Here is a 102,524-nt window from a genome sequence, read left to right on the forward strand (position 1 = left end):
AGCGCCGATGGTAGTGTGGGGTCTCCCCATGCGAGAGTAGGGAACTGCCAGGCATCAATTTAGACCAGTACGCTGGTCATGACCACTCCGGTGACACGGAATGGGTGAAACACCTGATACCAGAAGCAACATTCTGGATTCAGTACAGAATCGGTGGAGCGGTAGTTCAGTTGGTTAGAATACCTGCCTGTCACGCAGGGGGTCGCGGGTTCGAGCCCCGTCCGTTCCGCCNACAGAATCGGTGGAGCGGTAGTTCAGTTGGTTAGAATACCTGCCTGTCACGCAGGGGGTCGCGGGTTCGAGCCCCGTCCGTTCCGCCACTTATCATTAGACCCTGAGTCATCTGACTCAGGGTTTTTTTGTATGCGAAAAAAGCCATCACAAGACAGACAGTGGCTTCTCATCAATATTTGTTTACTGACAATCCAGTCTTATTAGCATGCTCCGATTGAAACTAAGCCCCAAAGCCCTTATAACATCATTACGGCATATATTATTCAGCAGTCATTAAAACCAGGCGGGTAGCGTGCGTAAAAAGACCTATGCCATGAGATATGTAGCAGGGCAGCCAGCGGAGCGTATATTCCCGCCTGGTGCCATGCTGCACGTCGGAAAGGCATTACCGCCCGGAGCCCCTTTGACCGCAGACTCTTCGCTGCGCGTACTGGTATGGAATATCTTCAAGCAGCAGCGCGCTGACTGGCTTTCGGTTCTGCAGAATTTCGGTAAAGATGCTCACCTTGTACTTTTGCAGGAGGCCCAGACCACCCCGGAACTGGTGCGCTTTGCTACAAGCAATTACCTGGCTGCCGATCAGGTCCCCGCCTTTTCTCTGCCGCAGCATCCATCGGGCGTAATGACGCTGGCATCAGCGCATGCGGTTTACTGCTGCCCACTGCGCGAACGTGAACCTTTACTTCGGTTATCAAAGTCCGCGCTGGTTACCGCTTACCCATTGCCCAATGAGCAAATGCTGATGGTGGTGAATATTCATGCTGTTAACTTCAGCTTAGGTGTTGATGTCTACAGCAAGCAGCTGGGCCCGATAGGTGAACAAATCATCCACCATAAGGGGCCTGTCATCATGGCGGGTGATTTTAATGCCTGGAGCCGTCAGCGTATTTACGCTTTGTATAATTTCGCCAGGGACATGGGGCTGAAAGAGGTCAGTTTTACCGACGATCACCGGCGCAAAGCCTTTGGTCGGCCATTAGACTTCGTATTTTACCGCGACATGAGAGTGACTGAAGCCACCGTGCTTGTCACCCGCGCCTCCGATCACAATCCGCTACTCGTTGAATTCACTCCCAGCAGGCCTGTGCTTCTATAAGAATGTTCTGCCTGCTATCAGGGCAGGCACCTCCCGCGTTCTGCCCATCATTTCAACAATAAAAAGGAAATTCGCGTCATGGCAAAACATCATCACGATCACGTTGAAAAGCAATTTGGCGACCAGGCCAGCGCTTATCTGACAAGTGCTGTACACGTGAGCGGTAGCGATCTGATCAGGCTTGGGGAACGTTTGTCTGCTGAGAAAGATGCCTCAGTGCTTGATCTGGGCTGTGGCGGTGGGCATGCGAGCTATGCGGCAGCCCGGCATGTTTCGAGCGTGGTTGCTTATGACCTCTCAGAAAAAATGCTTGCGGTGGTAAATGAGGCAGCGAAGGAGCAGGGCTTAACGAACTTAACCACTCAGTGGGGGTATGCAGAACAGCTCCCCTTTGAGGACGAACAGTTTGATATTGTCATCAGTCGCTACTCTGCACATCACTGGCACGACGTAGGAAGTGCAATGCGCGAAGTGAAGCGCGTACTCAAGCCCGGCGGGAAGGTGATCTTTATGGACGTCAGCGCGCCGGGGAACGCCGTACTGGATATCTGGCTGCAAACCGTTGAGGCCCTGCGCGATACGTCTCATGTGCGGGATTACGCGCCGGGGGAGTGGCTCACGATGTTCACCGAGGCTGGCCTTGCTATCACAGCGGTTAGCCATGACCGACTGGAGCTTGAGTTTTCAAGCTGGACAGAACGAATGCGCACGCCGCCGTTGATGATTGAAGCCATCCGCGCTTATCAGCAATCGGCTTCTGAAGATGTGCAGCGCTATTACGCGCTGAAGCCAGATGGAAGCTTCAGCACTGATACTCTCTTTATCGAGGCAGTGAAGCGGTAGTTCAAAGGGCAGGGACCTGGAATCTGTAGCCAGGGAGCAGGAATAAAAAAAAGCCAATCATCAGATTGGCTTTTTTATTGTTGAGTGAGCTTAGCTGTCAGGCGTGGCGCTGTTATTAACAAACAGCGTCAGCTTATCGCCGGGCTGAATGTTTTTACTGCCGCTGCTATTCCAGCGCATCACATCCTGCATTTCAACGCCATGGCGCTTTGCAATGCTGGCCAGAGAATCACCTTTGCGAACCTGATAGGTGATGCTGTTGCCATTATCGGCCAGTTTAGCTGCGTTTCCGCTGCTGCCCAGGCTTAGCGTTTGTCCCGGCTTAATGTTGCCGCCACGGATGTTATTAGCACGCTGTAGGTCCGCCATCGACACGTTCAGGCGCTTTGCAATACCCGACAGGGTATCGCCACTGCGGACTTTGTACGACGCTGTAGCGGTATTGCTCGCCAGCGCAACGTTCTGAACAGCGGCAATGTCGCCGGTTGCCAGAGAGTTACGCAGCTGCGCCACGTTCGACTTTGGCACCATAATGTAGTGGGGGCCGGTAGGTCCCGTACTACTGCGCTTATAACCCGCGTTAAAGCTTTTTAACTTACTCAGTGACATGCCAGCCATTTCGGCCGCCTGCGTCAGCTCTATCGGCTGCCCAACTTCAACCCGTGCCAGAGCCCGCGTTTCGTTCGGCTTCGGCAACTGGATACCGTACCGCTTATTATTCTTAAGCAACTCGCCAAGCGCCAGCATTTTAGGCACGTAGATCGTCGTTTCCCTGGGCAGAGAAAGAGACCAGAAATCCGTAGGCTTCCCGCGGGATTTATTGGCTTTCATCGCCTTCAGAACGCGACCTTCACCACTGTTGTAAGCGGCAATGGTCAGTAACCAGTCGCCGCCAAACATGCGGTTCATCCGCTCCATCATATCCAGCGCCACTTTGGTTGAAGCCACGACGTCACGTCGTCCATCATACCACTGTGTCTGCTTCAGACCGTAGTTACGCCCCGTCTGCGGTACTATCTGCCAGATGCCCGCGGCATTAGCAGTTGAAGTTGCATGGGGATCAAAAGCGCTCTCCACTATGGGTAGTAGTACCAGTTCCATCGGCATTTTACGTTGCTTAATCTGCTCGACAATCCAGTACATATACGGCTCTGCCCGTAATGTTACATCGTGGAGATAGCTCTTGTTTCTTAAGTATTTTTGTTTTTGTTCGCGTATCCGGGGATTATCCGGAACCTTCATCTTCAGCTCGTCGCCAATGAAATTCCATAGATCCTGATCTTGCGTAAGGCGGGTCCCATCGTCCTGCCAGCGCGGTGATAAAAGTCGATCTGCATCATTTGAATTATCATTTTGACCCGCTGAAGACAAACTCTGTGCATGCTGTTCCGGTACGTTGGCGTCATGTTGTGACGCCTGGCACCCCACCAGCAAGACCGAGGCGAAAAATATCGCTATAGCCTTCATGTGTGTGTCAATTTGTCGCTTAAAAGACGAGCAACTATACGTGCATGGCTAAACCAATACAACCCGAAAATCAAAAATTGTCTTTCTTCTCGCGTAGAGTCGCAAAAACCTGCCATTCATGTTGTGGAGATGTTTCATAACCAAGAGTTCTTTGTAAATCAGTATCTTGAGTGCGTAGGAAAATATTTATTTTCCTCTCATTACCCAGCGTTACGGGCAAGGTTACCCTGTTTTTCGCTCGTAACTCCTTAATTTGCTGGTAATACCGATCTATTTCAACATCCTGAGGTAAAACGGCATGGGCAAACTTCATATTCGATAAAGTATACTCATGTGCGCAACATATTAGTGTATTTTCGGGGAGCTTGTTAAGCTTTTGAAAAGATTCATACATTTGCCTTGGTGTGCCTTCGAACAGCCGCCCGCAGCCGCCGGAAAAGAGCGTATCCCCACAGAAAAGGTAAGGGTGACTGAAATATGAGATATGTCCTAAAGTATGGCCCGGCGTATGATAAATACTAAATTCGCAGCCCAAAATAGCGACCTTATCACCCTCTCCAACCAGCACATTTGCCCCTTTATCGCGCGTTTCCTCTGGGCCATATACCGGCAGATCGGGGTATGTTTTAAGAAGTTCTTTTACGCCGCCAACGTGGTCATGGTGATGATGAGTTAAAAGAATGGCGACCGGCTGCCAGCTGTTTTTTTCCAGCGCCGCCAGTACCGGTGCCGCTTCGCCTGGATCCACAATCAGACACTGTCCTTCTTCGTTACTTAATGACCAGATGTAGTTGTCCTGAAATGCCGGAATGCTGGTAAGATTCATCATCGCCTCGTTTAATGGCCGAAATGGAAAGAAGATGGTAAAGCATGAAGCCTGCTAAAACACGCCAAATTCGTCATGCGCCACACTCCTGGGCGGAAATGCCATGGGGAGAATTTTATCGTGATGCGCTCACGTCACACCTCCAGCCCTGTCTTGCGCGGATTTACGGCTTCCATTTGCTAAAAGTGGGCGATCTCAGCGCAGAAATCGATACCAGCCACTGCGCGATATCCCATCAGGTAAATGTCGGACTGTATGGTGAGCGGTTGCAGGTGCAGGCCGATCCGATGAGCCTGCCGTTTGAATCGAAATCCGTGGATGCCTGCCTGTTGGCCCACTGCCTGGCATGGAGTAGCGATCCGCACCGCGTTCTGCGGGAGGTGGACAGGGTGCTGATTGACGATGGCTGGATAATTATCAGCGGCTTTAACCCATTCAGCGTGCTGGGCATTGGGAAACTTGTTCCCGGCCTGGGCCGCCGCATTCCGTGGAACAGTCGCATGTTTACCCAAATGCGGCTGATGGACTGGCTAAGCCTGCTTAATTATGAAGTGGTCCAGCGGACGCGGTTCCAGGTACTGCCATGGAACCGCCAGGGAGGAAAGACCATCAGTACGCATTTTCCTGCGCTGGGCTGTTTAAGCATTATTGTGGCGCGCAAGCGTACCTTTCCCCTGACCCTGAACCCGGCGAAAAAGGCCGCGGCAGCACGGCGAATCAGCGCCGCTGTCGGCGCAACCCGCCAGTTCCACTCGCGGCATCGCGATCAGGATCCAGACTGATAGCCAATATCTTCGAAGGCCGGACTACCGGCTGCCGCACGCGCCAGTTCGTCACAGCGCTCATTTTCAACATGACCGGCGTGGCCCTTAACCCATTCCCATTTAATCTGGTGATGGCTTAACGCGGCGTCGAGCCTTTTCCACAGATCGACGTTTTTGACCGGCTTTTTATCCGTGGTTTTCCAGCCACGCTTTTTCCAGTTATGGATCCAACTGGTGATCCCCTGGCGAACATACTGACTGTCGGTACTCAGCACCACTTCACACTGCTCGCTGAGGGCCTCAAGCGCGACGATTGCGGCCATCAACTCCATGCGGTTATTGGTGGTTAAAAAATATCCTGAGCTGAAGGTTTTTTCGTGCTTACCGTAGCGTAAAATAGCGCCATAACCACCCGGGCCGGGGTTGCCCAGGCACGACCCATCGGTGAAAATTTCTACCTGCTTAGGCATCTCTGGTAGACTCCCTGCTGAAAAATGCTAAGTCTGACATAAACGGGTCCTATGAGCACAGTAAATACAACGCGTCAGATTGTTCTCGATACTGAAACCACCGGTATGAACATGATCGGGGTGCACTACGAAGGGCATCGCATCATTGAAATTGGTGCCGTTGAGGTAGTGAACCGCCGTCTGACCGGCAATAACTATCATGTTTACCTCAAGCCGGACCGGCTGGTCGATCCTGAGGCATTTGGCGTCCACGGGATTGCGGATGAATTTCTCGCTGATAAACCTGCGTTTGCGGATATTGCGGATGAGTTTCTCGCCTATATCGACGGCGCGGAGCTGGTCATCCATAACGCCTCGTTTGATATCGGCTTTATGGACTATGAGTTTTCAAAGCTTGGCCGGGATATCCCGAAGACCAGCACCTTCTGTAAGGTCACGGACAGCCTGGCGATGGCGCGCAAGCTGTTTCCCGGTAAGCGAAACAGCCTTGATGCCCTCTGTTCACGCTATGAAATAGACAACACCCGACGAACGCTTCACGGCGCGCTGCTGGACGCCGAAATTCTCGCCGAAGTCTTTCTGACCATGACCGGCGGCCAGACGTCGCTGACTTTCTCAATGGAAGGAGAGCGTCAGCAGCAGGCCAGTGGCGACACCATCCACCGTATCGCGCGTCCTGCTTCCGGGCTGCGGGTCGTGGCGGCCACGGACGAAGAGATCGCCGCCCACGAATCGCGTCTTGATTTGGTTATGAAGAAGGGCGGAAGCTGTCTCTGGCGGGCCTGACGCGTGCTGAAGAGATTATGTGTGAAAAACGCGCAGTCGGTGGCAGGCCGGTAGAAAAAGCGTTGACGACCGCAGCGCCTCACCGTAATATTCGCTCCGTTCCCGACGGGGAACAAAGCGCGGAGCGGTAGTTCAGTTGGTTAGAATACCTGCCTGTCACGCAGGGGGTCGCGGGTTCGAGCCCCGTCCGTTCCGCCAAGTATCCAGAAAGCCTGATTCAGTAATGAATCAGGCTTTCGTCGTTTATAACCGCCCGTTATTCTGTTACTTCTTACCGACGGCAACCCGACCGGAAAACCCCTCAGCCTGAGCTACACGATCTTCGCGTGCCAGCCAGCGATAGCACCCGGCTGACATCAGTGCGCCAATAAACCAGCTAAAGTTTGCCACTTCGTGCAGCCCCGGCGTAAAGCCAATTGCCAGACCAATCAGCACGGAGGGTATCAGTGCCGCAATGGCTTTCGGATTAAACCCGCCGCGATACCAGTACTTTCCTCCGGGAGAGTCATCAAACAGATCATCTACAGAAATCTCTCCACGCTTAATGATATAGAAATCACAGAGCAGAATACCAAATAGCGGGCCGATAAAAGCGCCCAGAACGTCCAGCGTATAGTGGATAAGCTCCGGTGACTGGAAAAGGTTCCACGGCGTGAGTAGCACAGAGCCTACCGCCGCGATCATCCCACCGGTGCGGAAGCTGATTTTTTGCGGGGAGCAATTAGAGAAATCGAAAGCGGGCGAGACAAAGTTAGCGACAATGTTAATACCAATGGTGGCGGTAATCATCGTTAGCAGCCCTATCGCGACGGCTAAATCGCTCCCCACCCGGCTGACGGTTTCGATGGGATCGGTGATCATGCGGCCAAACAGCGACTGGGTGCCGGAGACGATAACCACGGTGACCACGGAGAACAGCAGGAAATTAAACGGCAGGCCCCAGCGGTTACCCCGACGGATCTCACCCATACTTTTGCCGTAACGAGAGAAATCACCAAAATTCAGCAGCGGGCCGGAGAAATAGGAAACGACCAGCGCGCTGGCGGTAATCATCTTCCATACCTGCTCACCCGCCGAAAGCTGCTTACTCGCGAGCGTCAGCGTAATGCCGCTAAAGCCGGTCTTGTATACAATCCATCCTGCTAACGACAGCATAACGACATAGACCGCAGGCCCCGCGATATCAATAAAGCGCTTAATGGCGCTCATACCGTGCCAGAAGACCAGGGCCTGAGCGACCCACATAATGCCGAAGCAGCACCAGCCCAGCGTGGAAAGGCCCAGCCAGGCGGTATGGGTTAGCGGTGCCAGCGCGGGCCAGAACTTAAGCGTAACCAGCATCAGGGCATTAGCCGCCAGCCAGGTCTGGATCCCGTACCAGGCGAAAGCGATCAGCCCGCGGATCACTGCCGGAATATTTGCGCCGAATACGCCGAATGCCTGTCGACAAATGACCGCATAGGGCACGCCTGCTATCTGGCTGGGGCGGGCCACCAGGTTAGCAAAAATCTGCACAATGCAAATCCCCACCAGCAGGCATAGCAGCACCTGCCAGCTTGCCAGACCGAGCGTAAAGAAGCTGGCGGCCACGACATAGCCTCCCATGCTGTGCACATCCGACATCCAGAAAGAAAAAATATTGTACCAGCTCCAGTTTTGATCGCGGGTAGGTGCCAGATCTTCGTTACACAGGCGTGGACTGTAATGCGCCTGATTTGCCGCGCGGGATGTGTTAGTTGCGCTCTGGTGGGTTATTGGCATGAAAGCTGCTCCTCTTATTTCGCTCTGCATGTATTCGGAATGAAGAGGACGTTGCAGCTTTCGGGCCAAAGGTGATTTTTGTATACAATAATTTAAATGAGTGTGTACGATAATCCGCACTATTTGACATCGGGTGGAGTGGTTAATGAAGAGTGACAGCGGCTTTGAAACAGCCCCGGAGCAACAGGATAAGGATGAATTTATCTATCAGGCGCTGATGTCGGCGATGGTTGAGCATCAGCTGCCGCCGGGAAGCAAACTGCCGGAAGAGGCACTTTCAGAGGTTTTTGGCGTCAGCCGTACCGGCATCCGTCAGGTGCTCCAGCGCCTTGCGGCAGTGCAAATGATTGTACTGACGCCCCGGCGTGGTGCACAGGTGGCCTTACCCTCGGCGGAGGAAGCGAAGGAGATTCTGCATACGCGATCCCTTATTGAGTGTGCCAATCTGCCGGAGGTAGTGGAGCGCTGTCAGTCAACGCATCTGGTGGCGCTGGAGAAGATCAACCATGCTGAACAGCAGGCACATAAGGATCGCGACGGCCCGGCCGCTATTCGTCTTTCCGCTGACTTTCATATTAATCTACAGGCTATCTCCGGAAATCAGGTACTGACCGACATGGTCACCCGCCTTACTCAGCGATCTTCGCTGGTTATCGCTGCCTGGGGTGCGCCCTGGCAGCAGGGGTGCCGCTGCGACGATCACGATCGGCTGATTGAGCTGATGAGAAAAAAAGCGCTGGCTCCCCTTACTGACGCATTACAGCAACACTTTGCACATATTCTGGCCAGTCTGCGCTTTGCACCCGCAGGCGAAGCGACACTGGATTTCGCCAAAATATTCTCAGCGAAAGGGGAGAAATAATGGCGGCACAGCAGATTATCCAGGTGATTAACCCTAATACCAGCGCAGCCATGACCCACACTATCGCTCAGGCTGCAAGGGCCGTCGCGGCTTCTGAAACTACGATTGTCGCGGTCTGTCCCTCGCAGGGCGTGCCTTCTATTGAGGGGCATTTTGACGAAGCCGTTGCGGCTATTGGGGTGCTTGAGCAGATCAAGGCAGGCCGTGAACAGGGGGTTTCGGGGCACGTGATTGCCTGTTTTGGCGATCCGGGACTGCTGGCCGCACGAGAGCTGGCAAGCGGACCCGTGGTGGGTATTGCCGAAGCGTCGATGCATATGGCAACGCTGATCGCCACGCGTTTTTCAATTGTGACGACGTTGCCGAGAACCGTCATCATCGCGCGACATTTGCTGCGTCAGTACGGTTTTGAGCATCATTGTAGCGCGGTGCACGCCATCGATCTGCCGGTGCTCACGCTTGAGGATGGCAGCGGGCTCGCGCAGGAAAAGGTGCGTGAACGTTGTATACAGGCGATGCAGCAGGACGGTAGCGGTGCCATTGTGCTGGGCTGCGGCGGCATGAGCAACCTCGCGCAGGCGCTGACGCGTGAATTGGGGATACCGGTTATCGACGGCGTCAGCGCAGCCGTAAAAATGGTGGAATCGCTGGTGGCACTGGGACTCTCCACCAGCAAACACGGTGATTTAGACTATCCGGTTCAGAAAAACCTGTCGGGTCAGTTTCAGCATCTAAACTAGTGTTACGTCAGCCCGATAACAGGACTCCGACTATGAGTGATGTCAGCGATAAAAAAGAGTACGGTTTTAATAAAAACTATCCTCGCGACCTGCGCGGCTATGCGGGCCATCCTCCGCATGCGGCCTGGCCGGATCAGGCAAAGATCGCCGTACAGTTTGTGCTGAACTACGAAGAAGGCGCGGAAAATAACGTACTGCACGGCGACACCGGTTCCGAGCAGTTTCTCTCGGATATTATCGGTGCGGCGAGCTATCCTGAGCGCCATATGTCGATGGACTCACTTTACGAATATGGCTCACGCGCGGGTTTCTGGCGCATCCATAATGAGTTCCAAAAGCGCGGCCTTCCGCTAACGGTATTCGGCGTGGCGATGGCGCTGGCGCGACACCCTGAAATTGTAGAAGCCATCAGGGAGGCGGATTACGACGTGGTAAGCCATGGCTGGCGCTGGATCCATTATCAGGCGATGGATGCCAAAACCGAACGCCAGCATATGCAACAGGCGGTCGATACGCTGACCGATCTGTTTGGTAAAGCGCCCACCGGCTGGTACACCGGTCGGGACAGCCCCAATACGCGCAGGCTGGTGGTCGAGCAGGGCTGTTTTACCTACGATAGCGATTATTACGGGGACGATCTGCCGTTCTGGACTCAGGTCACCTGTCAGGATGGTACTGTAAAACCCCACCTGGTCATTCCCTATACCCTGGAAACCAATGATATGCGTTTTGCCACGCCGCAGGGATTCAATACGGCGGAACAGTTCTATACCTATCTTAAGGACAGCTTTGACGTCCTTTATGAAGAGGGTGAGACATCACCGAAGATGCTCTCCATCGGTATGCACTGTCGCCTGCTGGGGCGGCCCGGGCGCTTCAAAGCGCTACAGCGTTTCCTGGACTATATCCAGCAGCATGAAAGGGTGTGGATTTGTACCCGGCAGCAGATTGCCGAACACTGGATAACCACGCATCCTCAGCCCTGATTGGCCGCCGCCTGGCGACGCCGCCCAACACTGCGCGACCTCTGAATGATTCCTGGTGATACTTTCCCCGGTTCCGTCTGGATCCGGGGCGTAAACGATGCAGGCTGCATACAGTTGCAGTTAAATTGCATAAATAAGGCTAATAGAAAGATATTTATTTTTAAAATTTATTAAAATATAAATAATTCAACAGGTTGTATGGAACCTTATCAGGCGGGAAATTCACCCCATTGCTTGAACCCGTAAACGAAAAGTGCCATCATTAGCCTATACTCTGTTAGCCATCACCATCTTCTCCTGAGGCCCTGCCATGAAAGGTTTTATGCTGAATACCAGCATCACACCACCTCTTTCAGCATCATGTGCGTGCCGCTCCGTTAGCCACAACTCATTGAACACATCGCTCACCATGCGGTGAAGCTTTCGTACGCTTGACTACGGCCATCAGTAAAAACAGGCGTGACCTGATTTTACTGATGTCTGTTGGTCGAAGCGGGATCCGTTCTGCTGATAACCGACCTGACATTTCCGCCGGGTGAAGGTCTTTGCCTTTTCCTATTGCTGTGCCTCTGGCACCCACTCATCCTTGACCGCTGGGGATTTGTGTTATGACACCACTGAAAATTGCAGCCAGCACGACTGTGGCTATCCACCTCCAGACCGGACGCGAAGTCGTCACCCTGGATAATACTGACTTTACCGATGTGGCTGCGGTGGTCGTCTCCGTTTCCGATTCGCGCAGCGGCGTGCTGAAGCTGCTTAAGCTTACCGGCTTTAACCTGCCGGTATTTATTGCGCTGGATGATGCCGGACAGGCGCAGGATCTGCCCGAAGTAACCGGTCTGCTTACCGGGGCGGACACCGATGCATCGCTGCTGGAGGCAGCCGCCGCGGATTATCAGGCACGACTGCTGCCGCCTTTTTTCCAGACGCTGACCAAGTATGTCGCGATGGATAACACCACCTTTGCCTGCCCTGGCCATCAGGGCGGCGCATTCTTCAAAAAACACCCGGCGGGACGCCAGTTCTATGATTTTTTCGGCGAGAATCTCTTCCGCGCCGATATGTGCAACGCCGATGTGAAGCTCGGCGACCTGCTGATCCACGAAGGGTCGGCCAAGCATGCGCAGAAATTTGCCGCCCGCGTTTTTAACGCGGACAAAACCTACTTCGTATTAAACGGTACCTCCAGCGCCAATAAAGTGGTGACCAATGCGCTGCTGACCCGGGGCGATTTAGTGCTGTTCGATCGTAATAATCACAAATCGAACCATCATGGTGCGCTGATTCAGGCCGGTGCGACACCGGTTTATCTGGAAACGGCCCGCAATCCGTTTGGCTTTATTGGTGGTATCGATGCGCACTGCTTCAGTGAAGACTACCTGCGCAGACAGATCAAAGAGGCTGCGCCGGAGCGGGAAAATGACGCGCGTCCGTTCCGCCTTGCGGTGATCCAGCTGGGCACCTATGACGGCACCGTCTACAACGCCCGGAAGGTGATCGACAGCATTGGCCACCTGTGCGACTACATCCTTTTCGACTCAGCCTGGGTAGGTTATGAGCAGTTTATTCCGGTCATGGCGGCCTGTTCACCGCTGCTGCTTGAACTGAACGAAAACGACCCCGGCATTTTTGTCACTCAGTCCGTGCATAAACAGCAGGCGGGCTTTTCTCAGACCTCACAGATCCATAAAAAAGATAATCATATTCGCGGGCAGCAGCGCTTTTGCAGCCATAAACGCCTGAACAATGCCTTTATGCTTCATGCCTCCACCAGCCCGTTTTACCCACTGTTTGCGGCGCTGGATATCAACGCTAAAATGCATCAGGGTGAAGCCGGGCGTCGGTTATGGCACGAATGCGTGACGCTGGGGATTGAGGCGCGGAAGGCGATACTCGCCAGCTGCGAGATGATAAAGCCCTTTATTCCTGACGAAGTGGATGGGCGGCCCTGGCAGGATGCGCCGACGGAAACCATCGCGAAAGACGTGCGCTATTTTAGCTTTGCCCCGCGCGCCGCCTGGCATGGGTTTATGGGGTATGAGAAAGATCAGTATCTGGTGGATCCCTGTAAGCTGCTGCTCACCACGCCGGGGATTGACGCCGCCAGCGGGCGCTACGCCGCCTTCGGTATTCCTGCCACCATTTTGGCAAACTATCTGCGTGAGAACGGCGTGGTGCCGGAAAAATGCGATCTCAATTCGATTCTGTTTCTGCTCACCCCGGCGGAGAGTCGCGAGAAAATGGCGCGGCTGGTTTCAAAACTGGTGCAGTTTGAACAGCATATCAGGGAGGATGCGCTGCTGCGGGATGTACTGCCGACCATCTACCGTAAAAATGCCGCCCGCTATGAAGGGTATACGCTGCGTCGTCTGTGTCAGGAGATGCACGAGCTGTACGTCAGCTATGAGGTGAAGGATCTGCAGAAAGCGATGTTCCGCCAGGAGAGTCTGCCGAAGGTGGTAATGAATCCGCAGGATGCCAACAGAGAGTTCATTCGCGGCAACGTTGAGCTGGTGCCGATTGCTCAGGCCGCAGGACGAATTGCCGCGGAAGGCGCACTCCCTTATCCCCCGGGGGTGCTGTGTGTCGTTCCGGGCGAAGTGTGGGGCGGGGCGGTACAGCGTTACTTCCTGGCGCTACAGGAGGGGCTGAATCTGCTGCCGGGCTTTTCGCCCGAGCTACAGGGGGTGTATGCCGAAGCGGACGAGCAGGGCATTAAACATCTTTATGGCTATATGATAAACGCCTGACGTGTTAACAGGAGCCGGCTTTACCGGCTCCTGTTACGCGTTAAGAGGCCGCCAGCGTGCCGGATTCTTCGCGTGCCTGGCGGACAATAGCTTTGGCAATCCATTTGCCAATGTCCTCCAGCTGCTTATCATCGCAGCCCCAGATATCCTTCATCACCAGAAAGATCTCCGATCCGTAAACCAGCGACAGCGCCTGAATCACGCGCTCCACCATCTCGGGTGGCAGTTCGCCGTTAAGGGGTTCGACCACGTGTGCCAATAGCGCCTTGCGATTCCCCCTGACCAGTTTCTCTTTGCCAGGCTTGCTGAACGACTGTGACTGTGCCCACTGCGTCAGTGAAAGATGCAGGGCCGCGCGCAGCGTTCCTTCATGCTGTAACATCCGTGGAAAGGCGAAGGTCAGCAATTCATCAATACGCTCGCTGGCTTCCGTACGCGTGGGACGCCAGCTTTTCATCGGACTCAGGGTTTCAGTGACGATGGCGGAAACCAGCGCACTCTGCGTCGGAAAATAACGATAGGCGGTCGCGCGGGAGAGCTGGGCCTCCTGCGCCACTTCCGTAATGGATGGAAATGCGCCGTTGTCGAACATTCTCATGGCTGTTTCGATCAATAAGCGACGCGTTCTGGCACGTGTGGCGGTCAATGACTTAACACCAGCGGGATCCCTTTGCTCCACAAAAAACCTCATATTTACGGTTAATTCTGCTTGTTATTCAAGCAATTGACAAGAGACGTGCCGGGTAACGACGTCATCTCCCACCTGACCCAAAGCATAGGCCCGTTAGTAGTTTAGCTAACATCTTCGTGAGACGCACATTCCATTCAATTGATTTACCATTGATTTAAGTGATACTGTTATCTCATAGCGTCGAATATGAGCATGTCTTAGTGGTTATTTGCGTTAAATTGTCGTCTAATCAAGTCTTTAATTGAAGTGATAACAGGGTGTTGTTACGACTATGAATAAAATATCAGGTTTTGTCTATGCCGTCGCAACGGCAGATACTAAAGGAAGGGAACTGTTTTATGTCAGCAGGGCCGTGGCTAAAACCGGTGTTAGAGTGGTTACGGTAGATTTGTCGACGCAAACGGGTCAGGCCCCGTCGACCGCTGATTTCCCACCGGAGCTGATTGCTGATTTTCATCCCGATGGCCGGGATGCCGTTTTCTGCGGCGATCGGGGAAAAGCAATTGACGCAATGGCACTGGCATTTACGCGTTTTCTCAGCAAGCGCAGCGACCTGCTGGGCGTTATTGGCCTGGGAGGATCGGGAGGGACGGCATTAATCACGCCGGCGATGCAATCTTTGCCTGTGGGGGTGCCTAAAGTGATGGTCTCCACCATGGCTTCCGGCGATATCTCTGGCTATATCGGATCCAGCGACATCAGCATGCTCTATTCGGTCACCGATGTGGCGGGGCTGAATCGCATTTCTCGTCGGGTGTTAAGCAATGCCGCCCATCAGATAGCCGGAGCGGTGCTCTTTGATGAAGAGGAGGAAAATGCAGGCAAACCCGCGCTTGGGCTGACGATGTTCGGCGTAACCACCGGATGTATACAGCAGGTGAGTGATGAGCTGGAGTCGGACTATGATTGTCTGGTTTTCCATGCAACCGGCAGCGGCGGCAATGCGATGGAAAAACTGACCGACAGCCGTATGCTTTCAGGCCTGCTCGATCTGACCACGACTGAAGTGTGCGATCTGCTATTCGGTGGGGTACTGGCGTGTGCCCCGACGCGTTTTGATGCACTGATCAAAACCGGTGTCCCCTGCGTTATGTCCTGTGGGGCACTGGATATGGTTAACTTTGGCCCGGCCTCGACGGTGCCAGAGAAATACGCCGACCGGCTTTTTTATCACCATAACGCCCAGGTAACGCTGATGCGTACCACGCCTGCGGAAAACGTGGCGATGGCAAAATGGATCGCGGCGAAATTAAACCGCTGTCAGGGCGATCTGACGTTCCTGATCCCGGCAGGCGGGTTTTCTGCGCTGGATCGGGAAGGAGAGCCATTCTGGTCTCCGGAGGCCGATCTGGCCTTTACCACCACCCTGGAAGCTGAGCTGCTGCAAACCGAACGCCGCAGGATAATTCATCTTCCATGGAATATTAACGATCCACAATTTGCCCGGGCCGCGGTTAAACATTTTCGCGCCCTCGCTGAAAAGGAGTTCTGATGATGGCTTTTACACGACAGGAAATACTCACAAAATTTAACGATATGATTGCGCGCCGCGAGCCAATAGTGGGCGGTGGCGCGGGAACGGGACTATCAGCCAAGTGCGAAGAGGCGGGTGGCATTGATCTGATCGTTATTTACAACTCTGGCCGTTATCGCATGGCCGGACGGGGTTCGCTGGCGGGGCTGCTTGCATACGGAAATGCCAATGAGATCGTGGTCGACATGGCGAAGGAAGTCCTGCCGGTGGTGAAGAAAACCCCGGTGCTGGCCGGCGTGAACGGCACCGATCCCTTCTGTCAGTTCGATCGCTTTCTGGACGAGCTGAAGGCGCTGGGCTTTTCAGGCGTACAGAACTTCCCAACCGTCGGCCTGATTGACGGCAACTTCCGCGCTAATCTCGAAGAGACGGGCATGGGCTACGGGCTGGAGGTGGAGATGATCCGCCTTGCGCATCAGAAGGGGATGCTGACCACGCCCTATATTTTCAGCGCGGACGATGCCAGGGCAATGACCGGGGCAGGAGCCGACATTGTGGTTGCCCATATGGGGCTGACAACCGGTGGGAATATTGGTGCGGAAACGGCCTTTACCTTAGCCGACTGCGTACCGCTGATTAATCAGTGGGCAGAGGCCGCAAAAGCGGTCAGGCAGGACGTGATCCTGCTGTGTCACGGCGGTCCTATCGCCACGCCGGAGGATGCGCAGTACATTCTGCAAAACTGCCCGCTGTGCGACGGTTTTTACGGTGCCAGCTCAATGGAACGTCTGCCAACCGAGGTGGCACTGACTGAAACCACCCGGAAATTCAAAGAGCTGGTTCGGTAAGCTGCGGGTACAGGAAACAACGCGGCGGGTGCAAACCACGCCGCCGCGCATGTTAATAGCGGTGATAACCCTTCTGCGCGTTGCTGACCTTATACAGGTAGCGGCGGGACTCGGCAGAGGGGTGATTCGTCGCCAGCGTCTGGTAAACCTGGGAAGGGGACATGCTGTTAATCGTGCTAAACGCCCGATTTTTGTCGCTTGAAAATACCCGCAGCACGCTTCCTGCGCCACCATTGTAAGCGGTAATCACCGCATAGCGCCGCGAGACAGGATCGTTAATGCCTGCCAGATAGCTTCCCTGTAGCAGCGACAGATAGGCCGTACCGGCATCAATATTGTTCTCCGGATCCAGCAGGTAGCTGCGGCTAGGCTTGCCCCATTTCCCCTTCATGCGGAACACGTCCACCCCGGCGGTATGCTGTACTACCTGCATCAGGCCAAGCGCATCAGCGTGGCTCACGGCGTAGGGGTTGAAGCTCGATTCAATCTGCATGATCGCCAGGATTAGCGACTGATCGACGCCATATTTCGCTGCGGCTTCACGCACCAGCGGGAGATATTTATGCGCGCGCTTATCCAGATGGTTAGGCACCATCGGGATGGTGACCGACCAGATCACGTGCAGGCCGGAAGTGCGGCGCTGAAGCTTATTCTGAATCAGGTAGTCGGCGAAGCTGGCTGCGCGTCCCTGCCAGCGTATGGCCTGCCCGGCGTTGTCCAGCACCTGCCCGTAAAGCAGCGGCTCTTTACCGAGCTGGATGTCATTCGCGTCCGAGTAGAGATCGACGTTACCCGGATCTTCCCCGATCAAAAGCGTGGTGATAATTGCCTGACGCAGGCTGGCCATCGGATCGGTTCCGGCGATGGTCTCAATGGTGATGGAACCCGCGTCAAAGTTAATATGGCTGCGCGTGTAATATTGATCGCTGTATTTTACGTAGTCCTTTGGACCGGCGATCAGTACCTCGTTAATGCCCCAAATATTCTCAATATTATGGGCAAACTGGCCCATTAAAATATCGAATCCATTCGTGTCCTTAACCCATTCTTCATGAAAAATGGGCTTTTTGTTGCTGGAGCAGGAAATCAACAACGGTGCAATCACCAGCAGGCCGATCAGTTTCTTATTCATTTTGTCGTGCTACGCCCAAATTGAGAGGGCCTCATCTTTGAGGCCCAACGATTATTCTTCTGGCGGGGTATAACCTTCGATATGCACATCGTGCCCCTCAAACAGGAATTTCACCATCTCCTGCTCAAGCTGCTTACGGTCTTCCGGGTTCATCATGCTGAGTTTTTTCTCGTTGATAAGCATCGTTTGTTTGCTCATCCACTGTGCCCAGGCTTCTTTGGAAATCTCAGTATAAATGCGCTTACCCAGCTCGCCCGGATAGAGCTGGAAATCCTGTCCCTCGGCGTCTCGTTGCAGGAACGTACAAAAAATGGTTCTGCTCATTACTCTTCCTCTTCTGTCGCGCGAATGCTCAGCGCTGTGTGTTGTGGCTGACGCAGCTGCTGTAGCAGGCGTTCCACCGGGGCGGCCAGCCCGACGGACGGCGGCTGCGCTAAGTTATACCAGAGACCTGCGCCTTCATCCATTGCTGCGCCTGTGGATGTCACCTCCAGCCATACCGGTACGATATCCAGATGAAAATGGCTGAAGGTGTGGCGGAAGGAGATGCCCTGTTGCAGCCCGCTGCCATCAATGCGGCGTTCGCTCAGCCAGCGCTCCAGCTCGGGTAGCGTGGTAAATTGTGGAAAGCAAAAAAGCCCTCCCCACAGCCCCACCGGTGGGCGCTGCTCCAGCCAGACGCCGCTGCCGCGCTGCATCATCAGCATCCAGCCGGTTCTTTCCGGCAGCGTCTGCCTGGGTTTTTTTCCGGGGTAGCTTGCCCAGCTGCCGTTGGCATACGCCACGCAGCTGAGGTTCAGCGGGCAGATCTCGCATTTAGGCCGGGAGCGGGTACAGACCGTTGCTCCCAGGTCCATCATCGCCTGATTAAACTGGCTCACTCCATCCGCTGGCGTGACCTCTTCACTGATCTGCCACAGGCGTTTCTCCACCTCTTTTTTACCCGGCCAGCCCGGAACGGCATAGCAGCGTGCCAGCACGCGCTTGACGTTGCCGTCCAGTATCGGGAAATGCAAACCCAGCGCCAGCGAAAGGATAGCCCCGGCAGTGGAGCGCCCAATGCCGGGCAGCGCCGCGACCTCCTCAAAGGTTTCGGGGAACACGCCCACATGCTTTTCTGCCACCACATTGGCGGCTTTATGCAGGTTTCTGGCTCGCGCATAATAACCGAGGCCGGTCCACAGATGCAGGACTTCATCAAGCGGCGCATGGGCCAGGTCGGTAATTGTCGGGAAACGCGCCATAAAGCGCTGAAAGTACGGGATGACCGTCGCCACCTGGGTCTGCTGTAGCATCACTTCTGAAAGCCACACTTTATAGGGCGTTTTTTCCAGCTGCCACGGCAACGTTTTACGTCCAAAGCGCTGATACCAGTCCAGTACCCTTCGCTCGAACTGCGGCGCTTGCATCATGTTTAACAGTTTTCCCGGATAAGTGAATTCAGGCTGGGATTCCAGCACAGACCAACTATGCTGTAAACCGGAAGTTACCGGGGCTTGCTTAAAGGCTGTAACTTTGCATAATGCCCGTTTTCCAGATATTGCAGACCAGCAGGCAAAAAGATGAATAATGATGTGATTTCACCGGAGTTTGATGAAAACGGTCGGCCAATGCGCCGTATCCGCAGCTTCGTCCGCCGTCAGGGGCGGCTGACTAAAGGGCAGGAGCACGCGCTGGAACACTTCTGGCCCATTATGGGTGTGGAATATCAGCCAGAACCTATCGATCTGGTGAGCCTGTTTGGTCGCGATGCACCGGTGGTACTGGAAATTGGCTTCGGCATGGGTTCCTCGCTGGTGGAGATGGCTAAAGCTAATCCGCAGCAGAATTTTCTCGGAATTGAGGTTCACTCTCCCGGCGTGGGTGCCTGCCTGAGCAGCGCACATGAAGCGGGCGTGGAGAATCTTCGCGTGATGTGCCACGATGCGGTAGAGGTGCTGGAAAAGATGATCCCGGATAATGCGCTGCGTATGGTGCAGCTGTTTTTCCCGGATCCCTGGCATAAAGCCCGGCACAACAAGCGCCGCATCGTCCAGGCCCCCTTCGCAGAGCTGGTTATGCGTAAGCTGAAGCTGGGCGGCGTGTTCCATATGGCCACCGACTGGGAAGCCTATGCGGAACACATGCTGGAGGTGATGAACAGCATTGCGGGAAGTAAAAACCAGTCCACAACGGATAACTTTGTACCGCGGCCTGAGTCGCGTCCGTTAACTAAATTTGAGCAGCGTGGTCAGCGTCTCGGCCACGGTGTTTGGGATCTGATGTTTGAGAGGATTAAATAATGGCTACCCATCGCAGTCGTCGCTTGCGTAAAAAGATGCATATTGATGAGTTTCAGGAACTGGGTTTCTCTGTCGGTTTCACCTTTCCCCAGGGCGCTACCGAGCAAACCATTGATTCCACGGTGGATGCACTGATTGAAGAGGCTATCGATCCTAATGGCCTGGCGTTTGACGGCAGTGGTTATCTGCAGTGGGAGGGCTTAATTTGCCTGCAGCAAACCGGCAAATGTACCGAAGCGCACCGCGAGCTGGTACGCAAATGGCTGGAAGAGCGCAAGCTGGAAAACGTTAAGGTCACCGAACTTTTCGACGTCTGGTGGGACTAACCTCTGCAAGCTGAACCACAGGCGGTCATCTGTTGACGGATGTTCGTTGGGGCCACGCGGGCGTGGCCATATCAGTATCAGGAGAGAGCAAGATGCGTAAAGCGATAATAATGGGTGCGATGCTGCTGGCGGCGGGGCAGGCCCAGGCGGACTATCAGTGCAGCGTAAACCCTCAGGACGATATCGTTATTTCCCCCCAGAATGTTCAGGTCGTGGGTGCCAGCGGCAATCTGCTTATTTCCCCAACGGGTGATGTGCAGCGCAACGGCCAGGCCGCTACGGTGGATACCGACACGCGCCAGAAGGCTATTGATTATCAGGCTGCGCTGCGTCGCGATTTACCCTGGGTCGATCAGGGCGCCCGCGAGCGTCTGGAGAAAGGCCGCGTCGCGCTGGATAAGGTTATCGTCGATAAGCTGGGTCAGGACAGCAACGTGCGTAATCGTCTGACCACGCTGGATAAACAGCTTAAGCAGCAGATGGCGCGGATTATCGAACACCGCAGCGACGGGCTGACCTTCCACCACAAGGCTATCGCCCAGGTTCGTGAGGACGGTGAAAAGCTGGTACAGAGCGCGATGGGTGGGGTAGTGCAGGACAGCCTGAATGAGATGGGCACCCGGCAGGCGGGTAAAAGTGATAATCCCCTGCAGGCGATCATGGGCAACCTTGGCGGCCTTCAGCAGTCCATTCAGGCCGAATGGAGCAATCAGCAGCAGGATTTTCAGAACTTCGGCCACGAAGTCTGTAACCGCGTGACCACGCTTGAAGGGCAGCGCAAGGCGCTGATCGCCGGACTGAAATAGTCCGGCAGTAGCCCACTCAAGACAGGCCAGGCTGTGCTACCGGTGGCACAGATCCTGTTCTCGTCCACCTATGGCACGGCAGCCGACTTCATCTACCTATGGCACGGCAGCCGACTTCGTCCACCTGTCGATGGATATCGCGAATGCGGCGATGCTGCTGGCCACCCAGGCTCTGTAATTACTCTTCCGTCAGAAACAGCTCCAGCAGCGAGTTCAGGAACAGCTTGCCTTTATGGGTAATTTGCCACGCCTGCGCCGTTTCAATCAGATAACCCTTTTCCAGCGCTTCATCAATCTGAGGGCGGATAATAGCCTGCTGTAAGCCGGTATAGCGGGTGAACTCTTCACGCGGAGCAGCTTCAAGCAGGCGGAAGCGGTTCATAAAGAATTCAAAGGGCTTCTCGCTATCCGCCACCTCATGCTGGCGGTCCATATAGTTACCGGCCATAAAACCACGCGGATGACGCGTTTTGCAGGTGCGGATAATCCGTCCATCGGGCTGGGTCAGCTTGCCGTGCGCGCCACAGCCGATACCCAGATAGTCACCGAAGCGCCAGTAGTTAAGGTTGTGCTCACAGCGGTAACCGGGTTTGGCGTAGGCGGAGGTTTCATATTGCTGATAGCCCGCCGCGGTCAGCAGCCTGTCGCCCTGCTCGAAAATATCCCACAGGGCATCATCGTCGGGGAGTACCGGCGGGCGTGAGGCGAAGAGGGTATTAGGCTCAATGGTTAACTGATACCACGATAAATGCGGCGGATTAAGCTCAATGGCCTGACGCAAATCGTCCAGGGCCTCCTCCAGCGACTGATCGGGCAGCCCGTGCATCAGATCGAGATTAAAGCTGCGTAGTCCCAGTCCGGCGGCCAGCCTGGCTGCCCGCTTTGCCTCATCTGCGTCGTGGATGCGGCCCAGACGCGTTAGCTTTTGTGGGCTGAAGCTCTGTACCCCAATCGAGATGCGGTTAACACCGGCGCGCTGGTAGCCGCTGAAGCGCTCAGCTTCGACCGTACCAGGATTGGCCTCCATGGTAATCTCTGCGTCAGCCGCCAGCGGCAAGCGCTGGCGAACGCCATCCAGCAACATCTGCATCGCTTCGCTGCTCAACAGGCTTGGGGTGCCTCCACCAATAAAGAGGGTGCTCACCTCGCGCCCGGCGGTAAGCGGCAGATCGGCATCGAGATCGGCCAGAAGATGCCGCACGTACTCTTCATGGGGCACCTCGCCCTTAAGCGCATGCGAATTGAAGTCGCAGTAGGGGCACTTCTGCACGCACCAGGGGATGTGAATATAGAGGCTGAGCGGAGGAAGCTTACGCATTGCGCAGGGCATCCAGCAGCAGCGTCAGGGCTTTCCCACGGTGTGAAACAGCGCGCTTTTCGTCCCGGCTCAGCTCCGCAGCGGTTTTCCCTGCAGCGGGCACGTAGAAAATCGGATCGTAACCGAAGCCGCCTTCACCTGCTGGCTGGCGAGTAATTTCGCCCTGCCAGCTGCCGTGGAAGACCAGCGGCGTCGGATCTTCAGCATGGCGAAGATAAACCAGCACGCAGTGAAACTGTGCCTGGCGATCGCCGTCGGCAACGTTTTCCAGCGCGGTCAGCAGCTTTTGCAGGTTTTGCGCATCCGAGGCATTCTCTCCGGCATAGCGAGCCGAGTAAATCCCCGGTGCGCCGCCCAGCGCGTCAACTGCCAGACCTGAGTCATCGGCAATGGCGGGTAAACCGGTCACCGCAGAGGCGTGACGCGCTTTAAGGATCGCGTTTTCAATGAACGTCAGGCCGGTCTCTTCGGCTGAGGTGACGCCCAGGTCGGTTTGCGCGACGATATCCAGCCCAAATTCAGCCAGCAGATCGGCCAGTTCACGAACTTTTCCGACATTGCCGGTAGCGAGTACAACTTTTTGCATAACAAATCCTGCATTTACTGCGATGAAAACTTACAGCTGTGACCAGCCAGGGATGAAATCCATACCCAGGAAGTTCAGCATATAGAGGATCAGGATCACCGCCATTGCGGAGAAATCGATCCCGCCCATGGCCGGAATAATACGGCGAATGGGAGCCATTAATGGTTCGGTGAGCTGTAAAAGTACCAAATCAACCGGATTGCGACCCTGGCTGACCCAGCTCAGCAGCGAACGGATAATAATCACCCAAAATACCAGCATTCCCGCGGCCTTAGCGACGGACACCAGGCCAAAGTAGAGGAAGACCGGATCGAAGATAAAGACCCGGCTCTGTAGGGCAAACAGCAGCGTAAACATCAGCACGCTCAGCACCCATGCCAGCAGCAGTGAGGCGGTATCCAGCGGACCGATGGACGGAATAACGCGCCTCAGCGGTTTGATCACCGGCTGGGTGATTTTTACAACAAACTGCGAAAAGGGGTTATAGAAATCGCATCTCGCCCACTGCATCCAGATGCGTAGCAACAACACTTTGACGTACAGGTTAATTACCGTTGTTACCAGAAAAGTCAACGTCAGCATGGGTTTCCTCAGTTATTGTTGTGAGTGGCGCTGTAATCACGCGCGCCAAAAATAGCGGTGCCAATGCGCACCATGGTACTGCCTGCTGCAATCGCAGCGTCCATATCGTCACTCATTCCCATAGAAAGCGTGTCGACGCCGGGATAGTTCTTTTTCAGCTCAGCAAGCGCCTCTGCCATCTGCCGACATACCGCCAGCTGACGCGCATAATCCGCTTCCGGGGCCGGAATGGCCATCAGCCCCCGCAGTTTCAGGCGCGGCAGCCGGGACACCTCATCAGCCAGCGCTTCCAGCGCCTCCAGCATGATGCCAGATTTACTGTTCTCATCGCTGATGTTTATTTGGATAAGCACGTTGAGCGGCGGTAAAGCGTCAGGACGCTGCTCGTTCAGGCGCACGGCAATTTTCAAACGATCCAGCGTATGGCACCAGTGAAAATGCTCAGCCACCAGGCGACTCTTGTTGGATTGCAGAGGGCCGATAAAGTGCCACTCCAGCCCCGGATTCTCTATCGCCTGAATCTTATCAACGCCTTCCTGCACGTAGTTTTCACCAAAACAGAGCTGTCCCGCGGCGGCGGCTTCCTCAACCGCGCTCGCAGGTTTAGTTTTACTGACTGCAAGCAGCGTAATTTCTTTCGGATCGCGCCCGCAGCGCGAAGCAGTCGCTGAGATATGCTCAAGGACAAGGTGTAAGTTGTGCTGAATCGAGGTCATAGTCAGGGAAAAATTATGGATATCGAAGACATTGTGGCCCTTAGTGTAAAGCATAACGCGGGGGATCTGCACCTTTGCAGTGGCCTTCAACCCTTCTGGCGTCTAAATGGCCGGCTGGAAAAAATAAGCGGTTGCGCAACGATCGGTGCGGCAGCGCTGGAATCGCTGGCGAGCGCCTGGCTGGACTGCGCCCGGCAGGCGCAGCTGGAAAGCGTGGGACAGGCTGATATTGCACTGACCACCGCGGGTGGGACGCGTTTGCGCGCGCATTTTTTCCAGCAGAGAAGTGGGTTGTCACTGGCTGTCAGGGTGATTGCGAGTGACTGCCCGGCGCTGGACGCGCTGCGGCTACCACCCGTTGTCAATGGGTTGCTTCAGCAGAAGGAGGGGCTGGTGCTGGTAACGGGTGCAACAGGAAGCGGGAAGTCGACCACGCTGGCCGCGTTTGTCGATGCGCTCAACAAAAATCAGGATCGCCATATCATTACGCTGGAAGATCCGATCGAATTCCTTCATTACAGCCAGATATCGCTGATCCAGCAGCGGGAAATAGGCCTGCACTGTGCCTCTTTTAGCGAGGGATTACGGGGGGCACTGCGTGAAGATCCGGACGTTATCCTGCTTGGCGAACTGCGGGACCTCGAAACTATCCAGCTGGCCCTGACGGCGGCGGAAACCGGGCACCTGGTGCTGGCGACGCTCCATACCCGTGGCGCAGCACAGGCGGTTGAGCGGCTGGTGGACGCGTTTCCCGGTACGGAAAAAAACCTGATCCGCAGCCAGCTGGCTGGCAGCCTGAAGGCGGTAATCGCCCAGAAGCTGGTGGAGGGGTGTCGCGGGGGCAGGGTGGCGCTATTTGAAGTGCTGGTGAATACCCCGGCGGTAGCGAATATGATCCGCGAGGGGAAAACGCACCAGCTGCCGGGGCTGCTGCAGACGGGTATGCAATCCGGCATGCAAACTTTTGAGCAAAGCCTGCATGAAAGACGCAGGATGGGCCTGACGAACTGACGAACTGACGAACTGACGAACTGACGAACTGACGAACTGACGAACTGACGAACTGATCAACTGATGAGATAACGGATTGCTTATCTGCATGGCTATGAATGGATCACTATTTGGCACCGCTATTTAGCGGTTTATTTTCGAATTTATCGATCGCTGGCAGGTCCACTGAAAGCGTACTGGTGCGGCGTGAAAAAGAGTCTCAAAAATAATTTTTTTTAATTGTAACATTACTTGTTTTAGGGTTATATTGTGTTGCCGCCAGGATATTGCGCGGTGTTAATAAACTAATTTAGTTAAAGGGAATTATATGAATAAATTAATCAAGATCACTCTTCTTACTGCTGTCATCGCAACATTATCAGGCTGTAGCGGTAGTGTTTATAATAAAGAAAAAAACTGCGACTATAATTATCTGCTCCATCCAGCCATTTCAATTTCCAAAATCATTGGCGGGTGTGGTCCAACAGATAAATAAGCCTGCATCAGTTTATCGCTTTAAAGCCGCCCCTGTAAGGGCGGCTTTTACGCGGGATTGCTTCGTAATTCAGGCAGCTTATACTGCACATCATCCCCCGGTTCATTACCCACATCACGGTAACAGGCTTCAATTTTTTATTGTCTAACTGATTGCGAATATTGAGTGACCCAGTGGATTAATGCAATGCGCTTAGTTAACAATAATAGACAAGAATAATAATTAATTTGCTAAGCATTCAGGTTTTCAAAATCCCTGCCGCGCCCGTTATTCAGCATGGCGTGCAGTGCTGTTGCATCATTATTCACCCCAACGTACTATTATTCACCCCAACGTACTAAGCAGTGCTAAATAACGTTGGGTCAGTGCGGCAGCATTATACCTATGACCAGGCCTGTTCAAACCAGCTTTCAAGGATAATGACCGCTGACAGTGAGTCAACGCTTCCTTTATTCAATGCGCGGAAGCCGCCCTGAGCAAATAAATCCGCTCTGGCTTCGACGGTGCTAAGACGTTCGTCGTGCAGATCAACCTGAACGCCAAAGCGGCCATGCAGCCGATTAGCAAATTTCCTGGCCCGGACGGTCAGCGGCTGCTCGGTGCCATCCATATTCAACGGCAGGCCGACGACGACGCGATCGGGCTGCCACTCTTTTAGCAGCGCTTCGATTTTGTTCCAGTCGGGAATACCATCCTGAGCCTTCAGCGCGTTGAGGGGGCGGGCGGTGCCGGTCAGCTGCTGTCCAATGGCGACGCCAATACTTTTAGTGCCAAAATCGAACGCCAGCAGTGTCATGTGTGTCATCAGGCGTGCCCTGCATCGCTGGTCATATTATGTATGTCCACGCCAATGCTTCTGGCCGCTTCGCGCCAGCGGTCGGCGATCGGCGTAGTGAACAGGATATTGCTGTTTGCCGGGGTGGTGAGCCAGGCATTTTCCAGCAGTTCACTCTCCAGCTGATCTTTTTCCCAGGCACAGTAGCCCAGAGCGACCAGCACGTTTTTTGGACGTTCCGGCGTGCCCAGCGTCTCCAGCACATCGCGGGAGGTGGTAATAATAGTGTTATCTGACACGCGAATACTGGAGGCATAAGTGTGCTCAGCAGAGTGCAGAATAAATCCGCGATCTTCTGCCAGAGGACCACCCGCAAATACCGGCTTATCAAGTTTCGCCTCGGGATCGCGCGGGTTTGGCACGATCTTGAGCTTTTTAAGCATACCCTCTACCGTCAGGTTTTCCATCGGCTTGTTAACGATAAGGCCCATTGCCCCTTCGTCATTATGCTCGCAGATATATACCACCGAGCGTTTAAACAGCGGATCCTGCAGGGTCGGCATCGCAATCAAAAAATGATGCTGTAAATTCATTATCAGGGTTCTGTATTCGGGTTAACCACCCGCAGCCGGGGCCGCAGATGACGTTAACGGGTTAATTACGGGGCCCGCTGACCCCGTATAAAGAGTTATGCCAGGCGCTTCTCAATGGCATCCATCAGCATACCCGTAATTGAAACAGGGAATGCTGCTTCGATCTCACGCACGCAGGTTGGGCTGGTTACGTTAATCTCGGTCAGCTTATCGCCGATGATATCCAGACCAACAAAAATCAGCCCTTTAGCTTTGAGCGTTGGCGCAACACGGCGGGCGATTTCCCAGTCACTGTCGCTTAGCGGTCGGGCTTCACCGCGCCCACCGGCGGCCAGGTTACCGCGCGTCTCGCCGGATTTAGGAATGCGCGCAAGACAGTAAGGCACCGGTTCGCCATCCACTACCAGCACGCGCTTGTCGCCTTCTTTAATCGCGGGCAGGTAATTTTGCGCCATACAGTAAAAGCTGCCGTGCTCGGTCAGCGTTTCGATAATCACCGACAGGTTGGGGTCTTCCTGCTTAATACGAAAAATCGAGGCACCTCCCATTCCGTCCAGCGGCTTAAGGATGATATCGCCATGCGTCTGCCAGAATTCACGGATCTGCTGTGCATTACGTGTGACCAACGTATCCGGCGTCAGTTCCGCAAACCAGGCGGTAAACAGCTTTTCATTACAATCACGCAGGCTCTGTGGCTTATTAACAATCAGCGTGCCTTTTTCCTCTGCGCGCTCAAGGATGTAAGTGGCGTAGATGAATTCGGTATCAAATGGCGGATCCTTACGCATCAGCACCACATTCAGATCGGCCAGCGGGATATCCTGTTCGCTGCCAAACTCAAACCAGCTTTCAGCATTCTGCTCCACGCTCAGCAGGCGCGTATGCGCACGGGCTTCTCCGCCGCGCAGGTAAAGATCGCTCATCTCCATGTAATGAATCTCATAACCACGGCGCTGTGCTTCCAGCAACATGGCGAAGCTGGTGTCTTTCTTAATATTGATGGAGGTAATCGGGTCCATCACAATGCCAAGCTTAATCATTTTTGCTTCTCCAGTGAGCGGCCATATTTGCATGTGGAACGCAGGTGAGTACCTACCCCAAATCGCCAAAGCGAACCTGTAAGGCGGTAATTGCGGTTAAGGCTGTCGTTTCCGTACGTAATACGCGCGGACCTAAAAGAATATCGGTAAATCCATAGCCTGAGGTCATACTTATTTCGTCGGAGGAAAGGCCGCCTTCGGGGCCAATCAGCAGGCGGATGCGCTCAACGGGCAGCGGCAGCGTATTAATACTCTGGCTGGCGCGTGGATGAAGGTTAAGCTTCAGGCCGTCGTCCTGCTCGGCGCACCAGGCCGCAAGCGTCATCGCTTCCCGGACCTCTGGCACACTATTTCTGCCGCACTGCTCGCAGGCCGCAATGACAATTTTCTGCCACTGCTGAATTTTCTTCGCCAGCCTTTCCGCATCCAGCTTTACGCCACAGCGTTCAGAAAACAAGGGGGTAATGGTATTTACCCCCAGCTCGACGGCTTTCTGAATGGTAAACTCCATCTTCTCGCCGCGTGACATAACCTGCCCAAGATGCAGGTAGAGCGGGGATTCACGGCTATCTTCACGACTTTCGCCAGCGCGAACCCGTACGCTTTTTTTATCGGCGTGCACGATTTCTGCCTGAAAAGTCAGATTATTGCCATCAAAGAGTTCAAGGGTCTGGCCGACCGTCATTCTTAACACCCGGCCAACATGGTTAGCGGCCTCGTCGCTGAGAGCCACTTCGCTGCCCGGCGTTATCGCTTCGGGATGAAAGATGCGGGGTATGCGCATGGAAGTCCTGCTTAATGGTTACTGGCCGCATGGGGTGCGGCCAAAAGAGCTCTAGTTTAGGTCAGTGATTTTACCGCTGGCAAGCCTGCTGTACATAAGGATTGTGGTTTCCCTGCACGCGGGCGATGCGGTTGTCGCGCTCACACTCCCAGGCCGTAACCGGATACTGCTTGTCCCACACCGTCATCAGCTGGGTCTGCTGCGAGGACATGGCTAATTTATAGCGATCGCGCATATAAAACCAGGTGCGGGCGATTGCGCCCCGTGCGCGGGCTGGCGGCTCGGCCTGCTTGTTTTTGAAGTCGATTTTCATTTCACACTGGCCATACTGGCGCTCGCTGCCGTTCCACTGACTGTACATAAAATTACCGCGATCGCCGTTCACTTCACCAATCGCTGGCTGCAGATTATGCAGGTCCGTCTCTATCTGTCGGTAGCCCGCATCTTTTGCGCACTGTTTTCTCCCGCCCTGCTGCCAGCACTGCCGCTGATGGCCGAAGGTCCAGGCGGGCACCACATGCTCCCACTCTATACGATGGGCGCGATTTGCATTTTTACGCACCTGATAGCCGCAGGATGCCAGATCGGGTACGCCTTTTTTTCCCTGCCACTGAATTTTACAGCCACAGTAGAAGCTGCCGGGCGCATCGGCATTAATCCTGGCGGCCCAGGTTTTGGCCTGGCTAAAGCTATTCTGGTGATAGTTCTCCGGCCCACGCCCGTGAGCGAAGAAAACCGGAAGGAGTAAACAGCAGGAAAGAACACTGATAATTTTGCGAAGCATATTCCAGAACGTCAGTAATAAATCAAGGCGGCGAGAGTAACAGATGCCCCGAATATTCGGAAACTGACGGCGATAATTTAGTGGGTTTTTGTCTGTTTATTCATCATTTACTGGAATTTTCAGATTGCTGGAAATCGCCGGGAAGCAGGCGATCGCCGCAGCGCACGCAGCGGTACTCACTCTGGCCCCGCAGCACGCGATTATGACGTCGGACGGTAAGCTGGTGCTGCTGGCAGCCGCAGCGATAGGGAAAAGAGCGGCTGCGTACGGTTTCCACCTCAAACTGATGCGTACGTCGGGCGGGAATACCCAGCACGGTTTCCATCATCCACTTCCACTCCTTCCCGTGCGGTGCCACGCGGCCGAAATACTTCCAGACCAGCAGATGGGCAAGCTCATGGGGTACCACCTCGTCGACGAACGCCTGCTGGTTTTCCATCAGCAGCACGGGATTGAGCCGGATTTCCCAGCTTTGTAGCCAGGCCGTCCCGGCAGCTGTGCCGCGTTGTTGATAAACCACTTTCGGTTCCGGATAGCTGCGTTCAAGGTGCTGGTTGGCCTGCAGTAATTTTTCGCGCAGCGATCGCATTACCGCCTGCTGAAGGGCAACGGGAAGTCTGAGGGTTTTCATAGGGCAGAGAATACGATGGGAAAGCGGGGAGATCAATTAATGGCCGGGTTTCCCCGGCCAGAAAGACTTAGTCACGCTGACCGATGTCGCGCAGCTTTTTGCCGCTCAACAGGTTGCGTTCAATGTGCTCAAGCGAAACGTTTTTCGTTTCCGGGATAAGGATAATTGTCAGGATGATGAATACCACATTCAGACCGGCGTAAACCCAGAAGGTATTCGCGTTACCCAGGGAGTTCAGCATAGTCAGGAAGGTTGCACCCACGATCATGTTAGCAATCCAGTTGGTGGCGGTAGACACGGTGATACCGAAATCGCGGCCTTTCAGCGGCTGGATTTCTGAACAGAGTACCCAAATCAGCGGACCCGCGCTCATGGCAAAACCAACGATAAACATCATCAGCATGGCAATGGCAAAGTACTGTGCGCCTGAGGAATGAATGCCAAGATGCAGCATCGTCCCCAGAACACCCATGCCCGCTGCCATCACCGTGAAGCCCAGCTTCAGCGTTGGCTTACGGCCCCAGCGGTCAACCAGACCGATGGCAATAAAGGTTGCCAGCACGTTAACCAGGCCGACAATTACCGTGCCCCACATCTGCTGAGTGGTATTGGTAAAGCCTGCAATTTCAAAAATTTTCGGTGCGTAGTACATGATAACGTTCATACCGGTGAACTGCTGCATAACCTGCAGCAGAACACCGAGATAGACCGCACGGCGGAAATTACCGTTATCTTTGAACAGGCTCCAGCCGGACTGTTTGATTTTCAGGCTTTCGCGAATTTCGTCCAGCTCACGCTTAGCCTGCTCGCTGGTATCACGCAGGCGATCAAGTACGCGCTGAGCATCACGGAAGTTGCCACGCGCCGCCAGCCAGCGTGGGCTGTTCGGCAGGAAGCAAACGCCAACCAGTAACAGCGCAGCGGGGATGGTTATCACACCCAGCATCCAGCGCCATTCGCCGGTGAAGCTAAAGGCGGTATCGGAAAGGTAGGCACCCAGAATACCGATGGTAATCATCAGCTGGTAGAGAGAGATCATACTGCCGCGAATCTTCTCTGGCGCAATTTCAGAGAGATAAAGCGGCGCGGTGTAAGAGGCTACACCGACGGCAAGGCCCAGCAGAACGCGAGCCACAATCAGCATCTCCGGGTTAGGGGACATTGCCGACCAGAGCGAGCCGATAACGAAAAGCACTGCGCCAATCATCAGGCTTTTCTTACGACCGAGGCGTGAAGACATCCAGCCGCTACCGACAGCACCGACGGCAGCACCGAACATCATTGAACTGACAATCCATTCCTGCTGGTGGGCAGTGACGTTAAAGTCTTTCGCAATAAAGGGTAAGGCACCGGCAATAACGCCGATATCCAGACCAAAAAGCAGGCCGGCAAGCGCCGCCAGGAAACACACAAATAAGGTCATGACCTTATTTGAGGTCCTGCTGTGTTTTTTATTATCAGGCATAAAGCCTCCATGTAAGTGGTACCGCATATTGTTGTTATAAATGTTAGAAAACCTTTGTGCGCAAGACTGTGCTACAGATCACAATGGTGTAATCGGTTACACACTGGATCTCTGTTAAAAGTAGCCTGTTCATGCGCGCTTACGCTTTATAACCAGTTAGTCATAGCACTAAATATTTTCACTTAATTCCCTGATGGTCCTCTATCAGACAGCGCTGAAAATAACGCATTACAGTAGCATTTGTCAGGCCAGTAAATTCTTAATATTAGAAAAAACAGCAAGTTTCATGATGTAATCGTTATCACTTCGTCGCGTTCTGCGTCAACGAAGTGTAGACAGGCGACGATAAACTGCCAGATAGCGGGCAGCAAAAAGGGCACCCTGGGGTGCCCCTTAACCGGCAGAGACTGGGCTTATTTAAGACCCGCGGCCTCACGCAGCTGAGCTGCCTTATCGGTTTTTTCCCATGGGAAATGTTCGCGGCCAAAGTGGCCGTAAGCTGCCGTTTCACGGTACATCGGGTGCAGCAGATCCAGCATCTGAATCAGGCCGTAAGGGCGCAGATCGAAGAACTCACGCACCAGCAGCGTAAGCTGCTCGGTAGGCACCTTTTCAGTCCCGAAGGTTTCAACCATGATTGAGGTTGGCTCGGCCACGCCGATGGCATAGGAAACCTGAATTTCACAACGGTCAGCCAGACCCGCAGCAACGATGTTTTTTGCCACATAACGCGCGGCATAGGCTGCTGAACGGTCCACTTTAGAAGGATCTTTACCGGAGAAAGCACCGCCGCCGTGACGCGCCATGCCGCCGTAGGTATCCACGATAATTTTACGGCCGGTCAGGCCACAGTCGCCCATAGGCCCACCGATAACGAAACGGCCCGTTGGGTTAATGTGGTATTTGGTGCTGGGGTTGATCCACTCTGCTGGCAGAACCGGCTTGATGATCTCTTCCATCACCGCTTCCTGCAGATCCTTCAGGGAGATATCTTCGCTGTGCTGAGTAGAAAGCACTACCGCATCAATACCAACGATTTTTCCATCGTCATACTGGAAGGTGATCTGGCTTTTAGCATCAGGGCGCAGCCAGGGCAGGGTGCCGTTTTTACGGACTTCTGACTGGCGCTGAACCAGACGGTGCGCATAGGTCACTGGCGCAGGCATCAGGACGTCGGTTTCGTTAGTGGCGTAGCCAAACATCAGGCCCTGGTCACCCGCACCCTGTTCCAGCGGATCGGCACGATCCACACCCTGATTGATATCAGGAGACTGCTTGCCAATGGCGTTCAATACGGCACAGGAGTTGGCATCAAAGCCCATATCGGAATGGACATAGCCGATTTCACGCACGGTATTACGGGTGATCTCTTCGATATCGACCCATGCCGAGGTAGTGATTTCACCACCGACCAGCACCATGCCAGTTTTTACATAGGTTTCACAGGCTACGCGCGCCTTAGGATCCTGTGTGAGAATAGCATCGAGCACGGCATCAGAAATCTGGTCGGCAATTTTGTCGGGATGTCCTTCTGATACGGACTCGGATGTAAAAAGGTGTTTAGCCATTTTATTCTTTACCTTACTAATACGGGTTGGAATCGACTGCATAGCGCGAAAGAGTGGGTACCAGTCTGCAATATCAAACGGGCCTTGTGCTCAGCGCCCCCTCAGGCAAAGCCGTGAGCAGTACATAGGTTCTAAGACGCTTAGAAGTTAACCGGTATGGATGGATTAACATCTGGACGGCTATTTTAGGTTACTCGTTAAGCGGATTGCCAGCGTTTTTTCATGAAATCAAATTTCATCGAGAGTGAAAATAGCAGAAATTGCTGACCGAACGGGCATTTCGCACTTTTAGATTTTGCATTTCACCGGGTCCGGCTGTATAAAACGCCGCTGCTTTAAGCCTTACAGAAAGGATTGGCGGACTTATCCCTCCTTTACGGCCTTTTCAGGCATGCATTATCCATTGTCTGCACGCAGGCCATCGTCTTTCCAGCGCGTGCTGGCTGATATGTTCACGGGTGGTAACCCGGTACTCTCAGTTCCCCCTGAGAGATTTTCGCTTTTGACTGTCTGACTCCTGACGGAGGCCGTTACGTGTTTGATGTTATACTTCAGAAACCGACAGGTGCGATGCCGCAGCATTTTATGCTGAATTTCCCGCTGGTCGATGGGTTGTTGTCGCGGGCTTTCCCTGCGATAGTGGTTAACTGTTCCGCATTTTACCAATTTGAGGCTCGCAATGTCTGACGACATCAAGACAATCAAGGGTTCGTCAGCAGGCGAACAGGGTGTACTCCGCTCAATGCAGGAGGTGGCCATGAGCGATCAGGATGCCAGCAAGATGCTGCGCACCTATAATATTGCCTGGTGGGGTAATAACTACTATGACGTGAACGAACTGGGTCATATCAGCGTTTGCCCCGATCCAGACGTGCCGGAAGCGCGCGTCGATCTGGCGAAACTGGTTAAAGAGCGCGAGGCCGATGGCCAGCGTCTTCCTGCCCTGTTCTGTTTCCCCCAAATTCTGCAACACCGCCTGCGTTCTATTAATGCGGCGTTTAAGCGTGCCCGTGAATCCTACGGCTACCGCGGCGACTACTTCCTCGTTTACCCGATCAAAGTTAACCAGCACAAACGCGTGATTGAATCCCTGATCAACTCCGGCGAGCCGCTGGGGCTGGAAGCGGGTTCAAAGGCTGAGCTGATGGCGGTTCTGGCCCACGCCGGGATGACCCGTTCGGTCATCGTCTGTAATGGCTATAAGGATCGCGAGTATATCCGCCTGGCCCTGATCGGGGAAAAGATGGGCCATAAGGTCTATCTGGTCCTTGAGAAAATGACCGAAGTGAAGCTGGTGCTGGAAGAGGCAGAACGCCTTAGCGTCACGCCGCGTCTTGGCATTCGCGCCCGACTGGCCTCTCAGGGCTCCGGCAAATGGCAGTCAAGCGGTGGCGAAAAGTCTAAATTCGGCCTTTCCGCGACTCAGGTTCTGAAGCTGGTTGATATCATGCGCGAGGCGGGGCGTCTTGAGAGCCTGCAGCTGCTGCACTTCCACCTGGGTTCGCAGATGGCGAACATTCGTGATATCGCGACCGGCGTACGCGAATCTGCGCGCTTCTACGTTGAGCTGGCGAAGCTGGGCGTTAACATCTCATGTTTCGACGTTGGCGGCGGTCTGGGCGTCGATTATGAAGGTACCCGTTCGCAGTCCGACTGCTCGGTAAACTATGGCCTGAACGAATACGCTAACAACGTGATCTGGGCGATCGGCGATGCCTGTGAAGAGCATAATCTGCCGCATCCGACGGTGATCACCGAGTCAGGCCGTGCGGTGACCGCGCACCATACCGTGCTGGTGTCTAACATCATCGGCGTGGAGCGTAATGAGTTCAGTACGCCGCAGGCACCTTCAGACGATTCGCCGCGTCCCATCGTCAGCATGTGGGATACCTGGCAGGAGATGCACGAGCCGAGCAACCGCCGCTCGCTGCGTGAATGGCTGCACGACAGCCAGATGGATCTGTTCGATATCCATACCGGCTATTCGCAGGGGACCTACAGTCTGAACCAGCGCGCCTGGGCAGAACAGCTCTACCTGAGTATCTGCAACTATATTCAGCAGCATCTTGATCCCAGCAACCGCGCGCACCGTCCGATTATCGACGAACTCCAGGAGCGCATGGCGGATAAAATTTACGTCAACTTCTCGCTGTTCCAGTCAATGCCGGACGCGTGGGGTATTGACCAGCTGTTCCCGGTTCTGCCGCTGGAAGGGCTGAACAAGTCGCCGGAGCGCCGTGCGGTACTGCTGGATATCACCTGTGATTCGGACGGCACTATCGATCACTATGTCGATGGCGACGGGATAGCCACTACCATGCCGATGCCGGAGTACGACGTAAATAATCCCCCGATGCTGGGCTTCTTTATGGTGGGTGCTTACCAGGAAATCCTGGGGAATATGCATAACCTGTTTGGTGATACCGAAGCGGTAGACGTTTTCGCCTTTGCGGACGGCAGCGTGGAAGTTCAGCTCTCCGACGAAGGGGACACCGTGGCGGACATGCTGGAGTACGTTCAGCTTGATCCGCAGGAGCTGCTGACGCATTTCCGTAAACAGATTAAAGAGAGCGACCTGGATGAGGAGCTGCGCGCGCAGTTTATCGCCGAGTTTGAAGCAGGTCTGTATGGCTACACCTATCTGGAAGACGAATAGTTTTCCCCTCGCGCGGTTTGATAGTAAAAGGACAGAGTATGAATAACACGCTGGGCCACCAGTACGACAACTCGCTGGTGTCTAACGCCTTCGGGTTTATGCGTTTTCCGGTTAATTTTCAGCCCTGGGATAGCGATGCTGAATGGGTAATTACCGGTATTCCTTTCGATGCGGCGACCTCTGGCCGTCCCGGGAGCCGTTTAGGCCCGGGTGCCATCCGCCAGATCTCCACCAACCTGGCGTGGGAAGGGTGCCGCTGGCCGTGGAAGTTTGATCTGCGCCAGCATCTGAAGGTGATCGACTGTGGCGATCTGGTCTACGCGTTTGGTGATTCTCAGGATCTGAGTGACAAACTCCAGGCGCACGCGGAAAGATTGCTGGAAAGCGGCAAGCGCATGCTGACCTTTGGTGGCGATCACTATGTGACGCTGCCGCTGCTGCGCGCCCATGCTAAGCATTTTGGTAAGATGGCGCTGGTGCATTTCGATGCGCACACCGATACCTACTCTAACGGCCCGACGTTCGATCACGGCACGATGTTCCATCACGCGCCGAAAGAGGGGCTTATCGACCCTGCGCGTTCGGTACAGATTGGTATTCGCACCGAATTTGATGACGCTCTCGGCTTCAACGTGCTGGATGCCGCGCAGGTTAATGAGCGCAGCGTGGACGATATCATCGCCCAGGTGAAGCAGATTGTGGGCGACATGCCGGTCTATCTGACCTTCGATATCGACTGTCTGGATCCTGCCCATGCACCCGGTACCGGCACGCCGGTGATCGGTGGGCTGACGACCGATAAGGCCACTAAGCTGGTGCGCGGCCTGCAGGGGCTGAACATTGTCGGGATGGATCTGGTCGAGGTAGCGCCGGGCTACGATCAGTCCGATCTGACCTCGCTGGCCGCCGCCACGCTGGCGCTGGATATGCTGCACGTTCAGGCCGTCAACAAAGGCGTCTGACCGTCAGAGTGCTAAAAAAGGGCCTGGCGCATGACTGCGTCAGGCCCTTTTTTTCGTTCAGCGTTTATTTACCGGACGCGATGCGTTCCTTAATATGCTGCGCACGGGCTGCTGAGGCCGGGTGGGAGTCAAACATTGTGCTCTGATGACTGCCCTCCAGCGTCGCCAGCTTGTCGAAGCTGGTGACCAGCCCCTGCGGGTCGATACCGCGCTTCTTCAGCAGGTCATAAGAGTAGTCATCCGCCTGTGACTCCTGCGTTTGTGAAAACTGTGCATTGACCAGTTTTTCCCCCAGATCGCCTAGCTGAGATTGCGACAGCGAGCCAGCAATGCCGCCCGCGGCACCCGCCGCCGTCCGTGCTGCGGTGGTGCTCCAGGCAACCTGCATAGCTTTACGGGTGTGCCCTAAAGCAACGTGGCCCATCTCATGCCCCAGCACGCCTTCGACTTCGTTATCGGTCATCAAATCCATCAGTCCGCTGTAAACGCGAATGCAGCCATTAGCCATGGCCCAGGCGTTAACGTCCTTCGTGATATAGACCTTATAGTCTGCTGGCGTGCCGTTGATATTATCGCCCAGCGCCGCCGCGATTTTATTCAGCCGCTGCGTATAAGGGCTATCCGCTGGCGCAATCTGCGCCTCTTTATCCATCTGTTCACAGGACTTAACGCTGAGGGCTTTCACCTGGTCATTAGTCAGGGTCGCAGCCTGAAATGCCTGTGCACCGGACTGCATCAGGGCGTTGCTGTCGATATTGGCACAGCCGGAAAGTGCATTGGCGACGGCAAATGCCACCAGAGCAGAACGTAATTTCATTGGGTATATCCATTGCGTAACAAGAGATTAAGGGTAAAAACCTGCCATAAGGACAGGAAAGGAAAGCGAATCTGTCACAGGGCGTTATAAACGTGTTCCGCGCTAATGCATAGTTCACAGGATGAAAAATGCAAGGGAATACCGGTTATATTGCACGTTACGCCATGTACAGACGATGGGATCTTCATGTACATTGTGGGTCGACTTTTACAACTTTGCCTGATAACTCATTGAATAAAATAGGTTAAGGACGGCGAAGCGTTTAATCCGACCTGGAGTAGAACATGTCTTCTCGTAAAGAGCTTGCCAACGCCATTCGCGCATTGAGTATGGATGCAGTTCAGAAAGCCAATTCCGGCCACCCCGGTGCACCTATGGGCATGGCAGATATTGCCGAGGTTCTGTGGCGCGACTTTATGAACCACAACCCGACCAACCCGCAGTGGGCCGATCGCGACCGCTTCGTGCTGTCAAACGGTCACGGCTCCATGCTGATTTATAGCCTGCTGCACCTCACCGGGTACGATCTTCCGATTGATGAGTTGGCAAACTTCCGTCAGCTGCATTCTAAAACGCCGGGACATCCTGAGTTTGGCTACACGGCGGGCGTCGAAACCACCACCGGCCCACTGGGGCAGGGCGTGGCGAATGCGGTAGGTATGGCGATTGCTGAACGCACCCTCGCGGCGCAGTTTAACCGTCCGGGCCATGAGGTAGTGGACCATAACACCTGGGTGTTTATGGGCGATGGCTGCATGATGGAAGGCATCTCACACGAGGTCTGCTCACTGGCGGGTACGCTGAAGCTCGGCAAGCTGGTCGCGTTTTATGATGACAACGGCATCTCCATTGACGGTCATATTGATGGCTGGTTCACCGACGATACCGCGAAGCGCTTTGAAGCCTATGGCTGGCACGTCGTGCGCGGCGTGGATGGTCACGATGCGGATGCGATCAAAAAAGCCATCGAAGAAGCGAAAGCGGTCAGCGATAAGCCTTCACTGCTGATGTGCAAAACGGTAATTGGCTTTGGCTCACCGAATAAAGCCGGCACGCATGACTCACACGGCGCAGCGCTGGGTGATGCTGAAGTTGCACTGACCCGTAAACAGCTGGGTTGGGAACATGCGCCTTTTGTTATCCCAACTGAAATCTATGCGCACTGGGATGCCCGCGAAGCCGGTCAGGCTAAAGAGGCCTCCTGGAACGAGAAGTTTGCCGCCTATGCGAAGGCGCATCCTGAGCTGGCGGCCGAATTTAAACGCCGCATGAGTAACGAACTGCCGGACAACTGGCAGCGTGAATCGCAGGCCTTTATTGAGAAGCTTCAGGCTAACCCGGCAAAAATCGCCAGCCGTAAAGCTTCACAAAATACGCTGGAGGCATTCGGTAAACTGCTGCCGGAGTACCTGGGAGGATCTGCCGATCTGGCTCCCAGCAATCTGACGATGTGGTCGGGTTCTAAGCCCCTCAATGAAGATGCAGCCGGCAACTACATCCACTACGGCGTACGCGAGTTCGGCATGACCGCCATTGCGAACGGCATTACGCTGCACGGTGGTTTCCTGCCTTACACCGCCACCTTCCTGATGTTTGTAGAGTATGCGCGAAATGCGGCGCGTATGGCGGCGCTGATGAAGATCCGTCAGGTGCTGGTTTATACCCATGACTCTATCGGTCTGGGAGAAGATGGCCCGACGCATCAGCCTGTTGAGCAGATGGCCAGCCTGCGCGTCACGCCGAATATGAGCCTGTGGCGTCCCTGCGACCAGGTGGAATCTGCCGTCGCCTGGAAATATGCCATTGAGCGTCAGGATGGCCCTACCGCACTGATATTCTCCCGCCAGAATCTGGCGCAGCAGGATCGTAATGCAGAGCAGCTGGCTAACGTGGCGCGCGGTGCTTACGTGCTGAAAGAGTGTGAAGGCCAGCCCGAGCTGATTCTGATCGCTACCGGTTCCGAAGTGGAGCTGGCGGTGGGCGCATACGATCGGCTGACCGCCGAAGGGCGCAGGGTTCGCGTTGTCTCCATGCCGTCTACCGATGCGTTTGACAAGCAGGATGAGGCCTATCGTGAGTCCGTGCTGCCTAAAGCGGTTAGCGCGCGCGTGGCAATTGAAGCCGGTATCGCTGACTACTGGTTTAAATATACCGGTCTGAATGGCGCAATCGTGGGCATGACGACCTTCGGTGAGTCAGCGCCAGCCGATAAGCTTTTCGAGATGTTTGGTTTCACCGTTGACAACGTTGTCGCGAAAGCAAAAGCGCTGCTGTAGTCAACTGAGGTCGCCCGGTTACCGGGCGACCTCGCAGAGACTGAGCCGTCCAATTGTGCGGCAATCGCTCCGTATAGCGCCTGTGGGTAGTTACACCGCAGGCGCTTTATCGTTCAGTTTACCCTCCGTTGCCGTCTGCAATGGGGCCTCGCCCCCAGATTTTACTTTCCCCGTCTTGATGCTCTCTTTCTCCTGCGCCAGAGGTTTCGACGTGCCGTGGAAGCAGCCCTGCTGGCTGACGGAGAGTGACGCGCACTCAACGGTGCCTTCCATAAAGCCGCTGGCATTAATGACCAGCTCACGGCTAATACAGCGTCCGGTTAGCGACCCGCTAATCTCAATACGATTTGCCGCGATCTCGCCGTTAACCTTCGCTTTTGACAAAATGAATACCGTCTTTTCAGCGTAAATCTTGCCTTCAAAGGTGCCGTTTATCCTGATGTCACTGGCGGCGTGGATCTCCCCTGAAAGCGTACAGCCCTCATGAATGTAGGTAGCACCTGCATCGGGCGCCGTAACGGCCTCAGGCATCTCGTGGGCGTTTTCATGCGCTTTCGCGGTGTGTTCTGGCGTGGCTTTACGTTTAAACATTGTCATTCCTTTGGTGAAAGCGGCTTTTTCAGACAGGAAGTTAAGGGCTGCATAGAGGATAACTAATGCCCCGCTATAGTATTGCCAGCGTGACAACGGGATAACATGGTCGCCCCTGTAAATCAGCAGTTCGGACGCCCAGATTAACCAGATATACCAAAGTAGGTTGTAATTCATCATGCAGCTTGTCTGTACCAGCAGAAAAGTGTGGAGATAAGGAGGGGTATGACCAGACTATCGCCGGTTGCGGTGACGATATTTGACGCGTCCTTCCTGGATGCGAAAGCGGTACAGCCTCTTCCCTGATGTTTATCCCCCAGCCCGTTTGGCTAAGCCAAAATACGCGCTGGGGGATGACAGTCTACTTGAGGTCGTTGCAATCGCGTATTTATTCACGCACTTCATTTAGCGAATGTGATCTCTGTCAGAATTTCTGCGTCGTGATTGATCTAACTCATTCCAATTATTCTCCGCACTCTTTATTCTGGCTGAACCGTTTCAGTTGACGTTAACGTGGCTGTTTACCCACGTTCAGGGCGGGGTCAGGTGGTAATAATTTCTGTACAAACCTAACTGACTGGCTCAGGCTAACGGTCCGGTTTTGCACTGATTTCTGATGCGGGAGTGAGATGACAATTCGTATTGCCATAAACGGTTTTGGTCGCATTGGGCGCAACGTACTTCGTGCGCTCTATGAAACCGGTCGTCGTGCTGAAATGACCGTGGTGGCGATCAACGAGCTGGCCGACTCCGCAGGAATGGCCCATTTGCTGAAGTATGATACCAGCCATGGGCGCTTTGCCTGGGATGTGCGCCAGGAGCGCGATCTGCTGTGGGTGGGTGACGATACCCTCCGTATTTTGCACTGCGAGGAAATCGAAAATTTACCCTGGCAGGAGCTGAATGTTGACGTGGTGCTGGACTGTACCGGCGTATACGGCAGCCGGGCAGATGGCGAAGCGCATCTGAAAGCGGGGGCGAAAAAAGTGCTGTTTTCCCATCCGGGTGACCACGATCTGGATGCCACCGTCGTATACGGCGTCAACGAAAAAGCCCTGCGGCCCGAACACAGAATCGTCTCAAATGCCTCCTGTACCACCAACTGTATTATCCCAATAATCAAGCTGCTGGATGACGCATTCGGCATTGAGTGGGGGACCGTCACCACCATTCACTCAGCGATGCACGATCAGCAGGTTATCGACGCCTACCATACGGATTTGCGGCGCACCCGCGCGGCCAGCCAGTCTATCATCCCGGTTGATACGCGGCTGGCGGCGGGCATTACCCGAATTTTTCCGAAATTTAATGACCGCTTTGAAGCCATCGCCGTACGGGTGCCTACCATCAACGTCACGGCGATTGATTTAAGCGTCACCGTGCGTGATGCCGTCAGTGCGCTGGAGGTGAACACGCTGCTGCGAAATGCGTCAGAGGGGGCGTTTAGTGGTATAGTTGACTATACGGAATTACCGTTAGTTTCCATAGATTTTAACCACGATCCGCACAGTGCCATTGTAGACGGCACCCAGACCCGGGTGAGCGGTCAGCGCCTGATCAAAACGCTGGTCTGGTGCGATAACGAATGGGGCTTCGCTAACCGAATGCTCGACACGACGTTAGCGATGGTCGCAAGCGGTTTCAGCCAGGGCGCTCTGCGCCTGTAAAAACTTAGAGAATCAACGAGAGGATTCACCATGTCTGTAATCAAGATGAGCGATCTGGATCTTGCTGGTAAGCGTGTATTAATTCGTTCTGACTTAAACGTGCCGGTAAAAGAGGGCAAAGTAACGTCTGATGCGCGTATTCGTGCCTCACTGCCAACTATCGAAGCAGCACTTAAGCAGGGCGCTAAAGTAATGGTCACCTCCCACCTTGGCCGCCCTGTCGAAGGTGAATATAACGAAGAGTTCTCCCTGCTGCCGGTGGTTAATTACCTGAAAGATAAGATTTCTTCTCCTGTTCGTCTGGCGAAAGATTACCTCGACGGCGTCGACATTGCTGAAGGTGAGCTGGTCGTGCTGGAAAACGTGCGCTTCAACAAGGGCGAGAAGAAAGACGACGAAGCGCTGGCTAAGAAATACGCAGCCCTTTGCGACGTGTATGTTATGGACGCCTTTGGTACGGCGCACCGTGCGCAAGCCTCTACCCACGGCGTTGGCAAGTTCGCCCCCGTGGCCTGTGCAGGCCCGCTGCTGGCTAACGAACTGGACGCGCTGGGCAAAGCTCTGCTGCATCCGGCCCGCCCAATGGTTGCCGTGGTCGGTGGTTCTAAAGTCTCCACTAAATTCGATGTACTGAACTCCCTGGTGAAAATTGCCGACACGGTCATTGTAGGCGGCGGTATTGCCAACACTTTCGTCGCGATTGATAACAACGTGGGTAAATCGCTTTACGAGCCAGACTTTGTGGACGCGGCCAAAAAACTGCGTGACGAGTTTAAAATCCCGGTCCCAACTGACTCCCGCGTCGGCACGGAATTCTCTGAAACTGCGCCTTCGACCGTGAAGAAAGTAAGCGAAGTGCAGGACGATGAAGAGATCATGGACTTCGGTGACGAAACTGCCGAAGCCATGGCTAAACTATTGAAAGAGGCCAAAACTATTCTGTGGAACGGCCCGGTTGGCGTCTTTGAGTTCCCTAACTTCCGTAAAGGTACGGAAATCGTTGCCCGTGCAATCGCAGAAAGCGATGCATTCTCTATCGCGGGTGGCGGTGATACGCTGGCGGCCATCGATCTCTTTGGCATCGAAGATAAAATCTCCTATATCTCTACCGGTGGCGGTGCTTTCCTTGAGTTCGTGGAAGGTAAAAAACTGCCGGCGGTTGCCATGCTTGAAGAGCGTGCGAAACAGTAACCTCTGGGGCGGGGGCTTGCCTCCCGCCAGAATGATTTGCCTGCCTGGCAGGTTCATTATCTTTTCATACGACCGACGAAACAGGACACAAGAACATGTCTAAAATTTTTGATTTCGTAAAACCAGGCGTTGTCACCGGTGACGACGTACAGAAAATTTTCAAAGTGGCGAAAGAAAACAAATTCGCTCTCCCGGCAGTAAACTGCGTAGGCACTGACTCCATCAACGCCGTGCTGGAAACCGCTGCAAAAGTAAAAGCACCGGTCATTATTCAGTTCTCTAACGGCGGCGCCGCATTTATTGCGGGTAAAGGACTCAAGTCCGATAAGCCACAGGCGGCGGCTATCCTGGGCGCTATCTCCGGCGCGCATCACGTTCACCAGATGGCTGAACACTACGGTGTGCCGGTTATTCTGCATACTGACCACTGCGCCAAGAAACTGCTGCCGTGGATCGATGGTCTGCTGGACGCGGGCGAAGCGCACTTTGAAAAAACCGGTAAGCCACTGTTCTCTTCCCACATGATTGATCTGTCAGAAGAGTCTCTGGAAGAAAACATTGAAATCTGTAGCGGTTACCTGAAGCGTATGTCCAAACTGAACATGACGCTGGAAATCGAACTGGGCTGTACCGGCGGTGAAGAAGATGGCGTAGATAACAGCCATATGGACGCATCAGCACTTTACACTCAGCCAGAAGACGTTGATTACGCTTACGAAAAACTTAACGCTATCAGCCCGCGTTTCACCATCGCGGCTTCATTTGGTAACGTTCACGGCGTCTACAAGCCGGGTAATGTGAAGCTGACTCCACCTATCCTGCGTGATTCTCAGGACTATGTGAGCAAAAAACATAACCTGCCGCACAACTCTCTGGATTTTGTTTTCCACGGTGGATCCGGTTCTTCTGCCGCAGAGATTCAGGAGTCTATCGGCTACGGCGTGATCAAAATGAATATTGATACCGATACGCAGTGGGCAAACTGGGACGGTATCCTGCAGTATTACAAAAAGAACGAAGGTTACCTGCAGGCGCAGCTGGGTAATCCTGAAGGCGCAGATAAGCCGAACAAAAAGTACTACGATCCGCGCGTATGGCTGCGTGCCGCACAGTCTTCAATGATTGTGCGTCTGGAGCAGGCCTTTAAAGAACTGAACGCGGTAGACGTACTGTAAGTTATAAGCTGACTGTAACTGGTCGCTCAAACGTAGCGGAGGATCTCTCACGAGGTCCTCCGTTTTTTTTGGCGGATTTTTAATCCGGAAACTGCCGCGCCGGGGGAATCAAGCTGCTCTATCACGACTTATTTGGCATCTGACGACTTTTTTGATTACCCTTAATCTCTGGAATGTCAGTGACAACTGGCTGTGGATGGCGGCTAAAGCCGCTGCGAACAACAACGGGATAGTCGAATGGAAGATCTGAATGTAGTCGATGGTATCAATCATGCCGGAGGATGGCTGGTACGAAACCAGGCGCTGCTGCTAAGCTATGCGGTCAATATTGTCGCCGCTCTTGCGATTATCTTTATCGGGATGATCGTTGCCCGCGTCATCTCCAGAACCCTGAACAAAGTTCTGCGCGCCCGACATATTGATGCCACCGTAGCAGACTTTCTCTCCGCACTGATACGTTACGCCATTATTGCCTTTACGCTGATTGCGGCGCTGGGAAGGGTCGGCGTACAAACCGCTTCGGTCATTGCCGTGCTGGGTGCCGCAGGTCTGGCCGTCGGTCTGGCGCTTCAGGGCTCGCTGTCAAACCTGGCGGCTGGCGTGCTGCTGGTAACCTTCCGTCCGTTCCGCACCGGCGAATTTATTGATATCGGCGTGATGGGTACGGTACAGAGCGTACAGATTTTCTCCACCACGCTGAAAACAAGTGATGGTAAAGTTGTCGTGGTGCCAAACGGTAAAATTATTGCCGGTAATATCGTTAACTACTCCCGTGAACCCAACCGCCGCAACGAATTTATCATCGGGGTAGCCTATGACGCGGACGTGGATAAAGTCATTGCGCTGCTGCGTGAGGTGGTTGATGCCGACAGCCGCGTGCTGCAGGATATGGGCGTGCAGATTGGTCTCAACGAACTGGCTGCTTCCTCGCTTAACTTCGTGGTGCGCTGCTGGAGCAGTGCAGGTGACCTGCAGAACGTCTACTGGGATCTGATGAAGAACTTTAAGCGTACGCTGGATGCGAACGGCATTGGTATTCCTTATCCGCAGATGGATGTTCACCTGCATCAGGCTAACGCGCCTGAGGCTGAGCCCTCTGCGCCAGTCAGCAGCCCTTCCGGGGCCTGATAAGCGGTCAATACGAAGGCGGAAATCTGAATGACGGCCCTGCCGTTGTCCAGCACATTCCGCCTTTACTTTCCCTCTTGTTATTAGCCTGACTAATAAACAATTAGAATTTTAAATTTCAACGACTCACTCCGGATGGATACACTCGCCTCACTTTGTACCTTTGAGGTATTACGGATGATCGCTGCCTTCTTTCAGGGTATGGTGCTCGGCGCTCCCTTGATCCTGCCGCTGGGGCCACAAAACGCCTTTGTATTACAACAGGGCGTACGTCGCCACTATCCATTGATGGTGGCCGGGCTTTGTACGCTCAGCGATATTATTCTTATCTGTGGTGGCGTATTTGGCGGTAGCGCGCTCCTGTCACAATCCACTCTGCTGCTCAGCCTGGTCACGTGGGGCGGCGTACTTTTCCTGCTGTGGTATGGCTGGGGCGCACTACGCAGCGCCCTGAGTGGGGCCATGGACTCTGTCCAGGCTATGCCTGCAAAGCAGGGGCGCTGGCGCATCATCAGTACGATGATTGCCGTCACCTGGCTAAATCCGCATGTCTATATCGACACCTTTGTGATGTTAGGCAGCCTGGGAGGTCAGCTGGCGCCCGCTGCGCGCAGCTGGTTTGTCCTGGGAGCGGTCACGGCCTCAACCGTCTGGTTTTTTGGGCTGGCGCTACTGGCAAGCTGGCTCTCACCACGGCTAAGTACGCCTGGAGCGCAGCGCATCATTAACCTTCTTGTGGGTCTGGTGATGTGGATTATTGCCCTCAAGCTGGCACAGCAGGCATTAGGGGGCGGATAACAAGGCCTTATCGCCTGAGCCTTCAGTTCCTGGCCTTCTCCCCGACCTTGAACTAACGGCTGGAATTGACGTCAAAGTCTGGTTCGACAAAAGCAGCTAAAATAAGGCTGTTGCATGTTAACCGCATAATTACCTTAGCCTGCCGGTTATCGGCAGGCTGACTGAATAGCCCCCACGGAGGAACCTGGTGAAGCTTACTAAATTGGCGCTGGCCGCCATTATTGGATTAGGTACTATTCCCCTTACTGCGCTGGCAGATGAATTGCCAAACGGCCCGCACGTCGTGACCTCTGGCCAGTCCAGCATTGACGCCACCCCCGATATTGCCACGCTGGCCATCGAAGTGAACGTTTCGTCAAAAGACGCAGCAGACGCTAAAAAACAGGCTGACGAACGTGTTGCGCAATATTTTGATTTCCTGCAGAAAAAAGGCATTGATAAGAAGGACATCAACGCGGCTAACCTGCGTACCCAGCCAGAGTATGATTATCTGAAAGACGGTAAATCGGTACTGAAAGGGTATCGCGCCGTACGTCAGGTGCAGGTCACGCTGCGTCAGCTGGATAAACTTAATGCACTGCTTGACGGTGCCCTTAAAGCGGGCCTGACGGAGATTCGATCCGTAGACCTGGGCGTGGCAAATCCGGAGACCTATCGTGATAAGGCGCGTCAGGCGGCCATTGAAAATGCCACGCAGCAGGCTGGCGCGCTGGCTCAGGGCTTTAACGCTAAGCTGGGGCCGGTTTACAGCATTCGTTATCACGTTGCCAACTATCAGCCCATGCCGATGGCCCGCATGTTTAAAGCAGCCAGTGCGGCACCCATGACTTCGGCGGAGCAGACCTACGAACAGCAGACGATTCACTTTGACGATCAGGTTGACGTGGTGTTTGAGCTGCAGCGGACCCCCTGAACCCAGGGGAGAGCTCTACTCCACCGGTCGTTTCAGCCGCGCCGACGCGTCCCCTGTGGGGTCGCATTGGCGCGGCTTTTCGTTATTCGCTCTGACGCAATACCCGATGACCATGGGATATCAGCGCATCCGTTACCTTGCGCATCAGGCGGCTTTCCGGGGCGAAACGGTGCCAGTAGAGCATCCGACGCTGAAACAGTCCGGGCGTCAGGTCAATCAGCTCCCCCTCGGCCAGCTCACGCTCTATTTGCAGATGAGGGATCATGCAGCAGGTGGTTCCCTGACGGGCAAGCTGAACAAAGGCCTCTGAAGAGTTCACGATGTGGCAGGGGACGCTACCGGGTGACAGATCAAAGTTTTGCTGTAAAAAAGCCTGATGCATATCGTCCAGATGATCAAACGCCACGGCTGGGGCTTTCAGCAGGGCGGAACGCGTCACGCCGTTAGGGAAATAACGGGCAGCGAAGTCTTTAGAACCCACGAACAGATAATCGAGCGCGCCAAGCTGGTCAATCAGGCAGCTGGGCAGGGGCTGCGGCTGAATACTGACCGCGCCGACCACCTCACCACGACGCAGCCTTTCCTGAGTGCGGCTCTCATCTTCCACCTGTAGATTCAGGCGAACCGGAGAGTCGGTTAATACCGTTTTTAACGCAGGTAAAAGCCAGGTTGCAAGACTGTCGGCGTTGACCGCCAGCGACAGCAGAAGCGGGGTGGTACCGCCGTTTTCATCACCCAGCCACTCCTCTTCCAGCAGCTCAACCTGATGAAGCAGCGCCAGCAGCTTCTGTCCCTGTTCGGTGGGTCGCGGCGGCACGGTACGCACCAGCAGCGGCTGACCAAACATGTTTTCCAGCTGCTTGATACGCTGGGAAACGGCGGACTGGGTAATACAAAGTTTCTGTGCTGCACGCTCAAAACCGCGCTCGCGAATGACTGCATCCAGCGCCTGAAGCGTACGATAATCCGGGCGTTTCATTGTTCGTTTGATCTCTTTCAGGAGAGGAATCAGCACTATGCCACATTTTTTCTCGCTTTCCCTGCGCAATAACGTGCTTAACCCTCCGCTTGTTTGTGGGCTGTCTTCCAGACTGACAACAAATGCGCTGTTTTCTGCAAGGGTTGTTTTATACTACGCGCACACAGTATCAGTACGGATTCTAAACATATTATGACGCAGGATGAACTGAAAAAGGCGGTCGGCTGGGCCGCACTGAAATACGTACAGCCGGGAACGATTGTTGGCGTAGGTACGGGGTCTACCGCCGCTCATTTTATCGATGCGCTGGGGTCTGTCAGGCACCAGATTGAAGGAGCCGTATCCAGCTCCGATGCCTCTACCGCGTTATTAAAGGCGCTGGGAATACCGGTTTTCGATCTGAACGAGGTTGACTCCCTGTCGGTTTATGTCGACGGCGCTGATGAAATTAATGCCTCCCTTCAGATGATCAAAGGCGGCGGTGCTGCGCTTACGCGTGAAAAAATTATTGCCGCCGTGGCCGAAAAATTCATCTGCATCGCTGACAGTTCCAAACAGGTGGACGTATTGGGTCATTTTCCACTGCCGGTTGAGGTCATCCCGATGGCGCGTAGCTATGTGGCGCGTGAACTGGTCAAGCTGGGTGGGCTGCCGGAATACCGTCAGCATGTCCTGACTGATAACGGTAACGATATTCTCGACGTGCATAATCTTCAGATTATGGATGCCGTCGCGCTGGAAAAGGCGATAAATGCACTGCCTGGCGTGGTCACTGTCGGGCTGTTTGCGGCGCGCGGTGCCGATATTGCCTTAATCGGTACGCCAGAGGGCGTTAAAGTCCTTCAGTGAGGATCTGACCTGCGCCTCAGGGCGCGGGATAATTTTAGTTAAAAAACATCTTTTCTTTCAGGCCTGAAAATATAGTGACTTATGTCACATAAACCCCGCAGATCGGCCGATCGCACTGGCGAGAGGCTTTACACCGTGATTATCTGCCAGTTTGCCCCCTGATGCGTCGCTGCCATGCTGTCTGCCGGGCAATCGTTTGTATTGCCGCAGGCGTAGATTTTGATACTTTGACAGAAGGCTGCCTTATATCTGAAAAATATTGCGAGGTCAGCTCCTTCTGAAGTCTGATAAATAGGGTCGGGAAATGTCAAAAGTATCACTGGAGAAAGATAAGATTAAGTTCCTGCTGGTGGAAGGCGTACACCAGAGCGCGATCGATAATCTGCGCGCGTCAGGCTATACCAACATCGAATTTCATAAAGGCGCGCTGGACAGTGAGTCGCTGAAAGCCTCCGTTCGTGATGCGCACTTTATCGGTATCCGCTCACGCACGCATCTTAGCGAAGAGATCTTCGCAGCGGCTGAAAAGCTGGTAGCGGTGGGCTGTTTCTGCATTGGAACCAATCAGGTTGACCTTAATGCAGCCGCGAAGCGCGGGATCCCGGTTTTTAACGCGCCTTTCTCCAATACCCGATCCGTTGCTGAACTGGTAATCGGTGAACTGCTGTTGATGCTTCGTGGCGTACCGATGGCCAATGCCAAAGCCCACCGGGGCGTATGGAATAAGCTGGCGGCGGGTTCCTATGAGGCGCGCGGCAAGAAGCTGGGTATCATTGGCTACGGTCATATTGGCATGCAGCTGGGTGTGCTGGCGGAAAGCCTGGGGATGCACGTCTATTTCTACGACATTGAGAACAAGCTGCCGTTGGGTAATGCCACGCAGGTGCGCTACCTGTCCGAGCTGCTGAATATGAGCGACGTGGTCAGCCTGCACGTACCGGAAACGGCGTCGACGCAGAATATGATGGGGCCAGAGGAGCTGGCGATGATGAAGCCGGGCTCGCTGCTGATCAATGCCTCTCGCGGGACGGTGGTAGATATTCCTGCGCTGTGTAAGGTGCTGGCCGACAAACATCTGGCCGGTGCGGCGATTGACGTTTTCCCGGAAGAACCTGCGACCAACAGCGATCCATTCAATTCACCGCTTTGCGAATTTGATAATGTGATCCTGACGCCGCATATTGGTGGTTCAACGCAGGAAGCGCAGGAAAATATCGGCGTCGAAGTCGCGGGCAAGCTGGCGAAATACTCTGACAACGGCTCAACGCTCTCAGCGGTTAACTTCCCGGAAGTCTCGCTGCCGATGCACGGTGAGCAGAGTCGTTTACTGCATATTCACGAAAATCGCCCGGGTATCTTAACGGCACTTAACAACATTTTTGCCGGGCAGGGCATCAACATTGCCGCACAGTATCTGCAAACCACACCGCAGATGGGCTATGTGGTGATTGATATCGACGCATCACATGACGTTGCGAATACTGCCCTTCAGCTAATGAAGGCGATTCCAGGCACTATCCGTGCCCGTCTGCTTTACTGATAATTGACTTGTTCGCCCGCCTTAATACGGCAGTGCGGTGCATTTAACCAAGTTTCCAGGCCGGGATGCCGTCTTCGGGCGGGCATCCTTGCCCGCCGCTCCCTGAGCGCAGTATCCTTATCTCAGCTGCTTTTAGTAAAACCGTTTTCGTATTTACGAAGTTCTTATTTTTTTGAAATTTAAATGATTATCGAATTTAAATATGTCGACTCGCCTTAAAATGTGCTGACCCCGGGTTCCTGTATTTACCTGATGCACTCAAAGCGTCGCATTACCACTGCCAAACCTTAGAGGGCGTAATGATTACCGGCAGCGGCACGTCCCAGCCTGCTCCAGGTAGCGCCTCCACCTGCTGACAATCGTGAGCCAGGCCTATCGGTAACAGCCCATGCTGCGGCCAGTTCTGCAGCGTCCGGTCGTAAAAACCGCCACCCATACCCAGCCGCTGTCCCTGGGCATCAAACGCCACCAGAGGCACCATCAGCACATCCAGATCCCTGAGCGTTGCCAGATTACGAATATCCAGCGGCGGCTCGGGAATACCCAGGCGATTAGGTGTGAGCGGCGTGCTGGCATCGTAGCGAATAAACAGCAGCTGGCCTGTGGAAAACGGATGCAGAACCGGGAGATACACCTGTTTACCGCGCTGCCTCAGTTCGGCTATCAGCGGTTGTGTGTTGAGTTCACCGTCAAAAGAGAGGAAAAGTGCGACCTTATGGGCCTGCTGTACCGGCGCAAAATTCATTGCGAGGATAGCTGCCTGATTAGCTGCATTGAGCTGCTGCTCTGTCGTCAGGTTACGCCGAAGGTGTCGAACGCGCGTGCGGATCTCCTGGCGAGTGGGAAGGCTTATATTCATAAACATCACCCTGGCTGAGTGGCGGATCCGAAAGCGGATTATGTTCGGGCCGATCGCAGCTATGACTCAGAATCATTAGCGCGGTATACAACCTAATCCATCAGAATTCTGCCACAGGAACAACGAAACTTCGACCCCGATCGGGCAAACCGTCATTTCATTACAGCCCTGTTCGATCGTCTGTCCGCCCTTCAGGTGATTGCTGGACAGGGCGGTAGCCACTGTGGTCGTCGAGCGTATTCGTTTCTCTACCGACTATCCTTATCTATTTCGACCCGGTAATGATGCGAGGCTATTCCTGAATCAATGCAGTCTGGATGAAAGCAGCAAAGCGGCTTTTGCTTACGGTAACGGGATGCAGCTTATCGGCGGCGCGGCTTATGAGTAGCTTATGTGTGGGACAGGTGTGTGGAACAGGTGTGTGGAACAGGCACGGCTGAGTGTCGGATGAGGGACGGGGTTTTAGCTTTTTCGCGGCAGATGCCTTAGAGGAAAAGGCGTTCAGTAGCCAGGGGATGAAAACAGAACCCGTTCAGATGCTAAGCGGGATAAAAATGGGGTATCTCCGAGATGCCGCCGCGGGCTGTAACCCTTGAACCCTTGGTTCAAGGTGAGTATGCCGTCGCAACCATCAGGCTTCTCGGACGGACCGAGCTTGCACACAGGTTACAGAGCGTCACACTCTGTTGGTATTAAATATCGGCTCAGGGGACGGGCCCGCTTGCAAACATCTCAGAGAATTTTTTACTTCACCGTCACTGTATCACAGTAAACGATGAGGTGTTATTCGAACTTTGGACCGCTACGTTCTGTAATACGACCCTGCTCAAGCAGTGCCTGTTCAATAGTCTGCTGCAACATACGGATACGCTGCTCCATGTTGCTGGCATAGTCGCGGGTTTTTCCCTTTTCCTGCGCCAGCTCATGACAAATATTCAACGCGGCAATAAAAACCAGCTGCTCGGTATTTGTGACTCTAGTGCGAACTTTTAAATCTTGCAACCGCTGATTGAGGTCTTCGGCAGCCAGATTCAGCGCATCTTGCTGTTCAGGCGGACAATTTACTCGTAAAGAACGGCCAAAAATTTGTAAATCTACGGGTTGTGCAGACATGCCACCATCCTGAATGATTACTGCGCCGCCAATCTCTATACCACTCAATGGGTTGAGAGGGGCGCCACTATAACTACCCCTAACAGAAGAAACAACCCCTTTCTGGAATCGTTGAGGCACCTGGTGGTAGCATACCACGAACTCATCCAGCCAACGACGATCAAAACGTATGCCACTAACAAACACAATGCCGGGCTATGACCAGCTGGCCTCAGTACTGACGCAGCAGGGCGTGGGAATGACGCCTGCTGAAATGCACGGTCTGATCAGCGGAATGATCTGCGGCGGTAACAATGACACCAGCTGGAAAGCGCTGGTTCATGACCTGACCAATGAAGGAATGGCTTTCTCTCAGTCGCTTGCTCTGCCGCTTCAGCAGCTGCACCAGGGGATTGTTGACGCACTGGAGGAGGAGGGCTTCCTGTTTCAGCTTTACCTGCCGGAGGACGATGACATCACCGTCTTTGACCGCGCCGATGCGCTGGCCGGCTGGGTCAATCATTTCCTGCTGGGGCTGGGCGTTTCTCAGCCAAAGCTGGATAAAGTCACCGGAGAAACGGGCGAGGCGATTGACGACCTGCGCACTATCGCGCAACTGGGCTACGATGAAGACGAAGATCAGGAAGAGCTTGAGCAGTCGCTGGAGGAGGTGATCGAATACGTTCGCGTTGCCGCGCTGCTCTGCCATGATACCTTTACTCATGTGCTCCCGACCGCAGTGGAAGTGAAAAAACCGACTCTGCACTAAAGGGTAACTCCAGTGAATGCAGAGTGCAGGCGGGTTACGCAACAACGTGCAGCGGTATGACGCGCAATTATTTAGCGGACGGTGACCCACAAGGATTGCCCCAGGAGAGCTGATGATACAGCAAGAGTTCGTTCGTCGCCGGCAGGCACTGCTGGCTAAAATGGCACCCGCCAGCGCGGCGGTGATTTTCGCCGCACCGGAGGCGACCCGCAGTAATGACAGCGAGTACCCTTACCGTCAGAACAGTGATTTTTGGTATTTCNCCCGCCAGCGCGGCGGTGATTTTCGCCGCACCGGAGGCGACCCGCAGTAATGACAGCGAGTACCCTTACCGTCAGAACAGTGATTTTTGGTATTTCACCGGTTTTAACGAGCCTGAAGCCGTACTGGTGCTGATCAAAAGCGCCGAAAACCATAGTCACAGCGTGCTGTTCAACCGCGTGCGCGATCTCACGGCGGAAATCTGGTTCGGTCGCCGTCTGGGCCAGGATGCGGCACCGGCCGCCTTGTCCGTTGACCGTGCGCTCCCCTGGGACACTATCAGCGAGCAGCTGCCCCAGCTGCTGAACGGGCTGGATGTGGTCTACCATGCGCAGGGGCTTTACCCTGTCGCCGACGGCCTGCTGTTTGCCGCACTGGAAACGTTGCGTAACGGCGCGCGGCAAAACCGTTTTGCCCCGTCGACGCTCACTGACTGGCGCCCCTGGGTCCATGAAATGCGCCTGATTAAGTCTCCTGAAGAGCAGGCGCTGCTGCGTGAAGCCGGACGTATCAGCGCCCTGGCGCATACCCGCGCGATGCAAGCCTGTCGGCCAGGCATGTTTGAGTATCAGCTGGAAGGTGAAATCCACCACGAATTTAATCGTCATGGTGCGCGCTACCCCTCCTACAACACCATCGTGGGTGCGGGTGAGAACGGCTGTATTCTGCACTACACCGAAAACGAGAGCCGCATGCGCGATGGCGATCTGGTGCTGATTGATGCCGGGTGTGAATATCAGGGGTATGCCGGAGATATCACCCGCACCTTCCCGGTGAATGGTAAGTTCTCAGCGCCGCAGCGTGCCATTTACGACATTGTGCTGGAGTCGCTGAATACGGCGCTGAGGCTGTTTCGCCCCGGCACCAGCATCCGCGAAGTCAATGCACAGGTTGTACGTATTATGGTGAGCGGGCTGGTCCGGCTTGGGGTGATGGAAGGGGAGGTCGACACCCTGATTGAAGAGCAGGCACACCGACAATTCTTTATGCACGGCCTGAGCCACTGGCTGGGGCTGGACGTCCATGACGTCGGTTTCTACGGGACCGATCGTGACCGCGTACTTGAGCCCGGCATGGTGATTACCATTGAGCCAGGGCTCTATATCGCGCCAGACGCCGACGTGCCAGCGGAATATCGCGGTATCGGCATTCGCATCGAGGATGACGTCATTATTACCGCAGAGGGGAATGAGAACCTCACCGCAGGCGTGGTGAAAGAAGCAGACGAGATTGAGGCCCTGATGGCGGCAGCGAAAGCACAATGAGCATTATTATTGCGGGCGGCGGCATGGCTGGCGCGACGCTGGCACTGGCCATTTCGTCTCTCACTCAGGGAAGCGTGGCGGTAACGCTGGTTGAGGCCAGCGAGCCGGGGTCGCGTGCGCACCCAGGCTATGATGGCCGCGCCATCGCCGTCGCGGATGGCACCTGCCAGCAGCTGGCAGCCATTAATTTATGGCCCGTGCTAAAACCCTGCGCCACGGCGATCACCCACGTTCACGTCAGCGATCGCGGCCATGCGGCCTTTGTGTCGCTGGATGCGGCCGATTATGACATCGGGGCGCTGGGTCAGGTGGTCGAACTGCATGAGGTGGGGCAGCGGCTGTTCACGCTGCTGCAAAAGGCCCCCGGCGTTCGCCTCTGCTGCCCGGCTAAAGTGGCTACCGTTTCACGTTCGCAGGAAAGCATCAGCGTGACGCTGGATAGTGGGGAAAGCCTGGAGGCCCAGCTGCTGGTCGCGGCAGACGGGTCGCACTCCTCCGTTGCCGCGGCCTGCGGCATACAGTGGCAGCAGCAGGATTATCAGCAGGTCGCCGTTATCGCCAACGTCTCTACGGAGCAGCCTCATCGGGGAAGGGCCTGGGAGCGCTTCACCGAGCATGGCCCGCTGGCGCTGCTGCCGATGTCGGCAGGACGCAGCTCGCTGGTCTGGTGTCATCCGCTGACGGATAAGCCGCAGGTTGACGCCTGGAGCGATACGCGCTTCCTGTCCGAATTGCAGCGCGCCTTTGGCTGGCGGCTGGGCCGTTTTACCCAGGTTGGCCAGCGTCACAGCTACCCGCTGCGGCTTCAGGCCGCCTCTCAGCACACCTCACACCGGCTGGCCCTGGTGGGTAATGCGGCGCAGACCCTGCACCCTATTGCCGGACAGGGATTTAATTTAGGCCTGCGCGACGTTATGTCGCTGGCGGAGACGGTTGCCGCCGCCTGGCGCACCGGCCAGGATGTCGGAAGCTATGCCACGCTGCAACAGTATCAGCAGCGCCGGCAGCCGGATGCCAAAGCGACCATCGGTATTACCGATGCGCTGGTCAGGCTGTTTGCTAACCGCTATACGCCACTGGTGGCAGGGCGTAATCTGGGTTTACTGGCGATGGATTCTGTCCCGCTGATGCGAAATTTGCTGGCCGAGCGCACGTTGGGCTGGGTTAAGCGTTAAGGAGAAAGCTGTTATGCAAACGTATGATGTTATCGTCGCCGGTGGCGGAATGGTCGGTCTTGCCGTCGCCTGTGGCCTGCACGGCAGCGGATTAAGCATTGCCGTGCTGGAGCGTGAGGCACCCGTCGCTCAGGCGGCAGATGCACAGCCGGCACTCAGGGTGTCGGCGATTAACGCCGCCAGCGAGCGCCTGCTTCAGCATCTGGACGTCTGGTCTGCCATCCTGGCGGCAGGGGCCAGCCCCTATCACGGCATGGAAGTCTGGGATCGCGACAGCTTTGGCCGTATTGAATTTGATGATGCCCATCAGGGGCTGCCCCATCTTGGGCACATTATTGAAAACCCGGTCATTCACCAGGCCCTGTGGCAAAAAGCCAGCGAGCTAAACGACGTCACGATCGTCTCCCCGGCGGAGCTTCAGCAGGTGGCATTTGGTGACAATGAGGCCTTTGTCACCCTGGCCGACGGCACGATGATGAGCGCGAGACTGCTGGTGGCGGCAGACGGAGCGAACTCCTGGCTGCGTAATAAAGCGGATATTCCGCTGGCGTTCTGGGACTACGAGCATCATGCGCTGGTGGCCCATATCCGTACCGAACAGCCGCATGGCAGCGTTGCCCGACAGGTGTTTCACGGCGAAGGTATTCTGGCCTTTCTGCCGCTCAGCGACCCCACCCTCTGTTCGATTGTCTGGTCGGTCAGTCCGCAGGAGGCCACCCGTCTGCAATCCATGCCGGAAGCCGTGTTCAATCAGCAGCTTTCGGTCGCCTTCGATCTGCGGCTGGGCCTGTGCACGGTAGAGAGTGAGCGCAAAACCTATCCGCTGATGGGGCGCTACGCGCGTAATTTCGCGGCACACCGCCTGGCGCTGGTCGGTGATGCGGCCCATACCATTCATCCGCTGGCCGGGCAGGGCGTCAATCTCGGCTTTATGGATGCGGCGGAGCTTATCGGGGAAATTAAGCGTCTGCATCAGCAGGGGAAAGATATCGGACAGCACCTCTATCTGCGCCGCTACGAGCGCAGTCGCAAACACAGCGCGGCGATGATGCTTGCCGGCATGCAGGGGTTTCGCGAACTTTTTGACGGCAATAATCCGGCGAAGAAGCTGCTGCGTGATATCGGGTTAAGCCTGGCGGATAACCTGCCCGGCGTAAAACCTCGTTTGCTGAAGCAGGCAATGGGGCTTAACGATCTGCCGGAGTGGCTGCGCTAAATCCACGCGGCAAGATCGTTGCCGCGTACTGCTTCATTGATCTGCTGTAGCTCGGGCAGCGTTGCGTTTTCTATCCTGATACCCTCATCCTTCAGCAGCGCCTTAAGCCTGTGCTGAAATCTGCTCAGCTGTTGTGCATCGAGATAGCGCGCCCGGGTGTTTTGTGCAGCTTTATCCCGGGCGGCGGGATTAATCCTGATCAACGTCTGGCCGGGTAGAGGGACACCTTTTGCCAGAGAAGCCAGACTCAGCGTTGCCAAGTCTTCCAGACTGCGCAGCTCGATCTCTTTTAATTTCCCCCCTTTAGCGGATCCGCTGAGCGGATGATTTTCATTCTGGTAGCTGTAGTTTTTGATGTTTTTACTCAGCGTGCCGCTGATGGCGTGCGTCTCAAGCCCCTCAATTTTGCCGAAGCCGAACACCATCGGCACAACGTTCCCCTTATTGATCAGCGCTAATAGCGGCGTTTTACCCTGCTCCAGCTGGCTCCTCAGCCTGTTGCCTGCCTCCATCAGCAGGGACCTCAGTGCTTCGCCGCTATATGACTGTGGGCTGCTGTTCGCTGAATGAAGCGTAATGGATTCAGGAAATTTCAGCAGGCTGGCGCTGTTTTCAAATGGCGTAGTGCGGAAGGCGGCCAGCTTACTGTTACGCGAGACGTTCAGAAGACTTTGCAACCACCGGGCAACCGCCTCGTCCACCGTTTCTCCGTCATTTACCGGTAGCCTGAGGGAATTACCGCTGCTGGTGAGCGGTAGCCCGCTGGCCAGATGCCGATCGATGGCCTGCGTCATTCGATGCTGAAAGGCACGTGAAGCAGCATTACTGCTCTGCATTCCCTCGCCCCGGGCATAGACACGGGCTTTACTGCGGAAGTCTTTCCGGGTCACGCTGTCTGAAGGCTGCTCAGGCGTACGATCTGAGAAGAAGATGCGGCCTTCGAGTGATTGCGCCCCGCCTTTGGCATCATTGATGCCGGCCTTCAGCTCGCCGGAGGCGAGGATCTCAAAACCCCACGGAGACCCGTGCAGCGCTTCGGGTTTGGTATACCCTTGCGGTGCCCCAGGATTCATTGACGACAGCAGCGCGCCGTGCAGATGTTCGCGCAGTTGCTGATCGATGGATCGTCTTCTTGCCAGCAGATCGACAGGAGACTGCCGCGCGTTATCCAGCTGGTTTGGCCGGTGCCCCTCCTGCCTGAGTCGCTCAATCAGAGCGACATCCTGTTGTTCAACCGCCTGATGGAGCGCGAGCGTATTAACCGTAGAAGGGAGTGATTTAATGTCCATGTCTGGCGGCCCTGAGAAGTATGTATCCGATTAAGTGTCACATCGGGGTCGAATGTTCCCGTGCCGCCGCTTCATTTGAAATAAACTAATTTTACCGCTCTGTTCGCATTACTTTTTTTAATGTCATGGGGTTTAAGAAGGAGCATGAATTCATCCCAATTGGGCAAAAAACCTGTTTTCAACCTGCCTGTAAACCGATGAATTGCGGTTTATGTGCGCATTCGCGCAGTTTTCTGGTCAGAAGTTCTGGAAAATCCTTCCGGCTCTGAGAGAACGTTAAACCCATTCGACCTCATTTTACTTATGGTTAATGGAGCGGTTCGGTGGTAACGTCAAAGCCAGGTTATCGTTTGCGTCCGGCCTTAATCCGCCCGGATCAGACGCCTGAAAACTTGCATCTGCACAGGAAAACTATGACCCAGCACACTCCCTTGTTTGAACAGCATCAGGCCTGTGGTGCGCGAATGGTCGACTTTCACGGCTGGATGATGCCGCTGCATTACGGCTCTCAGCTTGAAGAGCACCACGCGGTGCGAACCGATGCGGGGATGTTTGATGTCTCGCACATGACCATCGTCGATCTGTGCGGTGCGCGCTGTCGGGAATTCCTCCGCTATCTGCTGGCCAATGATGTCGCTAAGCTGACTCAGCCGGGCAAGGCACTCTACAGCGCCATGCTGAACGCCTCCGGTGGCGTGATAGACGATCTGATTGTTTACTTTATAACGGAGGATGCCTTCCGGCTGGTGGTGAACTCTGCCACGCGTGAAAAAGATCTCGCCTGGATAACCGAACACGCGAAGCCTTACGGCATAGCGCTAACGGTGCGTGACGATCTCTCTCTGATTGCCGTACAGGGACCGGAAGCACAGCGCAAAGCGCAGACGCTTTTCACTGATGCCCAACGTCAGGCCGTGGCGGGGATGAAACCCTTTTTTGCCGTGCAGGCAGACGATCTCTTTATTGCCACCACCGGCTATACCGGTGAGGCGGGCTACGAAATTGCCCTGCCTGACGCGCAGGCGGCTGCATTCTGGCAGGGGCTACTGGAGGCTGGCGTGAAGCCCGCCGGGCTGGGCGCGCGTGACACGCTGCGTCTGGAGGCGGGCATGAACCTCTATGGACAGGAGATGGATGAGGGCGTCTCACCGCTGGCCGCTAATATGGGCTGGACCCTGGCCTGGCAGCCAGGCGAACGGGATTTTATTGGCCGCGAGGCGCTTGAGGCCCAGCGTGAAAGAGGCACAGAACAGCTTGTCGGGCTGGTGATGACAGAGAAAGGCGTGCTGCGTAATGGCCAGCCGGTTCACTTTACCGACGAGGCCGGTAACCTCAAAGAGGGCGCTATTACCAGCGGGTCGTTCTCGCCAACGCTGGGGTGCAGCATTGCCCTCGCACGCGTTCCGATCGGGATCGGCGAGCGGGCGATCGTTCAGATCCGCAGCCGTGAAATGCCGGTTAAGGTGACCAAACCCGTTTTTGTTCGCGCCGGTAAGCCGGTTGCATAATATCCGATCACTTCCAGATTGCAGGAGAGCAGCGCGATGAGCAATGTGCCAAATGAACTGAAATACCGCGACAGCCACGAATGGGTGCGTAAAGAAGCCGACGGCACCTTTACCGTGGGCATTACCGAACATGCTCAGGAACTGCTGGGCGATATGGTGTTTGTCGACCTGCCGGAGCCTGGTGCCACCTTCAGCCAGGGTGACGAGTGCGCCGTGGCGGAGTCGGTTAAGGCGGCTTCCGACATTTATGCGCCGATTGATGGCGAGATTATTGAGGTTAACAGCACCCTCGACGGCGAACCGGAGCGGGTCAACAGTGACCCCTACGACGGGGGCTGGCTGTTTAAAATCCGTGCCAGCGATGCATCACAATTTGATGCACTGCTGGACGCCGATGCCTATAAAACCAGCATCGACGAATAAATCGCGATCCGCGTGGGCGAAGGCTATTTCGCCCTGCCCGCACCTCTGACCAGGCGGCGGGGGACGAGTAAGGGTCTCCCCGCCTCTCACTTCCCGACTCAGGATCCTCCGCTCATGACGCAGACCCTCAGCCAGCTTGAACACACCGGCGCGTTTATCGAACGCCATATTGGCCCTTCTCAGGCGCAGCAGGCGGCGATGCTGAATGCTATCGGTTCCCGCTCTCTCTCTGAACTGATCGGCTCCATCGTACCTGCCGATATCCAGCTGCCCGGCCCGCCCGCCGTGGGGGATGCCCTCACCGAGCATCAGGCGCTGGCGGAGCTAAAAGCGATTGCCAGCCAGAATCTGCGTTATACCTCCTATATCGGCATGGGCTATACGCCGGTGCTAACCCCGCCGGTTATTCTGCGCAATATGCTGGAAAATCCGGGGTGGTACACGGCCTATACGCCCTACCAGCCGGAGGTCTCTCAGGGGCGCCTGGAGGCGCTGCTCAACTTTCAGCAGGTCACGCTGGATTTGACCGGCCTGGACGTCGCGTCTGCTTCGCTGCTGGATGAGGCGACCGCCGCCGCTGAGGCGATGGCAATGTCAAAGCGCATCAGCAAGCTCAAATCGGCTAACCGCTTTTTTGTCGCTGAGGATATTCATCCCCAGACGCTGGACGTGGTGCGCACCCGTGCCGAAACCTTTGGCTTTGAGGTGCTGGTGGATAAGGCCGAGAGGGTACTGGATCACGAGAATATTTTTGGCGTACTGCTTCAGCAGGTGGGGACGACCGGGGAAGTACATGACTATGCCAGCCTGACTGACCAGCTGAAACAGCGCGGCATTATCGTCTGCGTGGCTGCTGACTTTATGGCGCTGCTTCTGCTGCAGGCACCGGGGAGCCAGGGCGCGGATATTGTCTTTGGTTCAGCGCAGCGCTTCGGCGTACCGATGGGCTACGGTGGCCCCCATGCGGCCTTTTTCGCCACGCGGGAGGAGCATAAACGCTCAATGCCGGGCCGTATTATCGGCGTCTCACGCGACGCAGCGGGTAACACCGCGCTGCGCATGGCGATGCAGACCCGTGAGCAGCACATTCGCCGCGAGAAGGCCAACTCAAATATCTGTACGTCGCAGGTGCTGTTGGCGAATATCGCCAGCCTCTATGCGGTTTTCCACGGGCCAGAGGGCCTGAAGCGCATCGCCTCACGCATCCATCGCCTGACGGATATCCTTGCCGCCGGGCTGCAGCGTGGCGGGCTGACTCTGCGGCATCGCACCTGGTTTGATACCCTGACCGTCGAGGTTACCGACAAAGCCGCGGTACTGGATCGTGCGCTCAGCTTTGGCGTTAACCTGCGGACGGATATCCATAATGCGGTCGGCATCACCCTGAGCGAAGCGACCTCCCGCGATGACGTGAGCATCCTGTTCTCTATTCTGCTCGGCGAAAATCACGCGCAGAATATTGATGCGCTGGATAGTGCCGTCAGCGATCAGAGCCACTCCCTGCCACCCGCGCTGCTGCGCCAGACGCCGGTTCTGACGCATCCGGTTTTCAATCGTCATCATAGCGAAACCGAGATGATGCGCTATATGCATAGCCTGGCGCGTAAGGATCTGGCGCTCAATCAGGCCATGATCCCGCTCGGCTCCTGCACCATGAAGCTCAATGCCGCCGCAGAAATGATCCCGATTACCTGGCCTGAATTTTCCGAACTGCACCCGTTTTGTCCGGCGGATCAGGCGGGCGGCTACCTGCAAATGATCGGTCAGCTGTCACAGTGGCTGGTGCAGCTAACCGGCTATGATGCGCTCTGCATGCAGCCGAACTCCGGGGCGCAGGGGGAATATGCGGGTCTGCTGGCGATCCGCCGCTATCATGAAAGCCGTAATGAACCGGGCCGCACCCTCTGCCTGATCCCCGCATCGGCGCACGGCACCAATCCCGCTTCTGCGCAGATGGCCGGTATGTCGGTGGTGGTGGTGGCCTGTGACAGGCAGGGCAATATTGATCTGCACGATCTGCGGGCAAAGGCAGAGCAGGCCGGTGATGCGCTCTCCTGTATTATGGTCACCTATCCCTCCACTCATGGCGTGTATGAAGAGACTATCCGTGAAGTCTGTCAGATTGTTCACCAGCATGGCGGGCAGGTCTATCTTGACGGGGCGAATATGAATGCCCAGGTGGGGATCACCACGCCGGGCTATATTGGCGCGGATGTGTCACACCTTAACCTGCACAAAACCTTCTGCATCCCTCATGGCGGAGGCGGGCCGGGAATGGGGCCGATTGGCGTCAAAGCGCACCTTGCGCCCTTCGTGCCGGGACATAGCGTGGTACAGATTGACGACATGCTCACGCAGCAGGGGGCCGTTTCCGCCGCGCCTTTTGGCAGCGCATCTATTCTGCCCATCAGCTGGATGTATATTCGCATGATGGGGGCGGAAGGATTAAAGCAGGCAAGCTCGGTCGCCATCCTCAACGCTAACTATATCGCCACCCGGCTGCAGTCTGCCTTTCCGATCCTCTATGCCGGACGCGATGGCCGCGTGGCGCACGAATGCATCCTGGATATTCGTCCCCTGAAGGAGCAGACCGGCATCAGCGAACTGGATATCGCTAAGCGTCTGATTGATTATGGTTTTCACGCACCGACCATGTCCTTTCCGGTCAGCGGTACGCTGATGGTAGAGCCGACGGAATCGGAGAGCAAGGGGGAACTGGACCGCTTTATTGATGCGATGCTGGCTATTCGGATGGAGATAGATCGCGTTGCCGGAGGCGAATGGCCGGCTGACGATAATCCACTGGTCAATGCCCCGCATACGCAGATGGAAATAGTGGGCGAATGGACGCATCCCTATACCCGTGAGCTGGCGGTATTCCCGGCCGGCAGTCACAACAAATACTGGCCCACGGTTAAGCGGCTGGACGACGTTTACGGCGATCGCAATCTGTTCTGCTCCTGCGTTCCGCTAAGCGAATACGAGTAGCCTTCCGCGTGGGTCAGCGTTTATAAGGGCACCCCGGTGCCCTTTTTTACAGGAGAAGCATGATGAAAACGGCATTAGTGACCGGCGGCAGCCGGGGTATTGGCCGAGCGACGTCGCTGCTACTGGCGCAGCGGGGCTATCAGATTGCAGTGAACTACCATCAACGTGCAGCGGCGGCGGAAGACGTTGTGGCACTGATTCAGCAGCAGGGCGGTCAGGCCTTTAGCGTGCAGGCGGATATTGCGGATGAGGCGCAGGTCGTGGCTATGTTCCAGCGCCTGGATACGCTGGGTTGCCACCTCAGCGCGCTGGTCAACAACGCTGGCATCCTGTTTCAGCAGTCCCGTATTGAACAGCTCACTGCCGAGCGCATAAACCGGGTTCTCGCCACCAATGTTACCGGTCCTTTCCTGTGCTGTCGCGAAGCAGTGAAAAGAATGGGATGGCATCATGGAGGGCAGGGCGGCGCGATTGTGAATGTCTCTTCTGCCGCCGCCAAATTGGGGGCGCCGGAGGAATATGTCGATTATGCCGCGTCAAAAGGGGCAATGGATACGCTGACAAAAGGGCTTTCGCTTGAGGTGGCAGCACAGGGAATTCGCGTCAACGGCGTTCGTCCCGGCTTTATCTATACTGCAATGCATGCTGATGGCGGCGAGCCTGGCCGCGTCGACCGGCTGTCGGCAGCTATACCTATGCAGCGGGGTGGACAACCAGAAGAGATCGCGCAGGCGATACTCTGGCTGCTCAGCGATGAGGCTTCCTACATTACCGGCAGCATCATTGACGCTGCCGGCGGTCGATAAAACCCGGCGTTACAGCTTTTCACCATTGCTGGCGATCACCTGCTGATACCAGGTAAAACTTTTCTTCCTGGCGCGGTTGAGCGTACCGCTGCCATCGTCATTTTTATCCACGTAGATAAACCCGTAGCGCTTGCTGTACTGGCCGGTGGTGAAAGAGACGCAGTCAATACAGCCCCAGGGGGTGTAGCCCATCAGTTCGACACCGTCATAGCAGACCGCCAGCTTCATCTGCTCAATATGCGCCTGCAAATAGGCGATGCGGTAGTCGTCGTTAATCGATCCATCCGCCCCGACGTTATCAATCGCCCCGAAACCGTTTTCGACAATAAATAGCGGCTTTTGATAGCGTTCATAAAGGGTGGCCAGGCTGTATCTCAGCCCGACCGGATCGATTTGCCAGCCCCAGTCGGAGGCTTTTACATGCGGATTGGGTACGCTGCCCGCAAAGCCCGACACCGCGCTGCCGCTGCCCTGCGCGTGAGCCTGCACCGCATTGCTCATGTAATAGCTCAGGCCGATATAGTCCGCACAGCCCTCGCGAAGCGTTCGGGCATCCTCCGGCAGCATGGCAATGTCATAGCCCTTGCGCGCCCATTCGTTGAGTATGTAAGCAGGATAATACCCGCGCATATGGACGTCGCTAAACAGGAAGCGCTCACGCATCGCTTCCTGCGCGAACATCACATCCTCGGGGTGGCAGGACCAGGGGTAGAGCGGCACCATGGCGATCATGCAGCCGATCTGCATCGCAGGATTGATGTTATGTCCCAGCCTGACCACCTGCGCGCTGGCGACAAACTGATGGTGCAGCACCTGAAACATCGCCTGTTCGGGATTATCATGGTCGGTAAATACCACGCCTGAGCAGCAATAGCCGAACAGCGGATACTGCCAGTTACGCTGGTTATTGATCTCGTTAAAGGTCATCCAGTATTTAACTTTATTCTTGTAGCGCTCCATGACGACCTGACTGAAGCGAACAAAGAAATCCACGACGTTGCGATTCAGCCAGCCGCCATACGCTTTCACCAGGTGATTTGGCATCTCAAAATGCGACAGGGTAATAACCGGCTCAATGTTGTATTTCAGCAGCTCATCGAACAGATCGTCGTAGAACTGTAGCCCGGCCTCGTTAGGCTCATGCTCATCCCCGTTAGGGAAGATCCGCGTCCAGGCAATGGAGGTGCGAAAGCATTTAAACCCCATCTCAGCGAAGAGGGCCACGTCCTCTTTATAGCGGGAATAGAAATCAACCGCCTGATGATTAGGGTAGCTGTAGCCCGCCTGTACGCCGTCGGTTATGACGCGGTCAACGCCATGCGCGCCGCCGGAAAGGACATCTGCAATGCTCACGCCTTTTCCACCCTGGTCCCAGCCGCCCTCAACCTGATGCGCGGCTACCGCGCCGCCCCAGAGGAAGCCTTCAGGCAATTGCTGTTTGCTGGTCATCACTCTCATCCTTTTTGGTAAATGTAGCCTGAGGGCCGGCTATTATTGCAGCCAGCCCTTACGTTGGGCCTCAATAAGATGCCCTTCCAGATGGTTCCATAGTGCGGGCCACTGATCTGCCAGCGCAACGTTGCGGGCCAGCACCTGTTCGAGCCGAATACCATTCTCTTTCCAGCTCTGGCCCTGATTATGCAGATTCTGAATAATCGGCAGGGCGCGATCCAGCATATTGGCAAAGCGGGCATCAACGCTTTCGCCGGCTTCATATTCGTCCCAAAGCGCCCGGAAACGCTGCTGTAATGCGGCGGGCAGCAGGCCGAACAGACGATCGGCAGCGGCGACCTCCTGGTGTGAAATGGCCTCGCGGGCCGCAAGGTCATAGACCATGACGTCTCCCGCATCGATCTCCACCACGTCGTGCAGTAGCGCCATCTGTACGACACGCTGCACGTCAGTTCCCCCCTCAAAAAAGGGAGCCAGACTCATGGCGGCCACGGCCAGATGCCAGCTGTGCTCCGCTGAGTTTTCATGGCGGGAGTTGCCAATAAGCCGGGTGCGGCGTTCGACACGTTTAAGCTTATCCAGCTCCATCAGAAAATCCATGACCTGCGTCATTGGCCCGAAATCGACACTGTTTACCTGTTCAGACATCACTCACCTCGTCGTTCCCTGAAGGGGAAAAAAGTTGGCGACTATTGTAAGGTAAACGTTTGCGTTTTGCTTTCCAGAATATGTGTTACAGGCATTCACAGTTTAATAAAGCTTACAGTTGTACTCTGAAATCATTCTCAGCTAAGCTAAAAATGCTCAATTTTCGGGCACATTCGCGCGTGTCAGCGTGGACAGGAAGCATTAGCTGCAATCTGACGGCAGTGCAGAGCTGAATAAAGGCCCGACTCAGCATGGGGAGAACAGGATTGTATGACAGGTAAAACATTATTAGCGCAGGGCTATTCCCTGGCGGAAGAAGTCGCCAACAGTATCAGTCATGGCATTGGTTTTATTTTTGGCATTATCGGACTGGTGCTGATGCTGATGGAAGCAAACGCCAGCCAGGCAGACACCGTAGCAATAATCAGCTACAGCCTTTACGGCGGCAGTATGATCCTGTTGTTTCTGGCATCGACCCTTTATCATGCCATTCCCTATCCGGCCGCCAGGCTCTGGCTGCAAAAGCTGGACCACTGCGCCATCTATTTACTGATCGCCGGAACCTACACGCCTTTCCTGATGGTCGGACTGAAATCGCCGCTGGCACACGGGCTGATGGTCATTATCTGGAGCCTGGCGCTGCTCGGGGTGCTGTTTAAATTATTGTTTATTAATCGCTTTGAGGCGCTTTCGGTCATTACCTATCTGCTGATGGGCTGGCTGTCGCTGATTGTGGTTTATCAGCTGGCACTGAAGCTGCCGGCGGGCGGCATATGGCTACTGGCGGCGGGGGGGATAATCTATTCGCTGGGCGTCATTTTCTATAGCTCGAAGCGCATCCCCTATAACCATGCCATCTGGCACGGCTTTGTACTTGGCGGCAGCGTTTGCCACTTTCTGGCGATCTACCTGTACGTGATGTGATACAGGGGCCGAGCGGCCCCTGTTAAGCCCGGATCAGGTCAGGGAATAGGGCAGAGGTTGAATCGTCAAGCTGCCGCCTTCGTCCCCCTGCACACGCAGCTCGCTGTCCGGCTCCAGATCGTTATTCAGCACGGCCTGAACCCATACTTCGCCGTTATCCAGCTGGCAGGCCGTCAGGAGCGTCCCGGTCCGCCGCCAGTTTTCCCCCAGTTTCATCTCCAGTGAACCACCGGCAGCAGGAACCTGCCCGGCATGTCCCGCCAGCCAGTAAAGCGCCCGTTTATTGGCGCCGCGAAATTTAGCGCGTGCAACCATCTCCTGACCGGTATAGCAGCCCTTTTTAAAGCTGATGGCGTCCAGCGCCTGGAGGTTAGTCGCCTGAGGAATAAACTGGGCGCTGGTGGCGGTATCAATTACCGGCAAACCCGCTTCGATATCAAGCGCCAGCCACTGCGTGCTGTCGTTCAGCTGTGCCTGTCCCTCAAGCGCCTGGCGCAGCGTCTGAGCCGTCTGCGCATCGGTTACCAGCAGAAATCTTTCCTCCGGCGTGGGCAGCCAGAGCAGGGTGGTATTGTCCTGCTGCACTACAGGGTTTTCAGCATCCGGCAGGCTGGTAAAAACGCCAGCCAGCGCGCCACGGCACTGGAAGCCCGCGACCCCGATCAGCACGGCGTCATTATCGGCGGCAATGGTCACTTTTGAAAACACGGCGTACTTCTTCAGCTGGGTAATCTGCTCTTCGCACAGGCTGCGGCGTGCAATATAAGCCAGCCCCCCGGCACGATGAAACAGACGCAGGTTGCTCCACATCTTTCCTTTGGCATCGCAATGCGCTGTCGGGCGGTGGTCATTGTCGGCCAGCGCGGCGACGTCCAGCGTCACCTGACCCTGTAAATAGCTGACGCTGTCGGCGCCGGTCACAGTCACGAGCGCCCACTCTTCCAGCGAGATCAGCGTAAGCGGCAGACGCGCAGAGGCCGCGGGTTGACGAGGCGGAAAAGAGAAAGTCGGCATGATTCAGTCCTGTAGTGGGGTGAAAAAAACAGCTCTGCTCCTTATGTTAAAAGAGCCGAATGGCTTTGCAACCTGTTTCCTTGAAACGGCGCACAAAACGCGTGATAACTCTGCACGGCAGCTCGCTGCTTTGCGGGACGGCGCGAAATCCGGCCGCTATTGCATCAACATCCCCGATAAAAAGCGCTACACTAGCGGCCATCTTTGACTGAATGACGATGGATAATATGGATAGTAGCAATAAAGCCCGGGTTCACTGGGCCTGCCGCCGGGGGATGCGTGAACTGGATATCTCCATTATGCCGTTTTTTGAGTATGAGTATGATTCCCTTTCTGAGGACGACAAGCAGATATTTATTCGCCTGCTAGAGAATGACGATCCCGACCTCTTCAACTGGCTGATGAATCACGGTGACCCCGCCGATCCTGAACTTAAGCGCATGATCAATCTGATACAGCAGCGAAATCAGCAACGTGGCCCAGTGGCACGCTGAGCTCAGGGTATCCTGGCGTGCGCAGTGGATATCCCTGCTTCTGCACGGCGTAGCGATACTCGCGCTGCTGCTGGCACCCTGGCCTGCCAGCTATACCCTGGTCTGGATGCTGCTACTGACGCTGGTTGTCTTTGAATGTGTGCGCAGCCAGCGGCGTATTCGCAGTCGCGAAGGGGATATCGCGCTGCTGGAGGGGGGGCAGGTTCAGTGGCGCCAGAAACGCTGGCACATCACCGGCCGTCCGTGGATGACCCGGCAGGCGATGCTACTGACGCTGCGTACCCCGTCAGGGGATCGGGAGAAACTCTGGCTACTCAGGGACAGCATGGATGAAGAGGCATGGCGTCAGCTCCGCCAGCTGCTGCTGATCCCTGCCCGCGACGCATGATGATGCGGAACTGCGCTTCACTCACCGCGCGGCGTGACGTTCTGTAGCAGAGCAGCCGCTACCCGCGCCGCATGACGAGGCGGCGATTAGCTTAATGCGGCCCGCAGCCTGTGCGGACGGGATTGCTGCCGTTACAGCAGCGCCGCCATCTCGGTGAGGATCTGCTCGCCCCACTGGGCAATGCGCTCGTCGGTGCGCTCAAACTGATTAATATCATCCAGCGCCAGCCCAAAAAAGTGCCTGCCGTCGGGGGTAAGTGGTTTGGTGCTGGTAAATTCATACCCCTCATTTGGCCACAGGCCGACAAACTTCACGCCCATTGGGGCCAGCAGGTCATGCAGCATGCCGAGCGCGTCGAGAAACCACTCGCTGTATTCTCCCTGATCGCCCATGCCGTACAGGGCCACCACTTTATCACGCAGGTTTAGCGCGGGCAGGTCGCTCCAGATGGCTTCCCAGTCCTCCTGCAGCTCGCCGAAGTCCCAGGTTGGAATGCCGAGGATCAGCATGTCATACTGTTCCATCAGCTGCGGGGGATCGTCCTTCAGATTATGCAGCGTAACGAGATCGTCGCCGATAAAGTCGCGGATCTTCTCTGCCGCCATTTCGGTGTAGCAGGTGCTTGAGCCATAAAACAGACCGATATTCATCTCTGGTAATCTCATTCCTCTTGATGCACTGGCGCGGATTATATCAGAATTGACCAGGGGTCAGGCATAACAGGCCGTCGGTAAACAGATAAAGGGGCAGTGTGGTGCAGGACAGCGATCTGATTGAACAGTTTTTAGATGCCTTGTGGATCGAGCGTAACCTGGCGGAAAACACGGTGGCTTCCTACCGGCTGGACCTGATGTCGCTGGTCGGCTGGGCTGCGCATCATAACACCCAGCTGCTGCGCGTTGATGCCGCGGACCTGCAGCAGTTTCTGGCTGAAAGGCTGGAGGGGGGCTACAAGGCGAGCAGCTCCGCGCGGCTGTTAAGCGCAATGCGCCGCCTGTTTCAGTATCTCTATCGGGAAAAGCTGCGCGAAGACGATCCCAGCGCGCTGCTCTCTTCCCCTAAGCTGCCGCAGCGCTTGCCGAAAGATCTCAGCGAGGCGCAGATAGACCGGCTGCTACAGGCACCCAGCGTTGAGCAGCCAATTGAGCTGCGCGACAAAGCGATGCTGGAGCTGCTCTACGCCACCGGCCTGCGCGTCACCGAGCTGGTCAGCCTGACGCTCAATAACGTCAGCCTGCGGCAGGGCGTGGTGCGAGTGATTGGTAAGGGAGATAAAGAGCGTCTGGTGCCCCTGGGGGAAGAGGCGGTGCACTGGCTGGAGCAGTATATTGAGTATGGTCGCCCGTGGCTGCTTAACGGTCAGACGCTGGACGTGCTGTTTCCCAGCAACCGCGCGCAGCAAATGACGCGGCAAACTTTCTGGCATCGAATCAAACATTACGCCACACTGGCAGGCATCGACAGTAATAAACTCTCGCCCCACGTGCTTCGCCATGCATTTGCTACCCACCTTCTGAACCATGGGGCCGATCTGCGTGTCGTACAGATGCTGTTGGGCCATAGCGACCTGTCGACGACCCAGATCTACACGCACGTTGCCACTGAGCGACTGCGGCAGTTACATCAGCAGCACCATCCTCGCGCCTGACCTACGGCGCGGTGAATACTATTACCGGCCTGCGACCCCGCTCTGAGGGCGGGTTCAGGCTCAGCGTACAAGTCTATAAGGACATTAAATGAAGAAGCGTTACCTGATACTTTCTCTGCTTATCGCCGTCAGTGGCTTGTCCCACGCCGATGATGCGGCCATTAAACAGTCGCTGCAAAAGCTCGGCCTTCAGCAAACGGAGATCCAACCTTCTCCTCTGCCGGGAATGAAAACGGTACTGACGGAGAGCGGCGTACTGTATATCACCGACGATGGTAAACAGTTTATTCAGGGACCGCTGTACGACGTCAGTGCAGGCCAGCCGGTAAACGTGACCAATAAACTGCTGGAGAAAAAGGTCGATGCGCTGAGTAGCGAGATGATCGTTTATAAAGCGCCGAAGGAGCAGCACGTCATCACCGTATTTACCGACATCACCTGTGGCTACTGCCATAAGCTGCATGCGGAAATGGCCGACTACAACGCGCTTGGCATCACCGTGCGCTACCTGGCCTTCCCTCGTGAGGGGATGAATGGTCAGGTGGCGAAGGATATGAAATCAATCTGGTGCGCAGGCGATCGTCGCAAGGCGTTTGATGCGGCGATGAAGGGCGAAGCGGTTTCGCCGATTGACTGCAAAATCGACCTTTCCCAGCATTACAAACTGGGCATCCTCTACGGTATCCAGGGTACGCCTGCCATCCTGCTGCAAAACGGTATGATGATCCCCGGTTACCAGGGACCTAAAGAGATGAAACAGCTACTTGATAGCCAGAAAGCAGGCGGCTGATTGCATTGAACAGTAAAACCGAGCTCCGCCGCCGTCGGGCGGTGGAGGGTAGCCAGCTCCCGGCCGATCTCCACCCGCTGCTGCGCCGTCTCTATATGCAGCGGGGCGTACTCCAGCCCGATGAGCTGGTGCGAAGTGCTAAAAATCTTCATCCCTTCCAGTCGCTGGCGGGTATTGAGCGCGCGGCGGCGATCCTGCATCAGGCCATTGCTGATAATTTATGCATTATGATCGTGGGCGATTTTGACGCCGACGGCGCGACCAGCACCGCACTGACGGTACTGGCGCTGCGCAGCATGGGCGCGGCTAACGTTAAGTATCTTGTGCCTAACCGGTTTGATGACGGCTACGGCCTCAGCCCGGAAGTGGTGGAGCAGGCGGCGGCGCGCGGCGCGCAGCTGATCGTCACCGTTGATAACGGCATTTCGTCACATACGGGCGTCAGCCTTGCCCATGAAAAGGGCATTGCGGTGGTCATTACCGATCACCACCTGCCGGGCGATACCCTGCCGGATGCCGATGCGATAGTGAACCCGAACCTGCATGAGTGCGACTTTCCTTCGGGTGCGCTGGCCGGGGTAGGGGTCGCCTTCTACCTGATGCTGGCGCTGCGCGCGCGCCTGCGCGAGAGCGGGGCGGAAACGCTGCCGAACCTGGCTGAACTGCTGGATCTGGTGGCGCTGGGGACGGTTGCCGACGTGGTGCCGCTGGACGGCAATAACCGCATTCTGGTCTGGCAGGGTCTGAGCCGCATCCGCGCGGGTAAGTGCCGCCCGGGGATCAAGGCGCTGCTCGAGGTGGCTAACCGCGATGCAAGGCAGCTGGCGGCGAACGATCTCGGCTTTGCGCTGGGGCCGCGTCTTAATGCTGCTGGCCGCCTGGACGATATGTCCGTCGGGGTGGCGCTCCTGCTCAGCGAGGATATCGCTCAGGCCCGCATGCTGGCCAGCGAGCTGGATGCGCTAAACCAGACGCGGAAAGAGATTGAGCAGGGCATGCAGACCGAGGCGCTGGCGCTGTGCGATGCGCTTGAGCGCAGCAGCGAGGCGCTGCCGCTCGGCATTGCGATGTACCATCCCGAATGGCACCAGGGCGTGGTGGGAATTCTGGCATCCCGCCTGAAGGAGCGTTTCAACCGGCCCGTTATCGCCTTTGCTCCCTCGGGGGATGGTCTGCTTAAGGGGTCGGGGCGGTCTATTGTCGGTCTGCATATGCGTGACGCGCTGGAGCGGCTTGATACGCTCAATCCGGGGCTGATCCTCAAGTTTGGCGGTCACGCGATGGCGGCAGGCCTGTCGCTGGAGGAGGCGAAGTTTGAGGAGTTCCGCCAGCGCTTCGGCGACCTGGTGGGCGACTGGCTGGACGAGGAGGCGCTACAGGGCGTCGTCTGGAGCGACGGCGAACTGATGGCGCAGGAACTGACGCTCCCCACGGCAGAACTGCTGCGTGAAGCGGGCCCCTGGGGTCAGGCGTTTCCGGAACCCCAGTTCGACGGCAAATTCACCCTCATCCAGCAGCGGCTGGTGGGTGAACGGCATCTGAAGGTGATGGTCGAGCCGCTGGGCGGAGGCCCGCTGCTGGACGGTATTGCTTTCAACGTTGACACCACCCTGTGGCCGGACCCCAGCGTCCGCCAGGTCGAGCTGGCCTACAAGCTGGATATTAATGAATTTCGCGGTAACCGCAGCGTGCAGCTTATAATCAGCCACCTCTGGCCGCTATAGCCTGAACTGAAGCAAGGCTACAAACTGCCCCGAATTTCAGTTAAACTGCTGAGTTACATTTACGCCCGATTCGATCACCTAAAAGATTTTAAAATCATGTTTGAAATTAACCCGGTAAAGAACCGAATTCAGGATATCTCAGAGCGCAGTGGCGTTCTCAGGGGGTATCTTTGACTACGATGCCAAGAAAGAACGCTTAGAAGAAGTTAACGCCGAGCTGGAACAGCCGGACGTCTGGAATGAGCCTGAACGCGCCCAGGCGCTGGGCAAAGAGCGCTCGTCGCTGGAAGCGATCGTCGAAACCCTGGATCAGCTTACCCAGGGGCTGGACGACGTCTCAGGCCTGCTGGAGCTGGCGGTTGAAGCCGAAGACGAAGAGACCTTCAACGAGGCCGTTGCCGAACTCGACGTGCTGGAGAAGAAGCTGGGCGAACTTGAGTTCCGCCGCATGTTCTCCGGCGAGTACGACAGCGCCGACTGCTACATCGACATTCAGGCCGGTTCCGGCGGCACCGAAGCGCAGGACTGGGCCAGCATGCTGGTTCGTATGTACCTGCGCTGGGCTGAAGCGAAAGGCTTCAAAACCGAGGTGATTGAAGAGTCCGACGGCGACGTTGCGGGGATCAAATCCGCCACGCTGCGCATTATCGGCGACTACGCTTTCGGCTGGCTGCGCACGGAAACGGGCGTCCATCGCCTGGTGCGAAAAAGCCCGTTTGACTCGGGTGGCCGTCGCCATACCTCGTTCAGCTCCGCCTTTATCTATCCGGAAGTGGAAGACGATATTGATATCGACATCAATCCGGCGGATCTGCGTATTGACGTTTATCGCGCGTCGGGTGCGGGCGGTCAGCACGTTAACCGGACCGAATCGGCGGTGCGTATCACCCATATTCCGACCAATACCGTTACCCAGTGCCAGAACGATCGCTCTCAGCATAAAAACAAAGACCAGGCCATGAAGCAGATGAAGGCAAAGCTGTATGAGCTGGAAATGCAGAAGAAAAATGCTGAGAAGCAGGCGCTGGAAGATAACAAATCTGATATCGGCTGGGGGAGCCAAATCCGCTCCTACGTTCTTGATGACGCACGTATCAAGGACCTGCGCACCGGCGTGGAAACCCGCAATACCCAGGCGGTGCTGGATGGCGATCTGGACCGATTTATTGAAGCAAGCTTGAAAGCAGGGCTATAAGGAACTGACATGTCTGAACAACAACCGCAGGGCACTGACGTCGCACTTGAGTTAAACAATGAACTGAAAGCGCGTCGCGAAAAACTCAGCGCGCTGCGTGAAAAGGGCGTGGCATTCCCGAATGATTTTCGCCGCGATCGCACGTCAGACCAGCTGCATGCTGAGTTTGATGCGAAAGAGAACGAAGAGCTGGAAGCGCTGGGCATTGAGGTTAGCGTTGCCGGGCGCATGATGACCCGCCGTATTATGGGCAAAGCCTCCTTCGTCACCCTTCAGGACGTGGGCGGCCGCATTCAGCTGTACGTTTCGCGTGACGACCTGGCGGAAGGCATCTATAACGAGCAGTTCAAGAAGTGGGATCTCGGCGATATCGTCGGTGCGCGCGGCAAGCTGTTCAAAACCAAAACCGGCGAGCTTTCCATTCACTGTAGCGAACTGCGCCTGCTGACTAAAGCCCTGCGCCCGCTGCCGGACAAGTTTCACGGTCTGGCCGATCAGGAAACCCGCTACCGTCAGCGCTATCTGGATCTGATCGCCAACGACGAATCGCGCAAAACCTTTAAAATCCGCTCGCAGATTATGGCCGGTATCCGTAGCTTTATGGTGGGTCGCCAGTTTATGGAAGTGGAAACGCCAATGATGCAGGTGATCCCAGGCGGCGCCTCTGCCCGTCCGTTTATCACTCATCATAACGCGCTGGATATTGATATGTATCTGCGCATCGCCCCGGAGCTGTACCTTAAGCGCCTGGTGGTCGGCGGCTTCGATCGCGTCTTCGAGATCAACCGTAACTTCCGCAACGAAGGGATCTCACCGCGCCATAACCCAGAGTTCACCATGATGGAACTCTATATGTCCTATGCGGACTATAAGGATCTGATCGAGCTGACCGAGAGCCTGTTCCGTACTCTGGCGCAGGACGTGCTTGGCACCACCGTAGTGCCTTATGGCGAGCAGAGCTTCGATTTCGGTAAGCCCTTCGACAAGCTGACCATGAAGGAAGCGATCCAGAAATACCGTCCGGAAACCGACCTTGCCGATCTTGATGATTTTGATAAGGCTTCAGCCATTGCGCGGTCGCTGGGGATCAAGATTGAGAAGAGCTGGGGCCTCGGCCGTCTGGTAACGGAAATCTTTGAAGAGACGGCGGAAAGCCATCTGATCCAGCCGACCTTTATCACCGAGTATCCGGCTGAAGTTTCGCCGCTGGCGCGTCGTAACGACCAGAACCCGGAAATCACCGATCGCTTTGAGTTCTTTATCGGCGGGCGTGAAATCGGCAACGGCTTCTCCGAGCTGAATGATGCACAGGATCAGGCAGAGCGTTTCCTGCAGCAGGTTAATGCCAAGGATGCGGGTGACGATGAAGCCATGTTCTATGACGAAGATTACGTCACCGCGCTGGAGCACGGCCTGCCGCCAACGGCCGGGCTGGGGATTGGAATTGACCGTATGGTGATGCTGTTTACTAACAGCCACACCATCCGCGACGTCATTCTGTTCCCTGCGCTGCGTCCAGGCGGCAAGTAAGCGCTTAACGAACCACCGTCCCGGGATTTACGACCACCGGGACGCACGGTCAGACAGAGTAAAGGGACGAAGCGATTCGTCCCTTTTTCATTGGCCCGCGCCAAACGCTATCGACGATCAGGATTTAACGGCCTGATTCAACCAGTCCTTAAAGCGGGCATAGGGAATATAGAGCGAAACGTCTTTGTACAGCGCTTTACCGGTTTTCAGGTCATTGATACGGTCTGAATAGCCGACGATAACGCCTGCCACCGAGTCATCAGCGGCATTATAGACTGCCCCGCCGGACATACCTTTTACCACGCCTGCATCAGACGCGACCACCACGCAGCTGACTTTGTTCCACTCATTTTTCAGGCCGGTATTGACCAGGTTGGTGCCGGTCGATGCCACCGGCATGGCGGAGATAAAGCTGTAGCCGTAGAGGTTTATTTTGTCGCCAATGTGGCCATTACGGAAGTGGGGCGGATGAAAATCGGTGTTCTTATGGTACACCACCGCCAGGTCACATTCAGGATGGTAAGCCTTCACCCGATACAGGGAGTATTTCGCCACGTGCGCGGCGGTCAGGCTGTATTCAGACGTGAGCGGTATTGTGGTGCCGAGCGTACCCACCCCTAAGACGGTCGGGATCCCGGTAACGGTCATATCTACCCGTTTTTCAGCCTCGCTACTGTACTCATACTTTCCGACGGAACATCCGCACAGCAGCAGGGTGAGCAGGAAAATAGCACGTTGCATCTTATTTCCTCGGCAATGAATCGATCAAGCACAGCACTGGGATGCCCGTTGGAACCGTTATCGAGGTATCGGCTTTTACACGCAAAGCTTTAACTATTTCACTTATTGCCCAGACTACTGTTTATCTGACTTAAGGCAAATTTAAGTTGCACCTGGAGGGGAAAACTAAGATCAATCCTGGAGAGACCCGGCTGGCGGGCGGGTTATCCCTGGCGGGTGATGCTGCGCGTAATGAATTAGAGCCAGTCTTCCGCGCGAAGTCCTGATACGCGAGAGAATTCACGCATATTGTTGGTCACGATGACCAGGCCCTGGCTGCGGGCGTGCCCCGCAATCATCTGGTCGTATGGACCGATCGGTTGGCCTGCTCTGGCCTGCTCGGCCCGTATTTGCCCGGTATGCATAGCGGCATGACTGTCATAATTCAGCACGTCCAGCCGGGCGATAAAACCCTCAATAACCGCCAGATTACGCTCGGGCTGGCTGCTTTTCTCTGCGCCGTAGATAAGCTCCATCAGCGTTATGGTACTGATACATAGCTGCTGATGATGACGGTTAAACTTTTCCCGAACGCCCTCCGGTTTATTTTTGATGGTAAAAATACAGATGTTGGTGTCCAGCATATACTTGAGCATCAGAAGCTTTCCCGTTCCTGTGAACCTGGCTGTTCGCGTGAAGACATAAAATCAGCGGTAACGGATTCGCCCTCAAACCATGTGTCCCAGGATTCACCTACGGGAGTAATAATCCGGGTTCTGCCGATGGCGACAACATCGACATGCTTAATGTCATCAGGCAATGCGACAGTTTTAGGTAATCGAACGGCCTGACTGCGATTAGTTAAAAATACGGTGGTTTTCATTTTGACCTCACTCAGGGATATACATGATGTGTATACAGCCTGCCATAGCGGACGTATATGTCAATGGGATATACAGTAGTTCACATTCGCGCTAACGCCTGCCGCATCGCCACTTTTGCTTTTTGGGCAACAGATTATTGCCTCATATGGGCTATAAGTTGCTCCTGAGCTATGCTGTAATTACTTCTATGACGCAGATCAAACTTTTAACCCTGTTTGCGGTTATCTGCCTCTTCGCGCGTCCTTTTCCTGCCGTTTATGGCGGGTTCATTTACTTCCCGGGAGTCTTATTCATGCCTGTTTCATTACTGGCGCTGGCGCTAAGTGCGTTCGCCATCGGCACCACCGAGTTTGTCATCATGGGGCTGCTACCCGATGTTGCAGGCGACCTGCATGTCTCTCTCCCTTCTGCGGGCTGGCTGATCAGCGGCTATGCGCTGGGCGTGGCGATTGGCGCACCGATTATGGCGCTGCTGACCGCTAAGCTTCCGCGTAAGCTTACGCTTATTCTGCTGATGTCGATTTTTATCGTCGGCAACGTGCTGTGTGCGCTGGCCTGGAACTATAACCTGCTGATGCTGGCGCGAATTGTAACGGCGCTGTGCCACGGCGCTTTCTTTGGCATCGGTGCCGTCGTGGCGGCCAGTCTGGTTGCACCCGCCCGTCAGGCCTCGGCGGTGGCGCTGATGTTCACCGGCCTGACGCTGGCTAACGTGCTGGGCGTGCCGGTGGGAACCTGGTTCGGCCAGCTGTTTGGCTGGCGCGCCACCTTCTGGGGCGTAGGGGTGATTGGGATCCTGGCGTTTATCGCGCTGATTGTCAGCCTGCCCAACAACCGCAATGAGAAGCCGGTCGATCTTGCCAGTGAAATCGGCGCGCTGGCGAACGGTAAACTGTGGCTGTCACTGCTGATGACGGTCTTTTTCGCCGCCGCGATGTTTGCGCTGTTCAGCTATATCGCGCCGCTGCTGCTACAGGTTACTGGTCTCAGTGATAAAGGCGTCAGCTGGACGCTGTTTCTAATCGGTGCCGGCCTGACCGTCGGTAATATCCTCGGCGGCAGGCTGGCAGACTGGAAGGTATCGTTCAGTCTGATCCTGAGCTTTGCGCTAATCGCCCTGTTTTCACTCGCCTTTAGCTGGACCAGCCATGCGCTGTGGCTGGCTGAAATCACCCTGTTCCTCTGGGCGATGGCGACCTTTGCGACCGTGCCGGGACTGCAAATCAACGTGGTCCGCCACGGGAAGGAAGCACCCAACCTGGTCTCTACCCTGAACATTTCGGCATTTAATATCGGCAACGCGTTTGGTGCCTGGGCCGGTGGGGCGGTTATTGCGGGCGGCTATGGTCTGACCCGCGTACCGGTCGCCGCAGCGGTACTGGCCGCCGGGGGCCTGGTCGTCTGCCTGCTCACCTTCCGTCGCTCACGCGGCCAGACTCAGGCTGCACGGGCCTGACGTGGGATAACCAGACGCAGGCCGGGGCACTGACAGCGCGTTGCAATCGGGCGCGTTTACCTGCGCCTGGCATTGTTCTCCGCCGGAACAAACCGCGTCTGGTTAATCCAGCATCGCGCTCAGGCGCTGGTGAAACGGGCCGATCTGCTGCCGAAGATGGTCGCTAAAGGCTTCTACCAGCGCCGATGAGGGGCGATGCCGTGGCCGCACCAGGCTGACCGTGAAAGGGACGTTAATACTGAAACGTCGAATAACCACACCGCTGCCGGCGTAATCCAGTGCCGTCAGTGGATTCACCACCGAAATCCCCACCCCAGCCCGCACCATGGCACACACCGACGCGGCGCTGTGCGTCTCCATTACCATCCTGCGTTTCACGTTGTGCCCGCTAAAGAGATCGTCCAGCAGCTGTCGGTAACTGTCCGTCCGTGACAGGCTGATGTAGCTGTGTCCCTCGAAATCCTGCGGCGTCAGGCAGGTTTTTTGGGCCAGCACATGTCCCTCCGGCAGTACGCACACTTCATTACCGGTAAACAGCTCGGTACGCTCGGTGCCCGCCGGAACCTGGCTGGTTTCCGTCAGGCCCAGATCGTAACGCTGGGCCGAAAGCCACTCTTCCAGCAGCGGTGACTCCTGCGAAATAATGTTCAGGCTGACATCGGGGAAGCGCTGTAAAAAGGGCTGGCAGAGCAGCGGCAGCAGCGACTGTGCAAACACCGGCAGGCAGGCCACAGAGAGTTCACCCTGGCGAAACTGACGCAGCCCCTCGGCGGCGCTGATAATCCGGTCCAGCCCGTACCAGGATCGCTGCACCTCCTCAAACAATTTCAACCCCTGCACGGTCGGCTGTAATCGACCGCGCACCCGGTCAAACAGTTTCAGGCCACTGAGCTTTTCCAGCCTCGCCAGCTCGCGGCTGACCGTCGGCTGCGAGGTATGCAGCATCGCAGCCGCCTCGGTGAGGTTGCTGGTGGTTACCACCGCATGAAATATTTCGATATGACGCAGGGTTATCGCTGCCATGGGTGTTCACGCTCTGTCGGACAAAGCCATATCATGGATGAATAGATCAGGATAAAACAGATATTTTTCACCCTGCCTCTGCTGTGGCGTAATAGCCTTAACCCGCTAAGGAGAAACAGAATGCCGCGCCAGCTTGATAACACCGAAACAGCCCTTAACCGTACTCATTTACTCCCGCTGGTTCGCCAGACTGGCGGCCCTGTCTGGGTGTATGACGCCAGCGTGATCCACCAGCGTATCAGCCAGCTGCAGCAGTTTGACGTGGTGCGTTTTGCGCAAAAGGCCTGCTCAAATATTCATATCCTGCGGCTGATGCGCGCGGCAGGTGTAAAGGTGGACTCCGTGTCGCTGGGCGAGATAGAACGTGCGCTGGCGGCGGGGTTCCAGCCCGGGGGCGATGATATCGTCTTTACCGCTGACGTGATTGATCGGCCCACGCTGGCGCGCCTTGCCGCGCTGAAAATCCCGGTCAACGCAGGCTCGGTGGATATGCTGCACCAGCTCGGGCAGGTTTCACCGGGTCATTCCGTCTGGCTGCGCATCAATCCGGGCTTCGGTCACGGGCACAGTCAAAAAACCAATACCGGCGGTGAAAACAGCAAGCACGGCATCTGGCATAGCGATCTGGCACTGGCGCTTGAGGCGATTCAGCGCTATCAGCTGAAGCTGGTGGGGATCCATATGCATATTGGATCGGGCGTCGACTATGGTCATCTGGAACAGGTATGCGATGCCATGGTCAGCCAGGTTGTCGAATTCGGTCAGGATTTGCAGGCGATCTCAGCCGGAGGCGGCCTGTCCGTGCCTTATCACTTTGGTGAAGAGGCGATTAATACTGACCACTATTTCGGCCTGTGGGATGCCGCTCGTCAGCGCGTTGCTGAGCACCTGGGGCATGCGGTTAAACTGGAGATTGAGCCGGGCCGTTTTCTGGTCGCCGAGTCGGGCGTCCTGGTCTCGCAGGTTCGCGCCGTCAAGCAGATGGGAAGCCGCCATTTTGTGCTGGTCGATGCCGGTTTTAATGACCTGATGCGTCCCGCCATGTACGGCAGCTATCATCATATTTCCGCCATTGCGGCCGATGGCCGTGACCTGCACGAAGAGAAGACCCTCGAGAGCGTGGTGGCCGGGCCGCTGTGTGAGTCTGGCGATGTGTTCACCCAGCAGGAAGGTGGCATGGTGGAAACCCGCTCGCTGCCTGAGGTTAAGGTGGGGGACTATCTGGTATTCCACGATACCGGTGCGTATGGCGCCTCAATGTCCTCTAACTACAACAGCCGCCCGCTGCTGCCAGAATTCCTGTTTGAGAACGGCCAGCCGCGGCAGATCCGCCGCGCGCAGACCATCCAGGAGCTGATCGCGCTGGAGCAGTAACTCAGAGGGGGCTGTTTCCCCCTCCCTTTTCCCGAGCCCCTTCAGCCAGCAAGCCCGAATTTCCTATACTGCCACGCCTGCCAGCTCCTTTCTCAACAGTACCAGCTCCTCCGCCAAATCGCGGCACAGCATGGCATTCATCAGATGATCCTGCGCGTGAACGAGGATCAGCGTGACCGGCACCTTACCGCAGCCCTCATCGGCGCCAATCAGCTGGGTCTGGATATGGTGTGCCTGCTTCGACGCTGCCAGCGAAGCTGCAAGCGCGTCATCGGCCTGCGGCCAGTCGCGCTTGCGGGCGAACTGTATTGCGCTCATCGCATGGGATCGCGCCTCGCCCGCATTGATCAACAGCTCCATCATCGTCTGTTCGAAATCCATCACTGCCTCCGGTTATTGGTATGCCAAAAAGCGTGATTACATACTATCGGAATGCCAATAAGCGCTTCTGAGAAGCCAGTCACAGAAACTTAAGGGCGTTTTGCTAGTTTTGGTATGCCACGAGAACGGAATTTCGTCAGTGAAAAAAATTGGGATGCCTGACCACTTACTTCTGAGGTACGACGCATGTCTTTACAGGATCGGCTTATCGACTCACTGGGGAGTTTCGCCACCCGTTTTAACAGCTATCGCTACATCATGGCGATCAAGGCCTCGTTTATCACCCTGATGCCCGTCATTATCGTTGGTGCATTTTCAGTGCTGATCTCCAATATGGTTCTGGATGGCAAAAATGGGCTGGCCAGCTTTCAGGCGCTGGCTTTTCTGGCCGATCTGAAACCGATAACGACCAGCATCAATTACGCCACGCTCAGCTTCCTGAACATTGGCGCGGTATTTCTGATCGGGATTGAGTTAGGCAAAATCAACGGCATCAAAACTCTTTTCCCCGGCCTGCTGGCGATTATCTGCTTTATTGCCGTCACGCCCACCACGCTATCCATGCTGGTTGAGGGGCAAATGCACGTGGTGACCGACGTGCTCGCCAAACAATTTTCGGACACCAAAAGCCTGTTCCTCGGCATGTTTATCGCCATCCTTTCCGTTGAAATCTATTGTCGACTGGAAAATATCGACCGGCTAAAGATAAAAATGCCGGATACCGTTCCCCCCAACGTGGCGGCCTCGTTTTCAGCCCTGATACCGGCCATTATCACCGTCTCCGCCGTGGCGACCTTTGGCTTTATCTTCCACTCGGTGACCGGCATGTATCTCTATGACGCCGTTTATAAGGTCGTGCAGGAGCCGCTGGAATCGGTGGTGCAAAGCCTGTGGGGCATTCTGCTGCTGATGTTTGTGGCTCAGCTGTTCTGGGTGATCGGCATTCACGGTAATCAGATGGTTAAGCCTATCCGTGAACCGCTGCTGCTGGGGGCTATTCTGGTCAATATGAATGCCTTTGAGCAGGGCAAAGAGGTGCCAAATATCATCACCATGCCGTTCTGGGATGTCTATATGAGCATCGGCGGATCCGGCCTGACTATCGGCCTGCTTAGCGCGGTGATGCTTGCCACCCGGCGAAAAGAGATGCGCGAAATCGCCAAGCTCTCATTTGGGCCAGGGCTGTTTAACATCAATGAGCCGGTTATCTTCGGTATGCCCATCATGCTGAATCCGATCCTCGCTATCCCTTTTATTATCACGCCGCTTATCACCGGCTCGATTGGCTACTTTGCAACGGCTTTGGGCTTTGCCGGGAAGGCGGTGGTGATGGTGCCCTGGACCACGCCGCCAATTATCAACGCCTGGCTCTCTACCGCCGGATCCATGGGCGCGGTGGTGACCCAGATACTCTGCATCGCCGTATCGGTACTGGTCTATCTGCCCTTTGTAAGAATCGCTGCGCGCCGCGCCGAAGCGGCGGAATCAGCGCTGATGTCGGCTGAACAGCGCTAACCTGAGGAGAAAAAATGAGCAACGTTATCGTCACGCTGCCGGACGACTTTATTCTGGGGGCCGCCGCCTCTGCCTGGCAGACTGAGGGCTGGAGCGGCAAAAAAGCTGGGCAGGATTCATACCTGGACGCCTGGTATAAAAATGACCGCCACGTCTGGCACAACGGCTACGGGCCAGCGGTCGCGACGGATTTCATCAACCGCTATAAAGAAGATGTCGCACTGATGAAGGCCGCCGGACTGACCCACTATCGTACCTCGATCAACTGGTCCCGCTTTCTCACCGATTATGAGAATGCCGTCGTCGATGAAGAGTATGCGGCATACTACGACAGCCTGATCAATGAAATGCAGGCGCAGGGGATCGAGGTCATGCTCTGCCTTGAGCATTACGAACTGCCCGCCGTGCTGATGGAAAAATATGGCGGCTGGGGAGCGAAGCAGGTGGTGGAGCTTTACCTGCGCTATGCCGGAAAGGTCTTTGAGCGCTATGCCGAAAAAGTTACGCGCTGGTTCACCTTTAATGAGCCGATTGTGGTGCAAACCCGCGTCTACCTTGATGCCATTCGCTGGCCCTACGAGCAAAACACCGCGAAATGGATGCAGTGGAATCACCATAAAAACCTGGCGACCGCCAAAGTGGTAAAGCTCTTCAGGGAAAAGGGCTATCGGGGCACGGTAGGCACTATCCTCAATCCGGAGGTGACCTACCCGCGCTCCAGCGCGCCACATGACGTCCTGGCGGCTGAACGCTACGATCTGTTTTATAACCGGGTATTCCTCGATCCGGCCATCCTGGGGACGTATCCCGCCGAATTGATCGCGCTGCTGGCGAAGCATCAGGTCCGCTGGGATTACACCCCGGCTGAGCTACAGCTGATCGCAGAAAACCGCGTCGATGAGGTGGGGATCAATCTCTACTATCCGCACCGCGTGAAAGCCCCTTCGCGCGCCTGGCATCCTGAAACGCCGTTCCACCCGGCCTTTTACTACGAGCACTTCGAGCTGCCGGGCCGCCGCATGAATAAATCCCGCGGCTGGGAGATTCAGCCGCGCATCATTTATGACATGGCGATGAGGATAAAAAATGAGTACGGCAACATTCCCTGGTTCGTGGCCGAAAGCGGAATGGGCATAGAAAATGAAGTGCAGTTCAAAAATGCGGACGGCGAAATCCAGGATGATTACCGAATTGAATTTATCACCGAGCATCTTTACCAAACGCTAAAAGCGCGGGCAAAGGGGGCAAACTGCCAGGGCTATATGCTGTGGGCGTTTACCGACAATGTTTCACCGATGAATGCCTTTAAAAATCGTTACGGCCTGATTGAGATTGATCTTGAGGATAATCGCGCTCGCCGGATGAAAAAATCGGCCCACTGGTATCGACGCCTGCGCGATTCACGCCGGCTGGTGGTCAACCTTGATGATGAAATGAAATAGGGGAGCTAAATGAAACGTATCCTACTGGCCTGCGCGGCAGGTATGTCCACCTCAATGGTGGTGACCCGGATGGAAAAAGAGGCGACGACGCGGGGGCTGGAATACCGCATCTATGCCATTCCTGAACAGAATTTGCGTGACGAACTGGAAAGCTGCGGCAGCGAGGTAGCGGTGGTACTGCTTGGCCCCCAGGTGCGCTTTAAGCTGGAAGAGAACCGCAAGCTCACCGACAGCTATCAAATCCCGATTGCGGTGATTGATTCCGTCGCCTACGGCACGCTTAACGGCGCAAAAGTACTCGATCAGGCGCTGGCTTTGGTAAACTAGTCCGATTAACTCGTCGATGGCGGGTCTTCTGTCCTCCGGTGGAGCACAGAAGACCCGCGCTGCGGAACTGGACGGCGGGATTACCATGATCGTTAATGCGTTAAGGGTGAATGAGTGGAAAAGGGCGTGCCGGGGCAAGAAAAGAAACAGTATCAGGAAATTGGGCAGCATCTGCGTCAGCAAATTATAGAGGGTGAGTATGCCGTCGGTTCCCGGCTGCCGCCTGAACGTCATATCGCAGAAACCTGGGGCGTCAGCCGCACCATCGTGCGCGAAGCGCTACTGATGCTGGAACTGGAAGGCACGGTGGATATTCGGCAAAGCTCGGGCGTGTATGTGATGCGTATTCCTTCGCAAAGCAGCGATGAAGAGGAAGCATTCTTCCGCAGTGACGTCGGGCCGTTTGAAATGCTCCAGGCGCGCCAGCTGCTTGAAAGTAATATTGCCGCCTTTGCGGCTAAGATGGCGACTAAAGCGGACATCGAAAATCTTAAACGCATTCTGGAGCAGGAGCAGAAGGCGATTGCGGTGAACGATACCAGTCAGGACAACGACAAGGTGTTTCACCTGCTGCTGGCGGGGGCGACGCAAAATCAGATGCTGTTGGATACCGTAACCAGTATCTGGCGCCATCATGAAAACAGCCCGCTGTGGTCACAGCTGCGCAGCCATATTGAAACGCGCAGCTACCGGCTGAAGTGGCTGGGTGACCACCAGACCATTCTGGCCGCGCTGCGGCGTCGCGACGTAATGGGGGCCTGGCAGGCCATGTGGCAGCACCTGGAAAACGTCAAACATTCCCTGCTGGAGCTATCAGACGCGGATGCGCCAGACTTCGACGGCTATCTGTTTGAATCCGTGCCGATTTTCCAGGGAAAGCTGGTGTAGCTCAGGGCGGCGGTAATATCGCTTGCTTCAGACGGGCGAGCCCACCGAATGGCGACGGACCAGCGTCGGGCTGAACATATTGGTGACCTCTGGCAGCGGCTGCTTGTTAGCCAGCGCTAACGCCAGCGCGGCCGCCTGCTGGGCCATGGTAACAATCGGATAGCGTACCGTGGTCAGGCGGGGCCGGACATAGCGGGAAACCAGCACGTCATCAAAGCCAATCAGGGACATCTCTTCCGGCACCCGCACGCTATTATCACTCAGCACCGCCAGCGCGCCCGCCGCCATCGAGTCGTTGTAGCAGGCCACGGCGGTAAAGGGCTTACCGCGCCCAAGCAGTTCGGTCATCGCCTGCTCGCCGCCAATCTCATCGGGTTCCCCCAGCGCGACCAGCCGATCGTTGCACGGAAGATTATGCTCTTTCAGCGCATCGTAATAGCCCTGCAGGCGGTCCTCCGAATCCGAGATAGGATGCGTAGAACAGAGATAGGCGATGTTCTGGTGCCCCTGCTGGATCAGATGGCGGGTCGCCAGCCAGGAGCCATAGCGGTCGTCCAGGGCAATACAGCGCTGTTCGAAGCCGGGCAGGGCGCGGTTAATCAGCACCATACCGGGAATTTGCTGCATCAGCGGGATCAGTTCATCGTTCGCAATCTTCTTGGCATGGACGACCAGTGCCCCGCAGCGGTGGCGGATTAGCTGTTCAATCGCCTGCCGCTCTTTCTGCTCATTATGGTAACCGTTACCAATCAGCAAAAAGTTGCCGGTATCGTAGGCGACTTCCTCTACCGCTTTTACCATCGCGCCGAAAAACGGGTCCGAGACATCCCCGACAACCAGCCCCATGGTTTCCGTCGACTGCTGAGCCAGCGCGCGCGCGTTGGCGTTGGGATGGTACTGGAGCTGAGCCATGGCGCTGTTGACCGCCTGGCGGGAGTGCTCACTGGCTTTAGGTGAATGGTTGATCACGCGGGAAACCGTAGCGACGGAAACGCCCGCAAGTCTGGCAACATCCTTTATGGTAGCCATAGGTTCTGGGCCTTCCTGGGTAAGCGGTTACATTGCCCTAAGTGTTGCGGAAATCCCCAGTAACTTCAAGCACACAGAATGCCAGCGCCGTCGCAAAGCAGAGTAAATTCTGCGGGTGGGGAGATCCGCTGGTCAGACAGTGAGATGCCATTGGGCAGGATTTACCCTTGTGATAAATTGTCCATCTCAAAAGCGCAATAGCGTGAAAAAATGCTACCCTGACTTTCCATAAAAAATGCCTGTCGGACCCGATATGACCCTAAAAAAAGTGCCGCACCTTGCCCACTGGGGCGCCTTTAACGCCGTCGTGGAGGCGGGGAAACTGCTGCGCTGCGAACCCTTTTTTGCTGATCAGGACCCGTCGCCCATGCTTAACAGCATTCCGGAACTGGTCTATTCCGATAAGCGGATTCGTCGGCCAATGGTGCGCCGTTCGTGGCTTCGCTCGCGTGAAAACAGTGACCGGACGCTGCGCGGGCGTGAAGACTTCGTTGAAGTTGACTGGGATACCGCGCTTGACCTGGTGGCGGAAGAGAACCGTCGGGTACGCGATCGCTACGGCGCAGAGGGCATCTTTACCGGATCTTACGGCTGGTCATCGGCAGGGCGGGTCAACCATGCCCGCACGCTGATCCGTCGCTTCTACTTCACCGGCGGCGGCGGTATTGATCAGCTCGGCAACTACAGCTGGGGCGCGGCGCAGTTCTTTCTGCCCTATGTGATCGGCACCTATATGCCGCTGACCGGGCGGGTTACCGACTGGCCGAGCGTTGTTGAACATTGTGAAATATTTATCGCCTTTGGTGGCCTGGCGCTGAAAAACGGCCAGGTCGCGTCCGGCGGGGCAGGGCAGCACAGCCTTAAACCCGCGCTGCTGGCGCTGGCGGCCAAAGGCACGACGGTTATCAATATCAGCCCGATGCGCGATGACTGCCCGGCGTTCGTCAACGCCGAATGGATCCCTATCCGCCCCAATACCGATGTGGCGCTGATGCTGGCTCTTGGCTTTGAAATCGAACGGCTCAACGCCGTGGATACGGCGTTCCTGCACTCCCACTGCGTGGGGTATCCGCAGCTACGCCGTTATCTGCTGGGGGAGAGCGACGGTACGCCGAAAACGCCGCAGTGGGCCAGTGAGATAACCGGGATCCCCGCAGAGCGAATTCAGCAGCTGGCTAAACAGCTCACAGGCAAACGCAGCTTTATCACCTGTTCCTATTCGGTTCAGCGTGCGCACCGCGGCGAACAGCCCTACTGGATGATGATCGCGCTCTCCTCCATGCTCGGCCAGCCTGGCCTGCCGGGAGCCGGTTTCTCATTTGGTCATGGCTCAATGAACAGCGTCGGTAATCCCCGTATAGAAGGACCCGCACCGCTGATGTCTACCGGGATTAACCCGATCGCCGACCGGTCAATCCCCGTTGCGCGTATCAGCGATATGCTGCTGCATCCCGGTGAACCCTATCGGTTTCAGGGCGAAACGCACACCTATCCGGATATTCATCTGGTTCACTGGGCGGGCGGCAACCCTTTTCATCACCATCAGCAGCTAAACCGGCTGGTGGCTGGCTGGCAGCGGCCCGATACGGTCATCGTACAGGACATTGTCTGGACGCCGGCGGCCCGGATGGCGGATATTGTGCTGCCGGTTACCACCTCTCTCGAGCGTAACGATATCGGTGGTTCCTCCCGCGATCGCTTTGTGCTGGCGATGCACCAGGCCATTAAACCGCAGCATCAGGCCCGTAACGATTTTGATATTTTTGCCGATCTCGCCGAGCGGCTGGGCTATCGCGAGGCCTTTACCGAAAACCGCAATGAAGCGCAGTGGATAGCCCATCTTTACCAGCAGTGTGCCGTCGCCCACCAGCGCAAAGGCGTTCACTGGCCGGAATTCCAGACCTTCTGGGAGCAGGGCTACGTCGAAGTACCCGCAGGGGAGAAGCCCTTCGTCTTTATGGAAGCGTTTCGTGATGACCCGGAGGCCAGCCCGATTAAAACCGCCAGCGGCAAAATTGAGTTGTTCAGCGAGACGATTGCCGGTTATCAGCTGGACGACTTTGCTCCGCATCCTGAATGGCGGCCGCCGGAAGAGTGGCTGGGTGCAGAGATCGGTCAGCGTTTCCCCCTGCATATGATCTCTGTTCAGCCTGCCGATCGTCTCCATAGCCAAATGGATGCCACGCCGTCGGTGCAGGCGAACAAAACGGCCGGGCATGAAACGCTGTGGATGCACCCTGAAGATGCTGCCGCGCGCGGCATCGTCGATGGCGACGTCATTGACGTGAGTAACGATCGCGGCAGAATGCTGGCGGGGGTCAGGCTGACTGAGGGCGTCAGCCGCAGCGTGGTGCTGATCGCGACCGGCGCCTGGTTTGATCCGGGTTTTGGCAAAGCCTGGCAGCCTTACGACCGGGCGGGAAATCCAAATGTCCTGACGCTGGACATCGGAACCTCATCCCTGACCCAGGGGCCTAATGCGATGAGCTGCCTGGTGGAGATCCGTCGGGCAAAAGATTGCAAAACAGCCTAAGAAACTCATGGCTGGTTACATTTTGCGGGTAACTGTTGCGAATGCTGGCTGGCGGCGGGCGCGGCCAGCTTGGTACAGTTTATATCCCAGAGGTATTGATGGGTGAACATCAAAGTTCTCATGCTTTTCTTTCACCAACCTGCGCAGATGCGCAGGTTTTTTTTCGCGCCAATCACGATCTGAAACACAGTTTCCCTGTTATCTCCCCTGCATTTTTTGTATAACTCCCAGCCAGTTGCCCAGCAGAAATCAGCAGATAATTCATGTCCCGCATAAAAAAAACACTGGCTAAAGACCTGGCCAAAACGCCGTTTCATCCTCTTCGCTTTCGTATAATTTGCCTTGGCGTGCTTGGCTGCCTGGTGCTGCTGCTGGCGTGGGTCGGTGATTTGCAGCTCATTAATCATCCGATGCTGGAAAAGCAGGCGGATGAACGCTCGCTGCGTACCGTTGCTATCCCCACCAACCGGGGGACGCTGCTGGATCGTAACGGCGAGGCGCTGGCGCTTAGCGTGCCTTCGCGCGATATCATTGCCGACCCGCAGCGCGTGCTGGAAGCGCATCCCGATTTCACCAGCGCCAAATGGGAATATCTCTCCAACGCGCTCGGTCAGCGGCCAGAACAGATAGCCCAGCAGATTAATGCCAATCCCAACCGGCGCTTTCTTTATCTGGGGCATAAAATTGAGCTGGGTATTGCCCGGGACATCGCGAAACTGCATCTGACCGGCATCTCTACCGTCTATAACGACAGCCGTTTTTATCCTATGAGCGATGCCACTGCCCCGCTGCTTGGCATTGTTGGCGCGGACAACAGCGGGCTGACCGGACTGGAAAAAGGCTTTAATAAAGTGCTCCAGGGGACGGCGGGCAGCGAGAAATATCGTCAGGACGCCCACGGCAATATCGTGGCGATGATCAACTATGAGCCACCCCGCCAGCCACCAACGGTTCAGCTCAGCATTGATAAATTCGATCAGTACACGCTCTATACGCGTCTTCGCGACGGCGTGCTGCTTAATAAGGCGGATTCCGGGGCGGCGGTGCTAATCAAAGTGGACACCGGTGAAATCCTCGGGATGGCCTCCTATCCGTCATTCAACCCCAATAATTTTGTCGATGTGTCACCTAACCAGATGCGCAATACCGCCATCAATGACAGTTATGAACCCGGCTCGACCGTTAAGCCGCTGGTGGTGATGGAAGGGCTGATACGTAAGCTGGTCAGGCCCGATTCGGTGCTGGATACCACGCCTTATCGCGTTAACGGTCACCTGATACGTGACGTGGGGCACTGGCCGCGTCTTACCATGACCGGCATCCTGCAGAAATCGAGTGATATCGGCGTATCCCATATTGCTCTGGCAATGCCTGCTGAAGTGCTGGTTAACACCTTCAGCTCCTTTGGGCTGGGGAAACCAACGGATCTGGGGCTGACCGGGGAGAGCGTGGGCTATTTCCCACGGCACCGCGAACGCTGGGCGGATATTGAACGGGCAACCTTTTCATTCGGCTACGGCCTGCGCGTCACGCCGTTACAGATCGCCCGTGAGTACGCCACGCTCGGATCCTTTGGTATCTACCGGCCTCTTTCCATCACTAAAGTAACGCCGCCGGTAATGGGTACGCGCGTGGCCGACGAGGATACGGTGCGTTCGGTAGTGCATATGATGGAGAGTGATGCGCTGCCGGGCGGAAGCGGGGTACGTGCCGCCGTGCCGGGCTATCGTCTGGCAATCAAAACCGGTACGGCAGAGAAAATGGGGGCCAGCGGCAAATATGACGGCGGCTACATTAACTACACGGCGGGCGTGGCACCGGCCAGCAACCCCCAGGTGGCGCTGGTGATTATGATCAACCACCCAACAGCGGGCGATCACTTTGGTGGGTCGGTTGCTGCCCCGGTATTCGGCAATATTATCGGGCCGGTACTCAAGCATATGAACGTGGCACCGGATGCCCTTTACTCTACGCATAGTGGTTAAGGTTCTGCGCCTGGCGACTAAATACCTGGTTAGCCAGAAGAGGTCCCAGACTTCTAACGGGAAGAATCAACCCGCCTGGGGAGGTTCTTTCCTTTTTGCGCAGAAGACTATGCCCAGAAAAAAAGGATCTCAGACAGATCCTTTTTTATTTTCAGAAATTGTTCTCGTTACCAGCGACCGTAAGGGTATTTTTTCCCTTTAATAAACTCCTTTATGTCTTTGTCATATCCATAAGAAAAATCGCTCCTGGTTATACCTTTGCAGATATCTAATTTATCGCCGGATAACGTATACAGAACTGACGGCGTGACGCGATAATTAGGCTCAAAATTTATACCCTGTAGCCAGACGGCTATCTTTCCTTCCGGGGCCAGCCCGATTTGCACTCTGTCGTAATACGCTATATTCCCCTGATAATTCCTGGTCACGCTTGGCCTGAGCATTTTTTCCAGAACGGGTTTAGGGATCGTCAGGTGGGTCTCATACACCTTTTTATCGATCACCGAGTCCCAGCAAAAAATAATATGCCGGGGAGGACGTTTAACGTGATTCCAGTGCCCTCCGGCAACACGATCCCTGTCATTCCACTCGCCGATAACACCGGTTAGATCAGACGTTCGGTTCAGCGTGTTAAAGCGATAAATCGTACCATCAGCGTCCTGAACAACGGCGAACGTTACCAGCGCGGGCAGCGCTTTAGGCGTGAAAAAATCAAAGGTCCACTCTTTTGGGGTATCGTTTTTAGCGGCTGTGGAACGGTTCCCGCCCACACTGTGACAGGCTGTCAGAATCAGCACCGAAAAAAGTCCCACCTTGCGGATTATTTCCATATTTTATGTCCGTCCATATCGTAAACTGTTCGCTGCCAGCGCTCGTCAGGCCGGTTGGTAAAGGTCACCAGCTTCGCCGGTTTGACCGCCCCAGTGACCATTCCCAGACCGTCTCTGACCACACCGTTCCAGTTGGCTGAGCAATGAAGGTACTGCCCCGCCAGCATCTCGATTTCCGGGGTAGTAAAGCCGGTCACTGGCTGACCGCCACGGGCGGCACGCCCCATAACGATTGCTTTTTCACACAGACTACTGAGTTCTGAACGAAGTCTTAATTCTGCATTTGTCTCCCGAATAGGATCAAATACCACGCCCGCATCCTGCGCCGCATCGAGCATGACCCGCAGCACCACCTTTGACCAGTCGTTACGCGTCGGACGGTCAATAACCGCGGCCGCGCCGCTGCGTTTTTGTAGCGTACCGTAACGGTCGGCGGGCATCCGTGCATCGTGCCAGGTGTCGATATTGATCTCCACCGCCTGCAACAGCGGGGCTATCGCCGGCCAGCTATCCATCATCCGGATCTGCTCACCCGCCTGCTGATAAATCCGCGTTTTCGTATCTGACGTGGAAAGAGGGACGGTTTCAAACTGAGGGCGGGTCAGAAAATAGGCTTCGTGCTCGTCGGGATTGTAGCCTCCGCCAATGTCGGAGTGCGCACCGGGCAGGGCCAGCTCCGGCCAGGCAGGTTTTACGCTGTTCAGCGCGAAGTTAAACCGGCATTCGTGCTGTGCGGTGATATGAAAAACCTTCTCCGCAACGCCCGGACGCAGCACGAGATCCACCTCACCGGTATCGGCGCTGTGCGGATTAAGGCCGTTCACCGGGCTGCCGATGGCCGCTACAGTATCAAATATCCCCAGAAAACGGGTTTTACCGCCTGGGGTACCTGAGAACTCAACGCCCTCCAGTCCGGCTTTAATAGCCGCAATGATAGCGCTGTCCTGACTGAATACGCGGTTGGCAAAGTGCCGCGCCGCCGCCGCACCCCGACTGAACCCGAAAATATCAAACTGCAGTTCTTTGATGACGCAGGAACGGGCATCGGCATGTCTGCTAAAATATCCCTGAATACCGGCAGAGAGTGCCGCAACGGCCTTATCGGTTTTCCTTACCACGCCGGTGTCTCCCCGGCCGGTTGCCATCCCGTAACTGCTGTCGCCCGCTCCGTCTTCCGTACCGATCCCCTCAATATAAATGGCGTACTGACCGGCTCCCGTATCGGGTCTTATTTCCGGGTTATACAGCGTATTAAGCCAGTGCACGTTGGTGTAATAGCCGAGATAACTCCCGGCGGCGGTGCCGCTAAATCCCCGGCTCAGCCGGATGCACTGCCCTAATGCAGACTCTGACTCCGCGTCGTTCATCCCAAAATGCTCAGCGGTACAGACGGCCTGACGGTCGCCGCTATTATTGGCATTGTTGCCGGTGCCATCGAAAAATACCCCGATGGTCAGCGTTATTTCACTTTTCTTTTTCTTTGCCACCTGCGCGTGCTGCTCAGGTTCGGCATTTGTCTCAGCGTTCATTTGCGCCAGCACAATATGCGCCGGTTCATAAGGGTGCGGCGGCTTTCCAGGGCCGAGCCAGTCCCCGACGCGGGCGGTTAGCCGGTTCGAACCGCGCGGGCAACCACAAATAATCAGTGCCTTATGAAACGCGACAGGAAGCCCGCCATAACTCATTCGGGGATTCCCTTCAGCAATTTTTCCGGGCTTGCCGCAGGCCGGGCAGGGGCCTACCCGGTCGCCCTGGCGCAATAAGGCGGGCATCCCGAACCAGTAGGTGTCCTGCATACTGGCATAGCAAATCGCGCCCGTTGTCGTTCTGTCTCCGTGATGCCCGAGGCCAATATCATCCAGTTCTTCCCGCCACATAAAACCACCTTTTCCTTAAGGGTTATTTTAGGGATGATACCTTAATCAGACGGGCGGATGAATAGCGGCCGATTAAACATAACATCCGTTCATTTGCTACACCGCGTCAGACGCCCTCGGCGCGTTTCGGAGGTGCAATTCATAGAAAGTAAGAGTTCCTCTTACACACTAAAAAATCGCTTAAACCCGCCTGATGAATTCTGAGGGTAGGAATCGCCATCAATTCGGCCCCTGATGGAAGACACGTATGAGGCTCTTGTTCGTCAAACGAATACGCCTATCCAGTACAATAAGCAGATTCACCTTACGGATCTAACCCTGGCCGTTAAGTGATGGTCCATGCTTCGGTATATTCCTCATTCCTGAATAATTCTTCCAGTCCTGAGAGCTGTTTCAGTCGTAGTATTTCATCCTGTTCCATGCCCAGTTCACTGGAAATCTTTTCATCATCCCACCCTTTATTGCTCAGGCTAACGACGATTTCTGTCATTCCCTGGACCGAGTTCAACCCGCGAGCACGATTGTGTCGGATAGTGGCTGCCATTCTGTCCTGCAAATGAACGTTACTGATTTTAGCAACGGGGATATAGCCGTGAAGCGATTGCTGGAGTTCAGGCGTTTCCATCCCCAGCCTGAAACGATGTTCACCATCAATAACGATATATTTATTATTTTCCTCATGTACGATTACCGGCTGAGTATAGCCATTACGTAGCAGGCTAACGCGAAGGAGGGTGAATTCATAAGGAGAAATCTTATTAGGGTTGTAGTTATTTAATTCAATATCGCTCATTTTAACCCATTCTACAGAGTCGATCGGATGGTGCTGAAAAGGACTATGTTGTGATAGCGTTTTCCTGATCTCATTTAAGCTATGAATCCGGTCTTCAAATGAGATGTTGGCGAAATATTTATTGATAAGAAAAGTGATTTTTTCAATATTCATAACAACCTCCAGTTGTCTCTTTTCGCTTTAATCCGTTTGCTGTATGTGGTGTAAGTTGACATTTTGGTCGGGCTGAATGACAGAGTGCGACACCAGTAGTCGTTTTTTAAAATACAGCTACAGATTCTTTTCCATGAGGGGATATCCTTCAGCCCAAGATCGTATTCCTGTTCTTCAGGGATGCTATTGGGAAAGCCTCTTTTTTGGTACCCGCTAAGGTAAAGGAATATTTTGTTGCGATAGTGCTCAGCGGTAGTAGGAGGAAGCGTTTTGATCAGCAGTAATGCAAACTCCTTCCAGCTCAGATTGGTGGGCTTTGCAAAATCTTTTTGCGCATAAAATGGCGAGCGTTTTCTGCCATATAATGCCCCAGTGCTGGCACCTTTTACTCGTTTGCTGGCTTTACCCCAGGTGGTGGCATCCACAACCGCGAATAGCCACAGGTTTTGCCGCTGAGCGCCTGCATAAGGCTCGGAAATGTGCATGTTTTTCGGTGAAATACCTGCCTTATACATATGCTCATAAACAGTATTGAAAGGTTTGTTCTCCCTGATGTAATAGAGCCAAATATCCTTTATTTTCCAGTCATATATGGGATAGGCGTAATAGCAGAAACCGAATTTTGAAGCTGTTGTCCACGGTTTATCATCCATGAACCGCATTTTCCTGCCCGAGGTGATAGTTCTGTAGCAGTTAAGCGAGTCTTCGGTACGGTTGCCATCCAATATGGCCGCGGAGGCATTATTTGCAAACCATTTTCCGAACTTTGCCACGAACTCTTCGCAATCCATTCCATAATAATAAAAGGGAAAGAATTTCTCATCAGTAATGGCATCCTGGGGAGGGCACCTGACCCATTCGACAGTTTTATCCCAGGGTAGCCATAGCGGCTGATGTTGAGAAGTGCTATTCAGGGCTGTCATTGGCAGCGCTACCCAATAAAACTTTTCTATAACGTCGGAATAGCATGTTTTCATGCTGGAAACATGTGCGATGGTGTCCGAATACTGGACTTCCCAATCAATGAAAAGAACCGTGAACTTTCGCTTCAGGCGCCGGGCAATATCGGCTGTAAGGTGTAATAATACTGATGAACCCTTACCTCCTGAAAAAGAGAGGCATACTGAGGGAAAGGTATTAAATACCCAGTGTATTCTTTCCTCTGTGGCGTTAAAAACGCTCTTCCCTAATGGTATTTTTTTCATCATGTTCCCTGATGAACCGATTAATCAAGATTTATTCATTCTGTGGTGAGGTGTAACCAAATGGATGATGGTAACAACCAGGCTGTTATATCAGAATGCGTTGGTGACGTATAGACAAAAATGGCCATGCATATAAAGAGTGGTGTGAATAATTACCTTTGATTATCAGTAACGCTTTAATGCTCTTATTTAGGGCGTTATCGAAATAATACGTTAGCTAAGCACGTTACGCTTAGCTAAATTAAATATGGCACCGAGCCGTTTTGACGCGAGGGTCGAATGGTGTTATTGAGAGGTTACAATAGTGGGGTTAAACGAGAAATCTACTGTAATCTTAGCCGCCTCATCACTCTCTTTGAAAAGCCATTCAGGTTCACCGGGCGCTTGTGGAATTTTAGCAATCTCCGGAGTGTACGTTAAAGGAAGCACGACGCTACCTTTTCCCGCACTAAGAGGAACAGTAAAAGGGATTTCTTTGCCAGGCGTAACGGCAGTTCCATTCAGGGAAATCAACAAGTTTGCCGTATCCAACTGTGAGGCAAACGCCCGATCGTCATTTTTGGCACTGCTTCCTGTTAATTTGATTGTACCCTGTAATGTTTTAGCCGCATTAACAATATTGCTCGACGTACTGGAACAAACAGCTTCGATGCGTGCCGTTCCATTATTCAGCTGTGTTGCATGATTCATGGCTTTCAGGGTATCAATTTTACCGAGCGTGAAACTGGTGCTTTTGAGCTCTTTTTTACAGGTTAGCGTGCCGGCTTTTTCCCATCCTCTAATATTAAGGTTGTAGTTTGAGTCTGGTGTGCCATTCAATCCTTTCACCCCATCAAGTTGGAAAAGCGTAACACCCATAGAAACCATAGAGGTGTCAATATCTCCTTCTTTTTTGAGATAGGCCTGGAAAGACATCGTTGTATGAGCGGTATTTTTATTAATTGTCCAGTTGGTATCTATCTTTCCCTCTGCCGGCGTACTGCTTAGGTCAAATGTCCCCAGATCTTTACCGTTAAAAATTAAGCCCATTTTTACACCTTTTGGTAAGGTCTCTTTTCCTCTTTTAGGGTAAGGGTAAACATATACATTTTCATTTATTTTACTGGTGCAGCTTATATCGCGGGTAAATACCTGTGATTCCCAGACTTTTTCCCCATTCTTCGTTCCAGAAAGAAAGATTAAATTATTGAGTTCGACGGGCTCAGTGATAAGCGAGTTGCTGTTAAGTTTACAGCTTAGAGCCTGTGCATGTTGAATGCTGAAAGTGGCTAAAAAAAATACTGCCATCGTGACCGGGTTTACTATTTTCATACGCACAATTCTACTCCCCTTTGTCGACCCCCTCTCGGGGATCGACATTAATTAATTTACCGTTACCCGTGGTTGTTATGCGTTCAAAAAATCATTAATTGATATTCATAACAAAATCAGCGCGGTAAAAACCAATATTCACGGGATTGATCTCTCCAAATGCGACGCCATCCAGCCAGACTGAAATGACATCGCGGCCGGGTTTAGCTGACGCAATCTGAACGGTGTAGACACCCTCCTTTTCAGAGACGTCGCTAAACGTAATGTTGTTCATATCCTTCGACTTGAATACGATCTTTTTCCCGGTAACCCTGTTGTTGTAGATATCAAAGGCTTTTAGAACCAGGCTGATAGTGCCATTGCCATCCCCGACCGTCACAGGAACTTCGCTGTAGAAGGAGGACTTGTTACTTATCTCGCCGGCAATAAACGTCACTTTGGCCTGGGCAACTGATTTACCCAGTGTGGCGGTCACGTCCCAGGTTCCTGCGCTAGTACTGGTGGCGTTAAAGGGAGCCTTACCCTCTTCGTCGGTATAGACGATAAGGCCAACCTTCAACCTGGTGTCCGTCTCACGGGCGCGCTGAAGTGTCACTTTGCTGTCAGAGGAGAGAGTGACAGCCTGGCCCCCCACCGGGTTGCCATGGGCATCCCGCACGGTCACCACCAGGGTGTCGGTGGCTTTGTCGTTTGCCACGGCATTATCGCCGGTGACCACAAGTGAGCCGATCTGCGCGGTATTGCTGTCTGCGATAAAGGTTACCACTGCATCAACGGAGGATTCGCCCAGCGTGGCGCTGACCTTCTGCCCTGCTGCAAGGGTGCTGGTAGCAGTAAACGTAACGGTGCCGTCCTTACCCGTGGTGACGGCGGGCGCGCTGAGCGCCAGGCTTTTATCGGCGGCAAGGGTCACCGTCTGATCCGCCAGCAGGTTGCCGTTTTTATCCGCTACGGTGACCATCAGCGCGGCCGTTGCTTTGCCGTCGGCCAGCACGCTATCGGCGGTGACCGTCAGGGCGCTAACCCGGGCAGTACTGGCGTCGGCAATAAAGGTCACCGTCGTGCTGCGGGACGATTTACCGAGCGTCGCTTTGACAGAGTAAATAGCTGCGGTGGTGCTGGTGGCGGTAAAGGCGACGGTACCGTCCTTCTCGGTGGTGACTGTGGCAGCGCTGAGGGTGACGCCTTTATCTTCGGTGCTGAGGGTCACCTCCTGCCCGGCCAGTCGGTTACCGTTTTTATCTTCTACGGTGACCAGCAGTCCGCCCATTGCCTTGCCGTCGGCCAGCACGTTATCGGTGGTGACCGTCAGGGCACTGACCTGGGCGGTGCTGGCATCAGGGATAAAGGTTACCGTGGCCTCGCCGAATGATTCACCGAGAGCCGCTCTGACCTTATACGCGGCAGCGATGGTGCTGGTGGCGGTAAAGGTGGCGGTACCATCTTTAGCGGTGGTGACGCTGGCCGTGCTGAGCTTGACGCCGTTATTTTCGGCGCTGAGGGCCACCTTCTGACTGGCCAGCAGGTTGCCGTGCTCGTCCTGTACGGTGACGCGCAGGGCGGCTTTGGCCGTGCCGTTCGCCAGCACGTTATCGGTGGTGACCGTCAGGGCGCTGACCTGGGCGGTGCTGGCATCGGCGATAAAGGTCACCGTCGCGGTTTTGGACGATTTACCGAGGGTCGCGCTGACCTGATGGGCCACAGCAAACGTGCTGGTGGTGGTAAAGGTGGCAGTCCCGTCCTTCGCGGTGGTGACGGCGGGCGCGCTGAGCACCATGCCTTTATCGGCGGTAAGGGCCACCGTCTGATCGGCCAGTGGGTTACCGTGCTGGTCCTGTACGGTGACGCGCACGACGGCTTTGTCCTTACCGTTGGCGACCGCGTTATCGGTGATGACCGTCAGGTCGCTGACCTGGGCGGTACTGGCATCGCCGGTATAGGTCACCGTGGCGGTTTTGGACGATTTACCGAGGGTTGCGCTGATCTCCAGGGCCGCTGCAATCGTGCTGGTCGCGGTAAAGGTGGCGGTCCCGTCCTTCGCGGTGGTGACGCCGGCAGCGCTGAGCGTGATGCCGTTATCTTTAGCGCTGAGGGTGACCTTCTGACCGGACAGCGGGTTGCCGTGCTGGTCCTCTACGGTGACGCGCAGGGCGGCCTGGGCCGTTCCGTTGGCGACCACGTTATCGGTGGTGACCGTCAGGGCACTGACCTGGGCTGTCGTGGCGTCGGCGATAAAGGTCACCATCGTGCTACGGGACGATTTACCGAGGGTGGCGCTGACCTCCTGGGCCACAGCAAGCGTGCTGGTGGCGGTAAAGGTGGCGGTGCCGTCCTTACCGGTGATAACGGTGTCAGTGCTGAGCGTGAGGCTTTTGTCTTTGGTAGTAAGTGTTACTTTTTGATTCGGCACCAGGTTACCGGTTTTATCCTTAATGGTGACGCTAAGCGCGGCCTTCGCCGTGCCATCGGCCAGCACGTTATCGGTGGTGACCGTCAGGCCGCTCACCTGGGCGGTCGTGGCATCGGCAATAAAGGTTACCCTGGCGTTGCGGAACGATTTCCCGAGGGTGGCTCTGACCTCATAAGCGGCCGCGGTGGAGCTGGTCGCGGTAAAGGTGGCGGTGCCATCCTTAGCGGTGGTGACGGTGTCGGTATTGAGCACCACGTCACCAGCGCGAAGCGTCGCGCCTATACCGGCGGTGAGGGCCACCGTCTGATCCGCCAGCGGATTGCTGTATTTGTCCTGTACGGTGACGCTGAGCTGCGCTCTGGCCGTGCCGTTGGCCAGCGCATTATCGGTGATGACCGTCAGGGCGCTGACCCGGGCGGTGCTGGCATCGGCGATAAAGGTCACCGTGGCATTTTTGGACGATTTACCGAGGATGGCACCGACGCTGTAAATGGTCGCGATGGTGCTGGTAGCGGTAAAGCTAGCGGTCCCGTCCTTCGCGGTAGTGACGGTATCTGCACTAAGCGTCAAACCCTGATCGTGAGTGAGGGTCACCTTCTGATCGGCCAGTGGATTACCATGCTCATCCTGAACTGTGACACGCAGGTCAGCTGGCGCCTCGCCATTAGCGACCACGTTATCGGTGGTAACCGTCAGGGCGCTAACCCGCGCGGTACTGGCATCGGCAATAAAAGTCACCATCGTGCTGCGGGACGATTTGCCGAGGGTTGCGCTGACCTCCTGAGCCACCGCAAGCATGCTGGTGGCGGTAAAGGTGGCGGTACCGTCCTTCGCGGTGGTGACGCTGGCAGCGCTCAGGGTGATGCCTTTATCTTCGCCGCTGAGGGTGACTTTCTGACCGTCCAGCGGGTTGCCGTGCTGGTCCCGAACGGTGACGCGCAGTTCAGCTTTGGCCTTACCGTTAGCCAGCACGTTATCGGTGGTGACGGTCAGGGCGCTGACCTGNTGCTGGTCCCGAACGGTGACGCGCAGTTCAGCTTTGGCCTTACCGTTAGCCAGCACGTTATCGGTGGTGACGGTCAGGGCGCTGACCTGAGCGGTAGTGGCATCGGCGACAAAGGTCACCGTCGTGGTTTTAGACGATTTACCGAGGGTCGCGCTGATGCTGTAGGCAGCCGCGGTGGTGCTGGTGGCGGTAAAGGTAGCGGTGCCATCCTTCGCGGTGGTGATGCTGGCAGCGCTCAGGGTGATGCCGTTGTCTTTGGCGCTGAGGGTGACTTTCTGACCAGCCAGTGGGTTACCGTGCTCATCCTGCACGGTGACGCGCAGGGTGGCTTTGGCCGTGCCGTTGGCGGCCACGTTATCGGTGGTGACCGTCAGGTCGCTGACCTGAGCGGTGCTGGCATCGGCAATAAAGGTCACCGTGGCGTTTTTGGACGATTTATCCAGCCCGGCGCTGATGCTGTAAGCGGCCGCCGTGGTGCTGGTGGCGGTAAAGGTGGCAGTGCCGTCCTTCGCGGTGGTGACGCTGGCAGCGCTGAGCGTGATGCCGTTATCTTTGGCGCTGAGGGTGACCTTCTGACCGGCCAGCGGGTTACCGTGCTGGTCCTGCACGGTGACGCGCAGGGCGGCCTGGGCCGTGCCGTTGGCGACCACGTTATCGGTNGCGGGTTACCGTGCTGGTCCTGCACGGTGACGCGCAGGGCGGCCTGGGCCGTGCCGTTGGCGACCACGTTATCGGTGGTCACCGTCAGGGCGCTGACCTGAGCGGTCGTGACATCGCCGATAAAGGTCACGGTTGCATTTTTGGACGATTCCCCCAGCCCGGCGCTGATGCTGTAAGCGGCCGCCGTGGTGCTGGTGGCGGTAAAGGTGGCAGTGCCGTCCTTCGCGGTGGTGACGCTGGCAGCGCT

Annotated in this window: 96 protein-coding genes, 3 tRNA genes, 1 other RNA gene and 1 pseudogene; 58 read left to right on the forward strand and 43 right to left on the reverse strand. The window is 55.3% G+C overall.

The window, feature by feature from the left end; genetic code table 11:
- Nucleotides 1–155: 155 nt before the first annotated feature.
- The 4 genes from A1830_RS16380 (at nucleotide 156) to A1830_RS16395 (ending at nucleotide 2,173) form a co-directional block, all read left to right on the forward strand.
- Nucleotides 156–229, forward strand: a tRNA-Asp gene (locus A1830_RS16380).
- A gap of 14 nt (nucleotides 230–243) precedes the next feature.
- A tRNA-Asp gene (locus A1830_RS16385) sits at nucleotides 244–320 on the forward strand.
- Nucleotides 321–526: 206 nt separating this feature from the next.
- Nucleotides 527–1,330 (forward strand): endonuclease/exonuclease/phosphatase family protein, encoded by an 804-nt coding sequence (locus tag A1830_RS16390; RefSeq protein WP_067708732.1) that lies wholly within the window; start codon nucleotides 527–529, stop codon nucleotides 1,328–1,330.
- 78 nt (nucleotides 1,331–1,408) lie between these two features.
- Nucleotides 1,409–2,173 (forward strand): class I SAM-dependent methyltransferase, encoded by a 765-nt coding sequence (locus tag A1830_RS16395; protein WP_067708735.1) that lies wholly within the window; start codon nucleotides 1,409–1,411, stop codon nucleotides 2,171–2,173.
- A 90-nt stretch (nucleotides 2,174–2,263) separates the two neighbouring features.
- Here A1830_RS16395 and mltD read toward each other — a convergent pair whose 3' ends face one another.
- Nucleotides 2,264–3,640, reverse strand: a complete 1,377-nt coding sequence (mltD, locus tag A1830_RS16400; RefSeq protein ID WP_067708738.1) for a murein transglycosylase D — start codon at nucleotides 3,638–3,640, stop codon at nucleotides 2,264–2,266.
- Between the two features lie 70 nt (nucleotides 3,641–3,710).
- Nucleotides 3,711–4,466, reverse strand: coding sequence for a hydroxyacylglutathione hydrolase (gene gloB, locus A1830_RS16405; protein ID WP_067708742.1), 756 nt, complete (start codon nucleotides 4,464–4,466; stop codon nucleotides 3,711–3,713).
- Nucleotides 4,467–4,510: 44 nt separating this feature from the next.
- On the opposite strand from gloB, the gene A1830_RS16410 reads away from it, so the two are divergent.
- The gene (locus A1830_RS16410; RefSeq protein ID WP_067708745.1) at nucleotides 4,511–5,248 is read left to right on the forward strand and encodes a class I SAM-dependent methyltransferase; all 738 of its coding nucleotides are present in this window, start codon (nucleotides 4,511–4,513) and stop codon (nucleotides 5,246–5,248) included.
- On the opposite strand, the pseudogene rnhA reads toward A1830_RS16410, so the two are convergent.
- Nucleotides 5,233–5,759: pseudogene (gene rnhA / locus A1830_RS16415) on the reverse strand (ribonuclease HI). The gene A1830_RS16410 and the pseudogene rnhA sit on opposite strands and share 16 nt — an antisense overlap.
- Here rnhA and dnaQ point away from each other — a divergent pair.
- Nucleotides 5,752–6,486 (forward strand): DNA polymerase III subunit epsilon, encoded by a 735-nt coding sequence (gene dnaQ / locus A1830_RS16420; RefSeq protein ID WP_067708752.1) that lies wholly within the window; start codon nucleotides 5,752–5,754, stop codon nucleotides 6,484–6,486. The pseudogene rnhA and the gene dnaQ sit on opposite strands and share 8 nt — an antisense overlap.
- Before the next feature lie 121 nt (nucleotides 6,487–6,607).
- Nucleotides 6,608–6,684 (forward strand) — tRNA-Asp (locus A1830_RS16425).
- A gap of 66 nt (nucleotides 6,685–6,750) precedes the next feature.
- Here the strand turns inward: A1830_RS16425 and A1830_RS16430 are convergent.
- Nucleotides 6,751–8,247: an NCS1 family nucleobase:cation symporter-1 gene (locus tag A1830_RS16430; protein ID WP_067708756.1), complete on the reverse strand. Its 1,497-nt coding sequence runs from the start codon at nucleotides 8,245–8,247 to the stop codon at nucleotides 6,751–6,753.
- Nucleotides 8,248–8,392: 145 nt separating this feature from the next.
- Between A1830_RS16430 and A1830_RS16435 the strand changes: the two genes are divergently transcribed.
- The 4 genes from A1830_RS16435 to A1830_RS16450 all read left to right on the forward strand — a co-directional run bounded on the left by A1830_RS16435 (nucleotide 8,393) and on the right by A1830_RS16450 (nucleotide 13,588).
- Nucleotides 8,393–9,109: a GntR family transcriptional regulator gene (locus tag A1830_RS16435; protein ID WP_067708760.1), complete on the forward strand. Its 717-nt coding sequence runs from the start codon at nucleotides 8,393–8,395 to the stop codon at nucleotides 9,107–9,109.
- Complete coding sequence (gene hpxA, locus A1830_RS16440; RefSeq protein WP_156485024.1) at nucleotides 9,109–9,849, forward strand: allantoin racemase; 741 nt, start codon at nucleotides 9,109–9,111, stop codon at nucleotides 9,847–9,849. The genes A1830_RS16435 and hpxA overlap by 1 nt, the downstream gene beginning before the upstream one ends.
- A gap of 32 nt (nucleotides 9,850–9,881) precedes the next feature.
- The gene (gene puuE, locus A1830_RS16445) at nucleotides 9,882–10,835 is read left to right on the forward strand and encodes an allantoinase PuuE (protein WP_067708766.1); all 954 of its coding nucleotides are present in this window, start codon (nucleotides 9,882–9,884) and stop codon (nucleotides 10,833–10,835) included.
- Between the two features lie 608 nt (nucleotides 10,836–11,443).
- Nucleotides 11,444–13,588, forward strand: a complete 2,145-nt coding sequence (locus tag A1830_RS16450) for an ornithine decarboxylase (RefSeq protein ID WP_067708773.1) — start codon at nucleotides 11,444–11,446, stop codon at nucleotides 13,586–13,588.
- A gap of 40 nt (nucleotides 13,589–13,628) precedes the next feature.
- Here the strand turns inward: A1830_RS16450 and A1830_RS16455 are convergent, their stop codons facing one another.
- Nucleotides 13,629–14,279, reverse strand: coding sequence for a TetR/AcrR family transcriptional regulator (locus A1830_RS16455; protein WP_067708776.1), 651 nt, complete (start codon nucleotides 14,277–14,279; stop codon nucleotides 13,629–13,631).
- Nucleotides 14,280–14,559: 280 nt separating this feature from the next.
- On the opposite strand from A1830_RS16455, the gene A1830_RS16460 reads away from it, so the two are divergent.
- Nucleotides 14,560–15,771, forward strand: a complete 1,212-nt coding sequence (locus A1830_RS16460) for a Tm-1-like ATP-binding domain-containing protein (protein ID WP_369815718.1) — start codon at nucleotides 14,560–14,562, stop codon at nucleotides 15,769–15,771.
- On the forward strand, nucleotides 15,771–16,601 hold the full coding sequence (locus A1830_RS16465) for a phosphoenolpyruvate hydrolase family protein (RefSeq protein ID WP_067708782.1): 831 nt from the start codon (nucleotides 15,771–15,773) through the stop codon (nucleotides 16,599–16,601). The genes A1830_RS16460 and A1830_RS16465 overlap by 1 nt, the downstream gene beginning before the upstream one ends.
- Nucleotides 16,602–16,653: 52 nt before the next feature.
- On the opposite strand, the gene mltC is transcribed toward A1830_RS16465, so the two are convergent.
- Genes mltC through mutY form a run of 3 tightly spaced genes read right to left on the reverse strand, consistent with a single transcriptional unit; the run spans nucleotide 16,654 to nucleotide 19,145 of the window.
- The gene (gene mltC / locus A1830_RS16470) at nucleotides 16,654–17,733 is read right to left on the reverse strand and encodes a membrane-bound lytic murein transglycosylase MltC (protein WP_067708785.1); all 1,080 of its coding nucleotides are present in this window, start codon (nucleotides 17,731–17,733) and stop codon (nucleotides 16,654–16,656) included.
- Nucleotides 17,734–17,784: 51 nt separating this feature from the next.
- Nucleotides 17,785–18,057 carry an oxidative damage protection protein gene (locus A1830_RS16475; protein WP_067708788.1) on the reverse strand — a complete coding sequence of 91 codons (273 nt, stop codon included), beginning with the start codon at nucleotides 18,055–18,057 and terminating at the stop codon, nucleotides 17,785–17,787.
- On the reverse strand, nucleotides 18,057–19,145 hold the full coding sequence (gene mutY / locus A1830_RS16480; RefSeq protein ID WP_067709024.1) for an A/G-specific adenine glycosylase: 1,089 nt from the start codon (nucleotides 19,143–19,145) through the stop codon (nucleotides 18,057–18,059). The genes A1830_RS16475 and mutY overlap by 1 nt, the downstream gene beginning before the upstream one ends.
- A gap of 150 nt (nucleotides 19,146–19,295) precedes the next feature.
- On the opposite strand from mutY, the gene trmB reads away from it, so the two are divergent.
- The 3 genes from trmB to A1830_RS16495 all read left to right on the forward strand — a co-directional run bounded on the left by trmB (nucleotide 19,296) and on the right by A1830_RS16495 (nucleotide 21,147).
- A complete protein-coding gene (gene trmB, locus A1830_RS16485) occupies nucleotides 19,296–20,015 on the forward strand; it encodes a tRNA (guanosine(46)-N7)-methyltransferase TrmB (RefSeq protein ID WP_067708791.1) in 720 nt (239 codons plus the stop codon).
- Entirely contained in the window at nucleotides 20,015–20,341 is a 327-nt protein-coding gene (locus A1830_RS16490) for a YggL family protein (protein WP_067708794.1), read from the forward strand. The genes trmB and A1830_RS16490 overlap by 1 nt, the downstream gene beginning before the upstream one ends.
- Nucleotides 20,342–20,433: 92 nt before the next feature.
- Nucleotides 20,434–21,147 (forward strand): YggN family protein, encoded by a 714-nt coding sequence (locus A1830_RS16495; protein WP_067708797.1) that lies wholly within the window; start codon nucleotides 20,434–20,436, stop codon nucleotides 21,145–21,147.
- Between the two features lie 178 nt (nucleotides 21,148–21,325).
- Here A1830_RS16495 and hemW read toward each other — a convergent pair whose 3' ends face one another.
- Genes hemW through A1830_RS16515 form a run of 4 tightly spaced genes read right to left on the reverse strand, consistent with a single transcriptional unit; the run spans nucleotide 21,326 to nucleotide 24,349 of the window.
- A complete protein-coding gene (gene hemW / locus A1830_RS16500; RefSeq protein WP_067708799.1) occupies nucleotides 21,326–22,465 on the reverse strand; it encodes a radical SAM family heme chaperone HemW in 1,140 nt (379 codons plus the stop codon).
- On the reverse strand, nucleotides 22,458–23,051 hold the full coding sequence (locus tag A1830_RS16505) for an XTP/dITP diphosphatase (protein ID WP_067708801.1): 594 nt from the start codon (nucleotides 23,049–23,051) through the stop codon (nucleotides 22,458–22,460). Before A1830_RS16505 ends, hemW begins: the two co-directional genes overlap by 8 nt.
- Nucleotides 23,052–23,081: 30 nt before the next feature.
- Nucleotides 23,082–23,633 (reverse strand): YggT family protein, encoded by a 552-nt coding sequence (locus tag A1830_RS16510; RefSeq protein WP_067708803.1) that lies wholly within the window; start codon nucleotides 23,631–23,633, stop codon nucleotides 23,082–23,084.
- A gap of 8 nt (nucleotides 23,634–23,641) precedes the next feature.
- Entirely contained in the window at nucleotides 23,642–24,349 is a 708-nt protein-coding gene (locus tag A1830_RS16515; RefSeq protein WP_067709026.1) for a YggS family pyridoxal phosphate-dependent enzyme, read from the reverse strand.
- A 15-nt stretch (nucleotides 24,350–24,364) separates the two neighbouring features.
- On the opposite strand from A1830_RS16515, the gene A1830_RS16520 reads away from it, so the two are divergent.
- Nucleotides 24,365–25,360, forward strand: coding sequence for a type IV pilus twitching motility protein PilT (locus tag A1830_RS16520; protein ID WP_067708806.1), 996 nt, complete (start codon nucleotides 24,365–24,367; stop codon nucleotides 25,358–25,360).
- 307 nt (nucleotides 25,361–25,667) lie between these two features.
- Nucleotides 25,668–25,835, forward strand: a complete 168-nt coding sequence (locus tag A1830_RS21665; RefSeq protein ID WP_073981040.1) for a YhfL family protein — start codon at nucleotides 25,668–25,670, stop codon at nucleotides 25,833–25,835.
- Nucleotides 25,836–26,217: 382 nt separating this feature from the next.
- Here the strand turns inward: A1830_RS21665 and ruvX are convergent, their stop codons facing one another.
- The 8 genes from ruvX to metK all read right to left on the reverse strand — a co-directional run bounded on the left by ruvX (nucleotide 26,218) and on the right by metK (nucleotide 33,475).
- Nucleotides 26,218–26,640 (reverse strand): Holliday junction resolvase RuvX, encoded by a 423-nt coding sequence (ruvX, locus tag A1830_RS16525; protein WP_197473351.1) that lies wholly within the window; start codon nucleotides 26,638–26,640, stop codon nucleotides 26,218–26,220.
- A complete protein-coding gene (locus tag A1830_RS16530) occupies nucleotides 26,640–27,203 on the reverse strand; it encodes a YqgE/AlgH family protein (RefSeq protein ID WP_067708815.1) in 564 nt (187 codons plus the stop codon). The genes ruvX and A1830_RS16530 overlap by 1 nt, the downstream gene beginning before the upstream one ends.
- 95 nt (nucleotides 27,204–27,298) lie before the next feature.
- On the reverse strand, nucleotides 27,299–28,243 hold the full coding sequence (gene gshB, locus A1830_RS16535) for a glutathione synthase (protein WP_067708825.1): 945 nt from the start codon (nucleotides 28,241–28,243) through the stop codon (nucleotides 27,299–27,301).
- A 52-nt stretch (nucleotides 28,244–28,295) separates the two neighbouring features.
- Nucleotides 28,296–29,027 (reverse strand): 16S rRNA (uracil(1498)-N(3))-methyltransferase, encoded by a 732-nt coding sequence (rsmE, locus tag A1830_RS16540; protein ID WP_067708828.1) that lies wholly within the window; start codon nucleotides 29,025–29,027, stop codon nucleotides 28,296–28,298.
- 70 nt (nucleotides 29,028–29,097) lie between these two features.
- Complete coding sequence (gene endA, locus A1830_RS16545) at nucleotides 29,098–29,811, reverse strand: deoxyribonuclease I (protein WP_067708831.1); 714 nt, start codon at nucleotides 29,809–29,811, stop codon at nucleotides 29,098–29,100.
- A 103-nt stretch (nucleotides 29,812–29,914) separates the two neighbouring features.
- Entirely contained in the window at nucleotides 29,915–30,442 is a 528-nt protein-coding gene (locus A1830_RS16550; RefSeq protein WP_067708840.1) for a SprT family zinc-dependent metalloprotease, read from the reverse strand.
- Nucleotides 30,443–30,509: 67 nt separating this feature from the next.
- Complete coding sequence (locus tag A1830_RS16555; RefSeq protein WP_067708843.1) at nucleotides 30,510–31,907, reverse strand: sugar porter family MFS transporter; 1,398 nt, start codon at nucleotides 31,905–31,907, stop codon at nucleotides 30,510–30,512.
- Between the two features lie 413 nt (nucleotides 31,908–32,320).
- A complete protein-coding gene (metK, locus tag A1830_RS16560; RefSeq protein ID WP_067708845.1) occupies nucleotides 32,321–33,475 on the reverse strand; it encodes a methionine adenosyltransferase in 1,155 nt (384 codons plus the stop codon).
- Nucleotides 33,476–34,060: 585 nt separating this feature from the next.
- Between metK and A1830_RS24050 the strand changes: the two genes are divergently transcribed.
- Genes A1830_RS24050 through speB form a run of 3 tightly spaced genes read left to right on the forward strand, consistent with a single transcriptional unit; the run spans nucleotide 34,061 to nucleotide 37,093 of the window.
- Entirely contained in the window at nucleotides 34,061–34,162 is a 102-nt protein-coding gene (locus A1830_RS24050) for a virulence promoting factor (protein ID WP_369815719.1), read from the forward strand.
- Entirely contained in the window at nucleotides 34,155–36,131 is a 1,977-nt protein-coding gene (gene speA, locus A1830_RS16565; protein ID WP_067708847.1) for a biosynthetic arginine decarboxylase, read from the forward strand. The genes A1830_RS24050 and speA overlap by 8 nt, the downstream gene beginning before the upstream one ends.
- A gap of 38 nt (nucleotides 36,132–36,169) precedes the next feature.
- Nucleotides 36,170–37,093, forward strand: a complete 924-nt coding sequence (gene speB, locus A1830_RS16570) for an agmatinase (RefSeq protein ID WP_067708849.1) — start codon at nucleotides 36,170–36,172, stop codon at nucleotides 37,091–37,093.
- 64 nt (nucleotides 37,094–37,157) lie between these two features.
- Here speB and A1830_RS16575 read toward each other — a convergent pair whose 3' ends face one another.
- Nucleotides 37,158–37,910 carry a metalloprotease LoiP gene (locus tag A1830_RS16575; protein ID WP_067708850.1) on the reverse strand — a complete coding sequence of 251 codons (753 nt, stop codon included), beginning with the start codon at nucleotides 37,908–37,910 and terminating at the stop codon, nucleotides 37,158–37,160.
- Between the two features lie 284 nt (nucleotides 37,911–38,194).
- On the opposite strand from A1830_RS16575, the gene tkt reads away from it, so the two are divergent.
- Nucleotides 38,195–40,186, forward strand: a complete 1,992-nt coding sequence (tkt, locus tag A1830_RS16580) for a transketolase (protein WP_067708851.1) — start codon at nucleotides 38,195–38,197, stop codon at nucleotides 40,184–40,186.
- A gap of 90 nt (nucleotides 40,187–40,276) precedes the next feature.
- Here the strand turns inward: tkt and A1830_RS16585 are convergent, their stop codons facing one another.
- A complete protein-coding gene (locus tag A1830_RS16585; RefSeq protein ID WP_197473352.1) occupies nucleotides 40,277–40,777 on the reverse strand; it encodes a bactofilin family protein in 501 nt (166 codons plus the stop codon).
- A 629-nt stretch (nucleotides 40,778–41,406) separates the two neighbouring features.
- Here A1830_RS16585 and epd point away from each other — a divergent pair.
- The 6 genes from epd to A1830_RS16615 all read left to right on the forward strand — a co-directional run bounded on the left by epd (nucleotide 41,407) and on the right by A1830_RS16615 (nucleotide 47,649).
- Nucleotides 41,407–42,444, forward strand: a complete 1,038-nt coding sequence (gene epd / locus A1830_RS16590; protein WP_067708854.1) for an erythrose-4-phosphate dehydrogenase — start codon at nucleotides 41,407–41,409, stop codon at nucleotides 42,442–42,444.
- Nucleotides 42,445–42,474: 30 nt separating this feature from the next.
- Nucleotides 42,475–43,635: a phosphoglycerate kinase gene (gene pgk / locus A1830_RS16595; protein ID WP_067708856.1), complete on the forward strand. Its 1,161-nt coding sequence runs from the start codon at nucleotides 42,475–42,477 to the stop codon at nucleotides 43,633–43,635.
- Between the two features lie 95 nt (nucleotides 43,636–43,730).
- Nucleotides 43,731–44,810, forward strand: a complete 1,080-nt coding sequence (gene fbaA / locus A1830_RS16600) for a class II fructose-bisphosphate aldolase (RefSeq protein WP_067708858.1) — start codon at nucleotides 43,731–43,733, stop codon at nucleotides 44,808–44,810.
- Between the two features lie 237 nt (nucleotides 44,811–45,047).
- The gene (mscS, locus tag A1830_RS16605; RefSeq protein ID WP_067708860.1) at nucleotides 45,048–45,938 is read left to right on the forward strand and encodes a small-conductance mechanosensitive channel MscS; all 891 of its coding nucleotides are present in this window, start codon (nucleotides 45,048–45,050) and stop codon (nucleotides 45,936–45,938) included.
- Between the two features lie 177 nt (nucleotides 45,939–46,115).
- Nucleotides 46,116–46,736, forward strand: coding sequence for an arginine exporter ArgO (gene argO, locus A1830_RS16610; RefSeq protein ID WP_067708863.1), 621 nt, complete (start codon nucleotides 46,116–46,118; stop codon nucleotides 46,734–46,736).
- A gap of 187 nt (nucleotides 46,737–46,923) precedes the next feature.
- Nucleotides 46,924–47,649, forward strand: a complete 726-nt coding sequence (locus tag A1830_RS16615) for an oxidative stress defense protein (protein ID WP_067708865.1) — start codon at nucleotides 46,924–46,926, stop codon at nucleotides 47,647–47,649.
- A gap of 82 nt (nucleotides 47,650–47,731) precedes the next feature.
- Here the strand turns inward: A1830_RS16615 and A1830_RS16620 are convergent, their stop codons facing one another.
- Entirely contained in the window at nucleotides 47,732–48,628 is an 897-nt protein-coding gene (locus tag A1830_RS16620; protein ID WP_067708867.1) for a LysR family transcriptional regulator ArgP, read from the reverse strand.
- A 192-nt stretch (nucleotides 48,629–48,820) separates the two neighbouring features.
- Between A1830_RS16620 and rpiA the strand changes: the two genes are divergently transcribed.
- Both rpiA and serA read left to right on the forward strand, forming a co-directional pair.
- On the forward strand, nucleotides 48,821–49,477 hold the full coding sequence (gene rpiA, locus A1830_RS16625) for a ribose-5-phosphate isomerase RpiA (RefSeq protein ID WP_067708868.1): 657 nt from the start codon (nucleotides 48,821–48,823) through the stop codon (nucleotides 49,475–49,477).
- A 304-nt stretch (nucleotides 49,478–49,781) separates the two neighbouring features.
- Nucleotides 49,782–51,017: a phosphoglycerate dehydrogenase gene (gene serA, locus A1830_RS16630; RefSeq protein ID WP_067708869.1), complete on the forward strand. Its 1,236-nt coding sequence runs from the start codon at nucleotides 49,782–49,784 to the stop codon at nucleotides 51,015–51,017.
- 271 nt (nucleotides 51,018–51,288) lie between these two features.
- On the opposite strand, the gene A1830_RS16635 is transcribed toward serA, so the two are convergent.
- The 3 genes from A1830_RS16635 to zapA all read right to left on the reverse strand — a co-directional run bounded on the left by A1830_RS16635 (nucleotide 51,289) and on the right by zapA (nucleotide 52,989).
- Nucleotides 51,289–51,876, reverse strand: coding sequence for a 5-formyltetrahydrofolate cyclo-ligase (locus tag A1830_RS16635; RefSeq protein ID WP_067708870.1), 588 nt, complete (start codon nucleotides 51,874–51,876; stop codon nucleotides 51,289–51,291).
- A 558-nt stretch (nucleotides 51,877–52,434) separates the two neighbouring features.
- Nucleotides 52,435–52,618, reverse strand: a non-coding RNA gene (gene ssrS, locus A1830_RS16640) — 6S RNA.
- 41 nt (nucleotides 52,619–52,659) lie between these two features.
- Nucleotides 52,660–52,989 carry a cell division protein ZapA gene (gene zapA, locus A1830_RS16645; protein WP_067708873.1) on the reverse strand — a complete coding sequence of 110 codons (330 nt, stop codon included), beginning with the start codon at nucleotides 52,987–52,989 and terminating at the stop codon, nucleotides 52,660–52,662.
- A 169-nt stretch (nucleotides 52,990–53,158) separates the two neighbouring features.
- Here zapA and A1830_RS16650 point away from each other — a divergent pair, with 169 nt between their 5' ends.
- From A1830_RS16650 to ubiI, 5 genes are all read left to right on the forward strand, one after another.
- Nucleotides 53,159–53,737: a YecA/YgfB family protein gene (locus tag A1830_RS16650; RefSeq protein ID WP_067708875.1), complete on the forward strand. Its 579-nt coding sequence runs from the start codon at nucleotides 53,159–53,161 to the stop codon at nucleotides 53,735–53,737.
- 112 nt (nucleotides 53,738–53,849) lie between these two features.
- The gene (locus A1830_RS24055) at nucleotides 53,850–54,050 is read left to right on the forward strand and encodes an aminopeptidase P N-terminal domain-containing protein (protein ID WP_156485026.1); all 201 of its coding nucleotides are present in this window, start codon (nucleotides 53,850–53,852) and stop codon (nucleotides 54,048–54,050) included.
- Nucleotides 53,953–55,263: a Xaa-Pro aminopeptidase gene (pepP, locus tag A1830_RS16655; protein WP_067708877.1), complete on the forward strand. Its 1,311-nt coding sequence runs from the start codon at nucleotides 53,953–53,955 to the stop codon at nucleotides 55,261–55,263. The genes A1830_RS24055 and pepP overlap by 98 nt, the downstream gene beginning before the upstream one ends.
- Nucleotides 55,260–56,438 carry a 2-octaprenyl-6-methoxyphenyl hydroxylase gene (gene ubiH / locus A1830_RS16660; RefSeq protein WP_067708880.1) on the forward strand — a complete coding sequence of 393 codons (1,179 nt, stop codon included), beginning with the start codon at nucleotides 55,260–55,262 and terminating at the stop codon, nucleotides 56,436–56,438. Before pepP ends, ubiH begins: the two co-directional genes overlap by 4 nt.
- Nucleotides 56,439–56,451: 13 nt before the next feature.
- Complete coding sequence (ubiI, locus tag A1830_RS16665) at nucleotides 56,452–57,654, forward strand: FAD-dependent 2-octaprenylphenol hydroxylase (RefSeq protein WP_067708882.1); 1,203 nt, start codon at nucleotides 56,452–56,454, stop codon at nucleotides 57,652–57,654.
- Here the strand turns inward: ubiI and A1830_RS16670 are convergent.
- Nucleotides 57,651–58,943 (reverse strand): hypothetical protein, encoded by a 1,293-nt coding sequence (locus A1830_RS16670; protein ID WP_067708884.1) that lies wholly within the window; start codon nucleotides 58,941–58,943, stop codon nucleotides 57,651–57,653. The two genes, ubiI and A1830_RS16670, sit on opposite strands and share 4 nt — an antisense overlap.
- Before the next feature lie 413 nt (nucleotides 58,944–59,356).
- Here A1830_RS16670 and gcvT point away from each other — a divergent pair, with 413 nt between their 5' ends.
- The 4 genes from gcvT (at nucleotide 59,357) to A1830_RS16690 (ending at nucleotide 64,668) form a co-directional block, all read left to right on the forward strand.
- Nucleotides 59,357–60,451 (forward strand): glycine cleavage system aminomethyltransferase GcvT, encoded by a 1,095-nt coding sequence (gcvT, locus tag A1830_RS16675; RefSeq protein WP_067708886.1) that lies wholly within the window; start codon nucleotides 59,357–59,359, stop codon nucleotides 60,449–60,451.
- Between the two features lie 36 nt (nucleotides 60,452–60,487).
- Nucleotides 60,488–60,874, forward strand: coding sequence for a glycine cleavage system protein GcvH (gene gcvH, locus A1830_RS16680; protein ID WP_067708888.1), 387 nt, complete (start codon nucleotides 60,488–60,490; stop codon nucleotides 60,872–60,874).
- A gap of 114 nt (nucleotides 60,875–60,988) precedes the next feature.
- Complete coding sequence (gcvP, locus tag A1830_RS16685) at nucleotides 60,989–63,862, forward strand: aminomethyl-transferring glycine dehydrogenase (protein WP_067708892.1); 2,874 nt, start codon at nucleotides 60,989–60,991, stop codon at nucleotides 63,860–63,862.
- A 62-nt stretch (nucleotides 63,863–63,924) separates the two neighbouring features.
- Nucleotides 63,925–64,668: an SDR family oxidoreductase gene (locus A1830_RS16690; protein WP_067708894.1), complete on the forward strand. Its 744-nt coding sequence runs from the start codon at nucleotides 63,925–63,927 to the stop codon at nucleotides 64,666–64,668.
- Nucleotides 64,669–64,677: 9 nt separating this feature from the next.
- Here A1830_RS16690 and A1830_RS16695 read toward each other — a convergent pair whose 3' ends face one another.
- Nucleotides 64,678–66,117: a 6-phospho-beta-glucosidase gene (locus A1830_RS16695; RefSeq protein ID WP_067708896.1), complete on the reverse strand. Its 1,440-nt coding sequence runs from the start codon at nucleotides 66,115–66,117 to the stop codon at nucleotides 64,678–64,680.
- A 42-nt stretch (nucleotides 66,118–66,159) separates the two neighbouring features.
- Nucleotides 66,160–66,768: an HD domain-containing protein gene (locus A1830_RS16700; protein ID WP_067708898.1), complete on the reverse strand. Its 609-nt coding sequence runs from the start codon at nucleotides 66,766–66,768 to the stop codon at nucleotides 66,160–66,162.
- Between the two features lie 270 nt (nucleotides 66,769–67,038).
- On the opposite strand from A1830_RS16700, the gene A1830_RS16705 reads away from it, so the two are divergent.
- Complete coding sequence (locus A1830_RS16705) at nucleotides 67,039–67,692, forward strand: PAQR family membrane homeostasis protein TrhA (protein ID WP_067708900.1); 654 nt, start codon at nucleotides 67,039–67,041, stop codon at nucleotides 67,690–67,692.
- A gap of 33 nt (nucleotides 67,693–67,725) precedes the next feature.
- Here the strand turns inward: A1830_RS16705 and ygfZ are convergent, their stop codons facing one another.
- Nucleotides 67,726–68,706: a tRNA-modifying protein YgfZ gene (gene ygfZ, locus A1830_RS16710; protein ID WP_067708902.1), complete on the reverse strand. Its 981-nt coding sequence runs from the start codon at nucleotides 68,704–68,706 to the stop codon at nucleotides 67,726–67,728.
- Here ygfZ and A1830_RS16715 point away from each other — a divergent pair.
- From A1830_RS16715 to A1830_RS16725, 3 genes are read left to right on the forward strand one after another with little or no spacing between them, the layout of a single operon-like run.
- A complete protein-coding gene (locus A1830_RS16715) occupies nucleotides 68,705–68,914 on the forward strand; it encodes a hypothetical protein (protein WP_067708903.1) in 210 nt (69 codons plus the stop codon). The two genes, ygfZ and A1830_RS16715, sit on opposite strands and share 2 nt — an antisense overlap.
- Before the next feature lie 19 nt (nucleotides 68,915–68,933).
- Nucleotides 68,934–69,200, forward strand: coding sequence for an FAD assembly factor SdhE (gene sdhE, locus A1830_RS16720; protein WP_067709028.1), 267 nt, complete (start codon nucleotides 68,934–68,936; stop codon nucleotides 69,198–69,200).
- On the forward strand, nucleotides 69,181–69,588 hold the full coding sequence (locus A1830_RS16725; protein WP_067708908.1) for a protein YgfX: 408 nt from the start codon (nucleotides 69,181–69,183) through the stop codon (nucleotides 69,586–69,588). The genes sdhE and A1830_RS16725 overlap by 20 nt, the downstream gene beginning before the upstream one ends.
- 131 nt (nucleotides 69,589–69,719) lie before the next feature.
- Here the strand turns inward: A1830_RS16725 and fldB are convergent, their stop codons facing one another.
- Complete coding sequence (gene fldB, locus A1830_RS16730; RefSeq protein WP_067708911.1) at nucleotides 69,720–70,238, reverse strand: flavodoxin FldB; 519 nt, start codon at nucleotides 70,236–70,238, stop codon at nucleotides 69,720–69,722.
- A gap of 104 nt (nucleotides 70,239–70,342) precedes the next feature.
- Between fldB and xerD the strand changes: the two genes are divergently transcribed.
- The 5 genes from xerD (at nucleotide 70,343) to lysS (ending at nucleotide 76,475) form a co-directional block, all read left to right on the forward strand.
- Nucleotides 70,343–71,236 (forward strand): site-specific tyrosine recombinase XerD, encoded by an 894-nt coding sequence (xerD, locus tag A1830_RS16735; protein WP_067708914.1) that lies wholly within the window; start codon nucleotides 70,343–70,345, stop codon nucleotides 71,234–71,236.
- Nucleotides 71,237–71,324: 88 nt separating this feature from the next.
- Complete coding sequence (gene dsbC / locus A1830_RS16740) at nucleotides 71,325–72,026, forward strand: bifunctional protein-disulfide isomerase/oxidoreductase DsbC (RefSeq protein ID WP_067708916.1); 702 nt, start codon at nucleotides 71,325–71,327, stop codon at nucleotides 72,024–72,026.
- Between the two features lie 5 nt (nucleotides 72,027–72,031).
- Nucleotides 72,032–73,750 carry a single-stranded-DNA-specific exonuclease RecJ gene (gene recJ, locus A1830_RS16745; protein ID WP_067708920.1) on the forward strand — a complete coding sequence of 573 codons (1,719 nt, stop codon included), beginning with the start codon at nucleotides 72,032–72,034 and terminating at the stop codon, nucleotides 73,748–73,750.
- Nucleotides 73,751–73,846: 96 nt separating this feature from the next.
- A protein-coding gene (gene prfB / locus A1830_RS16750) for a peptide chain release factor 2 (RefSeq protein WP_156485027.1) occupies nucleotides 73,847–74,945 on the forward strand; the annotation gives its coding sequence in 2 pieces (ribosomal slippage) (nucleotides 73,847–73,921 and nucleotides 73,923–74,945; 1,098 coding nt in all).
- 9 nt (nucleotides 74,946–74,954) lie between these two features.
- Nucleotides 74,955–76,475, forward strand: coding sequence for a lysine--tRNA ligase (gene lysS / locus A1830_RS16755; RefSeq protein WP_067708923.1), 1,521 nt, complete (start codon nucleotides 74,955–74,957; stop codon nucleotides 76,473–76,475).
- A gap of 117 nt (nucleotides 76,476–76,592) precedes the next feature.
- Here the strand turns inward: lysS and A1830_RS16760 are convergent, their stop codons facing one another.
- The 3 genes from A1830_RS16760 to vapB all read right to left on the reverse strand — a co-directional run bounded on the left by A1830_RS16760 (nucleotide 76,593) and on the right by vapB (nucleotide 78,078).
- Nucleotides 76,593–77,216 carry a trypsin-like peptidase domain-containing protein gene (locus tag A1830_RS16760; protein WP_067708925.1) on the reverse strand — a complete coding sequence of 208 codons (624 nt, stop codon included), beginning with the start codon at nucleotides 77,214–77,216 and terminating at the stop codon, nucleotides 76,593–76,595.
- A 236-nt stretch (nucleotides 77,217–77,452) separates the two neighbouring features.
- Nucleotides 77,453–77,851: a type II toxin-antitoxin system tRNA(fMet)-specific endonuclease VapC gene (gene vapC / locus A1830_RS16765; RefSeq protein ID WP_067708928.1), complete on the reverse strand. Its 399-nt coding sequence runs from the start codon at nucleotides 77,849–77,851 to the stop codon at nucleotides 77,453–77,455.
- Nucleotides 77,851–78,078, reverse strand: coding sequence for a type II toxin-antitoxin system VapB family antitoxin (gene vapB / locus A1830_RS16770; protein WP_067708933.1), 228 nt, complete (start codon nucleotides 78,076–78,078; stop codon nucleotides 77,851–77,853). The genes vapC and vapB overlap by 1 nt, the downstream gene beginning before the upstream one ends.
- A gap of 293 nt (nucleotides 78,079–78,371) precedes the next feature.
- Here vapB and A1830_RS16775 point away from each other — a divergent pair, with 293 nt between their 5' ends.
- Complete coding sequence (locus tag A1830_RS16775) at nucleotides 78,372–79,535, forward strand: MFS transporter (protein WP_067709032.1); 1,164 nt, start codon at nucleotides 78,372–78,374, stop codon at nucleotides 79,533–79,535.
- 102 nt (nucleotides 79,536–79,637) lie between these two features.
- Here the strand turns inward: A1830_RS16775 and A1830_RS16780 are convergent, their stop codons facing one another.
- Nucleotides 79,638–80,558: a LysR family transcriptional regulator gene (locus tag A1830_RS16780; RefSeq protein ID WP_067708935.1), complete on the reverse strand. Its 921-nt coding sequence runs from the start codon at nucleotides 80,556–80,558 to the stop codon at nucleotides 79,638–79,640.
- Between the two features lie 120 nt (nucleotides 80,559–80,678).
- On the opposite strand from A1830_RS16780, the gene lysA reads away from it, so the two are divergent.
- Nucleotides 80,679–81,932 carry a diaminopimelate decarboxylase gene (gene lysA, locus A1830_RS16785; protein ID WP_067708937.1) on the forward strand — a complete coding sequence of 418 codons (1,254 nt, stop codon included), beginning with the start codon at nucleotides 80,679–80,681 and terminating at the stop codon, nucleotides 81,930–81,932.
- 63 nt (nucleotides 81,933–81,995) lie between these two features.
- Here lysA and A1830_RS16790 read toward each other — a convergent pair whose 3' ends face one another.
- A complete protein-coding gene (locus A1830_RS16790) occupies nucleotides 81,996–82,313 on the reverse strand; it encodes a PTS lactose/cellobiose transporter subunit IIA (protein ID WP_067708939.1) in 318 nt (105 codons plus the stop codon).
- Between the two features lie 186 nt (nucleotides 82,314–82,499).
- Here A1830_RS16790 and A1830_RS16795 point away from each other — a divergent pair, with 186 nt between their 5' ends.
- The 4 genes from A1830_RS16795 to A1830_RS16810 all read left to right on the forward strand — a co-directional run bounded on the left by A1830_RS16795 (nucleotide 82,500) and on the right by A1830_RS16810 (nucleotide 86,485).
- Nucleotides 82,500–83,828, forward strand: coding sequence for a PTS sugar transporter subunit IIC (locus A1830_RS16795; protein ID WP_067708941.1), 1,329 nt, complete (start codon nucleotides 82,500–82,502; stop codon nucleotides 83,826–83,828).
- 14 nt (nucleotides 83,829–83,842) lie between these two features.
- On the forward strand, nucleotides 83,843–85,270 hold the full coding sequence (locus A1830_RS16800) for a glycoside hydrolase family 1 protein (RefSeq protein ID WP_067708943.1): 1,428 nt from the start codon (nucleotides 83,843–83,845) through the stop codon (nucleotides 85,268–85,270).
- Between the two features lie 9 nt (nucleotides 85,271–85,279).
- On the forward strand, nucleotides 85,280–85,597 hold the full coding sequence (locus tag A1830_RS16805; protein ID WP_067708945.1) for a PTS sugar transporter subunit IIB: 318 nt from the start codon (nucleotides 85,280–85,282) through the stop codon (nucleotides 85,595–85,597).
- A gap of 114 nt (nucleotides 85,598–85,711) precedes the next feature.
- Nucleotides 85,712–86,485, forward strand: a complete 774-nt coding sequence (locus A1830_RS16810; protein ID WP_067708947.1) for an FCD domain-containing protein — start codon at nucleotides 85,712–85,714, stop codon at nucleotides 86,483–86,485.
- 27 nt (nucleotides 86,486–86,512) lie between these two features.
- Here A1830_RS16810 and galR read toward each other — a convergent pair whose 3' ends face one another.
- The gene (galR, locus tag A1830_RS16815) at nucleotides 86,513–87,514 is read right to left on the reverse strand and encodes an HTH-type transcriptional regulator GalR (RefSeq protein ID WP_067708948.1); all 1,002 of its coding nucleotides are present in this window, start codon (nucleotides 87,512–87,514) and stop codon (nucleotides 86,513–86,515) included.
- 253 nt (nucleotides 87,515–87,767) lie between these two features.
- Here galR and A1830_RS16820 point away from each other — a divergent pair, with 253 nt between their 5' ends.
- The 3 genes from A1830_RS16820 to A1830_RS16830 are packed head-to-tail and all read left to right on the forward strand — an operon-like array spanning nucleotide 87,768 to nucleotide 92,032.
- A complete protein-coding gene (locus A1830_RS16820; RefSeq protein WP_067709033.1) occupies nucleotides 87,768–90,047 on the forward strand; it encodes a molybdopterin guanine dinucleotide-containing S/N-oxide reductase in 2,280 nt (759 codons plus the stop codon).
- 41 nt (nucleotides 90,048–90,088) lie between these two features.
- Nucleotides 90,089–90,271: a hypothetical protein gene (locus tag A1830_RS16825; protein WP_067708950.1), complete on the forward strand. Its 183-nt coding sequence runs from the start codon at nucleotides 90,089–90,091 to the stop codon at nucleotides 90,269–90,271.
- Nucleotides 90,272–90,310: 39 nt separating this feature from the next.
- On the forward strand, nucleotides 90,311–92,032 hold the full coding sequence (locus A1830_RS16830; protein WP_067708952.1) for a penicillin-binding transpeptidase domain-containing protein: 1,722 nt from the start codon (nucleotides 90,311–90,313) through the stop codon (nucleotides 92,030–92,032).
- A gap of 167 nt (nucleotides 92,033–92,199) precedes the next feature.
- Here the strand turns inward: A1830_RS16830 and A1830_RS16835 are convergent, their stop codons facing one another.
- The 6 genes from A1830_RS16835 to A1830_RS16860 all read right to left on the reverse strand — a co-directional run bounded on the left by A1830_RS16835 (nucleotide 92,200) and on the right by A1830_RS16860 (nucleotide 102,267).
- Nucleotides 92,200–92,862: a DUF2931 family protein gene (locus tag A1830_RS16835; protein ID WP_067708956.1), complete on the reverse strand. Its 663-nt coding sequence runs from the start codon at nucleotides 92,860–92,862 to the stop codon at nucleotides 92,200–92,202.
- Nucleotides 92,853–94,739, reverse strand: a complete 1,887-nt coding sequence (locus tag A1830_RS16840) for a phospholipase effector Tle1 domain-containing protein (RefSeq protein ID WP_067708958.1) — start codon at nucleotides 94,737–94,739, stop codon at nucleotides 92,853–92,855. Before A1830_RS16840 ends, A1830_RS16835 begins: the two co-directional genes overlap by 10 nt.
- A gap of 325 nt (nucleotides 94,740–95,064) precedes the next feature.
- Nucleotides 95,065–95,685: a ParB N-terminal domain-containing protein gene (locus tag A1830_RS16845; protein WP_067708960.1), complete on the reverse strand. Its 621-nt coding sequence runs from the start codon at nucleotides 95,683–95,685 to the stop codon at nucleotides 95,065–95,067.
- The gene (locus tag A1830_RS16850) at nucleotides 95,682–96,893 is read right to left on the reverse strand and encodes a DUF3440 domain-containing protein (protein WP_067708964.1); all 1,212 of its coding nucleotides are present in this window, start codon (nucleotides 96,891–96,893) and stop codon (nucleotides 95,682–95,684) included. The genes A1830_RS16845 and A1830_RS16850 overlap by 4 nt, the downstream gene beginning before the upstream one ends.
- A 282-nt stretch (nucleotides 96,894–97,175) precedes the next feature.
- On the reverse strand, nucleotides 97,176–98,207 hold the full coding sequence (locus A1830_RS16855; protein WP_156485028.1) for a hypothetical protein: 1,032 nt from the start codon (nucleotides 98,205–98,207) through the stop codon (nucleotides 97,176–97,178).
- 88 nt (nucleotides 98,208–98,295) lie between these two features.
- The gene (locus tag A1830_RS16860; RefSeq protein WP_067708967.1) at nucleotides 98,296–102,267 is read right to left on the reverse strand and encodes an Ig-like domain-containing protein; all 3,972 of its coding nucleotides are present in this window, start codon (nucleotides 102,265–102,267) and stop codon (nucleotides 98,296–98,298) included.
- A 20-nt stretch (nucleotides 102,268–102,287) separates the two neighbouring features.
- Between A1830_RS16860 and A1830_RS23445 the strand changes: the two genes are divergently transcribed.
- Nucleotides 102,288–102,524 (forward strand): hypothetical protein (locus A1830_RS23445; RefSeq protein WP_231877656.1); only part of this gene is annotated, 237 nt, incomplete at its 3' end.

Source organism: Erwinia sp. ErVv1, from assembly GCF_900068895.1.
Lineage (GTDB): Bacteria > Pseudomonadota > Gammaproteobacteria > Enterobacterales > Enterobacteriaceae > Erwinia.

Excerpts from the sequence above, each read along its gene's own strand:
- serA (WP_067708869.1), top strand. The coding sequence starts at position 49,782 with ATGTCAAAAGTATCACTGGAGAAAGATAAGATTAAGTTCCTGCTGGTG.
- endA (WP_067708831.1), bottom strand. The coding sequence starts at position 29,811 with ATGCTTCGCAAAATTATCAGTGTTCTTTCCTGCTGTTTACTCCTTCCG.
- A1830_RS16790 (WP_067708939.1), bottom strand. The coding sequence starts at position 82,313 with ATGGATTTCGAACAGACGATGATGGAGCTGTTGATCAATGCGGGCGAG.
- A1830_RS16695 (WP_067708896.1), bottom strand. The coding sequence starts at position 66,117 with ATGACCAGCAAACAGCAATTGCCTGAAGGCTTCCTCTGGGGCGGCGCG.
- gcvT (WP_067708886.1), top strand. The coding sequence starts at position 59,357 with ATGACCCAGCACACTCCCTTGTTTGAACAGCATCAGGCCTGTGGTGCG.
- A1830_RS16550 (WP_067708840.1), bottom strand. The coding sequence starts at position 30,442 with ATGAAAACCCTCAGACTTCCCGTTGCCCTTCAGCAGGCGGTAATGCGA.
- zapA (WP_067708873.1), bottom strand. The coding sequence starts at position 52,989 with ATGTCTGCACAACCCGTAGATTTACAAATTTTTGGCCGTTCTTTACGA.
- A1830_RS16530 (WP_067708815.1), bottom strand. The coding sequence starts at position 27,203 with ATGAATTTACAGCATCATTTTTTGATTGCGATGCCGACCCTGCAGGAT.
- ubiI (WP_067708882.1), top strand. The coding sequence starts at position 56,452 with ATGCAAACGTATGATGTTATCGTCGCCGGTGGCGGAATGGTCGGTCTT.
- A1830_RS16435 (WP_067708760.1), top strand. The coding sequence starts at position 8,393 with ATGAAGAGTGACAGCGGCTTTGAAACAGCCCCGGAGCAACAGGATAAG.
- A1830_RS16585 (WP_197473352.1), bottom strand. The coding sequence starts at position 40,777 with ATGTTTAAACGTAAAGCCACGCCAGAACACACCGCGAAAGCGCATGAA.
- pgk (WP_067708856.1), top strand. The coding sequence starts at position 42,475 with ATGTCTGTAATCAAGATGAGCGATCTGGATCTTGCTGGTAAGCGTGTA.
- A1830_RS16520 (WP_067708806.1), top strand. The coding sequence starts at position 24,365 with ATGGATATCGAAGACATTGTGGCCCTTAGTGTAAAGCATAACGCGGGG.
- mutY (WP_067709024.1), bottom strand. The coding sequence starts at position 19,145 with ATGATGCAAGCGCCGCAGTTCGAGCGAAGGGTACTGGACTGGTATCAG.
- speA (WP_067708847.1), top strand. The coding sequence starts at position 34,155 with ATGTCTGACGACATCAAGACAATCAAGGGTTCGTCAGCAGGCGAACAG.
- A1830_RS16830 (WP_067708952.1), top strand. The coding sequence starts at position 90,311 with ATGTCCCGCATAAAAAAAACACTGGCTAAAGACCTGGCCAAAACGCCG.
- A1830_RS16620 (WP_067708867.1), bottom strand. The coding sequence starts at position 48,628 with ATGAAACGCCCGGATTATCGTACGCTTCAGGCGCTGGATGCAGTCATT.
- vapB (WP_067708933.1), bottom strand. The coding sequence starts at position 78,078 with ATGAAAACCACCGTATTTTTAACTAATCGCAGTCAGGCCGTTCGATTA.
- ubiH (WP_067708880.1), top strand. The coding sequence starts at position 55,260 with ATGAGCATTATTATTGCGGGCGGCGGCATGGCTGGCGCGACGCTGGCA.
- metK (WP_067708845.1), bottom strand. The coding sequence starts at position 33,475 with ATGGCTAAACACCTTTTTACATCCGAGTCCGTATCAGAAGGACATCCC.
- A1830_RS16760 (WP_067708925.1), bottom strand. The coding sequence starts at position 77,216 with ATGCAACGTGCTATTTTCCTGCTCACCCTGCTGCTGTGCGGATGTTCC.
- fldB (WP_067708911.1), bottom strand. The coding sequence starts at position 70,238 with ATGAATATCGGTCTGTTTTATGGCTCAAGCACCTGCTACACCGAAATG.
- A1830_RS16780 (WP_067708935.1), bottom strand. The coding sequence starts at position 80,558 with ATGGCAGCGATAACCCTGCGTCATATCGAAATATTTCATGCGGTGGTA.
- dnaQ (WP_067708752.1), top strand. The coding sequence starts at position 5,752 with ATGAGCACAGTAAATACAACGCGTCAGATTGTTCTCGATACTGAAACC.
- gshB (WP_067708825.1), bottom strand. The coding sequence starts at position 28,243 with ATGATTAAGCTTGGCATTGTGATGGACCCGATTACCTCCATCAATATT.
- A1830_RS16690 (WP_067708894.1), top strand. The coding sequence starts at position 63,925 with ATGAAAACGGCATTAGTGACCGGCGGCAGCCGGGGTATTGGCCGAGCG.
- A1830_RS16715 (WP_067708903.1), top strand. The coding sequence starts at position 68,705 with ATGATTCAGTCCTGTAGTGGGGTGAAAAAAACAGCTCTGCTCCTTATG.
- A1830_RS16650 (WP_067708875.1), top strand. The coding sequence starts at position 53,159 with ATGCCACTAACAAACACAATGCCGGGCTATGACCAGCTGGCCTCAGTA.
- A1830_RS16825 (WP_067708950.1), top strand. The coding sequence starts at position 90,089 with ATGCTGGCTGGCGGCGGGCGCGGCCAGCTTGGTACAGTTTATATCCCA.
- A1830_RS16805 (WP_067708945.1), top strand. The coding sequence starts at position 85,280 with ATGAAACGTATCCTACTGGCCTGCGCGGCAGGTATGTCCACCTCAATG.
- speB (WP_067708849.1), top strand. The coding sequence starts at position 36,170 with ATGAATAACACGCTGGGCCACCAGTACGACAACTCGCTGGTGTCTAAC.
- A1830_RS16555 (WP_067708843.1), bottom strand. The coding sequence starts at position 31,907 with ATGCCTGATAATAAAAAACACAGCAGGACCTCAAATAAGGTCATGACC.
- A1830_RS16505 (WP_067708801.1), bottom strand. The coding sequence starts at position 23,051 with ATGCAAAAAGTTGTACTCGCTACCGGCAATGTCGGAAAAGTTCGTGAA.
- rpiA (WP_067708868.1), top strand. The coding sequence starts at position 48,821 with ATGACGCAGGATGAACTGAAAAAGGCGGTCGGCTGGGCCGCACTGAAA.
- A1830_RS16795 (WP_067708941.1), top strand. The coding sequence starts at position 82,500 with ATGTCTTTACAGGATCGGCTTATCGACTCACTGGGGAGTTTCGCCACC.
- mltD (WP_067708738.1), bottom strand. The coding sequence starts at position 3,640 with ATGAAGGCTATAGCGATATTTTTCGCCTCGGTCTTGCTGGTGGGGTGC.
- gcvP (WP_067708892.1), top strand. The coding sequence starts at position 60,989 with ATGACGCAGACCCTCAGCCAGCTTGAACACACCGGCGCGTTTATCGAA.
- mltC (WP_067708785.1), bottom strand. The coding sequence starts at position 17,733 with ATGAATAAGAAACTGATCGGCCTGCTGGTGATTGCACCGTTGTTGATT.
- dsbC (WP_067708916.1), top strand. The coding sequence starts at position 71,325 with ATGAAGAAGCGTTACCTGATACTTTCTCTGCTTATCGCCGTCAGTGGC.
- A1830_RS16465 (WP_067708782.1), top strand. The coding sequence starts at position 15,771 with ATGATGGCTTTTACACGACAGGAAATACTCACAAAATTTAACGATATG.
- A1830_RS16820 (WP_067709033.1), top strand. The coding sequence starts at position 87,768 with ATGACCCTAAAAAAAGTGCCGCACCTTGCCCACTGGGGCGCCTTTAAC.
- gloB (WP_067708742.1), bottom strand. The coding sequence starts at position 4,466 with ATGAATCTTACCAGCATTCCGGCATTTCAGGACAACTACATCTGGTCA.
- A1830_RS16450 (WP_067708773.1), top strand. The coding sequence starts at position 11,444 with ATGACACCACTGAAAATTGCAGCCAGCACGACTGTGGCTATCCACCTC.
- sdhE (WP_067709028.1), top strand. The coding sequence starts at position 68,934 with ATGGATAGTAGCAATAAAGCCCGGGTTCACTGGGCCTGCCGCCGGGGG.
- A1830_RS16845 (WP_067708960.1), bottom strand. The coding sequence starts at position 95,685 with ATGAATATTGAAAAAATCACTTTTCTTATCAATAAATATTTCGCCAAC.
- A1830_RS16705 (WP_067708900.1), top strand. The coding sequence starts at position 67,039 with ATGACAGGTAAAACATTATTAGCGCAGGGCTATTCCCTGGCGGAAGAA.
- epd (WP_067708854.1), top strand. The coding sequence starts at position 41,407 with ATGACAATTCGTATTGCCATAAACGGTTTTGGTCGCATTGGGCGCAAC.
- A1830_RS16835 (WP_067708956.1), bottom strand. The coding sequence starts at position 92,862 with ATGGAAATAATCCGCAAGGTGGGACTTTTTTCGGTGCTGATTCTGACA.
- ygfZ (WP_067708902.1), bottom strand. The coding sequence starts at position 68,706 with ATGCCGACTTTCTCTTTTCCGCCTCGTCAACCCGCGGCCTCTGCGCGT.
- A1830_RS16475 (WP_067708788.1), bottom strand. The coding sequence starts at position 18,057 with ATGAGCAGAACCATTTTTTGTACGTTCCTGCAACGAGACGCCGAGGGA.
- vapC (WP_067708928.1), bottom strand. The coding sequence starts at position 77,851 with ATGCTCAAGTATATGCTGGACACCAACATCTGTATTTTTACCATCAAA.
- A1830_RS16635 (WP_067708870.1), bottom strand. The coding sequence starts at position 51,876 with ATGAATATAAGCCTTCCCACTCGCCAGGAGATCCGCACGCGCGTTCGA.
- ruvX (WP_197473351.1), bottom strand. The coding sequence starts at position 26,640 with ATGACACACATGACACTGCTGGCGTTCGATTTTGGCACTAAAAGTATT.
- A1830_RS16510 (WP_067708803.1), bottom strand. The coding sequence starts at position 23,633 with ATGCTGACGTTGACTTTTCTGGTAACAACGGTAATTAACCTGTACGTC.
- A1830_RS16495 (WP_067708797.1), top strand. The coding sequence starts at position 20,434 with ATGCGTAAAGCGATAATAATGGGTGCGATGCTGCTGGCGGCGGGGCAG.
- A1830_RS16430 (WP_067708756.1), bottom strand. The coding sequence starts at position 8,247 with ATGCCAATAACCCACCAGAGCGCAACTAACACATCCCGCGCGGCAAAT.
- A1830_RS16700 (WP_067708898.1), bottom strand. The coding sequence starts at position 66,768 with ATGTCTGAACAGGTAAACAGTGTCGATTTCGGGCCAATGACGCAGGTC.
- A1830_RS16455 (WP_067708776.1), bottom strand. The coding sequence starts at position 14,279 with ATGAGGTTTTTTGTGGAGCAAAGGGATCCCGCTGGTGTTAAGTCATTG.
- A1830_RS16395 (WP_067708735.1), top strand. The coding sequence starts at position 1,409 with ATGGCAAAACATCATCACGATCACGTTGAAAAGCAATTTGGCGACCAG.
- A1830_RS16490 (WP_067708794.1), top strand. The coding sequence starts at position 20,015 with ATGGCTACCCATCGCAGTCGTCGCTTGCGTAAAAAGATGCATATTGAT.
- rsmE (WP_067708828.1), bottom strand. The coding sequence starts at position 29,027 with ATGCGCATACCCCGCATCTTTCATCCCGAAGCGATAACGCCGGGCAGC.
- A1830_RS16775 (WP_067709032.1), top strand. The coding sequence starts at position 78,372 with ATGCCTGTTTCATTACTGGCGCTGGCGCTAAGTGCGTTCGCCATCGGC.
- lysA (WP_067708937.1), top strand. The coding sequence starts at position 80,679 with ATGCCGCGCCAGCTTGATAACACCGAAACAGCCCTTAACCGTACTCAT.
- hpxA (WP_156485024.1), top strand. The coding sequence starts at position 9,109 with ATGGCGGCACAGCAGATTATCCAGGTGATTAACCCTAATACCAGCGCA.
- hemW (WP_067708799.1), bottom strand. The coding sequence starts at position 22,465 with ATGCGTAAGCTTCCTCCGCTCAGCCTCTATATTCACATCCCCTGGTGC.
- tkt (WP_067708851.1), top strand. The coding sequence starts at position 38,195 with ATGTCTTCTCGTAAAGAGCTTGCCAACGCCATTCGCGCATTGAGTATG.
- puuE (WP_067708766.1), top strand. The coding sequence starts at position 9,882 with ATGAGTGATGTCAGCGATAAAAAAGAGTACGGTTTTAATAAAAACTAT.
- trmB (WP_067708791.1), top strand. The coding sequence starts at position 19,296 with ATGAATAATGATGTGATTTCACCGGAGTTTGATGAAAACGGTCGGCCA.
- galR (WP_067708948.1), bottom strand. The coding sequence starts at position 87,514 with ATGGCTACCATAAAGGATGTTGCCAGACTTGCGGGCGTTTCCGTCGCT.
- gcvH (WP_067708888.1), top strand. The coding sequence starts at position 60,488 with ATGAGCAATGTGCCAAATGAACTGAAATACCGCGACAGCCACGAATGG.
- A1830_RS16800 (WP_067708943.1), top strand. The coding sequence starts at position 83,843 with ATGAGCAACGTTATCGTCACGCTGCCGGACGACTTTATTCTGGGGGCC.
- A1830_RS16410 (WP_067708745.1), top strand. The coding sequence starts at position 4,511 with ATGAAGCCTGCTAAAACACGCCAAATTCGTCATGCGCCACACTCCTGG.
- A1830_RS24050 (WP_369815719.1), top strand. The coding sequence starts at position 34,061 with ATGCTGAATTTCCCGCTGGTCGATGGGTTGTTGTCGCGGGCTTTCCCT.
- A1830_RS16515 (WP_067709026.1), bottom strand. The coding sequence starts at position 24,349 with ATGACCTCGATTCAGCACAACTTACACCTTGTCCTTGAGCATATCTCA.
- A1830_RS16850 (WP_067708964.1), bottom strand. The coding sequence starts at position 96,893 with ATGATGAAAAAAATACCATTAGGGAAGAGCGTTTTTAACGCCACAGAG.
- A1830_RS16670 (WP_067708884.1), bottom strand. The coding sequence starts at position 58,943 with ATGGACATTAAATCACTCCCTTCTACGGTTAATACGCTCGCGCTCCAT.
- A1830_RS16575 (WP_067708850.1), bottom strand. The coding sequence starts at position 37,910 with ATGAAATTACGTTCTGCTCTGGTGGCATTTGCCGTCGCCAATGCACTT.
- fbaA (WP_067708858.1), top strand. The coding sequence starts at position 43,731 with ATGTCTAAAATTTTTGATTTCGTAAAACCAGGCGTTGTCACCGGTGAC.
- A1830_RS21665 (WP_073981040.1), top strand. The coding sequence starts at position 25,668 with ATGAATAAATTAATCAAGATCACTCTTCTTACTGCTGTCATCGCAACA.
- argO (WP_067708863.1), top strand. The coding sequence starts at position 46,116 with ATGATCGCTGCCTTCTTTCAGGGTATGGTGCTCGGCGCTCCCTTGATC.
- A1830_RS16840 (WP_067708958.1), bottom strand. The coding sequence starts at position 94,739 with ATGTGGCGGGAAGAACTGGATGATATTGGCCTCGGGCATCACGGAGAC.
- lysS (WP_067708923.1), top strand. The coding sequence starts at position 74,955 with ATGTCTGAACAACAACCGCAGGGCACTGACGTCGCACTTGAGTTAAAC.
- mscS (WP_067708860.1), top strand. The coding sequence starts at position 45,048 with ATGGAAGATCTGAATGTAGTCGATGGTATCAATCATGCCGGAGGATGG.